This window comes from Actinorectispora metalli (assembly GCF_056323685.1).
In genome coordinates this window covers 1,739,820-1,852,972 of record NZ_JBREYE010000002.1, presented here as the reverse complement: position 1 = coordinate 1,852,972, position 113,153 = coordinate 1,739,820, and the positions used below count along the sequence as shown (strand labels likewise).

The following is a 113,153-nucleotide window of genomic DNA, read 5'->3' as shown; positions in this document are numbered from 1 at the left end:
AGATGCGCGACCCGCAGTACCAGCAGCAGGCCCAGCGGGTGGCCAACCGCCGCGCGAGCATCGCCCGCAAGGCCTCCGCCGCGCACGCCGGCGACCTGGACACCACCGACGACGAGGCACTGGCCGCCGAACTCCGCCACGAGCGGGCCCTGGCCGCCGCCTCCTCCGTACCGGCCCGCCATCGGCCCACCGACGGGCGCCGCCGCCCGGCAGGCAAGTCCAGCACCCGGCCCTCCGGCAAGCGCCAGCGCTGACCAACCCCGTGAGTGGCAACCGAGGCCAGGCCTCGGTTGCCACTCACGGCTTTTCCACCCGCGGAGGCCACCTCTCGATGACCACCTACGACGAGTTGACCGCCGATCTCCGCCGCGCGCTGGCGCTGGTGCGCGACGTGCCCGATTTCCCACAACCCGGCGTCCTCTTCCGGGACATCGCCCCGATGCTGGCCGACCCCGAGGCCTTCCGCGCCGTCGTCGATGCCATGGCGGATGCGGCCCCGGAATCCGACGTGGTCGCCGCGGTCGAGGCCCGCGGCTTCCTGTTGGGAGCCGCCATCGCCGCCCGGCTGGGCCTGGGCGTGGTGGCCGTCCGCAAACCCGGCAAGCTCCCCGTCGTCGCCGACCGCGTCGACTACGCCCTCGAATACGGCACCGCGAGCCTCGAACTCGCGGCGGGCGTCCTCCGCCCCGCCCAACGCGTCCTGGTTGTCGACGACGTCCTGGCGACCGGCGGCACCGTCACCGCCGCCTGCGAGCTGATCACCCGAGCAGGCGCCCACGTCAGCGGCGTCGCCATCCTCATCGACATCACCGCACTGGCCCCCGTCCGCCCCGCCGCCATGCCCGAGGTCCAGGCGCTCTTCCAGCTCTGATCCCGCACTTGGCGTCCAAGGTTCGACTTAATGCCCTAGGTCTGCGGATGACGCCGCTATGGCCGGACTTGGGACACCAAGTCTGGATTGGTCGGGGATGGCGGGGGTCAAGAGCCAGGAGCGGTGGTGCGGGTCGCTGCGGAGGGCCCATTCGGTGGGGAGGCGGCGTTGCACGGCGGCGGCGCGCTGGGCTTCCCAGCCGTGGAACAGACCGTAGGTGAAGCCGTTCTCGCTGTGCAGGTGGGCGCGTTCGCCCAGGGCCAGCAGCGCACGGCGGACCACCACGCTGTCCTGGTGGGTGCCCAGCAGGCGCTGTAGGGAGCGAAGCTGCTTGCGCAGCCCGCGGGCAGGCTTGCCGTGCACGGGGATGGCCAGTTCGGTCGCGTCCATCACCGCCTTGGTGGCGATCCGGACCCGGTGCAGGGCCTCGTCGGCGTCGGTGCCGTCCCCGGACAGCAGGGACACCGCGGTCTCCAGGTCGCGGTAGCGGGCGTCGACGCACCCGGGCAGGACCTCCGCGGCCGGTCGGCAGCCGAGTTCGGTGGCGGGCGGCTCGGTGAGCAGGGCGGACAGGTCGAGCAGCATCGTCCGGCAGCGTTCGCTGTCCAGCACGAGCAGCAGCTGGGCGCGGGCCTTGGCGTGCTCGCGGCCGAAGTACCACTCCACCCGCGTCCGCACCGGGCCGAGCACCAGATCCCGCGAGGCCCGCTCCAGCAGCGCAGACAGGCGGGCGTGCTGGACCTCCACGTCCCGCGCGGTGCCCAGCGCCCAGTTCAGCCTGCTCAGCGATTCCACCAGCGGCTGCCGCGGGCCAAGCACGCCCGAAAACGTCTCCAGCGTGTTCCGGACCCGGCGCACCCGGTGCCGCAGCCTGCGCACCGCGCCCGGCTCGTCGTCGCGGGCCCGGCCCAACTGGTCACCGATCAGTGAGTGCTGCCGTTGTACATACGCGAGGACGGCGTCCAGCGCCGTTTGCGGCTTCGCAGGCATGGAATCGGTCCTACCACGACAGGTGTGACGCGTGATACCACCGACAAGAGGACACCCTGCCCGCTCACCTGCTGTGATAGCGGAGTTATCCTCAACGGTCTCGGGAGGCGAGCGTCATTCCGGTTGGCGAGGCATCCTGGGGAAAAGGGCACGTCCCGGCCCTCGGGAACCCCGAAATCGGCCCTGTGGAGTGTGCGGTGAGCGAACTGGAGTCCGTACCCGCGTCAGCGCAGGAGGTGCCGCCTTCCATGCGGCAACCGTCCGCGACCCGGCGCGTGCGGGCTCGGCTCGCCCGACGCATCACAGCGCAGCGGCCCGCGCTGGTCAAGCAGGTGCTTGAACCCCTGGCGGCGGTGCACCGCGAATTGCACCCGAAGGCCGATCTGGGACTACTGCAACGGGCCTACGACGTCGCCGAGGAGAAGCACCGCGACCAACGCCGCAAGTCCGGCGACCCCTACATCACCCACCCGCTCGCCGTGGCCACCATCCTGGGCGAGCTGGGCATGGACACCACCACGCTGGTCGCCGCGCTCCTGCACGACACCGTGGAGGACACCGACTACTCGCTCGAGCTGCTCGAAGACGACTTCGGCGAAGAGGTGGGCCACCTCGTCGACGGGGTGACCAAGCTGGACAAGGTGCAGCTTGGCGCAGCCGCCGAGGCCGAGACCATCCGCAAGATGATCATCGCGATGGCTCGCGACCCCCGGGTGCTGGTCATCAAGCTGGCCGACCGCCTGCACAACATGCGCACCATGCGGTTCCTGCCGCCGGAGAAACAGGCCCGCAAGGCCCGCGAGACGCTGGAGGTGCTGGCGCCGCTGGCCCACCGGCTGGGCATGGCCACCGTCAAATGGGAGCTGGAGGACCTCGCCTTCGCGATCCTCCAACCCAAGAAATACGACGAGATCGTTCGGCTGGTGGCCAACCGCGCACCCTCCCGCGACATCTACCTGGGCGGCGTGATCTCCGAGATCGCCGAGCACCTGGAGAACGCCAGGATCAAGGCGCGGGTCGAGGGCAGGCCCAAGCACTACTACTCGATCCACCAGAAGATGATCGTCCGCGGCCGCGACTTCGACGACATCCACGACCTGGTCGGCGTGCGCATCCTGGTGGACGAGGTCCGCGACTGCTACGCCGCGATGGGCGTGGTGCACGCGCTGTGGCAGCCGATGCCAGGCCGGTTCAAGGACTACATCGCCCAGCCCCGCTTCGGCGTCTACCAGTCGCTGCACACCACCGTGATCGGCCCGGACGGCAAGCCGCTCGAGGTGCAGATCCGCACCCACGAGATGCACCGCACCGCCGAGTACGGCATCGCGGCGCACTGGCGGTACAAGGAGACCCGCGGCACCCACGGCGGCCACCACGCCGGGAAGTCGTTCGAGGTCGACGAGATGGCCTGGATGCGCCAGCTTCTGGACTGGCAGCGGGAGGCCGCCGACCCAGGCGAGTTCCTGGAGTCGCTGCGCTACGACCTGGCCGCCCGCGAGATCTTCGTGTTCACCCCCAAGGGCGATGTGATCAACCTGCCCACCGGCTCCACCCCGGTGGACTTCGCCTACGCGGTGCACACCGAGGTCGGCCACCGATGTATCGGCGCGCGGGTCAACGGCCGCCTGGTCGCGTTGGAACGCAAGCTGGAAAACGGTGAGGTCGTCGAGATCTTCACCTCCAAGGCCGAGGGCGCAGGCCCCAGCCGCGACTGGCTCCAGTTCGCCGCATCGCCCAGGGCCAGGGCCAAGATCAAGCAGTGGTTCGCCAAGGAGCGCCGGGACGAGGCGATCGACGCGGGCAAGGAGGCCATCGCCAAGGAAGTCCGCAGGGTCGGCCTGCCGATGCAGCGGCTGGTCTCCGCGGACTCCATGGCGGCGCTGTCCCGTGAGCTGCGGTACCCCGACGTCAGCACCCTGTACGCGGCGGTGGGGGAGACCCACATCTCCGCCCGCCACGTGGTGCAGCGCCTGGTCGCCCAGCTTGGCGGCGTCGAGCACGCCGAGGACGAACTCGCCGAGCGCTCCACTCCTTCCACCGTGCAGCGCCGCCGCGCGATCGGGGACGCGGGCGTGGTGGTCAAGGGCGCCACCGATGTGCTGGTCAAGCTCGCCCGCTGCTGCACACCGGTGCCCGGCGACGACATCCTGGGCTTCGTCACCCGCGGTGGCGGGGTGAGCGTGCACCGCACCGACTGCACCAACGCCGACGAGTTGCGCACCACCCCGGAGCGGCTGCTGGAGGTCGAGTGGGCGCCGTCGGCCTCCTCGGTGTTCCTGGTCGCCATCCAGGTGGAGGCGCTGGACCGGCACCGGCTGCTCTCCGACGTCACCAAGGTGCTGGCCGATGAGAAGGTCAACATCCTGTCCGCGTCGGTGACCACCTCACGGGACCGGGTGGCGGTGAGCCGTTTCTCCTTCGAGATGGGCGACACCAAGCACCTCGGTCACCTGTTGCGCACCGTGCGCAATGTCGAGGGCGTTTACGACGTCTACCGCGTCACCTCGTCCTGAGCAGCACGTCCCTCGCTGCGTCCTGCCGTTCGACCAGCGCCCCGGGCCTGGGTGCGTAGTGCGGCGAGCCGGGAGCGGACGCCGTGACCTGGTGAGTTCGCGGCGCCACCCCGGACTCAAGCTCGCGAACGGCGGGCACCACCGCCGAGGTCTGCGAGACCGCGTCCATCACGGTGGCGCGCAGCTTTCTGCGCTCGGTGTGCTTGGTGAAGTAGTTGGTCGCGACGGCACCGATCAGCCCGCCGCCGGTCGTGTAGGCCGGTTCCACCAACCCAGGCGTGGAAACCGCCCTGCCAAGGAAGGCGGAGTGCGAGGATCAGCGGTAGTCGTCCTCATCGCCGGGAACGGCGCGGCGCTGCTCATCGGCGTCCGCGGGGTCGACCTCGAGCTGTTCGGTCGGCGGGTTGTCCTGCGCCTCGTCCAACGCCGCCCGCTGTTCCGCGAGGTCGGCGGGGTCGGCATCCTCCGGGAGCGCGAACGCGTCCGCTCGGAGTACGTGGTGCCTGGTTGACTCGTTGATGGCCATCATCCCTTCTTCCGCCGATCCGGAACCGAATTGTCACCAGCCGGTGCCCGACCTGCCATCCGAAACCCTTTCCAGGTATACCGCTGAGACAGCCCCGATATGCCTGGGCTTTGTGGACAACCTGCACCACCCGGCTGTGCGCCAGGCATGGGACGCGCCGCCGTCGTCGTAATGCCCGCGGCGTTCGGACCCATGGGGGCGCACTACCGTCAGCTAGTCGGTTTTACCCGATCGGCGCTGGTCGCCCTGGCGTAGGCGTCGCGAGGATCGTGAACCGGGAGGTATCGGAGCCGTCATGGTCGTCGAAGGATTGGATCATGCGTTAACCATGGGCAGGGACCCGCTCGCTTTGGCGCGGCTGCGCAGGGCGGGCCGTGCCGGGAGCTTCCGACGAGGGGACTTCCTGCTGACCGAGGGCACCGCGAGCGAGGAGGTGCTGCTGATCGCGGCGGGCACGGTCAAGATCGTGCTGACCAACCGCGTCGGCGCCGAGCTCATCGCGGACCTGTGCGGGCCGGGCGACCTGATCGGCGAATTGGGTGTGCTCAGCGACAAGCCGCGCAGCGCCTCCGCCATCGCACTGACCTCGGGCAGCGTGGTGCATATCGCCAGGGACCGATTCCTCTGCCTGCTCGATGACGACCGGGATCTCGCGCGGTATGTTCTGGACATCGTGCAGCACCGGCTGCGCACCGCCGACCAGCAGCGGTTGGACCGCCTCGGGCAGGACACCCTGACCAGGGTGGGTGGGCAGCTGTGCCGCTGGGCGCGCCGTTATGGCACGTTCACACCGGAGGGTGTCGTGATCAGCGGCATCACGCAGAAGGAACTCGCACAGGTCGTCGCCGCCTCGGAGAAGACGGTGGACGGCGCGCTCAAGCAACTGCGTTCGGCCGGACTGCTGCGCACCGGCCGCGCGCGTTTCGTCATCCCCGACCTCGCGCGGCTTGAACGGCGATTCACCGAGGAACTCTCGGATTGAGCTTTACCGTCCGGTATCCCGCGAATCAGGGAGAGCACCCCCCGAATCCGGACGAAACTGCTAAGCCGGGGGAGTGGAAGCAAGATCATCATGCTGATTCAGGGGGAGGTTCGTTGATCCTCGTACCGGAACACCGCGCCGTCATCGGCCTGGACATGATCAAGTCCGCGGGTACACCCGGCCACCAATTGGTCGCCCTCTCGGAAGCGTTCTACGACCTGGTGTGGGGAGCGCTGCGGGAGTTCGAACTCAAGCCCGACCCCAATGTCCCCGACCAGCACACCGGTGACGGCATGCTGCTGGCGTTCGCGGGCACCCACCTCGGCAGGCTCGTCGACATGACGACCGTGCTGGACGGCAGGATCGCCGGGTACAACCGGCACAGCAAGCCCGAGGTGCGATTACGGGTGGCGATCCACGTCGCGCCGCTGCCCGACGGCATCGGCTACCACCGCGCCAACATCGAAAACGCCCGGCTGCTCAACGCCGACAAGTTCCGCGCCCTGCTGGAGCGGTGTGCGCAGGACCGCCCGGACGGCTCATTCAGCTCCGGGCTCATCCTGTCCGACCACGCCTATCGCGCCGTGTTCGGCGGCGCGTACACCAGGCTGATCGGACAGCAGGAGTTCTGCGGCGTGCTGATCGAGCACAAGGAGTACCGCTCGATCGCCTGGGTCAGGGTGCCCGGCTTCGACCAGAACCGGCTGGCGGATTTCGCCGAAACCACCGAGGAAGCCGCACCACCGCCTGAGCCCGCGCCCGCGGCGGGCAGCGTCAGCAACTATGTGGCCGGGGACCTGCACGGGGTGCAGGCCGGCACCATTCACGGCGATATCACCCTGCACGGAATTCGCCGATGACGGCGGCGGATGCCGGTGCGACACCGGCGTCCCCCGCCCCACCACGCGACACCGAGGCCGAGACCACGCTGGGCCTGCTCCCGCCCGAAGACGGCGGCCGCACCGCCAACAGCACCCTCGGGGACAACCACGGCGTGCAGAGCGGCACGATCAACGGTGACATCACCTTCAACTCGCTGCTGCCGCCACCGCTGATCGACCGCCGCGTCGCCGACTTCGAACTGGCCGAGGTCGCCGGGAAGTTCGTCGCGCCAGGCGGTTTCGACGCGGCCGTGCACAAGCTCGCCGACCAGCGCATCGTCATCCTCTACGGCAAAGGCGCGGGCCGGGTGTTCGCGGGCATCCGGCTGCTGCGCGACCACCGGCCCGCGAACCTGGTGCACCTCAACCCGAACCGCCCGCTGGACAGCATCGACGGCGCCGAACTCGAACCGGCGCACGGCTATCTCTGGGAATGCCCGCACCCCGCGCCCCGGCTGGCCTTCGGCGACCGCGAGTTCTCCGGCATCCACAAGCTGATTCAGGAGATCGGCGCGCTGCTCGTGCTGATCGTCGAGGACCGCACCCAGGTGCCATCGCACCAACTGCGGCACAGCGCCCCGTTGTCCCCGCCGGACCCGGTGGAGGTGGCGGCCGCGACGATCCGCTACCGCAGACACGATGCCGCGGAGGAACCGCTGCGGGTACTCAAGACCGCCCTGAACGGATGCCTGTCCGCCGGTGACTCCCCGCGCCGCGCCGACCACGCCGGTCAACTCGCGATCGATGTGGCCGACACCCGCTGCACGGAGGAGGCGGCGCGGTCGGAGTTGGGCACCGACATCGCGGTGGCGGTGGCCGAGTGGTTCACCAGACAGCGGCGCACCACCATCGAGTACGCGTTGGCGGTGGCCATCGCGGTGTTCGAGAACCGCCCCTACGACGTGGTGTGCGACGCCGCGATCGTGTTGGAGGAGGCCATCCGGACCGCGGAATTGCCGCCGGACAAGGAGTTGCGGCCGCGCAGGCTGTTCGACGCCTCGCGGGAGGAACTGCTGGGCAGGGTCGGCGCCCGCTGCGACACCCGCGAGCACGCGGCGTACCCGGGACTGGTCATCGAGACGGTGCGTTTCACCAGGTCGGAGTGGGCCGCCGCGGTGATCCGCTACGTGTGGCGGGAGTACGACATCGCCCGCGACCTGGTCCTGTCCTGGCTGATCCACCCCGGCCTCGCGGGCCGCTACACCACCGACGCGGCGCTGGCGATCTGCTCGCTCGTGCAGGCGGTGCCGCGCACCCGGCCGCTGAAGGACCTGCTGCCGCTGGCCGAGCACGTGAGCTGGCACCGCAGGGAGTTGGCGGCGGAGGCACTGCGCAGGCTCGCCGAGAAGGACGCCTACCGGCCGCTGATCACCCGGCAGGTGGACCGCTGGCTGGACGGCACCTCGGCCTACGCCAAGAGCACCGCTGTGCTGTTCCAGTCCCGCGGCTACGGCCAGGACGAGTTGGGGGAGGTGCTGGACCGGCTGGAGTCCGCCGCGACCAGCGAGCGCACCGTGGTGCAGGAGAGCGTGGTGCTCGCGGTGCTGGGGCTGACCTCCACCAAGGGCAACCGGGTGCCGGTGCTGCGCAGGCTGCATGCCTGGAGCCACTGCCGCTGCTCGGACGACGACGACCGCCGCCGACGCGGCGTGGCGCTGGCCTGCGCAATGTGGATCCTGGGGGTGCGCGACCTGGCGTATGCGCAGATCGCCGCCGTGGACGCCGAATGCGGCGCGCTGGTCGCCTGCCTGCTGCGTCAGATGCTGCAGGACGTCCGGCTGGGCACGGAGGTGATCGAGGGGCTCTACGGCGCCGCGCGGCGGGCCGAGCCCGACAGCAGGCAGGCCAAATTCCTGACGCACCTGTTCACCGAGGTGATCCCCCGACCCGACCTGCTGCGCGCGGATCTGCGGGAGCGCTACTTCAAGCTGGGCGGCCGCATCGACTACATCATCGACAAGGCCTGCTCGCTGGTCAGCTGAGCTCGTCGGCGAGGAGGTCCATCAGCAGGCCGTCCTCCCAGACACCCTCGTCGTTGCAGGAGTACTGGCGCATCACGCCGACCGGCTTGAAGCCGACCTTCTCGTAGCAGCGGATCGCCGCCTTGTTGGTGGCCACCGGGTCGATGGTGAGGCGGTGGTGCTCCAGGTCCTCGACCAGCCACCGGGCCACCGTGCGCACCGCGTCGGTGCCGAAGCCCTTGCTGTGGAACTCCGGGTCGATGAACAGGTCGATCCCGGCGTGCCGGTAGTCGGGATCCTCGTTCTCCCACCACTGGATCATGCCGATGACATGGTCATCCACCATGATCGCGAAATGCTTGTCGGCGTCCTCGACCAGATCGGCCTCCGGATCGTCCCAATGCCAGTCGACCAACTCGGGCTTGGCCAGGATCTCCTCGAAGAGATCAAGATCGTCCACGGACGCGGGACGCAGGACAACGGATTCGCCGTGAAGCAGCAGCACGAGATCAGCTTTGCACGCGTGCCCCGCGTGCCCGCGCGCAGGGTTGGCTTCACCGGGTCGATCTTCCGCTCCGACAACCACATGAAACGCAAGACGGCCCCCACCGGAAGGTGAGGGCCGCCGTGAGCGGCGTGGTTACTGGACGACGGTGGCCGTCTCGATGTTGACCGCCTGGTTCGGCTTGCCGTCCTGCGGGGACTGGCCCTCTGGCGAGACGCCGCCCGCCGCGACCTTGTCCAGCACGGTCAGGCCGGGGGCGCCGATGGTGCCGAAGATGGTGTAGTTCGGCGGCAGGCCCGAGTCGGCGAACACCATGAAGAACTGGCTGCCGTTGGTGTCAGGGCCGCTGTTGGCCATGGCCAGCACGCCGCGGGCGTACAGCTTGGTCTGCCCGCTCGGGTCGGCGGGGAAGTTCGGCAGGTCCGCGGGCTTCTCGTCCTTGAACTTGTAGCCGGGGCCGCCGCGGCCGGTGCCCTGCGGGTCACCGCACTGGAGCACCTTCAGGCCCTCGCCGAGGGTCAGGCGGTGGCAGCTGGTGGCGTCGAAGTACTTGGCCTTGGACAGGTGCAGGAAGCTCTGCACCGCGCAGGGCGCCTTCGCCCGGTCCAGGGTCAGCGGGATCTCGCCCTGGCTGGTCTTGAGGTTGACGGTGACCGTGCCCTGCTTGGGCGTGTCCTTCGGGTCCTCCGGCATCCCGGCCTGCTTGGCGGCGGGCTCGGCGGGGGTCTCCTCGAAGGCGCAGCCGCCGTCGGTCTTCTTGCCCTGCGGCAGCGGCGTCGTGGTCGTGGTCTCCGACGGGTTCGCCGCGTCGCTGCTGCCGTCGTCGGTGGCCAGCCAGTAGATGCCGCCCACGACCGCGAGCGTGATGACTATGGTGGCGGCGACGGCAATGATGCGGTTCCGCTTGGCCCGCGCCGCCCGGCGTTCCAGCTGACGTTCCAGCTTCCGCCTTGCCGCTTCGCGGCGTTGCTCATTGCTCGGCACCCCGGTGCTCCCTCCGCCCGACTCCTCGACCCAAATGCAGGGCCGTGTGTCCTACGCCGGGGGCCCGTCACCTTTCTCGGCGGCCCAGCTTCCCGCTGGACGCACCGGTGAAAGGCCCAAGTACGCCCGGTACGAGGACCTTTCACCGGCGCGCCCAGCGGAAAGCTGGATCCACCGAATAAAGGCAACGGGCCCCCGGCGTAGGACACTTGCGGTGGGATTCTAGGCAAGCGGTATATGGCTGCTGTATGGCCATGGCACCCAGCTAGGCTGGTCACCGGCAACAGGGCCGGAAACTCGGCCGAACGGACGATCAATGTCGGGAGGGCCGCACCGTGCTCGTCGTGGGATTTCCCACCGGAGCCCTGCAGGCCAACTGCTACCTGCTCGCGCCGGGGCCGGGTGAGGCCTGTGTGATCGTGGACCCCGGCCAGGACGCCGTCGAACCGATCACCGAGCAGCTGGCCAAGCACCGCCTCACGCCGGTGGCCGTGCTGCTCACCCATGGCCACTTCGACCACATGTTCTCCGTGACGCCGGTCTGCGACGGCCACGACGTCCCCGCCTTCATCCACCCCGAGGACCGCGGCCTGCTCACCGACCCCGCCCGCGGCTTCAGCAAGGAGACCGCCGAGTTCTTCGGCGGTCGGTTCACCCTGCGCGAGCCGAGCGAGGTCCGTGAACTCGCCGACGGCATCGACCTCGAGTTGGCGGGCCTGCGGGTCACCGTCGACCACACCCCGGGCCATACCGGTGGGTCGGTGTCGTTCCGTACGACCACCGAGGAGGGCGGCAGGCTGATGGTCTCCGGCGACACCCTCTTCGCGGGCTCGATCGGTCGCACCGACCTGCCGGGCGGGGACCACCAGCAGATGCTGCACACGCTGCGCGAAAAGGTGCTGACCCTGCACGACGAGACCGTCGTGCTGCCCGGCCACGGCCCGACGACCACCATCGGCCGTGAGCGCGCGTCCAACCCGTTTCTGTTGGGGATCGACGACGCGCAGGCCGCACCGCGAGGACGAGGACTGTAGTGAGCACGTTTTCCGCCCCCAAGGGCGTGTTGGAATACCTCCCGCCGGACTCGGCGGCCTTCGTCGCGGTCCGCTCCGCGCTCACCGAGGCTGCGCGGCGCGCGGGCTACGGCCACATCGAACTGCCGATCTTCGAGGACACCACGCTGTTCGCCCGCGGCGTCGGCGAGTCGACCGACGTGGTCAGCAAGGAGATGTACACCTTCGAAGACCGCGGCGGTCGCTCGGTCACGCTGCGCCCCGAGGGCACCGCGGGCGTCATGCGCGCGGTCATCGAACACGGCCTTGACCGCGGTCAGCTACCGGTGAAACTCCAGTACGCGGGACCGTTCTTCCGCTACGAGCGCCCGCAGGCGGGCCGCTACCGCCAGTTCAACCAGGTCGGCATCGAGGCCATCGGCGTGGACGACCCGGCGCTGGACGCCGAGGTCATCGCCGTCGCCGACGCCGGGTTCCGCGCGCTGGGCCTGTCCGGCTACCGCACCGAGCTCACCTCGCTGGGCGACGCCACCTGCCGCCCCGCCTACCGGGAGAAGCTCCAGGCGTTCCTGGCGAAGCTGCCGCTCGATGAGGACACTCGGCGCCGCGCGGAGATCAACCCGCTGCGGGTGCTGGACGACAAGCGCCCCGAGGTGCGTGAGCTCACCGCCGAGGCGCCGCTGATGGTCGACCACCTCTCCGCCGAGTGCCGCGAGCACTACGAGCAGGTCAAGGGCCACCTCACCGATCTCGGCGTGAAGTTCACCGAGAACCCGCGCATGGTCCGCGGCCTGGACTACTACACCAAGACCACCTTCGAGTTCGTGCACGACGGGCTCGGCGCGCAGTCCGGCATCGGCGGCGGCGGTCGCTACGACGGGCTGATGGCCGAACTCGGCGGCCAGCCGCTGTCCGGCGTCGGCTTCGGCCTCGGCGTGGACCGCACCGTGCTGGCCTGCGCGGCGGAAGGACTGGCCATCGCCGACACCGCGCGTTGCGAGGTGTTCTGCGTGCCGATGGGCGAGGCCGCGAAGGCTCGCCTGGTGGGCATCGCCGGGCACCTGCGCAACGCGGGCATCCGCACCGATCTGTCCTACGGCGGCAAGGGCCTCAAGGGCGCGATGAAGTCCGCGGACCGCTCCGGCGCCCGTTTCGCGATCGTGTTGGGGGAGCGGGACCTCGCCGAGGACAGCGCCCAGCTCAAGGAGCTTTCCACCGGCGAGCAGCGCCCGATACCGCTGGCCGAGCTGGTATCCACCATCCGTTCGGAGTTGGCGCGGTGACCACCACCGATGAGCAGGTCCCGCTGGACCTGCTCGGGCCGAAAGTGGCCCGCAGCAGGGCGATCACGCTGGTGGTCGCCGCCAGCTTCCTGGGTGCGGCGATGGGCGGCATCGTCGGGCTGGTCGGCGGCCGGGCGCCCGGCCTGTTCACCGCCGCGATCATCGCCGTGCCGCTGTTCCTGCTGGCCTGGGGCGAGTCGCGGCGGCGGAACACGCTGCGCGGCACCGAGATCTCGGTGCGCATGTTCGGCACCCGCACCGTGGACCTGCGGCTGCTCACCTCGGTGGCCCTGCTGATCACCGATATGCGCGGTACCAGGACGATCGGGCTGCTCGCAAGCGGTGGCCCAAAGGGCAAGACTGTCAACATCGCACTGGCCATCTACTCCGGCACCGGCGGTCGTGAGCTCGGCATCCTCCAGCTACGCAGGCTGGCCGACGCGCTGGCCGGTGCGCCGGACACCCGTGCGCTGGTGCTTTCACAGCTTCTGGTGCTCCAGTTGAGGTCGGAGGCCAAGGGTGAGGCGGCGCCTGATCGTCCGCTCTTTCAGGTGGCTTCCCTTGCTCCGCAAGGGCGACTGGCGCAAAAACTTCACCCGGATGCGCTAGCGCGTTTCGTAGCGGCACTGGAGTAGTTCTTGCGCACTTGGCAGGATGGCGCGCCATGAGCTCCCTGCTGCCCGGCGTGCTGCGTACCCTGGCACGCCTGAGCGTCGCGGGGATAGCCGCCCGGCCACGTTTGCATGTCTCATCCTCGGCCGCCCCGCTGGCCTGGCTTGGCCGCGAGATGAACCCGGAGCGGGTTCGCCGCACCGATGCGTTGGACCGGCTGGCCGCTTTGGACTGTATGCACCCGGCGGAGCGCATGGTGCGGATGGGCTGGGTGATGCTGGTCGGCCCGGCCCGCGTGCTGGGCCGCAAGACCCGGCTCTGCGTGCCCCTGCTGTCCCGTTCGGTCCGTTTGTCCACTGTAGGCGCCGACAGCCTTTCGCTGCGGGGGATCGGGAAACTCCAGGCACTTCCGCTGCTGGGCGCCGAGCGCGGCGCGTCCTTCGCGGACCGCTGGAGCCCGGAGATGGACCTGCACGACTTGCGCGGCTGGTCGGCCGAACTGCTCGCCGCCGCGGGCTTCGCCACCGTGCGCATGGTCGGCCCGGAGCACGACCCGATCCAGCTGTCCAAAGGGGATGAGCTGGTCGCGGTGCTGGGCTGCGGCCTCTACACCGGACGGGAACTCCAGGCCGCCAACACCGACCTCGAACTGCGGGCCTGGGCAGGCCGCGCGGGCATCGAGGACACGGTGCTGCCTCAGCTGTACCGCCGCACCCGCGCCAGGACCGCCGATCTGCCTCGCGACGGGGAGCCGGTCAACCCGCTGCCGCTGAACCACCCGCAGCGTCAGGCGCTGCTCGCGGCGCGCACCGAGGCGGTCACGCTGATCAGCGGACCGCCTGGCTGCGGCAAGACCCACACGTTGGCCGCCATCGCGCTCGACGCGCTCGCGGCGGGACGATCGGTGCTGGTCGCCACCCGCTCCCGGCATGCCGCCGAGGTCATCGGGCACGCCTTGGACCGGGCGAACGCGGTCCGTCCGGTCACGTTCCTGGACGGCGACCTGCGCGAGGCCCTGACCCGCGGCCTCGACGCTTTGCCCGAGGCAGTCGTGGGGGAGGACTCCGCGCTGACCACGGCGCTGGCCGACCAGCAGCGCGTGGTGCGGTCCATCGCGGGCGCACTGGACGCCGAGCGGCAGGCCGTGGACGCCCCGGCGGTGCGGGATCTCGTTCCGCTGCACCAGAAGTTAGCCCCCGCCGTGTTCGAACCCGGCGCCCGGCTGGCCCCTGCCCGCCGGGCGCTGGCCTGGGCGCTGGCAGGCGCCCACGACGCGGGCAGCTGGCGGGCCGCGCAGGCCGCCGCCAAAGTGCGCCGCGCGGTCGGCGCGGGCCCCGAGGTGGATGTCGAGGACGTGGCCGCTGCCGTCCGCACCGTCACCGTGCTGCGCGCCGCGAACCGGTTGCGCCAGCAGGGCGGCACCTCGCTGGCGTGGCTGCGCAGCCTGCTGCGCAAACGCGACGACCGGCTGCGGGCCGCGGCCGCGGCGGTGCTGGCCAACCGCGCGAGCAGGCCCAGTGTGCAGGCCGCCGCGGAGAAACTCCGCAAGGAACTGCGGTGCGTGGTCGGGAACTGCTGGCGGGCCAGGGCCGAGCTCGCGTCCACGATCACCCCGGAGGCGCTGACCACCGCGCTGCCGCTGTGGGTCGGCACCCTCGGCCAGGTCGAGGACGTGCTGCCCGCGGTGCCCGCCCTGTTCGACCTGGTGCTGATCGACGAGGCCAGCCATGTCGACCAGCCGCTGGCCGCGCCCGCGCTGCTGCGCGGCAAGCGCGCGGTGCTGGCGGGCGACCCGCAGCAGCTTCGCCAGGTGTCCTTCGTGCCCAAGCGGGTCGTGGCGGAGGCGACGCGGATCGAGGGCGTGTCGGACCTGCTGGAGGAACTGGACGCGCCTCGGGTGAGCCTGTTCGACCTGGCCGAGCGCACCCAGACGGTGCGCTGGCTCTCCGAGCACCATCGCTGCGCGCCGCATGTGATCTCCTTCGCCGCCAACCGCTGCTATGCGGGGCGCATCCAGCTGCTGACCACGCATCCGAGGCTGGCGACCCGGTGCTGCATCGCGGTGCGCAAGGTCGACGGCCACCGCATCCTCGGCGTGAACAAGGCGGAGGTCGCCGCCGTGCTGGACCTCGTCCGCGACCGCCTGGACTCGGGCGTGCGCTCCCTCGGCGTGGTCAGCCCCTTCCGCGCCCAGGCCGACGCGCTGCGCACCGCGATCATGGCCGAGTTCGACATCGCGGAGCTGGCCGCGGCGGAACTGCGGGTCGGCACCGTGCACAGCTTCCAGGGCGCCGAATGCGACGAGCTGATCATCAGTCTGGCGCTGTCCACCGAGGACAACGCCGGTTCCTGGCGGTTCGTCAACGACCTGAACCTGATGACGGTGCTGACTACCCGCGCCCGCGAGTACGTGCACCTCATCCTCTCCGTCGACCAGCCCGACGGCCTGATCGGCGACTACCTCCGGCACGCGGCGCGCCCGCCCGCGGAGATCGAGACCCGCGCGCCCGCCGCGGAGTGGACCGCGAAGCTGGCCCGTGAGCTGCGGGCGCTCGGCCAGCCGGTGAAGGCCGGGTACCCGGTGGGGCCGCACGAGGTGGATCTGGTAGTGGGCGACGGAGCGGGCGCGGTGGCGGTGGAGACGCTGCCGCACCCACGCGGAACGGGTGCGCACCTGGAGCGCTGGCGCGCGCTCGGCCTGGCGGGCTGGCGCATTCTCGACGCGTGCCCGACCCGGTTCGACCACGACCCGTCGCGGGCCGCCGCCCAGCTCATCCGCGAGCTCACCGCGTTCAACGCGCACCCCGCCGAACGGCGCTGAGCACTCAATTCCCGCGAAACCGGCAATACACCCGATGGGGCGATTCGGATATGCCCTGGATTCGAGATGCTGGATGCGTGCTGCACGTGCATCCGCATGTGCGAGGCGATTCGAGTGGCGGGAGCCGTTGGATCAAGCCCTGGAAGCCACCGACGTTGTGTTGCCGGTCCCGGATTCGGGGGTATCTGGGACCGCGATGCGACGTCGTGCGAGAGGGAGCCGACCCGGGGGGCGTGGGCTGCCTCGCCAGAGCCGTGGGTGGTGGCAACCCACCACCCACGGCTTCTGGTTCGCGGCTACGGCATCGACATGCCGAGGGTGTAGCCGCCGGAACCGCTGTAGGCGTGCACCAGGTAGCGGTACTAGCCCGCGGTGCCGTTGTAGCTGACCTTCTCGTCGGGGCCCTCGCCTGCGGAGCGGGCGACGGTGGTCCAGGAACTGCCATTCCACTTCTGGAGGTACAGGTCGAAGTCCGTACCGGTCGGGCCGTCCAGGCAGCCCGCATGGGTGCCGGATGCGGTGGATTGGTAGTAGCGGCCGTCGGGCTGGTAGGCGGTGCCGCCGGAGGAGAGGCTGCCGGTGGCGCTGCGGCCAGAGCACTGGGTGCCGCCCGGCGGAGGCGTGCCGCCGCCGCTGGTCACCAGGCTCAGCCCGTAGGCCTGCAGGATCTCGTTGACCGGCTGGAAGTACGTTGTGCCGCCGGAGGAGCAGTTGCCGGAGCCGCCCGAGGTCACGCCCTGCGCCTGGTTGCCCGCCAGCAGCGAGCCGCCCGAATCGCCCGGTTCGGCGCAGACGTTGGTCTGGATCAGACCGCTGACGGTGCCCTGCGGGTAGGTGACCGAGGTGTTGCGGGCCCGGATCGTGCCGCAGTGCCAGCCGGTCGTCGAACCGGACCGGCAGACCGAGGCGCCCACCGCCGCGTCCTGCGAACCGGCCACCGCGACCCGGCCGCCCGAGTAGTTGTTCACCGCGCCGACCGGCGTGTTGCCCGCCGCGACCTGCACCCAGCCGTAGTCGTTGCCGGGGAAGCTCGACCCGCGGAAGGTGCCGCTCGGCTGGGAGGTGGAGGCACCCGTGCTGCCGCAGTGCCCCGCGGTGACAAACCCGCCGCCCACGGAGAAGCCGACCGAGCAGCGGCTGCCGCTGCCGATGTAGTAGGCGTTGCCGCCCACCACGTCGATGAGCGGCCGCGGCGTCTCCTCCGAGTGCTCGATGCGCACGGCCGAGGTGTCCGCGCCGCTGGCCTTGACGAACTCCCAGGCCGCGGCCACGGCGTTCGGCCGGGACTTCACCACGACGCTGTTGCTCGCCACATCCACATACCAACCCGGAACGGTGCGCGGGGCGGTCCGTGCGTCCAAAGCGGACTTCACGTCGTCCAACTGGCGTGCGCTACGGGCGACGATCACTGGTTCGGCACCGGCCGCCCGCACGGCCGCCGTGGCCGAGGAGTCGGTGATGGCGACGGTCAGCTTGTCGGCCTTGGCGTTGAGCCAGCCACCGGCGTACCGCGCGCCGAGCGAGCGCCGCAGCGCCCCGTCCGCCGCGCTGGATTTCTGTTCCCTGAGCAGCCTGGACCGGGCTTCGCTCGCGCTGAGCCCGAGATCTCGTTGCAGTGCTTTCACCATGTCCGGCGCGAATTCCGGCCCCGCGCTCGCGGCGGGAGCCACGAAAACGCTCACCACAAGGGCGGCCGCACCGATGATTACGGAAGGTAGTCGTTGATCCATATCCGTGTCTCCTTCGACATCGGCGTGCAGGGTTGGATCGTTGACGAGGTCACGCTAAATCCCAGCTCAGGCCGTTGTGCCATATCGAAAGGCCATAGCTTTGAGCAAGATCATGACAACTGGATGGCGTCTGTTTCACCGCCGGATGGAGCAATTGCCGTCTGTCACTCGCGGTAAACGTTTTCGACTCGGCGCCGTCTCGTACCGTGCTTCCCGGCCGGGATTGGGAGAGGATCACCTCATGATCGGACAGCTGCGCTCAATCGTTGTGGACTGTGGGAAGCCGCGGGAACTCGCCGAGTTCTACGCGACGCTGCTGGGTGGTTCGATCACCACCGAAGAGCACGACTGGGTCGTGGTCACCGACCCGAACGGCACCCGGCTGGCCTTCCAGTTGGCCCCCGAGTACCAACCCCCGGTCTTCCCCGACCCCACCGGCTCCCAACAGTTCCACCTCGACATCCGCGTCACGGACATCGCCACCGCAGAACCCAAGGCCCTCGCCGCGGGCGCCCGCCACCACGGGCCCGATGGCGACAACTTCCGCGTCTACCTCGACCCGGCGGGCCACACCTTCTGCCTGGTCTGGGGCACCGGCTGAACCGCCTCAGGACTCGGCGGGCACGGGTTCGCGGCTGGCCACCAAGGCGGCCAGCAGGGTCGTCACTGGTACCGCGGCGACCAGGCCGATGCTGCCGATCAGCGTGCGGACCAGTTCCTCGGCGACCTGCTGCGAGGTCACGATGCGGCCGAAGCTCTGCTCCGCCAGGGAGAAGATCAACAGCAGCGGCAGGGCGGCGCCCGCGTACGCCATCGCGAGCGTGTTGACGGCTGAACCGACATGGTCGCGGCCGATGCGGACGGCGGAGGAGTAGAGCTCGCGCCAGCTGTAGTCGGGATTGGCCAGCCGCAGTTCCCAGACGGCGCTGGACTGCGTGACGGTCACGTCGTCCAGCACGCCCAAGGCGCCGATCAGGATGCCCGCCAACAGCAGCCCGCTGGTGTCGATGCCGTGACCGAGGACGCCGATCAGGTTGGCGGTGTCCTCGTTCAGCCCCGTCAGCCGGGCCGCCACGGAGAACACCGCGCTGAGCGCGCCGATCAGCGCCAGGGACACCAGGGTGCCCAGCACTGCGGTGGAGGTGCGCGCGGACAGGCCGTGCGTGATGTACAGGACCAGGAACATGATCGCGCCCGCGCCGACGATCGCGACCCACAGCGGGTCCTGGCCCGCCAGGATCGCCGGGAACACGAACAGCACCAGCACCGCGAAGCTCAGGCCCAGCGCGATCAGCGCCGCCAAACCGCGCCAGCGGCCGAGCACCAACACGGCCAGGGCGAAGACCACCGCCAGCAACAGAATCGGGCGGTCGCGCTGGAAGTCCACGATCTTGTACGAGGTCTCCAACAACGGATCCGAACCGGCGTAGGCCAGCACCACCTTGTCGCCGGTCTTGAACTCCGGGGTGGACGGTTCCACCGGCAGCGTCTGCTCGATCGAGGTGCCCGCAGCGGAACCGTCGGTCAGCCGGACGGTCAATTGTGTGCACTGCTGCTGCGACGGGTCGGCGGCGTCGCCGCTGCACGACTGGTTGGGCACGGCCGCGGTGATCTCGCCGAGGACCGCCTGCTGCGCGCCGACCGGGGACTGCGGCTTGACGAAGTCACCGGGGTAGAACCAGACGAGGCCGACCACGGTGGCCACCGCCAGCGGGATCAACAGCACCGCCAGCAGCGTCCGCACCCGGCTCGACACCGGCGCCGCCGGGCCGTGCCCATGTCCATGTCCATGGCCGCGGGGCGTGGATTCGGGGCGGACGGCGGGAATCGGCGAGGTCAACTCGGCATCGGACTGGGCGGGAGGCAGGCGGCGATGCCGCCCGGAACCGGGAGTGACGTTGGATCCTCGCGAGCCGGACACGCCGACATCCTGCCGCCTGCCGCATGCCGCGCAAGACCCGGCCCACCATTGTCTACGTCGGCTTGATGCTTGGCGGGACGTTCGGGATGATCTCGCCCGCGAGAAAGAGGTGACGTCATAGCCATGCCGCGGACGCAACCGCGGATCGCGATCGTCGGGGCGGGGGCGGCGGGGTTGGTGTGTGCCCACCGACTGCGCCAGTCGGGCATCGCGACCACGGTGTATGAGAGCTCCGACCGGGTCGGCGGGCGCTGCTGGACATCCCGCGACGGCTTCGCCGACGGGCAGATCGCCGAGCGCGGCGCCGAGTTCATCGAGCCCGATCACCAGTACACGCTGCGCCTCGCCGCCGAGCTTGGCCTCGAACTGGATCGGCTGTCCTCGTCCGGGGTGGACGTCCGGCTGGGTGAGCACCGCTGGCGGCTGGCGCAGCTTCACGAGGAGATCCGCCGCGTGAACGCCGCCGTCCGCCGCGAACTGCGCGGCGTGCAGTGCCCGGTGACCTACCGCAACGCCACCCAGCGGGCCAGAGAACTGGACGGAATGTCCATCGTGGACTGGATCGAGCGGTTCGTACCCGCGAGCCGCGGCGACGACGGCCCCGGGCTGCGGTCGCGGCTCGGCGGGCTGCTCGCCTTGGAGTACGCCGCCGCCAACGGCGCGAACGCCGCGGACCAGAGCGCGTTGAACCTGCTGCACAACCGGTTCGGCGCCGCGGGGGAGCGGTTCCGCGTCCGCGGCGGAACGGATCTGTTGACCGCGGCCGTGGCCTCCGGGGTGGAGGTGCACACCGGGTGGGAGCTGACCTCGCTGGAGTTGGGTCGGCTCGGATACCGGCTGGAGTTCACCGACAACCGGCGGGTGTACGCCGACCGCGTGGTGCTGGCCATGCCGTTCACCGCGTTGCGCCGGATCGACCTCGGCGGCGCCGGGCTCAGCCCGCGCAAAACGGCCGCCATCCGTGAACTCGGCAGGGGCCGGGTGGCCAAGGTCCATCTCCAGTTCGCCAAGCGCCCTCGGCGGACGGCGGCGGTGTACACCGAGGACGGCGTGCTGTGGGAGGCATCGCGCAGCCAGTCCGGACGGTGCGGGCTGCTGGCGGACCTGCGCATCGGCACGGCCGCGGACGGGCTGGCAGACCCCGCCCGGGCGGCGGCCGCGGCGGAGCGGCTGTTCCCCGGCATCGCGGGCTCCTACACCGGGACGGCGCTGCTGGACGTCTGGCGGTGCTACTCCTACTACCGCGTCGGCCAGTTCACCCGCTTCGCGGGCATCGAGGGCCGACGTGAGGGCGGCGTCCATTTCGCGGGGGAGCACACCGACATCGCCTACCAGGGCAGGCTGGAGGGCGCGGTCCGCTCCGGCGAGCGCGTCGCGGCGGAACTCCGCTGCTGAGCAGGGCTACTGGAACGCGGTCCTGACCTACAACGCCAGCCGCGAAGAACGCCTCCCCTGTCGATCCCGATGGCAACGGCATGACGACCCTGCGCCAAATTCGATAGTATGTTCGATGGGGGCGTTTGATCGGCGGCGATCGGGAGGTGCTGCCCCCGCATTCCAGGCTAGCTTCAGGGGCGGGTGATCCGGGGCAGACACGCGGCCCTGGCGTGTTCCTTGGAGCCCGGCTTTCAGGACAGGTTCCGCCGATGGAGCTGCGGCAGTTGCGATCGTTCGTCGTCCTCGCCTGCTGCTCCAGAGCGTTCTTCGGGGCAACCGATGATTTTTCCCGCCCGCCTTCGTCTACATCACCGACTGACATCGGATGGCGGAGGAAGGAACGGGATCATGGTCACCACGGAGGCACCAAGAGCCGGAAGAAGGGAGTGGATCGGGCTTGCCGTGCTCGCGCTGCCGACCCTGCTGCTGTCCCTCGACCTGAGCGTGCTGTACCTGGCGCTGCCGCATCTGAGCGCCGAGCTTGGCGCCAACGGCACCCAACAGCTCTGGATCACCGACATCTACGGGTTCATGATCGCGGGCTTCCTGGTCACCATGGGCACTCTCGGCGACCGCGTCGGACGCCGCAAGGTGCTGTTGATCGGCGCCGCGGCTTTCGCGGGCGCCTCCGTGCTGGCCGCATACGCCCAGAGCGCCGAGATGCTCATCCTCACCAGGGCGCTGATGGGGATCGCGGGCGCCACGCTGATGCCGTCCACGCTGGCCCTGATCGGCACCATGTTCCAGCACCCCCGGCAGCGGGGGATGGCGGTCGCGGTGTGGATGAGCTGCTTCATGGGCGGCATGGCCGCCGGGCCGGTGATCGGCGGGGTGCTGCTGGAGTTCTTCTGGTGGGGTTCGGTGTTCCTGCTGGCGGTGCCGGTGATGGTGGTGCTGCTGGTGACCGCGCCCGTGCTGCTGCCCGAGTACCGCGCGCCGGGACAGGCGGGCCGTGTCGACCTGATCAGCGTGGCGCTGTCGCTCGGCGCGATCCTGCCGGTCATCTACGGCCTCAAGGACATCGCCAAGGACGGCCTCCGCGCGACCCCGGTGCTGACCGTCGCCGTGGGGCTCGCGGTGGGCGTGGTGTTCGTGCGACGTCAGCGCAGGCTGGCCGACCCGCTGCTGGACGTTCGCCTGTTCACCAACCGCTCCTTCAGTTCCGCGCTGCTGATCGGACTGCTCTGCGGCTCCGCGATGGGCGGGCTGTACCTGTTCGTCAGCCAGTACCTCCAACTCGTGGGCGCCCTGTCGCCGCTGGAGGCCGGGCTGTGGCTGGTGCCCGCGGCGTTGGCGACCATCGGCGGTTCGCTGCTCGCCCCGGTGCTGGCGCGCCGCATCCGGCCCGCCTATGTGATGGCGGGCGGCATGGTGATCAGCGCGTTCGGCTGCCTGCTGCTCACCGGGGTCGACGTCGTCGGCGGACTGCCCGTGCTGGTCATCGGCCTGATCGTCGCCTCCCTCGGCATGGGCCCGATGGCGCTCGCCACCGACCTGGTGATCAGCACCGCGCCGCCGGAGAAGGCGGGGTCGGCGTCCTCGCTGTCGGAGACCGGCGGCGAGTTCGGCATCGCCCTGGGCGTCGCGGCCTTGGGCAGCCTCGGCGGGGCCATCTACCGCGACGAGTTGGTGCTGCCCGGCGGGCTTTCCGAGAAGGACGCGGAGGCGGCGCGAGAGGGAATCGCCGGGGCCTCCGTCGTGGCACCGCAACTGCCCGCCAAGGTCGGCTCCGAGCTGATCGACGCCGCCCGCGAGGCCTTCACCGCGGGTATGACCACCGCGGTCGGCATCAGCGCCGTGTTGGTGCTCGCGCTCGCCGCGCTGGCCGCCACCGTCCTCCGTCACGTCAAGCCCACCGGCGTCACCGCCGAGGAACCCGATCCCGCAGGAGCTGTTCGATGAGTGAGTTCGCGACCGTGGCCACGCTGCACCGCGATGGCACCCCCACCCTCTGGCTGGAACGGCACTACGCCGAGCCGATCGACCGCGTCTGGCGCGCCATCACCGACGGCGCGGAGGTCTCGGTGTGGTTTGGCTTCCCCACCACGATCGACCCGGTGGTCGGCGGGAAGGTCTCCATCCGGTTCAACGAGGACATGCTGGTCACCGGGGAGGTGCTGGAGATCATCCCGCCGCGGCTGTTCAGCTACGGCACCAACCTGGAGAACCAGCAGTGGCAGCTGGAGGAGGACGGCGACGGCTGCAGGCTGGTGTTCACCACCACGGTCCCCGACCGGGACCACATCGCGCAAAGCGCAGCCGGATACCACCTGAGTCTGGATGCCATGGAGCACGTCATGCGCGGCGAGCCGACGCCCGCCGACGGACCGACCTTCGAGCAGCTCATCGAGTACTACACCGCGGAGTGGAAGCTCTGACCGCCCCTGGCGCCGCTGACGAACATATGTTCGAATAGATGCATGAGGTGGGAAGCGCAGCGGGTGGACGCTCCGCAGGCCGAGGCCGGGCAGCAGGCGCTACTCGGCTTTCCGGCGTTGCCGGGGCTGGTGCGCAGCGTGCGATCGCCGGAGTTCACGGGCATGGTCTTCCACGAGGTGCTGGCCAAGTCCGCACTCAACCGGGTGCGGGGCGGCAGCGGGCTGCCGTTCGACTGGACGATCAACCCCTACCGCGGATGCAGCCACGCCTGCCGCTACTGCTTCGCCCGCCGCACCCACGAGTACCTCGACCTCGACTCCGGCCGCGACTTCGACAGCCAGATCATCGTCAAGGTCAACATCGCCGATGTCCTGGCGCGTGAGCTGGCCGCGCCGAAGTGGGCGCGGCACGGTGTCGCGATGGGCACCAACACCGACCCCTACCAGCGCGCCGAGGGCCGCTACCAGCTGATGCCCGGCATCATCCGGGCGCTCACGGCGGCGCGCACCCCGTTTTCGATCCTCACCAAGGGCACGGTGCTGGCCCGCGACCTGCCGCTGCTGGCCACCGCGGCGGAACGGGTCAGGGTGGGGGTGGGCGTCTCGATCGCGCTGGCCGACCGAGAGCTGCAACACCGCCTCGAACCGGGCACGCCCAGCCCGGCGGCCCGCCTGGACCTGGTCCGCAAGATCCGTGCCGCGGGCCTGGACTGCGGGGTGATGGTCGCCCCCGTCCTGCCGCATCTGACGGACTCCAAGCCGCAGCTGGAGGAATTGCTCGGCGCCATCGCCGACGCGGGAGCCACCGGGGTCACGGTGCTGACCCTGCACCTGCGCCCCGGCGCCAGGGAGTGGTTCTTCCGCTGGCTCGCTGCGGACCACCCCGACCTGGTGCCCCGCTACGAGCGGCTGTACAGCCGAGGGTCCAATGTGGACAAGAACTACGCCAGGTGGCTCGGCACCCGGGTCGGCCCGCTGCTGCGCAAGTACGGCCTCACCCGCGGGTCGGAAGGCGAATCCGGTTCCGGGCACCGCGATGTCGAACCGGCCGCGGAGCAGCCCGCCCAGGAACAGCTGACGCTGCTCTGAACACATCACCGCCCGATCGAGCGGTGCGGATCTTGTGCGCCTGCGTCGGCCATTCTTGCCGAGCGCCCTGCCAGGAACGACCCCCCGCACCTGACCCCAACACCGCCCACAGCCCACAACATCCGCCACCCAACACAGCCCCCGCCCGCCCGGGGGGCGACCCCTCGGTCAGCCTATCGCCCCAGGTCGGCGGCGCAATCTCGTGATGGCGTGGCTGGGGATGGATGGGTCCCCTGTGGACAACGCGCCGACGAATGAGCTTGCGCGCGGACAGGGGTGCGCCTGTTCTGGTATAGGAGAGGCAGCCGCTTCCCGTGGGTGGTCGGGCGAAACGGTCGCCGGGGTGTGCAACGGGCTACAGGCCGGATTCGGCAGTCGACTGCGGTGGCGACGAGCGGCCGTCGCTGCGAGCGTGGTGTGAGGCACGCCCGGCCGCTGAAACAGACCCCCAGTCGGTTTCAGCGGCCGGGCCGTCGCGGTCCCGTGGCAGGTGCACGGGAAAGGCTGAGGGCGCGATGCGCTGAATAAAGCCGCTCGAACAGCGGCTCGAAGAAAAATCTTCAACTGTGGGGCCACGCCCGGCGAAACACGGAGCGGGCACTCGCGGTGACGTCGTGGACGATCACCACCGAGTCAGCATATCGGTTCGGCAGTACCGCTGCCAGGACCTGGTAAGGGTTTACAGGTATACCGGTATAAGTCCGCCCGCCGCGTTGACCATGGCGTCCAGCGCGGACTTCGCGTCAAGGGGATAACCGTACGACTCGGCATGGGCCACCCGGAGGTTGATGGCGTGCCGTTCGGGCTCGAGCCATTCGTGCCACCGCTGCCGAGCTTCCGACTCCAGCGCCGAGAAGTCGGGCGACGCATCGCGGCCCACGGCGTCGGCGAGCCACTCCAGGTACTCCCGGGTGGCGGCGAGGTCGGTCGAGCCCGCACCGGAGAGCGGACCGTGACCGGGCACCAAGTGCCGGTAGGGGAAGCCGTCCAGCCAGTCCAGCACCGACAGCCAGCCACGCACCGAACCGGTCACCGTCAGCGGTGTCACGCCCGACCACACCAGGTCGCCGGTGAACAGCACCCCGTCCCGCGGCACCCACACCACCAGGTCCCCGTCGGTGTGTGCGGCGGACGGCACCGGGTGCAACTCCACCGCCGTCCCGCCGAGGTCGAGGTGAACGGGCCCGGTCACCGGCTCAAGCGATGCCGGTGGGCGGCAGTCGCCCCACTCCACCTCCTGGAACACCGTGGGATAGGTGTGCGGGCCGCAGGCGATCTCGGTCGCGGCCAGCGGGGCCGCGTAGACGCGCCCGCCCAGGTCGGTGACCAGCCGGGCGCCGTTGGAGTGGTCGCCGTGCGCATGGGTGATCGCCGCGTGCAGCGCGCGGCCCGCGAGATCGCCGACCGCCGCGAGCAGACTGCGGCTGCGGGCCTCGGTGGCGCAGGTGTCGACCAACAGCACCGCGTCGTGGCCCGCGACCCAGCCGCAGTTGTTGGCGAACCAGCCGCCGGGGAGTTGGAGGTAGGAGGTCACCGTGTCGCCGAGCGGAACGACGGCGACAGTCGGCAGCGCTGTCATCGGCTGACCGGCCCTTCGGATCGAGGTGAAATCACAGGGATGATCCCACGATCAGGTAAGAAACCGCCTGCACCGCGAAACATATGGGGAAACAATCACGAGACGGGCACCACGCGGCACAGCACATGATGCAGGGCGCCTGGTGAGAGCCGGACGCCGGTCCCGGTCACGGACATGGTCCGCCAGCCGCCGTCCTCGCCAAGGAAACGCACCTCGACCGACTCCCCGGACGCCGCGGGCCGCTGTGCCGCCTCGGCCAGGAACGCCCGGAACCGCGCCATGTCCTCGGGATGGCACATATCGGGCAGATGCCGCTGCGCGGGCAGCGCGATGCCCAGCGAGCCGAAGTCCTTGGACGTCAGGTAGATGTGCTCGTACACGGTGTCGATCGCGCACAGCGCGTCGCGGGAGATCGCGAACGCCGCGTCGATGAAGTCGTGCGGTCCCGGCGCCCGCTCGCCCTCGGCGGTGTCCTCGATGCGGGTGGTGATGCCGCGGAACCACTTGGCCGGGCCCTCGTCGGCGACATAGCTGCGCCCGGACAGCCGCAGCGTGCGGATCTCATCGGTGGTGGCGTCCCGCGCCCGGAACGAGTGGATGAACAGCCGGTCGGTGGTGGCGGCCAGGAACTCGTCCAGCACCCGGCGCATCTCGGCCCGGTCGCTGTCCAGGATGAGTTCGTCCAGCCACTGCGGGCCCTCCCAGAAGTTCCACTGTGGACCGTGGCCCGACGAGTCCGGCCGCGGCATGCCGTACACCTCGTACAGGCTGTCCGACCAGTAGGTGCGCATCTCCTGGCCGGGGCCGGGCGGGGTGACCCGCCACTCCCAGCAGCCGATCAGCGGATCGGGCGGAAGCTCCTCGGCCGAGGGCCCGTAGCAGCCCGCGATGGCCACCGGCGCCTGGCTCACCGGGCCGTTCACCGGCACCACCCTGGTGGCCCACTCCGTGCCCTCGTCGTTGACCGTCTCCGACCGGCAGACACCGTCGTCGGTGGCGGCCCGCATGCGGGGCAGCAGGATGCGCCGCGCCACCGGATCCAGCGCGGAACGCGGCGACAGGCCGCCGTAGAGCTTGCTCCCCACGCTGAGCAACTGGAACCGGGTGTCCAGCAGGATCCACTGGTTGACCTGGCGTGCGCGGGGAGAAGTCATGCCGCCCTCAATAGCCCATCGCGGCGCCGCCCGTGACGGGAATGCTCGCTCCCGTGACGAACGGTGCACCGGCGACCCACACTACGGCCTCGGCGATCTCGGCGGGCTGCGCGAAACGCCCGAGCGGCACCTCGGCCAGCATCGCCGCGCGCTGCTTCTCGGTCAGCGAAGCGGTCATCTCGGTCTCGACCGGCCCGGGGATCACCAGGTTCACGCGGACGTTGCGGGAGGCGTACTCCTTGGCCGTCGACCGGGCGAAGCCTTCCAACGCGGCCTTGGAGGCGGCGTAGTTGGCCTGGCCCGCCACACCGGCGCGCGCCGAGGCCGACGAGACGAACACGATGGAGCCGCTGCGGCGTTTGACCATGGCGGGCAGCACCCGGCGGGTCACCCGGAACGCGCCGAACTGGTTGACCTCCACGACCTCCCGGTAGGCCTCGTCGCTCATGCGCATGACGAGACCGTCCCTGGTGATGCCCGCATTGCACACCACGACGTCGGGTGGCCCGATCAGCGATTCGGCCGCCGCGATGCCTGATTCGATGCTGTCCGGATCGGCCAGGTCCAGCGTGACGCCGTGTTCCACCGGGACGCCCGACCCGCGGTGGGTGCCGACCACCCGGTCACCCACCGCGGCGAACGCCTCGGCCACCGCCGCCCCGATCCCGCGCGAGGCGCCGATGACCAGTACCGCTCGCCCTTGAGCTTCAGACATGACCGCCAGGCTAGAGACGCCGCGACCGCACCGTTATCGACCATTCGGCCGAAAAAACGATCTTTGTTGATCCAGGCTTGATGGGGTCGCTCAGCCCGCGGAGATGCCGGAGGGGTGCGGGGCCGCGATGTCGTGGTCCGCCTGCCGGGCGGTGGGGATGGCGGGCTCGTCCTGGTAGTACACCCAGCCGCACATGCCCTCGTTCTCGGCTCGTGCGATGTCCTCGTCCATGTCGTGCAGGAAGGTGGATCTGTAATCGCCATTGGTGCTCATGTCCGCTCCCTTGCTCGCCGCCAAGCACACGCGAAGTTATCGCGTAACGGAATGGGCTTGTGTGTTCAGCAAGACTGCCGGGAAACGGCTGATCTCACAACGGCCAATGGTCCGCTGTGTGGCGCCCAATCGGGTGATTTATGCCTGATCAGAAAGTCACCAGCAGTTCCTCCGGGCCGCTGAGCAGGACGCGACGCCATTTGATTTCGGCGGCGGGTCGAGCGAGTTTCAATCCGGGAAAATGTGCGATCAGGCAGGACAGCGCTTCCTGCAATTCGATCCTGGCGAGTTGCGCGCCGAGACAGATGTGCGGGCCCGCGCCCAGGGCGAGGTGCGGGTTGGGGGAGCGGGTCAGGTCAAGGCGGTCGGGATCGGTGAAGACCCGGGGATCGCGGTTGGCAGCGGCGATCGAGGCCATCACCCCCTCGCCTTCCCGCACCACGACCCCGGCTACCTCGACGTCCTCCGCGGCGACCCGAAGCTGGCCGACCTCGCTGAGGCGCGTGAACCGCAGCAGTTCCTCCACCGCGCCGGGCACCAGCTCGGGCTCGGACACCAGCCGCTCCCAGTGGTCCCGCTCCCGCAGCAGGGTCGCGACGAAGGTCGAGATCTGGTTGGCGGAGGTCTCGAATCCCGACAGCAGCAGATTCACCGAGAAGTTCACCAACTCCGCGACGGTCAGTCCGTTTTCCGTGTGGACGAGTTCGTCGAGCAGATCGGAGCCGTCCCGATCGGCTTGCTTTCGCGCCACCAGGTCGGCCATGTATTCCTGCATGCTCGACAATGCGTCGGCGGCACGTTCCTTTTCGGCGATCGAAAGCGTGTATCCGCCTTCGGCCCATTCCCGGAATTTCTCGTGATCGGCCACCGGAACCCCCAGCAGGCGGCAGATCACCGTGATCGGCAGCGGCAGTGCGAACAATTGCCGCAGGTCCGCGCCCGGCCCCGCTTTCGCGACGTCTGCGGCGAGTCCGCCCGCCAGCGCGCGTATCCAGGGCCGGTGGGATTCGATGCGGCGCGGCGCGAACGTCGCCGAGACACGGCCCCGCAGCCGGGTGTGCTCCGGCGGGTCGGTGGTCGGCAACGTGCCCGCCAGCGGCTTGCCGACGCCGACCACCGGCGCGTTCTCGCTGACCGTCCTGGCGCGGGAGAACCTGCTGTCGGTCAACACGAAACGCACATCGGGATAGCGCGTGACCAGCCACATCTCGGAGCCGGAGAGACTGCGCACCCGCACGATCGGGCGATCCCGGCGCAGCAGCGACCACATCGGCGACGGGTCGAACAGGAACGAGTCCGGGAACGGCACATCCAGCACCTCGTCGCGAGCCGTCATGGGTCCAACCTAGATCCACGGCGCGGTGCCAGGCTGCGCCCGAATGAGTTATGGAGCCACGCCACTGCTCCCGGGAAATGGCCCCACTAGCGCATTACACAGGGGTAAAGAAAGCCCCTGTGTGACGTTGACTCCCGACCCGTTCAGCGGAATGCATGCCCCCGGGACAACTGCTAGCAGTACGGCCGTACTTACCCGGCGCGTTAACACTTTCGTTCAGAAACTCCGGTTGGAGGTATGCGCATTTGGCGGCTTCCGGCATGGTTGTGCACCGGGCCAGCCGGGTCCATGTGCGGTGAGGAGCGGACATGGTCATGGGCACGCCGCTGTCACGAGACCAACTGACAGGCGTCTTTCAGAAAGCCACCGGTTCCACCGAGCGAATCGGCATCGAGATCGAGATGGGTGCACTCGACCCGCACCGCGGCATCACCGTGCCGCACAAGGGCCCCGGCGGGCTCGTCGAGTTGATGGCCATGTGCTCGGTGCAGCTCAAGGGCGAGTTGGCCTGTCCGCGCGACCACGACTGGAAGGTCTACCTCGACGGCGGCGGCACGCTGTCGGTGGAGCCGGGCGGCGGCGTGGAGTACTCCAGCCCGCCCGCGGACAGCGTCACCGAACTGATGTCCATTGTGGACGAAACGCTGCCCAGGCTGGCTGAGGTGGCGGCCCAGAAGCGCATATCGCTGGTCCCCGGCGGGTACATGCCGTACCTGGACCCCGACGAGGTGCTGTTCGTGCCGACGGCCCGCTCCCGGCTGCTGCGACGGTACTTCGCCCGCCGCTCGGGTAGGCAGGCCGCGGGCGCGTTGGGCCTTACGCTGTCCAACCAGGTCACCATCGACTACCTGGACGAGCCGGACCTGCTGGAGAAGCTGCGCATGCTGTCGGCGGTATCCACGATCGCCTCGGCGTTGTTCGTGAACTCGCCCATCGAGGCGGGCAGGCCCACCGGGCTGCTGTCCCAGCGGATGGCCTCCTACGGCTGCATCGAGCCCTCGCGCACCGGCCCGATCGAGGTCGCGCTCGGCGAGACGCTCACCCTGGACGCGCTGGTGGACTGGATGGCGTCCATGCCGATGCTGTTCCGCGAGTTCCCCGAGAACGGCGCCGAAGAGGTCAACCGACCGTTCGCCGACCTTGTCGAGCATGGCTTCGACGCCGATGACCGGCCCGGCGAGCAGGACTGGCTGCTGCACCTGTCCACGCTGTTCACCACCGTGCGGGCCCGCTCGACGCTGGAACTGCGCGCGGCGGACGGCATGTACGCCGAGCACCTCGGCACGACACCCGCGTTCTGGACCGGCCTTGCCTACCACGCCTCGTCGCGGGAGGCGGCCTGGAAACTGGTGGGGGAGACCGACGTCGAGGACCACCGGGCGGCCTGGCAGGACATCGCCGCCAGGGGCATGCGCGCCTCGTTCGCGGGTGTGCCGGTGGCCGAGCTTGCGACCGAGTTGCTGCGGCTGTCCGAGCAGGGCCTGCGGGCCAAGGTCGACGCCGGCCTGGAAAGCCCGCACGTGCTGGAGTACCTGGAGCCGCTGAAGGAGGTCGCCGAGACTCGGCACACCTTCGCCGAGGACCTGCTGATCCGGTGGCCGAGGGAGTTCCAGGACCGGCCCTCCCGCTACCTGGATGCCTTCCGGGTGAAGTGATCTCCGCGTTCGCCAGTTGTGGCATCGTGGGATGGTGATCTGCTGGGACCGCACCGATGACTTGCTCATCGGGTCGTTTCTGCCACGGCAGCTGAGCTGGCTGCGCGCTCAGCTGACCGACTTCAGCACGGTGCTGGACTCGCGGCTGGACGGCTACACCGTCGACTATCCGCTGGGGGATGTCCTCGGCCTGCCGATGCCCCCGGGGCCGGTGCAGGACCGCAGGCTCGAGGCGATCCTGGCCTACTACCTGCCCGAGGAGCCCGCGGAACTGCGGGTGTGGCGGGAGCGGGACGTGTTCGGGGACCTGCGCACCGCGGCGGGCACCGTGCTGGACACGCTGCCCACGCGCAGCGGGACGGTACTGCTCCGCGAGGAGCACCAGGTCTCGCACTGGATCTGGTGCCTGGAGTCGCTGCGCATCAGCGGCGCCGTCACCTTCGGCAGGCCCGAACTGCTGACCGCCCCCAAGAGCCGCGACCGCTCCGACCCGGAGGCCTTCTTCCTCGGCTGGATGCTGCACATCATCGAAACCCTCACCGAGTGCGCCTACGGCAGCCCGGTCCGCTGACCGGCGCGGAAACCTGGTGGCGAACGCCCCAGGGGCATTGGTTAGCCTGCTAGCTACGCGTACTACGCAGCCAACCACGCAGTTGCGGTGCGCTGATCTTCTGAGTCGCTCAATGAGGAGAACACACCTGTGATCCGCACGCACGAGGCCGGAACCCTGCGTTCCGAGCACGCCGGGCAGACCGTCACCCTCGCCGGTTGGGTGGCTCGCCGTCGCGATCACGGTGGTGTCATCTTCATCGATCTGCGCGACGCGTCCGGCGTCTCCCAGGTGGTGTTCCGCGAGGGCGAGATGGCCGAGCGGGCGCACCGGCTGCGCGCCGAGTTCTGCGTGAAGATCACCGGCGAGGTGAACCGCCGTCCCACGGGCAACGACAACCCCGAGCTGCCGACCGGTGAGATCGAGGTGCTGGCCACCGAGCTCGAGGTGCTGTCGGAGGCCGCGCCGCTGCCGTTCCAGCTGGACGAGCCGCAGATCGGCGAGGAGACCCGCCTCAAGTACCGCTACCTGGACCTGCGCCGCCAGGGCCCGGCCAAGGCGATGCGGCTGCGCAGCGAGGTCAACCGCGCCGCCCGCGACGTGCTGCTGGCCAAGGACTTCGTCGAGATCGAGACCCCCACGCTGACCCGCTCCACCCCGGAAGGCGCCCGCGACTTCCTGGTGCCCGCCCGCCTCCAGCCGGGTTCCTGGTACGCGTTGCCGCAGTCCCCGCAGCTGTTCAAGCAGCTGCTGATGGTCTCGGGCATGGAGCGGTACTTCCAAATCGCCCGCTGCTACCGCGACGAGGACTTCCGCGCCGACCGGCAGCCGGAGTTCACCCAGCTTGACATCGAGATGAGCTTCGTCGAGCAGGACGACGTGCTCGCCCTGTCCGAGGAGATCCTGGCCGCCCTGTGGCGGCTGGTCGACCACGAGATCCCGCGCCCGATCCAGCGGATCACCTACGCCGACGCGATGGCCCGCTACGGCACCGACAAGCCCGACCTGCGCTTCGGCCTGGAGCTCACCGAGCTCACCGACTACTTCGCCGAGACCCCGTTCCGCGTGTTCCAGGCGCCCTACGTCGGCGCCGTGGTGATGCCGGGCGGCGCGAGCCAGCCCCGCAAGGTGCTCGACGCCTGGCAGGAGTGGGCCAAGCAGCGCGGCGCCAAGGGCCTGGCCTATGTGCTGGTCGGCGAGGACGGCGAACTGGGCGGCCCGGTCGCCAAGAACCTCGCCGAGCACGAGCGCGAGGGCCTGGCCAAGGCGGTCGGCGCCGACCCAGGCGACTGCGTCTTCTTCGGCGCGGGTGAGAGGTCCACGGCGCGGGCGCTGCTGGGCGCGGCCCGGCTGGAGATCGCCCGCCGCTGCGGCCTCATCGACGAGAACGCCTGGTCCTTCGTGTGGGTCGTGGACTTCCCGATGTTCGAGCCCGCCGCCGCGGCGGTGGCGGGTGGCGACGTCGCGGTCGGCAAGGGCGCCTGGACCGCGCTGCACCACGCGTTCACCTCACCGACGGCCGACTCGCTGGACAAGCTGGAGGACAGCCCTGGCGACGCGCTGGCCTACGCCTACGACATCGTCTGCAACGGCAATGAGATCGGCGGCGGGTCGATCCGTATCCACCGCGCCGACATCCAGCAGCGGGTGTTCACGATCATGGGCCTGGCCGAGGATGAGGCGCAGGAGAAGTTCGGCTTCCTGCTCGACGCCTTCAAGTACGGCGCCCCGCCGCACGGCGGCATCGCCTTCGGCTGGGACCGCATCACGATGCTGCTGGCCGGTGCCGACTCCATCCGCGAGGTCATCGCCTTCCCCAAGTCCGGCGGCGGCTACGACCCGCTGACCGCGGCCCCCGCGCCGATCACCCCGCAGCAGCGCAAGGAGGCGGGCGTCGACGCCAAGCCCGCCCCCAAGCAGGCAGGCGAGGCAGGCCAGAACACGTGAGTGGTAACCGAGGTCAAGGCAGCTGAAACGCGGGCGACCTCGTCGTGTTTCGGTGGCCCTGGCGGGGTCGTGGGTGCTCCTGCCGCCGTTCGCCCGGGAGGAGCAGCGATCCCCTGGCGGCGGAGAGCACTGCTTCCCGCCGCCCATGTGTCGCGTTCGGTCATTCCCATTCCCAGTGCAGTGCGTAGCGCCCGGGGTTGGCGTCGGAGATGGCCAGCCGAGCGCAACCCGCAGCGTCCACCCGTAGCTCGCCGCCGCGCACGACGCCCTGTTGGCCGGTGACGCGCCAGGTGCATCGACCCGGGACAGCCCTGGGGTCGAAGCACACCTCGGCGAAGTACTCGCGAACGGGAAACCGCAGTTTGCGCTCCGAGTAGGTCGATCGGGGAAGATCCGAGGGGTAGCGGAATTCGTACTCGATCATGGTTACCTCCCCGCGTTCCAGCTTGTGGTCGAAACCCAAGGAGGACACGAGGTATCCGGTTTCCGGAATGTATTCGGAAGTGAGGACCGAGCAGTGGCTCAAGGGGCGAATCCGCGGGCCGGTGGGATGGGGCCAATCCAGCACGCTGGCTACCGGCAGCCGGGAAAGACCCGACCGCGTGGCCCGAAGGACCAGACGCACCCGCAGGGAACGCTCCTGGCCGTCGGGCCCGAGCCGTATCACGTCATGCTGGCTGAGCCGGACGAGGAACTCGTCCTCTTCGTCGACCTCTCGCAGCAGCGACCGTACGTGAGGGTCGTGGGGCCACGCCGCCTCGACCGGCAATCGGCGTTGTCCGAGCCTGTTGGGGCCCCGCCGCCGTCGCGGTCCCAGCGCACCCCGCAACGAGCCGTCCGGCAGGCCGAGCACTTCCTCCAACGATGACAACGCGAGCAGCGAACCGTGCCGCTCCGGCCGCCGCTGTCCGGACTGCCACAGGCTCAGCGTGGCCACACTGACAGGATGGCCCTGTTGCACGAGCCGATGCCGAATGCGTTCCAAACTCAAGCCGCTGCGCTGGATCGCGACGCGCAACACGCTTGAGAAAGACCCGCTGTCGAAAGCTCTATCCGAATCGTCGATAGCGTGGGACACAGCGCCTCCTTCCGCGCCGCAGCCGGACATGGAGTACACGCTACGACGGAGCACGTGCGGCCGCGACGACAACATGGAGTTCAAACGGCGGTGGTGGTTGACACCGCGTCGAGGTCGCTATCGCTGGGAGAGGATCGCCATCCGAGACTCGAAAGCCGCAAGGAACGGTGCTCGTGTTCAGAGGCCGTCCTCATGCGGATGTCGCGCATCAGGTCGAAACCAGCCCAGGTGACGACGTCGTGGCCGCGGCGGCGGCAGAAGTCCTGCTAGTTGGTGGTGACCCGGCTGAAGCTGGTGTGTTTCATCGCCCGGAGGGGCACTGCCGCCTGACCGTGAGTGTTCAGGCGCGGGGGCTCGCCTGAACACTCACGACGGGACGGTCAGGACTCGAGTTGCTTGTGGATTTCTTCGGCGAAACGGGAGACTCGGGTGTAGACGCCGTACTTGCCGGGGCGGGCGCAGCCGTGGCCCCAGGAGACGATGCCGATCAGTTTGCCGCCTGCTACCAGGGGGCCACCGGAGTCGCCTTGACAGGCGTCCTTGCCGCCTTCTTTCAGGCCCGCGCAGACCATGGTGCTGATCACGTACTGCATGCCGTAGGCGGCCTTGCAGTCGGCGTCGCTGACTACCGGGACGTCCACCTTCATGAGGTCGTCGCTGCCGACGCCTGCGCCTTCTTGGAGGTCGCCCCAGCCCAGGGTGGTGGCGGTGGTGCCGGGCTTGTACAGGTCGGTGTCGGCCTTGGTGGCGATGGGGGCAGGCGCGTACCCGGTGAGGGGCTCGGCCAGGGTCAGCACGGTCAGGTCGCCCGCTGGGTCGGAGTGGCTCCAGATCTGGCTGATCTTGACCTGCTTGCCCTCGGTGGTCTTGAGGTTGTCGCGGCCCGCGACCACGGTGTACATCGCGGGGTCGTTGTCTTCGAAGCAGTGCTTGGCCGTGACGACTTTCCGCTCGGTGACCAGTGTTCCGCCACACCAGGGTTGATTGTCGTAGGTGGTGTGGACCATCCAGGGGTGGTCCTTGGTGCCTGCCTTTTCACCACCGACGATGTAGCTGTTGGGCGGGGTGTCGATTTCGTGTGCGGCGGACACCGCGGCGACCGGTAGCAGAGCCGCCAGCGCGGCGGCGGTGAGGATTCCGCGCAGGCGACGCGAAAGCCTCACCTGCCTGGGAAAGGTCGAGCGGTGCAGGGGATCCGACATTTCATACTCCAATTGTCTGTCACCGGCACCCGAGTGCGGTCCGGGCAGACCTTCCGCGGGGATTCGGGTGTAACCGGGTGTTGATCCGTCTCAGGACTCGAGTTCCTTCTTGATCTCGTCGGCGAAGCTGGCGATTCGGGTGCCGACGTCGTAGGTGTCACCCCAAACGGCGAGGCCGATCAGCTTGCCGCCCGCCATCACCGGCCCGCCTGCATCGCCGATGCTGGTGCTCTTGCTGCCGTCTTCGACGCCGGTGCAGACCATCGCCTCGGGGATGAAGTAGGAGCCGTAGACGCGTTCGCAGTCGGCGTCGCCCACCACGGGCAGGTCCACCTTCATCAGGTGATCGCTGAGGCCGGAGTTCGGCTCGGTGAAACCCCAGCCCAGGGCGGTCGCCGTGGTGCCCGGCTTGTACAGGTCGGCGTCGGCCTTGGTGGCGAGCGTGGCCGGTGCGTAGCCGGTGATCGGCTCGGCCAGCGTCAGCACGGCCACGTCGGCGTCGAGGCCGGGGTGGTTCCATACCTTGCTGATCTTGGCTTCCTTGCCCTCGGTGCTCGTGCGGTTGTCCCGACCGGCCACCACGCGGCTTTCCGGCTGCTCCGGGTCAACGGCGGCTTCGGCGCAGTCTTTGATCGTGAGGGCCTTGGTCGGCGCCACCAGCACACCACCACAGAACTGATGACCGTTGGTGATGTGGACTGCCCAGGGGTGGTCCTTCGTACTGGCCTTCTCACCGCCGATGACGTAGCCGTTCGCCGGAGAGCCGGTTTCCTGAGCTGCGGACACCGCGGCCACAGGCAGTAATGCCGCCAGTGCGGCAAGGGCGATAAGGCCACGAAGGCGACGTGGAATTGCGGTCCGGGTGGGAAGCGCGGAATGGTATAGGGGCTTGGACATCAGTTACTCCGGTTTCGAGGTGGATACGACTGAGAGAAACCTGGTCAACGGGCGCCTCGCGGTTGTCAGGCAGCCGCGAGCCCGCTGTTGGACAAGATCCACTGGCGGTAGGTGTAGACGTTGACGTGTCCGGAGGTTCCTGCGGAGGGGTTGCCGTAGGAGTGGACGCCGATGAGCTTCTGCCCCTGGAAGACCGGGCCGCCGGAGTCACCGGGACCGGTGTAGCCATCGCCCTTGGTGGCGTCGATGAAGGTGCTTTTCACGCCCGTGATCCGCATACTCGCGACCTTCAGGTAGCGGGAGTCGCGGGTGGACTCGGTGCGCCCGTAGCCGTACACCTGCTCCGTGCTGCCGACGCTGGGCGCTGCGCTGGTCAGCGACGCGTAGGTGGTCGACACCGAGGCGTTGAGCTCGTACAACATGATGTCGGCGGAGGGGTGGGAGATCGACCGGATCGGGGTCCGTGACTGCCCGGCGGTGCGGTCGATGTTGCCGATCAGGAACTTGTTGCCCGCGTTGGCGCAGTGCTTGGCGGTGAGCACCCATCGGGGGGCAATGATCGTGCCGGAGCAGTTCTGCGCTCCATTGACCATGATCGCGACGGCCCAGGGGCCCTGCTGGGCATAGCCGCCGCCGATGATGTAGTCCTGGGTCGGCGTCGCGGCGGCAGAGCCCGCGGTCGCACACGCCAGACTGGCCGTAATGACACTGCACAGGGTGATGAGGAATTTCTTCATGCGCACGAATTCGCTCCGTAGTCAGAAATATGCAGGGTGACTAGATGAATCCGAATGGTCCGGGTTTCAACGGATCGCGGAGCCGGATTGGCGGCAGGTTGCGCCTTCGGTCTCCGCTTTTGTCGCTCGCTGGTGGCCTTTGAAATCTAAGAGGTGCTGGTTCGCCGTATCAAGGGCAAGTTTTTCGCAGACAGGATTGGCAAGGCTTCTACCTGTGGATTCACCCGTCAACCTGTGAAGAGTAAATATTACTGTTGGCTGTTGTCGCCACGATCTTCTTCGTGTCTGAGCAGGCAGTCCCGCACTGAGGACTATGAAAACGGGGCCGCCCGCTACCCCTCCTGTTGCTGGACCTTTTTGGTGGCGCCCTATCCGTGGCTTACCCGATTGATCCCGTGCTTGGCGCGCTATTCCTGGGCCCGACTGTCAGGGCCTTCGACTACGGTCGCTTTCTGCTAACAAAGGTCTCGCGCTGAAGCTCCCCGCGCCCCAAGCAACGGAGCTCGGGCGCGTTCATTGTGCAACGAGGAGCGTTGATGGCGACCATGAACTGTGCGCCCATCTCCCTGGGCCTCGGCACGCACTTCGGCACGCGAACCCCTGGCCCTCGGACTGCCAGTGCCGGCATGGTCGGCGAGCCGGCGCACGTCGGCTACGTCGGAGCGATCCGGCCGGTGGATACTTGCAGCTCGTAGCTGTCTTCGAGTACCAACCGCCCGGTTGTTGACCTTGCCCATGTCGGGGTGGCCTGGGAGGGTCGGTCACCACTCACAGTTTGTCCACGGGGAGCTCCAGCCATGCTGCACCTGCGCGTCGTCGCACCGCCGGACCAGGCGGGGCGGGTGTTGGACCTGCTGCGCGCGGCGCCGGGTGCGACGCACCTGGTGCATCTGCCAGGGGCCGGGGTGCAGCCGCCCGGTGACGTGGTCGAGGCCGACCTCGCCCGCGAGGCCGTGGACGAGTTGCTCGCCGAGTTGTGCGCGCTGGGCGTCGACCACGACGGCGCGATCACGCTGGAGGCGATCGACACCGCGTTGTCCGATGCCGCCGACGAGGCGGAGAAGGCCGCACCCGGCGAGGGCGCCGACGCGGTGGTGTGGGATGAGCTGATCGCCCGAACCGGCGAGGAATCCAGACTCACCTTCACGTTTCAGGCGTTTCTCACCATCGCACTGCTGCTGGCCGCGATCGGCGTGGTGACCAACTCGCCGGTCACCGTGGTCGGCGCGATGGTGGTGGGGCCGGAGTTCGGGCCGCTCGCCGCGATCGCCGTCGGCTTGGCGCGACGGCGCTGGGACCTGGTGCGCCGCGCCGCCACCGCGCTGGCTGTCGGCTTTCCGCTGGCCATGGGCATCACCACGATCGGAGCGTTCCTCGGCGAGGTCACCGGCCTGATCACCTTGACGAAGCTGGACGGTCTCGGGGGCGTCGACTTCGTCTACCAGGTCGGCCCGTTCTCCTTCATCGTCGCCGTGCTGGCGGGAGCGGCGGGCATGCTTTCGCTGACCTCGTCCAAGTCCGCCGCGCTCGTCGGCGTGTTCATCTCCGTCACGACCGTGCCCGCCGCCGGGTACGCCGCGGTCGCGGCGACCCTGGGGGAGTGGGACCGGTTCGGGCTGTCCACCCTGCAGCTCGCGGTGAACCTGGTGGGCATTGTGTTGGCCGCGTATGTCGTGTTGCTTTTCAGAAATAAGAACAACAAATACGCCGATAACGGACGACCGCTCGCACCTGGATAACCCTGAGTCACAACGAGATTACTTAGTCCGGTGAGCCTGGCGTGCCGTGGGAATGACGCCTACTCTCGGCCGCACTTACTAGCTCGAACAGGGGACAGGATACGCCGTTCGGAGTAGTCGTCACAGGTGCGGCCGTGGCGGCGTAGGTGGGACGGGATGACTCCCTGCTAATCGGGTACCCGGATTACCCCGAACAGCGCGTCAGGCGACCGGTTGCCGCGAGTAGGGTCGAACGGGATGAGCGTGGATACTCCCGCCGATTGGACAGCCCTCGACGAAGAGGCACCCGAGGTGGGTGACGCCGTTGCCGCGGCAGAGTTGGTGCTCAGCCGCAGATTCGGCGCCACGGTCCGCCTCGCAGCGCCCGAACTGCTGCGCGACGCCGACGAGTTCGACCGGTCGATCGTGGTGCGCGTCCGGGTCGGTGACTCGCCGTTCTCGCTGCCCAAAACCCTCGTCGTCAAGCAGAGCCAAGGCGCCCCCGCCGACACCGCGCAGGGCTTCGCCCATCAGGCCGCGAGTTCACTGCTGCTCACTGCGCTCAGCGGCGCCGAGCGCTACAGCCCGCAGCTTCTCGCTCACGATGTGGCCCGGCAGGTGCTGGTGTTCGAGGACGTCGGCCGCTCGGAAAGCCTCGCCGAGATCCTGCTGGCCGACGACCCACGAGCCGCCGAAAGCGCGTTGCTGAGCTGGGCGCGGACCCTGGGGCGGATGCACGCCGCGACCGCGAGCAGGGAACACGACTTCGGCGCCTTGATGCGCCGGATCGGCGTCCGCTCCTGGCAGGACCGGCTGGTGGACGGCGCGACCAAGGCGATCGTGGGGCTGCCCGATCTGTTGCAGGAGAACCTCAACGTCCCGGTGCCCGACGGTCTGGAGGCCAACGCCGCCAACGTGGCGCGGCTGCTGGGTGGCCAGCGGTACCGGGCGCTGAGCCTGGCGGGCCGCTGCCCGGACCGCAGCATGCTCACCAACCGCGGGGTGCGGTTCGTGGACTTCGCCTTCGGCTGCGTCCGCGACATCATCCTCGACGCGGCCTACCTCAAGGTGCCGTTCCCGTCCTGCTGGTGCTCCTTCGCCTTACCCGCGGGCATGGCGGAGGCGATGCTCGCGGCGTGGCGCTGCGAGATCGCACCCGTCTGGCCCGATCTGGACGACGATGACGTGCTGCTGCCGAGACTGCTCGACGCCGAGTTGATGTGGATCTGGCTTTCGACCTGGCGCATGTGGCCGCAACTGGCTGACGCGGAGCGCCCGGTGGACCACCACCTGCTGTCCCCGCCGCGGATCGCGGTGCTGGTGGCGCGGTGGCAGCGACTGGCCGAGGACGCCGAACGCATCGGCGTCGGCCCGGTGGCCGTGCACTCCCACGCGGTGGCGCAGGCGCTGCTGAACCGCTTCGGCGCGATCGCCACCCGCCTGCCCCTCTATCCCGCGTTCCGTTGAGTCCACCGCTCTCACCAGCGCGGACAAGCTGGTTGCAGAGGTAAACGCGATCTGGGGAACCGAGCGGAACCGGGCGCCGTCGTATGGGCAATTCAGGAAGCGGGACAACAAGGAAAGGGGCCCAGGCGACATGGGTGGCTCTTACGGGACTTCGTTCGATGAGATGCAGAAGGCCGGTCAGCACGTGTTGGACGTCAACGAGCAGGTGCAGCAGCGGCTGAGCAGCCTGCGCAGCCAGCTTGAGCCGCTGGCGGGTGCCTGGCAGGGCTCGGCGGCGACGGCGTTCACCAAGCTGATGCAGCGTTGGGACGAGGATGCCCGCAAGTTGAACGAGGCGCTCCGGGGTATCGGTGAGTCGATCAACACCTCGACCAAGACCTACGCCCAGTCGGAAGAAGAGCAGCAGCAGTCGATGTCCAGCATCGAGAACGCACTCGGCGGCTGACGCACTTCCGATCCGCAACCCCCACACACTTTTCGCACTGAAAGAGGAGAAACCCCATGGGTGAGGTCAAGGTCACCTTCGGCGAGATCGCCAATGCTCAGGGCAACGTGCAGTCCACCTCCACCGACATCAACAGCCAGCTGGACGACCTGAAGTCGTTCCTGGCGCCGATGGTGTCCACCTGGGAAGGTGCCGCCGCGGAGGCCTACAACGAGAAGCAGCGTCAGTGGGACACCGCCGCCGCCGACCTGAACCAGGTGCTGGGCCAGATCGCGGTCGCGCTGGGTCAGGCGAACGAGAACTACCAGCAGGCGGAGAACCAGAACAAGAATATCTGGGGCTGAGGGGCATCAACCGCAGAGCGGGCCTACGCCATCGGCTTGGGCCCGCTGCGTCGTTGCGGACCACGGAAGCGCTGGTTATGCGCATAGTGCCACTGTGACCCCGGTCGCACCCCGACCGGGAGTCGGTGGGCGAAAACGATCGTTTCACTAGGTGTTCCCCGGGCGGTCATTCCATTCTCACCCGGGGTGAGCATCCAACAGTGATCGTGGCAGCGTGACGGTGCAGATGATCGATCCTGCCCACCATTCGGGGGAAGCGGACGGGACCGGGACGGCGCAGGTGCGGCCGCGTCCGATTGGAACGCTGGTCGCCTTGGGCGACTCGACCACGGTCGGTATCGGTGACCCGGTCGCAGGCGGCGGCTGGCGGGGCTTCGGCCCGCTGCTCGCCGAGGCCGTTGGAACCGACGTGCAGTACGCCAACCTCTCCTTCACCGGTGCACGCATGCACTGTGTGCGGACCCGCCAGCTGCCCAAGGCCTTGGAGCTTCGGCCCGATGCCGCGGCGCTCATGGTGGGCATGAACGACACGCTCCGCTCGGACTTCGACCCGATGCGGATCTACGAGGACCTCGACACCACCGTCCGCGAGCTGACGGCCGCGGGCACGGTGGTGGTCACCGCCCGGTATCACGACCACGCCCAGGTGTTCCAGCTCCCCGGACCGCTGCGCCGCGCGCTGCGCGCCAGGATCACCGAGCTCAACACCATCATCGACACGGTCACCGGACGCCACGGCGCGCGGTGTCTCGACCTACACGTGCTGCCCGGCGCCTACGAGATGGCCACCTGGGCCGTCGACCGGCTGCACCCGTCCGAACTGGGACACCGGCTGCTGGCATCGGGATTCGCGGGCCTGCTCGAAGAAGCGGGCTGCGAGATCCCCAACCCGGTCAGCACGACTCCCGCGGGCGGGATGCACATCACACCGGTCCACCACGTGGGATGGCTGATCATCAAGGGCGTGCCATGGCTATGGCGGCGGGGGCGTGATCTTCTTCCCTTCGCGGCCAGCATCATCTGGCGTGATCTGCTTGGCAGGCCACAACATCCGACCCTGCCGCCCGTCCAAGATCTGGACGTGCGCAACGTCGGGAAGGCGTGAAGACGTCTCGTCTTTACGCTTCCGGAACGCGACTTTCTCGTTAATGGGCAGGAAAGTCAGCGTCCTGGAGGTCGACACCCATGTCCGATGAGAGGGAGCCCGCGCTCCCCGAGTTCTCCGGGCGACCGCGCACCATCCGGATCCACTCCGGGTTCCGCGCGTTGGTCTGGCACCACCCCGACCGGCTCGCCGAACCTTGCCGCGACTGGCTCTACAGCACCATGAACACGATCGCGTCCAAGGCCTTCGCCGCGGACGAGACCGCGTTCTGGGCCCACCGCAGGGCACAGGGCTACTTCGACTCGATCTCCGCCTACGCGCTCGTCGTGGACGCCGACGACAACCCGGTCGCCTACACCGGCTACCAGCGCAAGCGCTTCGCGGGCCGGTACTGCATGTATCTGGACTCCAGTGCCGTGCTGCCCGAATACATCCGTCTCGGCCTGCTGTCCTGGTTGCAGGCCAAGTTCGTGGCGCGGGAGATCGCGCTGCGCAATCCGCACCGCTTCACGCACCTGGTCATGCGCACCCGCAACCCCGGGGTCTATCTCGGCGCCACCCACACCGTCGGCGACAAGCGGGTCTATCCCGGCACAACGAGGCCCCCGCGGCACATCATGCGGCTCGCCGTCGAGGCGGCAGACTGGCTCGGGCAGCGCGACCGGTTCGACCCCGACACCTTCCGGATCACCGACGCCTACGCCGACTTCCCCGGCATGTACGGCGAGGACCCGCAATCCGGCGACGCCGAACTCGACGCCCGCTTCGCCCGCGAGCTTGGACCCGACGACGCGTATCTGATCATCGTCAAGGGCACCGCCGTCGACCTGGTGTCCTATGTGGCCAGACGTTCCTGGCGACGCGTGCGGCGCAGGGCCGCGCGGCCCGGTTCGGGCGTGCGTAGGCTGCTGGCGTGATCGTCGAACGTGTACTGCTCGGGCCAGGGCCGTCCAACCCGTACCCGGAAGCCACCGCCGCCCTCGCCGCCCCGCTGCTCGGCCACCTCGACCCGGTCTTCCTCGGCCTGCTCGATGAGACCTGCGACCGGCTGCGCACCGTCTGGGGCACCGGAAACCGACGCACCCTGCCGCTGTCGGGCACCGGCTCGATCGGCATGGAGGCCGCGTTCGCCAACACGGTCCGGGCGGGCGATGTCGCGGTGATCGCCGTGAACGGCCTGTTCGGGCAGCGCATGTGCGAGGTCGCCGCCCGCTACGGCGCCGAGGTCGTCCGCGTCGACCACTCCTGGGGGCAGCCGGTCGACGTGCAGCGAGTGGTCGACGCGCACCCGGCACCCGCCATCGTGGCCGCGGTGCACGCCGAGACCTCCACCGGCGTGCGCAGCGACATCGCCGCCCTCGGGGCCGCGCTGGAGGAGTTCGACACCCGCCCGCTGCTCATCGCCGACTGCGTGACCTCGGTGGCGGGCATCCCGGTGCACGCCGACGACTGGGGTGTCGACATCGGCTATGCAGGCACCCAGAAATGCCTTGGCGTCGCCCCCGGCCTCGCGCCGTTCACGATCTCCGAGCGGGCCTGGGAACGCCGGGTGCCCAAGCCGCCGGTCTGGTACCTCGACCTCGGACTGCTCGGCGACTACGTGGCGGGCACCAACGGCGGCGGACGCACCTACCACCACACCGCGCCGGTCGCGATGATCGCCTCGCTGCACGCCGCCCTCGGCCGCGTGCTCGAGGAGGGCCTGCCCGCCGTGTTCGAGCGGCACGAGAAAGCCGGCGCGCTGCTGCGCGCGGGACTGGCCGAACTCGGCCTGGAACTGTTCGCCGCGGAAGGCCACCGGCTGCCCCAACTGACCACCGTGCGGGTTCCCGGCGGGGTCGATTCGGCCGCCGTGCGGGGCAGGCTGCTCACCGAATACGGCATCGAGATCGGCGCGGGCGCGGGCGAATTCGCCGCGAGCGTGTGGCGTATCGGGCTGATGGGGCATAACTCCCGGCCGGAGCGGGTGGAGCTGGTCCTGGCCGCGCTGCGCCGCGTGCTCGGCCGCTGACCACCCCATTTAATGAAGCGTTTACATTAATACGCGAAAACCCATCAGGTTAATGACAGAAAACAAGAGTGTTGGCGGTCACGCTTAACACTCTCCTTGCCTATAGACTGGATAACGTAGAAGCGGTACGGAGTCGGTCCGAGGCAGCGGGAGGGGATCGTGGCAGCAGTCGCCGCGTTACTCACGTTGCTCCTCGGGCTGCTCACCGCGGGCGCGACGACCGTCCAGGCCCAGGCCACCGTCGACGCACCCGCCGCAGCACACCTGGTGAAGCCCGCTGACCGGGAGCACCCCTGCCCGGAGGAGTCGCCCGCCGACACCCTCCCCGGCAAGGACCGCACCGCGGCGCGCCCGCCCACCTGGCGCACGATCGCGCCGGTCGCGCAGCCATCGGCCGAGCCTGCCTGTGCGGCTCGGGTCCGTGGGGCGCTATCACCCGATTATCACGCTGCGATCAACGAAGATCGACACGCGACCGAATTCCTCCAGGTCTTCCGGATTTAGACGCCCGCACGCGTCCAATTCCGGTGAATGCCCGGTCGGGGGCGTTCACCGCTGGTGAGCATTCCCATTTTCCGCAGCCCTCGCATTCTTGGAGTCGTCTCGTGGCCACCGTTGTCACTTCTCGGCCCGCGCCGCCCGATCCATCGGGCAGGCCGGGGTTGGCGGACCGCATCCGCCGAACACTGCCGCATGACTTGGCGGCGTCTCTCGTCGTGTTCCTGGTGGCGCTGCCGCTGTGTGTCGGCGTCGCCGTCGCCTCCGGTGTGCCTGCCGAACTCGGCATCGTCACCGGCATCATCGGCGGCATCGTGGTCGGGCTGCTGCCGGGCAGCAGCTTCCAGGTCAGCGGCCCCGCCGCGGGCCTGACCGTGATCGTCGCCGAAGCCGTCAGCGCCCACGGCATCGGTGTGCTCGGCGTGATCGTGCTCGTCTCGGGCCTGCTCCAGCTGCTGATGGCCGCGGTGCGGCTCGGCGGCTGGTTCAAGGCCATCTCCCCGTCGGTCGTGCAGGGCATGCTCGCGGGCATCGGCCTGGTGCTGCTGCTCGGCCAGGTGTACCCGCTGCTGGGTGCCGCCCAGCCGGACACCACCGTGGCCAAGCTGACCGGCCTGCCCGCATTGGTCGCCGACCCGTTCACCTCGGCGGGCGCGCGCTGGTCGCTGGGGCTGGGCGTGCTGATGATCCTCATTCTGGTGTTCTGGCGCCGCACGGGCCTGGGGTGGCTGCCCGGCGCGCTGGTCGGCGTGGTCGTCACAGCCGCGCTGACCTGGCTGTTCGACCTGCCGGTGCAGCGCATCGAGGTCACCGGCCTCACTCAGTCGATCGCCCTGCCCACGCTGGACTCCCTCGCCGCGCTGGGCAATCCGGCGGTGCTCGGCACCGCGATCACGTTCGCGCTGGTCGCCTCGGCGGAGAGCCTGTTCAGCGCCGCCGCGGTGGACCGCATGCACAGCGGGCGGCCCACCCGCTACAACAAGGAACTGGCCGCCCAGGGCGTCGGCAACACGCTCTGCGGTCTGCTCGGGGCGTTGCCGATGACCGCGGTGATCGTGCGCAGCGCCACGAACGTGCAAGCCGGGGCGCGCACCAAGGCCTCCCGCGTCCTGCATGGGGTGTGGCTGCTGCTGTTCGTGGCGCTGCTGCCGGGGCTGCTGAACCTGGTGCCGCTCGCGGTGCTGGCCGCCCTGCTGGTGCACGCGGGCTGGAAGCTGCTGGCGCTGCCCGAGGTGGCGGCGCTGTGGCGCAGCAACCGCCCCGAGGCCGCGGTGCTGCTGCTCACCGCGCTGGCCATCGTGGCGACGGATCTGCTCGTCGGCGCCGTGGTCGGCTTGGCCGCGGCCATCCTCAAGACGGCGTGGGACATCTCCCGACTGCACCTGCACTCCTCCACTGTGGACGGTGAGGTGCGGGTGCAGGTGACGGGGAACGCCACGTTCCTGCGACTGCCCTACCTGTTGCAGCGCCTGGAGGACCTGCCGCGCGCCGAGCGTCTGCTGCTGGACCTCACCGGTCTGCGTCACCTCGACCGCGCCTGCCACGAGGCGGTCACTCAATGGGCCACCCAGCGCGAGAAGACCGGCGCGGGCGTGGCGGTCGCCTGGCCGCACTGAGACCGCTGTGACCCGGCGGGACATCCCGCCGGGGTCACCCGGCTCACTGGACGCGTTGGCTGCCCGCGGCGGTCTGGAAGCTGCGGGCCGGCGAGATGGTGCTGTCCGGGCGGGTGCGGTCGGCGAGGAAGTACCAGTTCATGCGCGCCGCACTCGCGGTGACGTCCAGCACGCAGGCGCCGTGGGAGTCCCACTCGACCCATTTGACGTGCCGGTTGAGAGTGCGGATGCCGTTCTCCACCAACAACGACGCGGTGCGGGGCGGCACCTTGAGCAGGTCGTCGATGTTGTCGGAGGTGACCGACGGACACACGAACTCGGTCGCCACCGACTTGGACAGCGGGTAGGTGCCCGCGTCGATCGGCACGTCGCAGGCCCACGAGGAGTGGATGTCGCCGGTGAGGAACACCGTGTTGGTGACCTTGCGGTCCGACAGCGCCTTGAGCACCTTGCGACGGTCGGCGGTGTAGCCGTCCCACTGGTCGGTGAAGATCACGCCGCCGTCGCGGGGCAGGCCCAGCAGTTCCAGCACCGGCCCGGTGAACGTGGCGGGCAGCGGCGGCAGCAGCACCGGGCTGATCATCACCGAGGTGCCGACCAGCTTCCACGTCGCGGTCGAGCCCGTCAGCCCGTCGATCAGCCACTCAAGCTGCGCGCTGCCCGCGATGGTGCGGTTGGCGTCGTCGACTTTGCCCGACAGCGGGTCGACCTGCTGAGACCGGAACGAGCGCAGGTCCAACATGGACAGATCGGCCAGGGTGCCGAACTTCAGGCGGCGGTACAACCGGTCGGCGGTGGCGCGCACCGGCATCCACTCGAAGTACGCCTGGTGCGCGGCGGCCTTGCGTGCGGCCCAGTCGCCCTCGGTGCCGGGGGTGTGGTTCTGCGCGCCGCCCGACCAGGTGTCATTGGCGATCTCATGATCCCACGAAGTGTGTCAGCCAACTACACTAGCTAGGGCTCCTACCAGCGAGGATGGCGGATCATGAGCGCACCGACACCCCGGAAACGCCGCCGGTTCAAGAAGCAAACAAGCGACCGGGCCGTGGTCGTCCCGTTCACGTCAGACGACGACGCCGCACTCTGCTACGTCCGGCAATCGCACTACTCGGATGAAAGCATGTCAAGCGAGGTGCAGGCGCGGGAGACGCACCGATGGACGAATGCCTATGACCTGCCGGTTGTCGCGACCGTGGAGGATTTGCACGTTTCCGGGGATCTGGAGCCTTATAAGAGAGACGGGCTTAGGGTGTGGTTGTCCGATGCGCCGCCGCAGCCGTGGAAGACACTCGTTGTTTCCAAGCTGGACCGGTTGGTTCGCAACGTGATGGACGCGCTTACCTTGCTGGAATGGCTGAGGGCGCGAGGTAAGCGGCTGATCTGTATTGCAGAAGGTATCGATTCCAGCAATTCGATGTCCGAGTTCATGATCACGCTGATTGCCGCGTTTGCCCGCATCGAACGCGAACGGATGAAAGAGCGTTTCCGCGATTCGAAAGCGGCGCTCAAAGAAGCGGGTCGCTGGGCAGGGGAGGGCCACATTTACGGCACTATGCCGGTACAGTTGCCCGGCGGCGGATGGATTCTCGGACTTGACCCGTATGCGGTCAAGATCCTTCATGCCCTTTCCAAGTTGGCGCGGGAAGGGAAGGGCCTTGCCCAGATGTGCGAATGGTTGACGGCAAACAAAGTTGTGACACCACGGGACAGGCAATTGCAACTGGCTGCGGAACGACGCGGGGAAGACCCCGCAACGGTCGAACTCAAAGGGTACGAATGGAAGGGCACGCCGCTCCGCCGGTTGCTGGAAAATCCGGATCTTGTCGAGTTCGGAATCTTCGAGCCCGCCGAGCAAGCGGAAATAGTGGCCCGGCTGGACGAAAAAGCGCGACGGAAGTCCAGGGGCAGCAATCAGCCTTACGAGTTCTCCGGTGTACTGGTATGCGCCGAATGTCTTGAACCCTTGTGGCACCGTATCGCCTACCAAAAGCGGACCCGTAAAGATGGAACCACAGTCGAGTACGAATACCGATACTGGCGCTGCCCGTCGCGTCAGCATGGTCTTGGTATGCGGGCGGAGGAAATAGAACCGATGGCACTAGAGGCGTTCTATAAGATCTTCGCAATGGTCCCGGTTCGGGAGCGTATTGTTCTGCCGCCTACCAGTCATGCGAATGAAATCGCCAAGTTGGAGCGGGAATACGGCAAACTGATGTCCGGCGTGGCGCGGGTAAAGTCGCCGGCAGACAGGCAGCGGATCATGAAAGACGGGGAAAAGATCCTGGCCGATATCGATACATTGCGAGCACTTCCAGCCGACCCCGGAGGCGTGCAATGGGTTCCGACCGACCGCACTTGGCAGCAAGAACTTGAGGGAATGTCAGCGGAAGACCGGCGTTTGCGGTGGCTCGAATTGGGATTCGCGTTCGCGGTGCAGAAGCGGACGGATGGCAGGTGGTCGGCTCGTTGGCGTCTGCCGGACGGGTGGCGGGAAGCAATGCCGGAAGTCGCCGAATGGTACGACCGGGCGGGCGATACCGGCGACATGGTGGAAATCACGGATCTACTTGATTGGCCACAACCTGAGAAGTCAGAGCGCGGCGAGAACTAGACCACGGTCACCCCACAACAGGGAAACCCCCTCCGCCAGGTTGTGGCGGAGGGGGTTTCCCTGTTGTGGGGCCGGCAGAGCGGCCAGGGGCCGTTAGGGGTCGCTACGGGGTGGTTGCGTCGGTATCAGTACCTCGCACACCGCATTGATCCTGGCGGTCACTTCGTGGATGTCCGCCCCGTCGACGCTCACCCACAGGGCGCCGTCCGGTCCCGTTGTGAGAGTCGCCGAGAAGTCCGAACGGTCGTGGTGTTCACCTCCTTCGGTGGTCAGTGCTGCTGTGGTGGCCGCTGGTCTGCGGGTGGGTCGTGACCGTTTTCGTGACCGGTTGGCCTCCGGTGCAGCGTCACCGTTGTTGGTGTCGGTCGGCTGCTGCTCAGAATCCCGGTCATGATCAACACTTCCGTTTCCTGTTTTGTTGTCGGTGATCTTGTGTGGTTGGGGGGTCACTGCGTGGTGGCCTCCTTTCCGGGGGGTGGAAAGTGCTGCACCCCTGAACTCCGGAAATGGCCTCCGTTTTGGACACGCCGGCGGCGGGTTTCCTCCGCCGGACGTCTCCCCCCTTGGTTTTCTTCCATTTGGGGGGCTAGTCGGGCGAAGCATCGGTAGCCCTTTAGTAGCGGTTGAGCAGCGGCGATGCCGACCGTGGGGGCTTCCGCTCTAACAGGTAGCTCAATCGGTAGCCCGGCAGGAACGTCTATCGGACCGTCGACAGGCGCCCAACTATTTTTTCCCGATCTTGTGTGGCTCCTCCCCCGCAGGGTGGGGGAGGGGCTGCACCTGGCGCGGTTGGTGGGCGCTGGTAGCGGGTAGCGGCCTGTCGCGGCGGCGAGTGTCTTCCCTGTACCTGTAGGCGTGGCGGCCCCGCTGACGGGTGTCTTGCCGTTGGAGGGTGCTACCCCGCTACCTTGCTGGTCAAGGCCGGTTTTGTGGGATCTGGCCGCCGCTACCTGCCCGCTACCGGGTAGCGGCGGAGTAGCGGGGGTCATGATCGCTCCCGCCAGGTGCGCAGGGCGGCGTCGATGATCTTCCGGTCATAGCCGCGCCGGTTGCTGCCGCCCTGTTTGATCTGTCCCGGTCCGACCCCCAACGGACGCAACGCGCTCGCCAGATCATCAGCACTCCATCCCGTGTATTTGTCGTTGACGGTCGCCAACCGGTTGAGCAGTTCCTCTGTCCACAAACGGGTGTCGGTGCCGAACGCGTCGAGTACGTCAGCGATCACCAGGTGATCGATGTCCGGCTCTGTCGTCCGATGCTTGCCGGGTGCGTTGAGAGGCTCCTCGCGGCGTCGTTGCCGCGCCCGGTCCCATGACTCCGTATCGATGCGAGGCACGCCGTGCATGGCTCGCTGGGAGCCGCGTTCGTAGGCTTCCGCCCCGTCAAGGGGGTAGACCTTCGACACGATCGGTTCGCGGGAGGCTGCGGCGTTGACGTAGGCGCAGCCCGCGTCCTCCGGTGATTCTCCGGTTGCGGGGTGAAGCCGGTCCGGTCGCCATCCTTCGGCGATCATGTTCGGGCCGAAGACAAGCCGGACATCGGCATGCCGTGACGCGTGCATGATCTTCAACGCTGTGGTGTCCGCGATCGCGTCACCCAACGTGTCCGCCGTTGCCTCCGCAGACGCCAGGATCACGGTGACCCGCGATTTGCGGCCGATGCGCAGCAATTCCACCGCGAGCGCCTTCGCCGTTGGCGTGAGGCGGGTGTACTCATCGATGAAGATCACGACCGCTGGCCGGTCCGGGCTGGGCTGCCACGCCTCGCCCATGCCCAGCGGATACAGCATCCCCGGTCGCGCCGACGCCAACGCCACCGCATCGGCCAGCGCGGTTTCGATGCCGCGCGGGCTGCGCTCCCGCCGCCCGACCGACTCTCCCAAAAGGTCCAGACCATTACCGGCGGGGTCCAGATCCCACACCACCGCGTCCCGACACGCGGCCACGCGGTCGGCGAGCGTCCGCAGAGTGACGGACTTGCCGGACCCCGGCGTCCCGATGACCACGCCGTGAACACCCAGCAGGCACAAGGACAAGTCGGTGCCGTCCATGCGTCGACCGATGATCAGTTCGTCCCGGATGGACACCGAGCCGGGTTGCAGGTACGGGGCCTGGCCCATGTTTTGGAACGGGTCACGCTGGACCAGGCGCAGCACCACCCGCGCCCGCCGTGACCGGTCCGGGGTGGGCAGCAGCCCACCGGAGGGCAGGTCGAGCGTGGTTTCCAGCGCCTCAGCGCGGCTGATCACGCCGGCCGGGGTACCGGTGCGAAGGATGATCGGGACTTCCCAACCCCATGGCTGACGTGCGGCCTCGCCGGCCGAACGCAACTCGATTCCTTCGGCCCGCAGCGCCCGCGTGACGCACTCCGCCGCTTCGGTGCGGGTGTGCGCGTCGGCGATCGGGAAAGGCGCGTCTTCCGCCTCCTCCGCTTCGGGTTCGGCATCGCCCGGCGGGGTGGGCCGCACCGCGCGGCCCACCAACGCCAGCACCACGACCCCGCCGAGGATCAACCCGTACTCTGCGCGCCACCCGTAGTGGGCGATCAGCCAGCCGACACCCCACCACCCGGCCAGCACCACGGCGACCAGCAGCAGGAAACGGCGACCGGCGGTCTTCTTCCACGCTTCCCGCAGCCCTTTGCCGCGCCGGTAAAGGGCCAACTCATCGGCCTCCCGCACCAGCCCGGAGTACTCGGGGTAGGCCAGCAGGTACCGCCACAGCCGCAGCAGCAGCCACCCGGTACCCACCAGCACGTACACGAGCAGCCTCGCGAACGCGCGTGGCGCCCAGCGGGCGAAGCGGCGCAACGCACGCCGCAGCAGCCGCCCGGCCAGCGGCGGCAGGCTGTACCGCAACCAACCGCCCGCGTCCCGCAGATACGGGGCACACCAGCGAGCGACAGCCCGCAGCAAGCGCGCCAGCATGCCGGCGAGGCGTGTCCAGCCGCGCCAGCCCAGCACCGCGCGGGCCGTGCGGACCGTTGTCGTGCGGGTGGACTTCATGCCGTTGGCCAGCCGCGCCAGCAGCACGCTTCGGCCCAGCCACAACGTCCACCAGGCCGCCAACTCATCGATCGTGAGCAGGAGTGCTTGCCACCAGGCCGCCAGCCGGACACGCCGGCCCGGCCGCTCCTCGGTTTCCGCCTGCTTGGTGGTGGCTCGATGCCTACCCGTCGTTGTCTTCGTGGTCATCGGGCCACCTCCTGACCATCGGTGCTGATCAGGTGGTGAAGGGCGGCAGCGCAGCCCAGTACGGCGACCGGGATGCAGGAGACGATGGTGGTCACCAGCCAGGGCGCCACCAGCACGCCGGCGGCTTTCATCTGGTGGTAGGCCACCTGTCCCAGCCCGCCGAGGACCAGCGAGCCCAGCGCCGAGAACGCCGCGAACCGGCGAGCCTGCCGAGTGAGTGCCGCACCCGACAGCCACACCCGCAACGCATAGACCGCGTAGGCCTCCAAGCCGATCGGGAGCGTTATTGCGGTGTTGAGCCGGAAACCGTCCACGATGCCGGGCAGCGGGTGGACCACACCAAATCCGGTGAGTTCCCCAAGCCCGACCCAACCGGACCACACCGCGCTGAACGCGGGCAGCGCCAGCAACCACAGTGGCCACGAAGCAACCGGCTTCCGCGCAGCCGCCGAATCTGGGTGTCCGACCCCAACCACCTGGGAAAACACCTGCTCCGCGGAACGGTCGCCGACCGTCCCGCAGAACGCCTGCACCGAGTCGGTTTCGGCCTCCGGCGAGTCGCCTTCCGGGCTTCCCGCCGGCTCTTCACTGCGGGAGCCGGCCGCGTTCTGTGTCAGTTCCGCGAGTGCGGCCGATGCCTTCGGAGCACCCACGCGGAACCGGGTCATCACGGTGTTGCGCGAGGGGATCTCACCCAGCTCCACCGCCAACTTCCGGACGCCGGCGACCAGTTCCTCAAGGGGCAGTGGATACACGCGGGTGCTCATCGGCCACCACCACCCTTCGGGCAGCGGTCCTGCCGTTCACACTCATCGATGTAGCCGCCGGCCACCTCAGCAACCCGCGTGGCTTCCGTCTCGATCTCCCGATACAGCCACGTCGTCATAGGGCCATTGGCGACCTCTTCGAGTGCTTCACCCAACTCAGCCAACCGGAACAGTCGCGCCTGCAACCGCTCCCACTTCTCGATACCCATTGCGTTCCGGGCCATCCGGCCCTGCTCGTTTGTATTCATGGACCAAGTACGCCCGAATTCGACGCACACAACCATGCTGACCTGGGAATACGCTATTCCAGCGGAGAATAACCGCAGGTCAGAAGCGGGACGCTGACCGGAAAAAATTTGCGTCAACGATCCGATATGTAAGGTACGGAATAACGATCACACGGATATGTCGATTGCGGAATGTTGATCTTCCGCTCTGCATCGCGAGCGATTATGGAGCACTCTTGAGATCGCTAAAGAGTTCGCGGAAATCGCCGCCCGCTCCCCGTTTGGCTAGTTCCCTATCAAGCTCGGCGCCCACCATCAGCAGGGAGGGAAGACTCTTGCGATGGTTCTGCAAAGCCTCTATGCCGCGCGATGCAGCCTCTTCCGCGTCACCTTGACGGACGGCGACGACGCCGAGAGTCAGCCGCGCCTCTGTATTGCGCATCTGCGACGTGATGATTCCGTCGACGCTCGTTGTCTTACGAATGACCTCTTCGGCGTTCTGCTGGGCTAGCTGGTCTTCGCCAACGATCCTAAAACAATCCATCGCGTAGAACTCCCACTTGTCGGGGTCCACTACGAAGTGGTTATCGGGCCGTTCTGGGTAAGGGAGCGAATCAAGCAGGCGACGGCCTTTCTCAAGGGTCTCATAAACCCGTTCCTTATCACCCATGCGCGCAAACGCCTTCGCTTCTTGCGCGAGTAGTTGCACCGCAACTGAGTGGTTGGGTGCGGCCTCCTGGCCTGCTTTTGCGGCAGCGATTACAGCACGGAGGTTTCCAGAAGTCAGATGGAACCATGCCTGCATTTCATGAGCCCATCCCACGATATGCGACTGTCCCGACTCCCTACCCAAGTCCATCGCCATGCGGCGCGTGGCCTCGGCTGTACGGGCGTCTCCGGTGTCGTATTCGAGACATCCAACGAGTAGCGCGAGCATTCCAGCCTGGTTCAGAATATCGCGATGCTGATCCAAGGTAAGACGCTGGTCAAGTAGCCCGGTCATCCGATTCAGCCAGTTACGACCAGTCTTCATAAGTTCGTGGGCGTCGACGCGAGAGTAATCTACACAAAGTTGCTCTACGGTAATGTCCAGGGCGTCCACGGTAGAAGCATCTATTCCCGAACCCCTGATGCGGCGCAAAAGCTCTAGGGTATCCATTCCAGTATTGGCAACCATAAGCTGATCGGGCGAGCGAGGAAGGACAAGCCCGTTAGACTGCATTTTGTCGGTGTTATGTACCGAGGCAGGGGGTGTACTCCGACGACTTTGACCGGGAAGATCAAACCACAACAAATCAGCCGGCAGCTGGAGCTGCTTCGCATAGCGGATGAGATTATCAAGCCTCCATTCGGGAGCGCCGTTCTCAATCTTGCTCACCTGTGCCTGATCCAGGCCCAGCCAGCGCCCGAATGTTTCTTGATTGAGTGCCCTTCCGAACATCTTGACATGTTGCGGATGATTGCGGTAGGCCCTGAAAACACGACCGATGTGCCAACTCTTGAAGGCTTCCCGAAATTCATCAGTCTCAAAGAACTCTCGCGGCACATTTGCGGGCGGCTTTACCGACCTATCGCGCAAATCCATGATGCACCGGCTACACAAGCTGGCTGTGTTGTCAGCGGCGAGACGTGCTTTGCAGTTTCCGCAACGACGAGCAGGGGAGGACACGCCGTCGCCCACGGTCTCGTCCCGTCCGCCTTGCTGTGAGCCCCGCCCGTCCATCAGGTTCCCGTTTCGAGGTTGAGACTGACCTCCATATGCCCTGGTCACCAGCCTACCTAGGCACGATCGTCGACACCACCAGGTGACTGATAGATCACGGCACAAGCCGGTTGACCAGGCATTATGTCGGATCGCACATACCGTATTCCGAGGTTGACATAGACCCCGACAGCCCACGCTGCCAGCGTCGGTAGCAGGCACCAGGCCCTGGGAGAACCGGTCGCCACTGGAGGACAACCCCCCGACTTGTCCCCCACGGACCGTGACCCGCTTCCCCGGGGCCTGGGTGCCACCAGGCCCCCGTCAGGAAAGTCGACCAATCGAAAAGCAGGTGCAGGGTCATGACCTCACCACGAAGCACAATGAGGTGTAATCGCCAGCCAAATCACGCGCATATTGCGGCCGTCGACCATGCCGCCAGAGTTTACGAGCGAGATTACGGTTGGACAGTGTCAAGGACTGCTCGGGACCACCTTCGACTGAAATTGCCTGCCAACCTGCTTTCTATATCGGTTCACTCTTTCCTCGGTGAAGACTTGCACCGCTTGCTCATCAGAAAAGGCTGGACGTGCCCAGTTGTTCAGATACCAGCGACAACCTATCGAAGGTGGTCCTTCCTTGTTGGCACGGACCCCGACCTTGATCAATCTGTACAGCCATTCCTCCCGGCTGGTACGTTTCTGATGTCAAGCGGTGAATCTATCATCCTTCCGCCTACGGTCTTGCCTTTTGGGCAAGTGGAATGGGTGCGACCACCTTCGCTAAGCAGTCCAACATATCCCAACTTTGGAGCAGTATTCGAACTCCTGCACAGTGTTTATGCGACTGGTCAGGGGAACCCAACATGAAGTACGACCATTACGAATGGCACGCAAACCCCGAGACTGGCCTATCGCACGCGTATCCGGTCGTGCTAGTCCGGGATATGGGCATTTCATCGTTGAACTCAGCCTGCGGCGAACGAATTTCACTAGCGTCTCTTTTCGTGCGACGCAATCGTGCCGAACCGCGTGGCCGCTGCGAGTTTTGCCGTGATGAGCTGGAAAGCAGCGTGGCGGGAAAGGCTGACTCGACATGTCTCAACAGGTCGAATGTACGGCCTATCTCTGCATCTGCGGAGCGTGGACCATCGCCGCGACAATTAGCGTCGTGACAACGACCCTGATCAGCATTGAGGTAGCGGTGCGGAATGAGCGCAAAAAATGGCTTAGCAGAATTACGCGAGCTGTCCGCAGTCAGCGTGATTCCGACGAGCAGTAGTGCATCCACAACATTGCTCTGCGGACCTAATGTGCAAAGAAAGCATTTTGCGATGAATGGCGGTCGACCAAACGTGATCCTGACTGCGTCGCTAACTAGCGGTGTGGCCCGCGTTGCTCATGGCATGAACGAATCCGTGCGGCTAGTTGATCGAATTCTTGAGATGGATCATGTCGAATGGGAAACGATGCTTTTTGTGGGCGAGAGAGAATTCACCTCCAATGAAGAGAGTCAATGGCCACTCCGCCAATTGAGAGTCAGTGTTAATCCGGAATCAGGTTACGCGGCCTTGAATCACATGGACGAAAGCAATGTAAACTGGCCGATCGTAAATTCTTTCAACCCGTCGCACGCGCTGCCAAGCGTGCAATTGATCTTCAACGGTATAACTGGAGACATGTTTCCTGCGTCGGCCGCAATTCCCATCGAAGATGCGCGTGCGGCCATTACAGAGTGGCTAGAAACGTGGAAGCGGCCGACTTGCATACGATGGCAGGCTTGTGTCACTCATTGACTCATCAATGCCGCGTTATTCATCGACGTGCTAAATGATCAAATAATGCAAGTCCCCCGGCAGCTCGATCCTACGCCCCAAGTTCACATGTGCCGCTCGATCGGAATAGGTCTTTGCCTGCACTATATGACGCCAACGCCAGTGTTTCGGCCAAGCTGGAATCTGTCGTAAGGGAGTACTTCTCACTCGAACCACTTGAAGCGCTACAGACCGACTACGAAGAAGGCGCAGAGATTATCTCGGATCTCATGGCTGACACGCGGTATGGAGAAAAGGCGCAGATGCTGACGGTCTACGCGGTTTCTGCCATCTACAGCATGAACAACGAGATTCGCAAGTTCAATCAGGGCATTCTGGCCATCGCCGAGGAAATAATGGAGCACCTGACCAAAAAGCCAAACTCTGAATCCGGCTGACTGGAGTCCGGGCTAAGGGCATCCCTTGCTGGCGACGCTAGTCACTCATCGGGTTGCCACTCATATTAGGACATTCGAGTGAACATCTTCGGCCTGCCCTGGGTATGGCCCGGAACTGTCAGACCCCCTCAGCAGGATCACAACAACAGGAAGGGACAATCCCATGGCGTCGCATGAAGAAACCTTGGCATTACTGACTCAGGGATCGCAGCAGTGCGGCGAGATCGACGGAGTCATTCAAGGTGTATCACGATCTGCTGATGAGCTGCTTTCTTTGATGCAGAACGCGCTGGGCAACACGGATTCTTTCGCTGCTGTCTCTGGGCCTTGTGAAGCCATCAGTACGAATCTGAACAACGCTTTGCAGGCGGTTCAGCAGACGAGTCAGGCTATCGACGGGCTGATGTCCCGATTTCAAGGAGGGTTCTAACCCGTCGAGCCATGTGCACGGCGCAGGGCAAACAGTACAAGCCCAAGAGAAACCCAAAGCAGTTCAGTCCCCGAACGGAGACAATTACCCGGCGGCAGCGGCATGGGGGGCGCATCTGATGGAAAGATATTCCCCGCCGAGGAGTGGACTCCCGGTAAGGGGTTTGGCGCGGCAGAAAGATCAGCAGAAAATTTTCGAGTTCAAACCTGGCATGGAGAACTGGTCTGTCAAAGTAACCAAACGAGGGCACGAAATCAATGCTCCGAAGGAATTTTGGGATGCCGCGTTATACAGCCACGTGGAGTTCGAAACCGCAGCCTGGATGATTGAATCCGGAAGCACCGAAACAGAATTGATCATCAATCGGACTCCATGTGGCTACCGCAAGGACTTAGAGAGAGCTCCCGGTTGCCACCAGTACTTGCAAGGCTTCCTGCCACGCGGGTATAGACTCCATGTCTACGGCACCGACGAAGAGGGCAAGAAAACGTTCATAGCTACGTACGAGGGGAAGAACCCACGGTGAATGTTCTTGAACAGGGGCAAGAGCTTCTGAGGGAGATCCGTGACTATTGCTCTAACCCCGATGCACCTCGTGTCCGATGGGTCCTAGAACGGCCTGACGGAAGCGTGCAGGATGAAGTATGGGGCATAAATGGACCTTCTCTCACGGTCGGGTTGGGTCCATGCGTGGGAACTGTTACTTGGACTGCGCTCCATACGTCGTATATCGCGACGGGAGGACAGAACGCGGAGCCTGTAACCTATGAAGTGGGAGAATGGCACGATAGAGTGTTTCCGGTCGGGACGGAGCATCCACTTGACACGGTGATTTCTGTCGTAGAAAAATTCATCGACGATGGTGGCCGTTCGGATTTGGTCCAATGGGAGCCGTACGACTCCAGGGAGCAGGAAACAATTCTGAAGGGTCAGGCGGCGGACGTGCGCACCACGCACCCGACACCAGTGCAAGGGCTACAGCAGTAGGGAGAACCGCCAGACTAGCCCGCCGATCGGCGGTTTTCCTGTCCGCACTCAAAGTCCAGCGTTTAAGACCAGGCCGTATCCGGGACAGATGCCTCAGTCCGTCGTCTCGGGTGCGGCCTTTGACTTCGTGATTCGCTCTGATTCCTGCCGCACATAGTCGGCTCCGCCCAAGTCCATGCCCAGCGAGGACTCCAACAGCCAGTTGGTGCCAACATCGGCCCCGCCGAGGTTGACGACGCTTCCCTGAACCTGGTGTGTTTCCTCAGCCGCTTCCTGAAGTAGCGCATCCAAAAATTGCTTGCGCTGCTGATGGTCGTTCTCGCTCACTGTGGTTGTTCCCCTCGTTGGCCCCGATATGCCTTTAAGCCCTGGCCCCTAAAGCCCAAGACGTAGATCAGTATCTACTGATTTACTGATGGATCAGGTGGCATTTCGTCGGCCGGTACAACGGGTATTTCGGCACCCAGCGCGGACAGTCGATCATGTGCTCGGCGTACTGCTTGCAGCGAGCTCATATGCTGCTCAACGTCCAAGTCATCGGCTTCTACCACTGGCCATTTGCGGTACATGTTGAGCACCCTGGTTTGCCTGACGTAGGTGTCTTGGAGTGCTGCGATCTCTTCCTCGGGACTGATCATCCGGCGGTTCCTGTCTCGCTCTCTGGTGGGACGCCCGCCCTTAAACCTAGCCTCTTCCCTTCCTGCAAGGACGTGCGTCCCGCTTGTCTCCGTTCCGTCGCGCCTCCGCTGCTGGCAGACGTGCTACGCTGTTGTAAGTTGACGCACGTCGTAGTCGTCCCAGGTGATGATCCACGGGCACGCCCCGTGCAGCTTCTGAAGGTCGGGGTCCGTCTTGTACTGCGCGTGGCGGCGCCGGTAGTCCGACAGCGTGAGGCTCTCGTGCGGCGGGTCGTGCGGTCGCACCGAACTGCCGAGCGGGTACCCGCCGGGCTGGTACTCGTACAGGTAGTCGCCCAGGTGCAGCACGGCGTCCAGATCGCCGCGCTCGGCGAGGTGCCGATAGGCGGCGAAGAACCCGGCCTGCCAGTTCGAGCAGGACACCACGCCGAAACGCAGCCGGCCCGGGCTCGCGCTCGCGGCCGGGGCGGTGCGGGTGGTGCCGGTAGGGGAGACGGCGGCGCCCAGCCGGAAGCGGTAGAAGTACCGCGTCGCGGGCGCCAACCCCGTCACGTCGACCTTCACGGTGTGGTCGCGCAGCGGTCCGGTGGCGAACGTGCCGCCGCGCACGATGTCGGCGAATGTCGCGTCCCGCGCGACCTCCCACGCGACTTCGGAGGACGGTCCGCGGCTGGAGCCGGGGACCGCGTCGGCGGTGGGCGTGACGCGCGTCCAGAGCACGACGGCGTCGGGCAGCGGGTCACCGGAGGCGACGCCGTGGGAGAAGACGGGACTCGCCGCGGCGGCGGTGCCCGCGGCGGAGGTGGCGGAAACGGTGGTGGTGGCCAGTGCCGCGACACCCGCGGCCCGCAGCACGCTGCGGCGATCCAGTTCGGGATGCACCCCGACACCCTGCCCCAAGCTGGACCCGCGACCAAGAAGACCTGAAGCATCTTCACCCACGATTCGCAAAGCCGTGATCCTCGGTGACGTGGGGCACGTCGCTTGGTGTGGAAGGTGCACGGAGGTGACAATTTCGTGCCGGTCGAGACGAAGGAGTCCCGATGACCAAGCCGTTGGCCACCGCTGTTGAGCTGGAGACGCTGCTCGCGGTGGAGCGTCGAGTGTTGTGGCTGGCCACGGCCATCGTGGACCACGCGAACCGGGTGCGGGCCAACAGCGGTGGGATCAAGGTCGGCGGGCACCAGGCCTCCAGCGCGTCCATGACGACGATCATGACCGCGCTGTGGTTCCACACCCTGGGGGAGCGGGACCGGGTCTCGGTGAAGCCGCACGCCTCACCGGTGCTGCACGCCATCAACTACCTGCTGGGCGAGTTGGACGAGAAGTACCTGACCACCCTGCGGGCCTTCGGCGGCTTGCAGAGCTACCCGAGCCGCAGCAAGGATCCCGACCACCCCGACTACTCCACCGGCTCGGTGGGCATCGGCGCGACCGCGCCGATCTGGGGCAGCATCGCCCGCCGGTATGTCGGCGCGCACTTCGGCGACGGCGCGGTACAGGGCAGGCAGTACTCGCTGCTGGGCGACGCGGAACTGGATGAGGGCGCCTGCTGGGAGGCGATCCTGGACCCCACCGTCGCCGAACTCGGCGAGGTCACGTGGATCGTGGACCTCAACCGGCAGTCCCTGGATCGCGTGGTGCCGACCATCGCCGCGGCCAAGCTCGCCGACATGTTCGCGGCCGCGGGCTGGCAGGTGATCACCGTCAAGTACGGGCACCTGCTGGAGGAGCTGTTCGGGCGTCCCGGCGGCGCCGAACTGCGGGACCGCATCGACCACATGAGCAACGGCGAATACCAGCGGCTGCTGCGCTGCACCGCGGCCGAACTGCGGGACCGGCTGCCGGGACCGGGGTCGACGGCCGAGCCAATCCGGCGCCTGCTGACCACATTGGACGACGAGACGCTGCACGCCGCGATCCGCAACCTCGGCGGACACGACCTGGGCAAGCTGCTGGAGGCCTACGCCGCCATCGACGACAGCCGCCCCACGGTGATCCTCGCCTACACCGTCAAGGGCCACGGCCTGCCCACCGCCGGGCACCCGCAGAACCACTCCGCGCTGCTCACCGAGCCGCAGTTCCGTGAGCTCGCGGCGAACCTCGGGGAGGACGCCGACGCGCCGTGGCGGCGTTTCGCCGACGGGACCGCCGAGCACGCGTTGTGCGCGCGGACCGCGGCGCGGCTGCGTCGAGAGCCGATCGCGACCGCCACCCCGCCCGCGCTGCCCGCCGACCTGGGTGCCACTCCGTCGGGGAAGGTGTCCACCCAGCAGAGCCTGGGCCGCGTCCTGATGGACTTGCTGCGCAAGGCACCTGAGGTCGCGGGACGGGTGGTCACGGTCAGCCCGGACGTCGCGTCGACCACCAACCTGGGCGGCTGGCTGAACAAGGTCGGCTCCTGGTCGCCCGCCGAGCGCGTGAACTGGTTCGCCGATGACGGCGAGACGCTGTTGCACTGGCGGGACCGGCCGACCGGACAGCACATCGAGTTGGGCATCGCCGAGGGCAACCTGGTCGGCCTGCTCGGTGAGCTGGGCGCGACCTGGAGCCGGTGGGGCCAGCCGCTGCTGCCGATCGGCGTGGTCTACGACCCGTTCGTGACGCGGGCCTTGGAACCGTGGTCGTTCGGCATCTACGCGGGGGGCCAGTCGATCCTGGTCGGCACCCCGTCCGGAGTCACGCTGGCCCCCGAGGGCGGGGCCCACCAGTCGATCTACACGCCGTCCATCGGCATCGAACAGCCCGGCTGCACCGCCTATGAGCCCGCGTTCGCGCTGGACTTCGAGTGGTGCCTGCTGGCCGCGATGGCGCAACTGGGCAAGCCGGGCGGGCGGTCCTCGTACTTCCGGCTGACCACTCGGCCGCTGGACCAGTCGCTGGCCGCGGTGCCCGCCGATCCGGCCGCCCGCGAGCGGCGCAGGCGGCGCGCCGTGGCGGGCGGATACCTGCTGCGCAAGTCGGCATCGCCCGCGGTCACGGTCGCCGCGATGGGCGCGGTGTTGCCCGAAGCGCTGGCCGCCGCCGACCGGCTCGCCGCGCTGGGCGTCGAGGCCGACGTGTTCTGCGTGACCAGCCCCGGCCTGCTGTTCCAGGCCGAACGCGCCCGCCGCGGGCTGGGCGAGGGGCAGCCGTGGATTTTGGACCAGCTGCGCGCGACGCCACTGGTCACCGTGGCCGACGCCCACCCGCACACGCTGGCGTTCCTCGGCACGGTCAACCGGGTGCCGGTCGCGACGCTGGGCGTCACGGAGTTCGGGCAGTCCGGCACGATCGACGAGGTCTACCGCCACCACGGCATCGACACCGACACGATCGTCCGCACCGCGTTGGACCTGACGGCTTAGCGCACGGCGCACTCCAGGCATTTCTGGGCGGCCTCGAAGGGCTCGCCGGGGAAGACGAACGTGGCGGTGAACTGCCGCCGGTCGCAGGCCGCGATCACCTCGACGGCCCGCGACCGGGGCGCCAGCTCACCACCGCAGGCGGCCTGGGCCAGATGCGTTCCCCCGTCGGTCCCGTTCTCCACACACCACAGCTTCATGACCTGCTCCTTTCGCTAGGAGTAATCAATCAGCTACTGAGCGATTACAGGAGCAGGCGCGTCGGGCCGGTCGCATAACTTGCCGATCAGGGGTGTCGAATTCGTGTTACTGCCGCGCTGACCTTCCCAAACCGTCTCAAAACGGGCCAGAATCGGTACTGTGCGCAGAGTGAGCAATGACGCACTGAGAGTGCTGATGCGCGACGCGCGCTTCAGCAACACGGGGCTAGCCAACGCGGTGAACGCCGAGGGCAAGAAGGAAGGCGTACCCCTCGCCGCCAACGCGTCGTCGGTCCGCCGCTGGTTGGAAGGGGCAGAACCCCGCTGGCCCACGCCTAAACTGGTCGCCGCAGCCATGGCCCGCAGGCTCAAGCGGCACATCTCAGTAGAGGACTGCGGGTTCATCGATAAGGGTCCACCTTCGGAGGACTCCTATGATTCGCTGTCCTGCTCGGCCACACTGGAGGATGCCCTCCGCACTGTGGTCGAACTGTCAGGACAGGACATGCGACGACGCAATTTTCTCGCGGGCACAGCTGTCGGAATGGCAGCATTCAGTGAATCCGCACTGTTGGCTCTGACCTGTCCGCCCACCGGCGGCGGTGCTCACGAAGGCTCAGGCAAGCGGATCGGCATGAGTGATGTCGAGCGCATAGCCGCCACGGGCAAGCATTTTTCCGATCAGGCACGGTGTTTCGGCTCCGGCGAGATACGGCCCGCTCTCGTACGCTATCTCCACACAGAGGTGGATGAGATCCTTCGGGGCCGCTACAACTCAGAGGTCGCCAAGGCCCTATACAGCCAGGTTGCCCGAACGACGAGTAGCGCAGGATGGATGTCCTTCCAGACTGGCCAGCACGGCTTGGCTCAGCGCTACTTCGTTCAAGCTCTCAACCTGGCATCAGGGAATGGGGACAAGGTCGCGGTTGGGAACATCGCCACAGGAATGGCCTTGGTGGCGCTGAGGACAGCCGAAACGGCACCAAACGAGACCACCACGGCGCGCAATGCACGGCAGGCCATGGCGCTTGTGCGGGCAGGCCGCAATTTCGTGGGCAGCGACATCACCCCCGCCCGCTCGACGGCGCTCTACACCGTCGAGTCGAGGGCGTTCGCCTTGCTTGGTGACCACCGTGCGGGCCTCGCCGCCATTGATGCCGCCCAGCGAGCCTTCGACAAGTGGCGCCCTGGATCGTCCGATGGGGAATCTCTGTGGTACTGGTGTCCGGCGGACACGGTGGCGGAGACCGGTCGTTGCCTGCGCGAGAACGGCAGGGCGGATCGCGCCGTACCTTTGATCCACGAGGCGCTGAAGACCCATGAACCGACGACCCGGTGCACCGCAATAGTGATGAATCACTTTGAGTTGGTGCTGGCCTATGTCGGCCAGCGCGAATACGAGCAAGCGACTGCCGCCATGCGCGGCATGCTCCGGGCAGGGCAAAGGGTGTCCGAGGTCGACCTCAGAGAGCAGCTAACGCTTCTGCGCTGCCGAATCGGGCCGGTTCCGCAGCGAGAGACCGCCGAGCTGAACTACCTGCTCAACAGTTCCCTGGCCCGGACCGCCGCGCGGGCGTGACGTCGTGCTGGTCGGATGCGTCCGGCGGGTCTTCTCGCCAGGTCGTGCCCGGTGGGATGGCCATGGGGCCGTGGAGTTGGCGGGTCACCGCGGGCAAGAAGCCCAGGTGATAGTTGGCGCCTTCCGCGAGGAACCGGCCTCTGAGTTCGAACCAGCGCAGACCAGGGTGCCGGTGGTGCACATCGTGCAGCGTGAAGTTCAGCGCCAGCGCCTCCATGGGGCGCGGCAGGCGCAGGTTCATCGCCTCCAGCGGCGCGTCCAGCTTGGTCCCGTAGTGATAGGCGCTGTCCGACAACGACACCACCACCGCCCGGCCGCCCAGCGCCGTCACCAGAATCCACCCCATGCCGCCGTAGGCCAGAAACGCCGCCGTGAACACCGCTGCCACGGCTGCGGCATCAGCCCTGAACTGGGCGAACGAGCGCAGTACCCGCTGTAGAGCCAAGCCTGCCAGCGATTCCGGGGAATCCACGCGTTCGGCGAGTTTCCGGACGACCGCCACGGGCAGCAGAGCCAGCAGGTTGGCGGCGAGTTCCACGACGTACAGCCCGCCCAACAACTTCGTGTAGTAGGGCAGCGCCACCTTCCCCCAGGTGGTCTGGTCCGCATCGTAGAACTCACCCCGCTCGCGGCGGGTGCGGCTGTACTGGTGGTGCAGCAGATGCCCCGACTTGAGCAGCACGAACGGCGCCCCGTACAACACCGCCATCGCCCGGCCGCAACGGTTGTTCCAGTTCCGCGCGCTCAGCAGCGTGCCGTGGATCGCCTCGTGGATCAGCGACCAACCCGGCGTCGTCAACAGCACCGCGGGCACCAGCAGCCACGCCCACAACACCGACTGCGGCAGCAGCCACAGCGGCAACACGAACAACTGAAACAACCCGAGCGCGAGCGCGGCCGCGACAAGCCAGGAATTCGCCGTGTCTCCACGGGATCGTCGGCCGTCGGCGCGGTCGCGACGGATTCTTCGCTGCCGGGGTACTCCGTTCATGACGTGCCTTCCGCTGCTCAGCAACCTCGGCCCGGAGATAGGCCACCCGTGACATCGTTACCCGGACGGCCTCCGGTACTTAGCGGTTTCACCCGGTCATGCCGCCGTCCGGGTGACGAACTCCCCGTGAACGATCAGATCCAGACGGGCTCGGCGGTGCGATCGCTGTCGGAAAGCTCGCCCGTGTTGGGCGTGCCCGCCGGTTCCAGCAGCAGCAAGCGGCACTCGCGCTCCGCCACCGGGCGGTGCTGCACTCCCCGCGGAATCACCGCGAGTTCCCCGGCCCGCAACGTGATCCGTTTGTCGGGCAGGTCGATGTGCAGTTCGCCGTCGACCACCAGGAACAACTCGTCGGTGTCATCGTGCTGGTGCCAGACGAACTCGCCCTCGAGCTTGACGATCTTCACGTGCATCTCGTTGATCGAGGCCACGATCTTGGGCGACCACTGCTCGCTGAACGTCCCGAATTTGTCGGCCAGGCTGATCACGTCCGTCACGATTCCCCCATCCACTCGAGTCGTCACTCAGATCAACTCGAAACCGCGCCGCCGTGTTCCCGGTCGGCGCTCAGCGGCGCAGGTCCGCCAGCCGCTGCTCGATCCCGTGGATCAACGCGGCCAGTCCGGTGTCGAACGCGCGTTGTGCCTGCGTGGCATCGGAGGCGCCGAGGTCCAGCGAAGACCCGATGACGAAGTACTCCACCGCACGCACCACCGGCAGCAGTTCGGGCTCCGGCCAGCCCGCCTCGCGCAACACCGCGAAACCGCGCTCGTAGGCGGCCAAGGCCGCAGGGGAGCGGACCGGATGGGCCGTCAACAGCGGAACCACCCTGGGATGGGCGGCGAAGGCCGCGCGATAGGTGCGTGCCCACTGGTCCACAGCGACCGTCCAGGGCCGCAGATCGGTGTCCAGGTCCATCTCCGCCAACAGCAACTCGCGCAGACCCTCGATGATCTCCTCGCGCCCCGAAATGTGGTTGTACAGCGAAGGCCCCTTCACACCGAGCCCGGCGGCGATCCTGTTGATGGACAGCGCATCGGTCCCGTGCTCGTCCACCACGCGCAGCGCGGTGCGCATGATCGCCTCGCGGGTGATCAGCTTCTGGCTGGGACGTGGCACCCGAAATCCGATCTGGCGTGTCGTCCGACTGGTGGTCTAACCTAAAACTAATACCTCTAGTTTTAGGCGGTGTCGAGTGGAGTACGCGGACTACCGGCGATTCGACGCGGTCGGCCTTGCCGAACTCGTGGCCAAGGGCGAAGTCTCGCCCGGCGAGCTTCTGGAGACGGCGATCGGCCGGGCGGAGGCGGTCAACCCGCGGCTCAACGCCATCGTGCGCCCGATGTACGACCTCGCCCGCCAGCGCGCCGCCGGTCCGCTGAGCGGCCCGCTGGCCGGGGTGCCGTTCCTGATCAAGGACCTGAACCAGGACTACGCCGGTCTGCCCACCGGCAGCGGCTCCCGCGCACTCCGCGACCGCCCCGCCGCACAGAACAGCGAGGTCGTCCAGCGCTGGCTGGACGCCGGCCTGGTCATCTTCGGCAAAACCAACACACCCGAGTTCGGCTCCAAGGCCATCACCGAACCCGAGGTCAACGGCCCCACCCGCAACCCGTGGAATCCCGACCACACCCCCGGCGGCTCCTCCGGCGGCTCGGCCTCCGCGGTCGCCGCGGGCATCGTGCCGGTCGCGGGCGCCAACGACGGCGGTGGCTCCATCCGCATCCCGGCGGCCTGCTGCGGCTTGTTCGGCCTCAAACCGGGCCGGGGCCTGGTGCCCTGCGGCCCGCTCAACGCCGAGCACCTACATGGCGCCGCCACCGACGGCGTGGTGTCCCGCACCGTCCGCGACACCGCTTTGATGCTCGACGTGATCACCGGCCAACCCGACCCCGGCGGCCCCTACCTGTCCGCCCGCCCCGAAGCGCCCTACGCCGAACTCGCCCGCCGCGCACCCGGCAAGCTCCGCATCGGCTTCACCTCCGAGTCCCCGATCGGCTTCGACGTCCACCCCGAAGCGGTCGCCGCCGTGACGGATGCGGCCACCCTGCTCGCCAAGCTCGGCCACGACGTGGAACCCGTGACCTTCGGCGTGGACGGAAAACAGGTCGCCTGGGACTTCCTCACCATGTGGTACGCCAAGGTCGCCTGGTCGGTCGCCGACATCCGCCGCGCCACCGGGGCGGGACCACGCGACTTCGAACTGGACACCAGAATGCTCGCCGCCGCGGGCCGCTCGCTCAGCGCCGTGGACCTGTCCGACTCGCTGCACCGCTGGAACAACCACTCCCGCGCGCTCGCCGCGTTCCACCAGACTCACGACCTGCTGCTCACCCCATCGCTGGCCCGCCCGCCGGTCCGCATCGGCGAACTCGACACCCCGCGCCCGGTGCAAATCACCGGCGAGGTGCTGCTGCGGCTGGGCCTCATCGGGGTGCTGACCAGGTCGAAGGTGTGGCAGCAGACGGTACTGACCAACCTGGAACCAGTCCCGTTCACCCAGCTTGCCAACATCACCGGCCGCCCCGCCATGTCGGTGCCCACCCACCGCACCGCGGCGGGCCTGCCGCTGGGCGTGCACTTCACCGGCGGCCTCGGCAGCGAGGGCACCCTCCTCGCGCTGGCCGCCCAGATCGAAGCCGAACAGCCCTGGGCACAACTCGAACCCGCCCTGTGAGCGCGGATCCCGACCGTTCGGGGTAGCGTCGAACACGTGGACGAAGGTCTGTTCGGGGAAGGGCTGTTCGAGGCCGACGCCCAGGAGAAGGCGCAGCGAAGCCTGTCGGCGAACGCCCCGCTCGCGGTGCGAATGCGCCCCAACTCGCTGGACGAGGTGCTCGGCCAGGACCACCTGCTCGGCCCGGGAGCCCCGCTGCGCCGCCTGGTCGAGGGCGCCGCTCCCGCGTCGATCCTGCTCTACGGCCCACCGGGCACCGGCAAGACCACGCTGGCCACCCTCGTCTCGCAGGCCACCGGCCGCCGCTTCGTCGCCCTGTCCGCGTTGTCGGCCGGGGTGAAGGAGGTTCGAGCCGTCATCGAGGAGGCCCGCCGCAGACTCGGCCACAGCAGCGAGTCCACGGTCCTGTTCATCGACGAGGTGCACCGCTTCTCCCGCACCCAGCAGGACGCGCTCCTAGGCGCCGTCGAAGACCGGGTGGTGCTGCTAGTCGCCGCCACCACCGAGAACCCGTTCTTCTCCGTCGTCTCCCCGCTACTGTCCCGCTCGCTGGTACTCCAACTGCGATCCCTCACCGACGAGGACGTGCGCACCCTGGTTCGCCGCGCCCTCACCGACGAACGCGGCCTCGCCAGCACCCTGGAGTTGGCCCCCGACGCCGAGGACCACCTGGTGCGCCTGGCCGCAGGCGACGCCCGCCGCGCCCTCACCGCACTGGAAGCCGCCGCCGAATCCGCCACCTCCACCGGTGCGAACACCATCGAGCTGTCCACAGTAGAATCCACAGTGGACAAAGCGGCGGTCCGCTACGACCGCCAAGGCGACCAGCACTACGACGTGGTCAGCGCCTTCATCAAGTCCATCCGCGGCTCCGACGTCGACGCCGCCCTGCACTACCTGGCCCGCATGATCGAGGCAGGGGAGGACCCCCGCTTCATCGCCCGCAGACTGGTCATCCACGCCAGCGAAGACATCGGCATGGCCGACCCCACAGCCCTTCTCACCGCCACCGCCGCGGCCCAGGCCGTGCAGCTCATCGGCATGCCCGAGGCCGGACTCAACCTGGCGCAGGCAACAATCCACCTGGCCACCGCCCCCAAATCCAACGCGGTGGTAGCCGCCATCGGCGCCGCCCTCTCCGACGTCCGCAAGGGCGCCGTCGGCCCCGTACCCGCCCATCTGCGCGACGGCCACTACGCGGGCGCGGCCAAACTCGGCAACGCCAAGGGCTACCGCTACCCCCACGACGTGCCCGAAGGCGTGCTCACCCAGCAGTACCCGCCAGATGAACTGGTCGGCCGCGACTACTACAACCCCACCCCCCGCGGCGCCGAACGCGCCCTGTCCGACCGCGTTCCCAAGCTGCGCAAAGCAATTCGCGGCGACTGAACGGCCGCGACCACAGGCTGCGCCGAGCGCGTCCTGCCCAAACTGCGTAAAGCCATTAGCGGCGAGCACTGAACGACCGCGAGCGGCAGGGCGAGTTCCGCCCTGCCGCTCGCGGCGTGTTCCCGTTATGAGGCCCAGCCGCCCTGGGCCATGGTCTGGTACACCCACCCGCCGTTGGAGTGGACGAGCAGGTCCCCGTAGCGGGCCTGCACCGTCTGCCCGCCCATGGTGATCGTGGCGTCGGTGATCACGAAGACCAGGTGCTGCGACAGGAAGTGCGGGGTCCGCACCGACTCCATCTGCACATCATCGCCGCCGCCGCTGATCGCCTCGCTCATCCGTTTGAGGAACGTCTCCCGGTCCCAGGATTCGGCCGAGCCCTCGCCTTCCGCGTTGGTGGTCACGGCGTTGACGGGGAACATCGTCAACTCGGCCATCTTCTCTACGTCCGCCTCGGCGGCCAGCCGGTCCCACTCGGCGAACCACGCCAACACACTTGCGGTGTCCTCCGCCGACGGCGTGAACCCACCACCCTGAGTCGGAACTACCTGCTTGTCAGCCAACTCGACCTCTCTCCGCACACTGTTGCGTACGCTATACCGTACAGTATACGGCAATCGTTACGGTGACCGTGGACACACGGTTTCGACAGGGGGAGCGGTCAGTTTGGGCAAGGCCACCCTCGGCCACGCGACCAGGTGGTGAATCTTCATGTAGGGCGCCCGCGCATCTTGTGCGCGGGCGCCCCGCGCGTCAGGCCGTCGGTGCGCCGCGGTAGGCGGCGCCGGGGTGGTCGTCGCGCAGGCGGACTTGGCCCGGCTCGTAGATGCTCTCCCGCAGCGTCGAGCCCTCGTAGTCCTGCCACACCCGGCCCCGCCGCTGAAGCTCCGGCACGACCAGGTCGATGAAGTCCGTGAAGGTGCCGGGCGTGACCGCGTAGGCGATGTTGAACCCGTCCACATCGGCTTCCTCCACCCAGCGTTCCAGTTCGTCGGCGACGGTGGTGGGGGAGCCGACCGCGACCGGGCCGAGGCCGCCGATGCCGAGGAACTTCCCGATCTCCTCCGGCGTCCAGGTGCGGGAGGGGTCGGATTTAGAGAAGTTCTCCACGACCGACTGGATCGCCTCGCTGTGCACGTGCTCCAGCACCTGGTCCGGCGGGTACTCCGACAGGTCGAGGCCGGTCCAGCCGCCGAACAGCGTCAGTGCCCCGTCGAAGCTGGCCCGCGACAAGTAGTCGCGGTACTTCTCCTGCGCCGCCTCGTCGGTCTCCGCCACGATCGGCGTGATCAACGCGAACACCTTGACACTGCGCGGATCGCGCCCGAAACCGGCGGCCTGGGCGCGGATGTCGTCGACGTGACGGCGGATCACCTCGGTGGAGTGGCTCATCACGAACACCGCTTCGGCGTGCTTGGCCGCGAACGCCCGGCCCTTCGTGGACGTCCCCGCCTGGTACAGCACCGGCGTGCGCTGCGGGGACGGCTCGGCCAGGTGCACGCCCGGCACCGAGTAGTAGGTGCCCTTGTGCTCGATGGCGTGCACCTTCTCCGGGTCGGCGTAGACCCCGGTGGCCTTGTCCGCCACCACCGCGTCGTCCTCCCAGGAGGACTCCCACAGCTTGTAGGTGACCTCCAGGAACTCCTCGCCGATGTCGTACCGGTTGTCGTGGGTGATCTGCTGGTCCAGCCCGAGGTTCACCGCGGCGCTGTCCAAATAGGACGTCACGATGTTCCACGCGATCCGGCCCTTGGTGAGGTGGTCCAGCGTGGAGAACTTCCGCGCCAGGGCGTAGGGCTGCTCGTAGGTCAGCGACACCGTCACCCCGAACCCGAGGTGCTCGGTGACCGCCGCCATCGCCGAGACCGACAGCAGCGGATCGTTCACCGGCACCTGCGTCCCCGTCCGCAGCGCGGGATTGCGCGACTCCTGGTAGACGTCGTACACGCCGAGCACATCGGCGAGGAACAGACCGTCGAACTTGCCCCGTTCCAGCAGTTTCGCCAGATCCGTCCAGTAGTCGAGGTCCTTGTACCGGTGCGCCCGGTCGTCCGGATGGGTCCAGACGCCGGGCGCGAGGTGACCGGTCACGGCCATGTCGAAGGCGTTGAGAAGAATTCGAGAGTTGGGCACAGCAATCCTCGCTCGGGATTTGTGGAGTGAAGGAAAGCGGGATTGGCGCTGCGCGAGCGCCGACCGAAAGCGCCTGTCCGAAGACAGGCGCCTAACAGCCGGTGCTGGTGATCTTGCACAGGTCGACGTGCAACCGCTCGCGGAAGTCGTCCGACTGTGCCATGGCGTCAGTCAAATCGACGCCGGGCGGAACGGTCAAGACCCGATTATGTGATGTCGCGCCGCTTCACCACGACGGCCGTGACGAGCACGAACACCACGGCGTACACGGCGAGCACGATCGCGGCCTGGGTGCCGTCGACCACCGCGACGACCCCCGGCGTGCCCCCGGCCTGCCCCTGCTGCCTGCCGCCGAGCGCGGCGACCAGCGCCCCCGCGTTGGTGCCCGGCATGTACTTCTGGAGCGTGTCGAACCCGGTGATCAGCGAGCTGAACAGGCGCAGCAGGTTCTCCAGCGCCAGCGCCCACACCAGCCCGATCCCCGCCGCGAGTGCGGTGCCTTTGACCAGGGTCGCCAGGAACACCCCGCCCATGCACCACATCACGGAGATCAGCCACCCGGCGCCGATGCCTTCGACCAGCGCGTTCGTGGACGGCCAGTCCATCGGCGAGTCCGTTGTGGACGCGATGACCGCGCTGGTGGCCGCGTCCAGGGCGAAGGCCCCGAGTACGACCGCCAGGCACAGCATGACCAGCGCCATTACCTTCCCGCCGATCACCGCGACCCGCCCTGGGCCCTGGGTGAACATGGACTTCATGGTGGTCCAGCCGTACTCGCCGCCGGTGGCGAGCACGCCGATCAGCAACGCCAGCGCTCCGGCGAAGACCGGCAGGCCCCCGATGGTGCTGGGCACCAGGTCACTCGGCAGCGCCTGGGCGAGCGCGCCCTCACCGAGCGCGGCCTCCGGCCCGGTGGCGGAGCGGTAGGCGAGGTAGGGGAACAGGTAGCCGAACAGCAGGCCGAGCAGTATCCACGCGGCGCTGACCATCCAGACCGCGGGTCGCTTGCCGAACTTGAGCAGCTCGGCGGACAAGCTCGCGAACATCAGTTGCCTCCCGTGGAGGTGTCGGCCGCCTTCTCGGCGGCGGTCATTTTCAGGAAGATCTCTTCGAGGGACGGCTCGTACCAGCGGATTGCGCTGACCTCTGCTCCGCCCAGCACCAGGTCCCTGTTGATTCGCGCGGCGGTTTCCGGTGCGGTGGCGAGCAGCAGAGCGTCGTCGTCCAGCACGGACACGTTGCCCGCGCCGACCACCTCGGCGGCGATCGCGCCCGCCAGCTCCAACGGCCGCGCGTGCACCTTGAGCGCGCCCTGCCCACGCAGCTCACCCACGGTCCCTTCGTGCAGCAGCCGCCCGTTGTCGATCACGGCGACCCGGTCGCAGATCTGCTGCACCTCACCGAGCAGGTGGCTGGACAACAACACGGTCCGGTTCCCGCCGCCCAGCCCGCGGATCAACGCCCGCATATCGGCCATCCCCGCCGGGTCCAATCCGTTGGTCGGCTCGTCCAGGATCAGCAGCTCAGGGTCCTTGAGCAGCGCCATCGCCACCCCGAGCCGCTGCTTCATGCCCAGCGAGTAGTTCGCCGCGCGGTCTCCGGCGCGGCCGGTCAGGTCGACCAGCTCCAGCACGTCGTCGACCCGGGAGGCGGGCACCTTCGCGTAGCGGGCGAACACCCGCAGGTTGTCGCGTCCCGACAAATAGGGATAAAACGCAGGCGACTCCACCAGCATCCCCAGCCGCGCCAGCGCCTGCGGGCTGCCCGGCTCGGCCCCCAACGTCGTCACGCTGCCCTCGGTGGGCGTGATCAGCCCGAGCAGCATTCGCAGCGTGGTGGTCTTACCGGCGCCGTTGGCTCCCAGGAACCCGTACACCTCGCCGCGCCGCACCGTCAGCGACAGTCCGTCCACCGCCCGCCGCGACCCATAGCACTTTGTGAGGCCTCGCGCCTCGACCAGCAATTCCGTCATGCCGCAATCGTCGGCGGCCGACCCCTGCCCGGTCGTCAGCGCTGGAACGGCTCCGCGCTACGCAAATCCGCGTACCGCCGCTACGGCAGCATCCACGCGAGCACACCGGATTGCAGGAAGATCAGGGTGCACATGCCGAGCAGCAGGACGAGGCTCCACACCCACACGCGGCGGAACAGTTCGGCTTCGCGGCCGTCCATGCCGACGGCCGTGGCGGCGATCGTGAGGTTCTGCGGGCTGATCATCTTGCCGAGCACGCCGCCCGAGGTGTTCGCCGACACCAGCAGCGTTTCGTCGATGCCCGCCCGTTCCGCGGCGGTCTGCTGCAACGTCGCGAACAGGGCGTTGGCGGAGGTGTCCGAGCCGGTCACGGCGGTGCCCAGCCAGCCGAGGATCGGCGAGAGGAAGGCGAACGCGGCACCGGTGCCCGCGATCCAGGTGCCGATCGTGATGGTCTGGCCGGACAGGTTCATGACGTAGGCCAAGGCGAGTACGGAGGCGACCGTGAGGATCGCCCAGCGCAGGTGCACGACGGTGGACACGAACTCGCCTGCGGCCGCGGCGGGGCGGATCCGGAAGACGATGGCCACCAGGACCCCGCAGACCAGCAACAGGGTTCCCGGGGTGGACAGGGTCGACAGCACGTATCGGGTGGCCGAGCTTGCCGTGCCCGCGGCGGTGAGCACGTTGCCGTCCAGTCCCGGCCACGGGATGACGACATCGGCTCTGGCCAGCAGTCCGGCGAGCGGGAGCTTGGCGGCGAGGAAGACCGCGATGACGATCAGATACGGCAGGAACGCCAGCGCGGTGCGGCGCCTGTCGGCCGACGGTTCCGCCGGGCGTCGATCGTGCCCTGGTGGCTGCCAGAAGCGGAGCAGGAGCACCATGGCGGCCAGGCCGGTGAGCGCGGCGATGATGTCGGTGAGCTCGACCGAAACGTAGTTGGAGCTGACGAACTGGCCGATGGCGAAGGCCACCCCGCACACCAGGGCGGCGGGCCAGGTCTGGCGGACTCCCCGCGCCCCGTCCACGATGAACATCATCAGCAGCGGCACGAACAGCGCCAGGATGGGCGTCTGCCTACCCACATACGCGCCGATGTCCTCGGCCGGAATCCCGGTCAGGTTCGCCGCGGTGAGAATCGGTGTGGCGATGGCGCCGAAAGCGACCGGCGCGGTATTCGCCACCAAAGCGGTCGCGGCGGCCCGCAACGGCGTGAAACCCAGTCCCAGCAGCATGATTCCGGTGATCGCCACCGGTGCGCCGAACCCCGCCAGCGCTTCCAGCAGGCCGCCGAAACAGAAGGCGATGATCAGGGCCTGGATGCGCGGGTCGTCGCTGACCCCGCAGAAGGCTTCTCTGAGGTCGTCGAACCGGCCGCTGACCACGGTGAGGCGGTGCAGCCAGATCGCGGCCAGCACGATCCACATGATCGGGAACAGGCCGAAGGCCGCGCCCTCCGACGCCGACAGCAATGCGAGGTGGGCGGGCATGTCGTACACCGCGATCGCCACCGCGAGTGCGATACCCGTCGCGATCAACGCCGCCCAGTGCGCCTTGCGCCGCAATACGCCGAGAACCGTGAAAATGGTGAGCAAAGGGAGAATTGCGACCAGCGCGGAGAGCAGCAGGCTTCCGGAAATGGGGGCCAGTTCCGGACGGTACATGCTCCTCCAAGCCAAAACCCAACCCTACCCACCGGAACGTGCCAAGGAACCCGACGAACGTCGCCGGAATTTCAGTGCCGTTGCGGACGGGGACTGCCGCCGAGATGGCTGAACGCACCGTGAGGGTGATGCGCCGCGGCGCGGTGAGGCGGACCGCGGTCGGCAAGCCGCCCGCTTGTTCGACCTCGGCGGCTAGTCCGGCTGGAGAACCCGCGCCAGCACCGTCCGAATCCACTCGCGGTCGGGCGGCCGCTCCGACAGCAACTGCTGCAGGATCAGGCCGTCCATCACCACGGCGAGTTCGGCCGCGTGGTCGGTGAGCTCACCGAGCATTCGCACCGTGATCTCGGCGTACCGGCGGGCGATGGCTGCCAGGCCGGGGTCACGCAGCCCTGCCACGTAAAGCTCGTACTCCACCGTGGTGCGCCACCGCTGCTCGCCCGAGCAGTAGTCGACCACCATCTCCGCCATCGACTCGGCGAGATCGCCGCGGCCCGTGTTCCGCGCCATCCATGCCGACAGTTCCGCCTCATACCGCTCGGTGGAGCGACGCAGCGCCGCCGCGATGATCTCGCCGCGGTCGGCGAAGTGGTAGGTCATCGAACCCAACGGCACGTCCGCCCGGTCGGCGACCGCGCGGTGGGTGACCGCATGCACGCCGCATTCGGCGATGAGCTGCTCGGCTACGTCGATCAGCCGGTCCCGGCGGTCCGGGTCGTGGCGGCGGGGGCGCCGCGTCATCAGTGGCCTCCGCTGAGGTTGAGGATCACCACGCCCCCGATGATCAGGGCGATGCCCCCGACCTTCGCCCAGCTGAACGGCTCCCCGAGCGCCACCATGCCGATCGCCGCGACCAACGCGGTGCCGATGCCCGCCCACAACGCGTAGGCCGTGCCGACCTGGAAGGTCTTCAACGCGAAGGTCAGCATCGCGAAGGCGCCCACGTAGCCCGCGACCATCCCGATGCTGGGCCACAACTTCGTGAAGCCCTCCGACAGTTTCATGCTCGTGGTGGCGAACACCTCCAGCAGGATCGCCCCCATCAGCCACAACCAGCCCATGACCCCTCCTCCATGCGTACGACCGTACATATCGAGTGTACACATGTACGTATCGAAGTTATGCATGCGTCCGTTCGGTCCTTGTATGCCGCGCTCGAATTTCCTTTAGTTCAGGTAGAGAAGGAACACGGGGGTGTGGCGTGGCGGGTATTCGGCGACGAGACATGCTGGCCGGTGCGGCATTGCTGGCGGGCGCGGCGACGATCGGACTCAACCCACTGGCGGCCGCCGCGGCGACCCGGCAGCGCACGGGCGCGACCGGGAGACCCGACCTGGACCTCGGCGACTTCCCGGTCGTCGGCCGGGTGCGGTCCCGTCGCGCGCTGGAACACCTGAAGGTGCTCAGCGAGGAGATCGGCCCGCGCATCGCGGGCACCGCCTCCGAACACCGCGCCAAGGACTACATCGCCTCCGTGCTGCGCGGCCTGCGTTACGAGGTCACCGAGCAGCCGTTCCCGGTCGCCGACAAGTTCCTCGGCGAATTGCGCCTCGGCTCGGACACCTGGCAGACCGGTGCGTCACCGCAGGGCCTGCTGGACGCGACCCGCGAGGCGGAGGTCATCGACGTCGGCACCGGCGCGGAGATCCCCGCCGACGTCACCGGCAAGATCGTCCTGATCGCCGGGGTGGAGACCAACCCCACCGCCTACCAGATCGCCGCCGAGCGCGGTGCGGTCGCGGTCCTGCTGGGCCGGATCGGCGCCACGCCCGACCGCAAGCTCGCGGCGTTCTCACCGACGTTGAAGACCCCGGTCGCGATCCCCGTGCTGGGCTTGGCGCAGGTGCAGGTCGAGCGGCTGCGACCGAGTCTCGGCCGGGTGCGGGTGACCACCGTGCAGCACCGCAACCTCACCTCTTACAACGTGATCGCCGAGCGCAGGCCGATCCCGGCGGGCCGCGACGAGGGTGTGGTGATGGTGTCGGCGCACTACGACTCGGTGCCCGGCTCGCCCGGCGCCAACGACGACGGCAGCGGCACCGTGCTGTGCCTCGAACTGGCGAGGGTGCTGCGTTACCTGCCGACGAGCAGGACGGTGCGGTTCGCGCTGTGGGGTGCGGAGGAGTACGGGCTGATCGGCTCGAAGCACTACGTCAAGGGCCTGTCCGATGTGGAGGCCCAACGCATCGTGGGCTGCTTCCAGAACGATATGGTCGCCACGAGCCACGATCCGGCCATCAAGTACTGGTTGTTATCGGTGGACGGCGGGCAGAACGCCACCACCTCGGCCGTGGCCGCCGCGGCGAAGCGGCTGGGCTACGACCCTCGAGTCAAGGGCCCGGTCGCGCGTGGCAGCAGCGACCACGTGCCCTTCCACGAGCGCGGCATCGCCGCCGCGAACTTCAGTTGGCGCGGCGAGGGCGGCCCGGCCCTGCTCGAACCGACCTACCACACCCCGGAGGACACCATCGAGGCCAACATCAGCCTCGAACGCCTCCAGGTCTCCCTGGAACTCATCGGCGCCGCCGCCTACGACCTCTTGCGCCGCTAGCCCGCCCAGGTAACACGGAGCACAGTGACTCGAACCGTCATGTCGCTGATGGAGTAGGTCACCATGCCCCATTTTTCGAAGGCGCAGCTCCAGCGGTCGGTCTTGGGATCGAAGTCGGCACCTCGATAGGGGTCGTCTTGAAGCTGCCGGAACTTGCGGTCCCATGCCCGTCGCCCGTCGGGAGGCAGAGTGTCCGCGACATCCTGAGCGTGGCTGACCAGTATGACTTCGTAGCTCATGAGGCGTCCCGATGTCGGCGTTCGTCGCGGGCCTTCATCTCGGCCTTCAGCTCTTCGTTGGTCTTGTGCACGACGGACCAGTCGTCCACTTTCAACCGCTCCTGGATGTAGTCGATCACCGGGTCGGGGTTGGCATGGTTCAGCGCGACCGCCCAGTAGCGCCTGACGACCAGCTCCAGGCGTTCCAGGTCGAAGTCGTCATAGGTGAGCTTGAGAGCGTCGCGGAACTCTTCCTCGAACTTGGCTCGCATTTCGCCATCAAGATTCGCCCAGACGGCGGGTCCGGTCTGGGCGACCATGTTGTCCAGGTGATACGGCTTCTTGGTCACCCCGAGGATTCTGCCGCAGTACCTGCCGGTAAAGACGTCCCCGAAGCGGTGGTGGGCGTCCCCTTCCGGGCGGCTTCGACCGTGACCGGGACGCCGTTGAGGGCGGCGTTGCCCGAGAGCGGATCGACGTACTGATCGTCGGTGAGGTCGTTGATGCTGACGCCCGCGTGCTCGGCTGCCACCCGCAGCCGCACGCCGGGGCGGCCGTGGCCCCAGCCGTGGGGCAGGCTGACCACGCCGCGCATGATGTCCTCGCTGGCCTGCACCGGCACCTCCACGTTGCCCACCCGCGAAGACACCCGCACCACCTCGCCGTCGCGCAGTGACCGGTCGGCCAGGTCGTCCGGGTGCATCAGCAGGTGGTTGCGGGGGCGGCCCTTCACCAGCCGCGCCGAGTTGTGCATCCAGGAGTTGTTGCTGCGCAGGTGCCGCCTGCCGATCAGGCGCAGCCCCTCTGGTGCTTCGGCGAGCAGTTCCGATCGGACCCGCGCCAGGTCGGCGAGCAGTTCGGTCGGTGCCAGGTGCACCTTCTTGTCCTTGGTGCGCAACCGCCCCGGCAGACTGGGCCTAAGTGGACCGAGGTCGATCCCGTGTGGACTGCGCTTGAGCTTGCCCATCCGCATCCGGTGCGGGCCGATCAGCATCGCCAAACCGATAAGCTGATCGGGCCGCAACCTGGTGGCGACCGCCCGCGTGAGCCGCGCCGCGAAGGAGCCACGGCCGACGCGCTTCGTGTAGCGGCGGGCGAGTTCTCCGTAGATCTCCCAATCGTGCTTGGCGCCCGCCGGTTTGGCGAACACGGCGGGGGAGAAGCGCGCGGTGTTGCGCACCGCCAGCGCGCGGAAGATCACGTCGTAGTGGTCGTGTTCCAAGCCGCTGGTCGGCGGCAGGATCACGGTGGCGTGCCGGGTCGTCTCGTTGATGTAGAAGTCGATGCACGCCATGAAGTCCAAGCCGGACAGAGCCGTGTCCAGCTGCGCGCCGTTCGGGGTGGACAGCACGGGATTGCCCGCGACCGTCAGCATCGCCCGAATCCGGCCCTCGCCGGGGGTGAGGATCTCCTCGGCCAGAGTGGACACCGGAAGCTCGCCCGCGAACTCGGGCAGGCCGCGGACCCTGCTGTGCCACAGGCCGAAGTGGCCGGGGCCCGCCGTGGTGAGCAGGTCCACCGCGGGCAGCGTGAACAGCGCGCCGCCCGGGCGGTCCAGGTTGCCGGTGAGGATGTTCAACAATTGCACCGCCCACTGGCAGACCGCGCCGAACCGCTGGATGGACACCCCGATCCGTCCGTAACACACCGCGGCGCCCGATGCCGCGAACTCGCGGGCGATACGGCGGATCACCGCGGCGTCGATCCCGGTCGCCTCAGCCGCGGCCTCCGAAGTGAAAGGCGCGACGGCCTCCCGCACCGCGTCCAGGTCCACCAGCAACGGGGCCAGCCGGCCCGGCGCGACGAGGTCCTCGGCGAACAGGGTGTTGATCAGCGCGAGCAGCAGGGCGGCGTCGGTGCCGGGGCGGATGAAGTGGTGTTCGTCGGCCACCGCCGCGGTCTCGGTGCGCCGGGGATCGATCAACACGAGCTTGCCGCCACGCTGCTGAAGTGCCTTGATGCGGTTGCGCACGTTCGGCACCGTCATCAGGCTTCCGTTGGACGCCAGCGGGTTCGCGCCCAGCACCAGCATGTAGCCGGTGTTGTCGATGTCGGGGATGGGCAGCAGCAGTTGGTGGCCGTACAGCCAGTACGCGATGAGCTGGTGCGGAAGCTGGTCCACCGAGGTCGCCGAGAAGCGGCTGCGGGTGCGCAGCTCACGCAGCAGGTTCAGGCCGTGGGTGAGGCTGCCGTAGTTGTGCACGTTCGGGTTGCCGAGGTAGACGCCGACGGCATTGCGGCCGTGTTGTTCCCGCACCCGCGCCAGGTTGTCGACCACGAGGTCGAAGGCCTCGTCCCAGCCGATCTCCTGCCAGCCATGCTCGGTGCGGCGCACCGGCGCCCGCAACCGGTCCGGATCTTCGTAGATGTCCTGGAGGGCGACCGCCTTGGGGCAGATGTGCCCTTGGGACAGCGGATCCCGCTCATCTCCCTCGATCGAGTGAATCTTGCCGTCGGAAGTTGTTAAGCGAATACCACAACTGGCCTCGCAAAGATTGCAGATGCCGTAATGGGTGGTCTTCGGCCCATCGGGCCTGGTAGGTGAGGCCATTGCTCATCCTTCCGGCGGTCTGGACCAACACATTACCGGCCGGTAGTACACGGGAGTGAGGCCTTCGCCTTCACTGTTTGAATATCCAATTCACCCCAAGCGTTAACGTCTGCGCCCCTTTAGGGGTGTTTTGGGCGGTAAGCCCGACTGGAAGTCACTGATCTTCCGTCGATAGGCTCCGCCCGCTAACCCAAACGTAGGAAGATCGTCACAGGCTCCTCCTGCGTTACGGGCCGCAGCTGGCTCCACCCTGAAGGAGTAACGAACATGTCCAACCCCCTGAAGCGTGTCGCTCAGTCCGCCGTGCTGTTCGCGGCTGGCGCGGCGTCCATCGCGGGTGCCGGTAGCGCCTCGGCCTCCGAGCTGCCCGTGGCCACCCCGGAGCTCCCCCAGCTCCCGGTGTCGACCGACGCTCTGACCCAGGCGCCGGAGGTGGTGGCCGGGAAGGTCACCAAGCTCCCCGCCCTGATCACCGACAAGCTCGGCAACGTGGCCCCGGTGGAGCGCTCCGCCGCGGTCGCTCCGGTCGTCGCCCCCGGTGCGGGCAACGAAATCGCTCCGCTGAGCGGCAGCGCGCTGGCCCCCGTCGTGGCTCCGGCCGCGGGCAACGAGGTCCTGCCGGTGGTGGCTCCCGCCGCGGGCAGCGTGCTGGCTCCGGTCGCGAAGGTCATCCCCACCGTGACCCCGACGGTCGCCCCTGTTGTCGCGCCTGGCGCTGGCAACGAGGTCGCCCCGCTGGTCAAGCCGGTTGTGGCTCCCGCCGCCGGTAACACCGTCGCCCCCGCGGGCAACGTGGTGGCTCCGCTGGTGAAGCCGGTTGTGGCTCCGCTCGCGGGCAACGACATCGCTCCCGAAGGCAACATCGTGGCCCCGGCCGCGGGCAACATCGTCAAGCCCGCCGTCAAGCCCGTGGTGAAGCCGATCGTCGCGCCCCTGGCGGGCAACGACGTCGAGGGCAACGTCATCGCCCCCGTCATCGGTTCCGGCAACACCCCGGTCATCGCCCCGGTGATCGCGCCGACCATCATCGGTGGCGACGCCAAGCCAGCGATCCAGCCGACCGTGGCGCCTGTCGTGAAGCCGGGCGTCAACGCCCAGCCGAACGTGCAGCCGGAGGTCAAGCCCGAGGTCAAGCCCGCCGTGCAGCCCAACGTCGCACCGCAGGTCATCCCCACCGTCGCTCCCGCGGGCCAGGAGATCGCGCCCGTCGTGGCGCCGATCGTGGCTCCCGAGGGCAACGGCATCCCCACGGTCGCTCCGGCGATCGCCTCCCCGGGCCAGGCCCTGGAGAACATCCGGACCGGTCAGCTTCCGCTCTGAACGTGTCCGTAGGTCGGGAGACCGCCGGGGCGAGGTAGTAGCTCGCCCCGGCGGTTCCGCCGAATCGGATCGGCTTCACCAGTTCAACATCAAGACTTGCCGCGGCGCCACCTTCGAGGGCAAACGTCACCCACGTTCAGCTTCTGGGGTGACAGGGGTTGCGGAGTGCAGAGGGTTGGGGTTCACGCCGTTGGGATGGATGGCGTGCCGGTAGGGCAACTCGGCATACCCCGTCTGAAGCAGGCGGTCCCCGTTGAGGGGATAGCGGGCGAACGTCGGCGAGAGCAGGTCGCCCGCATCCATGCGGTCCGCCAGTGCGGGGAACCGGCGGCGATACGCCTCGACCTCCCCGCGCACGCGGCCCCACAGCCGGGACTCCGGCAGACCGTGGTGGTCCTCCAGCAGCACCGCGAGCGGCCGGAACACGCCCACCAGCAGGGCGTCGACCAGGTACTGCCGCAAGATCCGCCATGGTTTGCGCGGCAGTACCTGGGCGTGGGAGTCCGGCTCGGGTCCGCGCTCGGATACGGCTTCCACAGACACGTTGACGTCGTCGATCAGGTCTTTGATCACCGCGCGGACCGGCATCCCGTCCGCGCCCGCGATGATCAGGACGTTCTCCCCGTGCGGGTTCACCGCGATGCCGTAGGTGTAGAGCAGGTGCAGCAGCGGGCGCAGCAGCACCCGCAGCAGCGCCGCCAGCCACGCGTCGGCATCCCCGCCGGCGCGGTCGATGTACTCGCTCACCAGCGGCCGCCCGTCCGGGTCGACGTGGTGCACCGCGGCCAACGCCCAGGCGCTTTCGTCGGGCCCGTGGCTGACGGGCTCGCGCCAGATGCAGCCCAGCGTCTCCAACCATGTGTACGGCGGCTGGTCGACTTGGGACAGTTGGGGGTGAGTGACGGTGACGGCGGCGACCTCGCCGAGCAACACCGTGCCCCAGTCGGCTAGCAGCTTGTCGGAGCGCCAGATCCCGTGCAGCCACTGCGTCACGGTCGGCGCTGTCCGCGTGCAATGCGGGGGGATGCCGCGCCACACCGCGGTGTTGAGGATCCGCAGCGGCAGCTTCACCTGGTACCGGCCGGGGGAGTCCACATTGCACATGGTGCGGATGGCTTGTGTCGGCAGATAGCTGTCCTCGGACTCGCCCAGTTCGACAAGGCGCCCGGTCGCCAGCAACGGGGCCCACAGGGTGCGAACCACGTGGTCGGCCTGCCACGGGTGCACCGGCAGCCACACATAGGCATCGGGGTCGGGCAGTCGCTCGGCGAATCGGCGGACGAGGTCCTCGCCCAGTTCGCTCGTGCGCAGCCGGTGTTCGGACAGGTCGGGGGTGCCGTGGAACTCCGCCAGCCCGCGGTGCGCCGCGAACCACCGCAGCCGCAGCGGCATGCGTGCCTCGGGGGCGTAGCGGGCGAGGTCCTCGGCGCTGAAGCCCACCCGGCCCTTGTTCGCGACCAGCCACGGGTGACCGGTCAGGTGCCCCTCCAACCGGGCGTGGTCCAGGCGCGCCAGTTCGGCGGACGGCCGGGCGGTGGCGGCCATCGCGACGTCGGCGGTCAGGGTCGCGGTGACCTCGTTGAGGTAGCCCGCCAGCGTGGCACCCGTGGTGCCGATCGTGGTCGCGGCGTCCACCAGGAACTGGGCGACGTCGTGCGCGGGCGCGGCGATGTCGTCGCCGAGGATGCCGCTCGCGCTGCGGGTGATGCTGTCCGGGTCGATCCGCCAGCCGCCGAATGCGGTGCGGCGGGCGGCGAAGCGGTACACCGCGGTGGGGAACCGCAGCGAGAAGCCCGACTCGTCGGCGACGGGTTCGAGCATGCCTTCGAAGGAGATCTCGCCGATGGCCTTGGCCAGCAGGGCGGCGCTGTGTTTGCGCCACTGCTGCTGCGGTGGAAGCTCAGGCATTGCGTTCCTCCGGGCAGGAGAAGCTGCTGTACGCGGTGTGCTTGGGCAGGCGGTACACCTCGCGGCCGGTCACGGCGTTGAGGATGGTGGCGTTGCGGACCGCGCCGATGCCCAGGTCGGGGGCGGCCACTCCGTGGCTGTGCAGATCGGCGTTGGCGACGAACACGCGCCCGCTGACGGCCGGGTCCAGCTCGATCGCGTGGTCGAGGCCGACCCGGTAGCCGCCGTGGGAGTCCCGGCGTATCAGGTGCTCGACGGGCGCGAGGAAGTCTGGTCTGCGTTGGCGATAGCCGGTGCCCGCGATCACCAGGTCGGTGGCGTGGGTGAACTCCCGCCCGGTGTCGCGGTGCCTGCACTGCAACACCGCCTTGTCTTCACCGTCCACACTGGACCACTCGACGGCCACCCCGCTGCGCAGCTCCACTTCCGCCAGCCCGTGCCGCAGCTCGCGCTGGTACAGCAGGTCGTGGACGGCATCCAGGGTCTCCGCGGAGATGCCCTTGTAGTGCCGCCACTGCGCTGACACCAGGTTGTAGCGGGTGGGTTCCGGTAGTGAGTGGAAGTACCGCACATACGACGGCGTGGTCATCTCCAGCACCAGCTTGGTGTAGTCCAGCGGCGCGAACGCCTCGGTGCGGGTCAGCCAGGTCACGGCCGGTCCACCGGTGAGGTTGGCGCGCAGCAGGTCCAGCATCACTTCCGCCGCGGACTGCCCGGAGCCCACCACCGTGACCCGCTCGGCGCGCTCGATCTCCGCATTGCGGTGCAGATACTGCGAGGTGTGCAGCAATCTGTCCGGAGGCAGCTCAGCAAGGGCGGGCGGCACATGGGGCTCGGTGCCGATGCCCAGCACCAGGTTCGGCGCGTACAGCGTCAGGCGGGTGTCGTCCCCGCGCCGCACCGACACCGCGAACCGCTCCGATCCGGTATCCCACCGGACCTTCGACACCCGGTGGGAGAACCGCACCGATGGCAGCCGGGACGCGGCCCACCGCAGGTAGTCCTCGTATTCGCGGCGCGTCGGGTGGAAGCGTTCCCGGATGTAGAACGGATACATGCGGTCCACATCGGACAGATACGCCAGGAACGACAACGGATGGGTGGGCGCCACCAGCGTGACCAGGTCGGCCAGGAAGCTCAGCTGGAGCATGGCGTCGTCGAACATCAGCCCGGAGTGCCAGCGCAGCTCCGGTTCCGACTCCACCACCACCGTGTCTATTCCGTCCGCTGTGGACGCCAGAGCGGCGAGGCCCAGGTTGAACGGGCCGCAGCCGATGGCCACGATGTCGTGTTCGCTCACCGGCGCCTCCTCCGGGTGCACAGCAGCAGCGCGAGCGGGTCGCCCTGCCTGATCAGCTTGCGGTGCATGCAGAACCCGGCGGCCAGGTAGGCACCCAGTGCCGCTTGGTCGACCAGCCGAGGGACCGCGATGATGCGGCCGCAGCACGGATCGGCGTCGAACAGGGCGGCGGTGATGCCGCGGAGCAGCATCCGCCCGATGCCCTTGCCGGTGCGCTCCACCTCGCCGATCGCCACCCGCAGCCCCAGGTCACCGCGGGCGGACCGGTAGGCGGCGAGCAGTTCGGGGCAGCGCACCCGGTAGATCTCCAGGTAGGCCACCGGCTCGTGGTTGCGGTACACCAGGCACGGCAGCAGCGTCCCGTCGTCCCCGCCCGTGGCGATGTGCTCCGACCAGCGCCGACGCGTCCAGTCCCGGCGCCACATGGCGGCGACGTGCTCGCAGCGCATCCACCGGTACACCACTTCCAGTTCGGCGGAGTCCGGGCGCGACACGCGCAGCACCCACGGTGCGGGCAGCGCGGGCAACGGCGGTATCTCGGTCAGCGTTCTCATCGGGACGCCCGCTTCGCGAGCGGATTGGCCGCCTCCAAGTACACCGACTGCGTGTCCAGCGGCGCCCGGATCTCGTCGATGCCGTGCAGCCTGGTCAGCAGGTTCGCCTTGCAGGGCAGCGTCTGGTCGGTCAGCCACCGCCGCGCCAGCCGGTCGCCGTCCGGTCCCGCGGCGGCCAGCGCGGGCAGCGCCGCGTGCAGCCGGTCCGCCAACACGTCGAGCAGTTCCGCTTCCGCGGCCAAGTTCTCCCAGGCCAGCGCGCCGATCGGCCCGAACGCCTGGTTGCGAAGCTGGTAGTAGCTCAGGCGCTCGTCGACGACCTCGTCGGCGGCGACCGCGAGGTCCGAGCCGGGCAGCCCGGTGCGGGCGAGCACCGCGGGCAGGTGCGATTCGGCGAGGTAGTAGCCCTCGTTGTCGCGGAACGCCGCCCCCGCCACGCTGCCGTCGGAGTACAGGCGGATCAGCGTGTTCTGCTGGTGGGCCTCCAACCCGATGCCGGTGGCCGCGTACAGGTGCAGCATCGGCACCAGTACCTGGTCGACGAACCCCGCATACCAGCCGAGCGCGTCGGTCACGGTCTCGCCGAGCATGCTCCGGCCGATGCCCGGCCGCGGCGCGAGCAGTCCGGCCAGACAGCGGAATTCGGTGAGGTCGGCGGGCACCGCGCGCAGCGCCACCTCAAGTCCGGTGACGTCGGCCCCGTGCGGATCGTCGACCGCCAGCCATCCGGGGTCGCGCAGGATCGAGAAGTCGGGGTGCGCGGCGAACGTGTCGGCGGCGTAGCCGCTTTCCAACAGCCGGTGCACCTCGGGGCCGCGGCGCAGGAAGGCGCTGACGAACTCGCGGCGCGAGTTGGTGACCCGCAGGCCCAGCGAGCACTTCAGCATCACCGGCGCGCCCGGCCGGTACAGGGTGCGCAGGCTGGAGGTCGGGTACCAGTCGCCGCCCGACGGTCCCAGCGGCACCAGCCTGCCGTCGGCGATCAACGCGGCGATGCCCGGCCGATGCACGACCTCCCTGGCCTGCCAGGGATGCGCGGGCACCAGCACGCGGTCGCCCGCGTCGCGTTCGGCCAGGTCGGCGAGCAGGTCGGGGGTCGCAGGCCAACCCGGTTCGGCGTGGTGGGACACGATGTCGGGGTCGGCGGCGAACCAGTGCAGCTCGCAGCGGCCGCGCAACTCGGGGGAGTAGGCGGCCTCATCGGCCGCGGAGATCCCGTCGCGGCTTTTCGGGGTGGGGTGCACGAGGTGACCCAGCAGCAGGGCCTGCTCGGCGTCCAGGAAAGCGTCCACTTCGGACGGTGGCTCGGGGTGGGCGCGGCGGTCGGTGAGGAAGGTCGCCACGCGACGCACCGAGTCGGCGGTGCGTGCGATCAGGTCGGTTACCTCGCCCTCGGGCAGCGCCCGTCCCGCCTGCGCCGCGGCCTCGGTCGCGACCAGCCCGGCGACGAGCGCGGGGTCCGGTGGGGCGGCGGCGACGACTCCGTCCGCGCCTTCCAGGGTGAACGGCCCGAAGCGGTGCAGCCCGGTCGGCGAGGCGTGCCGCACCTTGGCGGACAGCCGCAGCCCCGCCAGCGCGACGGTGAACTCGCCCGGCGCGACGGCGATCCCGTTCTCTCGCACCCAACACCGGACCAACGCCTCGAGATGCGCATGCGCCGCGGCCCGGGCGGGTTCACCGGAAAGAGGATCGGCGCTGTCGGGGAGGTCGCCCCAGGTCGTCATGATGTCGCCCTGCGAGGTCATGATGCCGCCCTGGGGGCGCATGATGTCGCCCTGGGGAGGATCGCGGTGTCAGCACCCCCCGAATCGAGCCTAGCCGAATTCGCCGTGCCGACCGCGAGGTCGCGGGAAGCGGGGGTGGTCATGCCGCGCCCTCCTGGATGGCTGTTTCGGCCTGGCCTGCCGTCACCACCGCGTCCAGTAGTTCGTCGATGGCGGTCGGTGGGGTGTCCGGGTTGAGCAGGGTGAGCTTCAGGCAGGTGCGCATCGTGGGGCCCGACCTGACGTCGGTGCGGCCCAGCAGTACCGAACCGGAACGCAGCAGCCGGCGGCGCAGCGCTGCGTTCACCCTGTCCTCCAGAGGAATCATCGACTCGGGCAGGGTTTTCTCGCTCAGGCGGAACCGGAACACCACGGTCGTCAACTCGGCCGGTGCGATGAGCTCAAGACAGCGGTCGGTGATGATCCGGCGCTGAGCGTAACGAGCAAGCCCATGGCAGGCATCGACCATCCGGCCCATCCCCTCCAGGCCATAGGCCAGCAGCGCGGCGACGACCTTCACCGCGTCCGGGCGGCGCGTGGTCTGCAGGCTGTGCCCCAGCAGTCCGTCGTAGCCCTCCTCGGCGTCGTCGCCCGGATTGAGGTAGGCCACCTCGCGGCGCAGCGGTGCCAGCGCGGCCCCGTCGCGCACCAGCAGTGCGCTCGCCGACGCGGGCAGCCAGCCCAGTTTGTGCAGGTCCGCGGTGATCGAGTCCGCCGCCGCGAGCCCGGCGAGCTTGCCGCGCAGCGCGGGGGAGAACAGGCAGCCGAAGCCGTAGGCGGCGTCCACGTGCAGCCACACCCGGTGCTCGGCGCACACCGCCGCCAGTGCCGGCAGCGGGTCGACGGTGCCGAAGTCCGTGGTGCCCGCGGTGGCCACCACCGCGATCGGCGTTCCGTCCACTTCGGAAAACATGGCGCGCAGCGCGTCCACCCGCATGCGCCGCCCGGCGTCCACCGGCACCGGTCGGATCGCCGACTCGCCGAGGCCCAGCGTCGCGCAGGCCCGGTTCACCGAGAAATGCGCCAGTTCCGAGCAGAACACCAGGGGTTTGCGCAGCGCGCCGACGCCGTCCCGACGCACGTCGACACCCCGGGTCGCCGCCGCGGCATCACGGGCCAGCAGCAGCGCCATCAGGTTCGACAGCGAACCGCCGGGCGTGAACACCCCGTCGGTGGCCTCGCCCAGTCCCGCCAGCCGCGCCAGCACCTCGATCAGCCAGCGCTCCATCGCCACCGCCGACGGCCCCGAGTCATAGGTGTCCACCGAGGCGTTCGACGCGCTGGCCAACGCGTCCGCGGCCACCGCGACGGCCAGCGCGGGCGGCTGGAGGTGCGCGGCGGCCAATGGGTGCGCCAGATCCACCCCGAACCGGGTCAGGGCGGTCGCGACCCTGCGCAGCGCGATCTCCGGTCCGAGCCCCTGCGTGGGCACCGCCGCGGGACCGAGCAGCGCCCGCACCGCCGCGGTCACCTGCTGCGGGCTGCCAGCCGGCAGCGGACCGCCCCGGCCCCTGGTGCGCAGTGCCCGCGCGGTCTCGGTCAGCGCCTCGACGACCTCGGCCAGGCCCTCGGGCGTGGCGGCCGGTGAAAACGGATGCGGAGCAGTGGTCGAGCCCGGGCTTCGAGCCGTCTGCGTCACGTGACCTCCGTCGGACAGCGCCACACACCCGAGCGCGTATTAGGGGAGCCTAACCTCACCAACTGCCTGTGTCGTCGTCAAGATTGATCTGCATCACGCCCCGTGTCCGGAAGCGCACTGTCAGCGCACCTCATGACAACCCAGGGGCCTGAGCGCTAGGAATGCCGTTCACTCGCTTGGCGGCAGCCATCGCGTAACCCGGTTCGCCCGCGCGGTAGCCTTTCCCCGTCGGGTGCAACGCCAATCGCAAGCCCCTTGTAGGAGGAGATGTGTCGGCAGGCCAGATCGCCGCTCTCATCGCGGCGGGTGCCTTTGTGGTGCTGGTCGTGCTGCTGGCCATCCCGCTGATGAAGCTGGCCCGCACGCTGGACGAGGCCACCATCGCGATCCGCAAGGCGCACCAGAACTCCGACCCGCTCTTCGACGGCGCGAACACCACGATCACGCACGTCAACACGCAGCTGGAGCGGGTGGACGGGATCACCGCCAACGCCCGCGCGGTCAGCGGCAACGTCTCCGCGCTGACCTCGCTGTTCACCGCCACCCTCGGCGGGCCGCTGGTGAAGGCCGCCGCCTTCTCCTATGGCGTGAGCAAGGCGCTGAAAGCCCGCCGCGCCAAGCGCGAGGGCCAACTCGCCGTGCGAGGAGGCCGCCGATGAGCCGTCTGTTCTGGCTGGGCCTCGGCGCCGCCGCAGGCGTTTTTGTCACCCGCAAGGTCAACCAGACCGCCAAACAGCTCACCCCCTCCGGCATGGCGGGCAATGTGGGCGATGCCATCCGCGAACTCGCCGGTGCCATCGGCTCCTTCGGCGCGGACGTGCGCGCGGGCATGTCCGAGCGCGAGCACGAGCTCACCGACCTCGTCGACGAACGCTCCGGCATGGCAGGCCGGGCGGGCCGCCACGCGCGTCCCTACAGCTACCGCGAGGTCGGTCCCTACGGCCGCGACGCGCGAGCGCGCAGGGCGGAAGGCTGAGCGCCTCCGTCTTCCGCCGCTGCCGCGACCCCATTGCCACTGTTCCAGCTGTGACGAGGTAATCCACCGTGCAGACCCACGAGATCCGACAGCGCTTCCTGAACCACTTCCAGCGCAACGGCCACACCCTGGTGCCCAGCGCCTCACTCATCCTCGACGACCCGACGCTGCTGTTCGTCAACGCCGGGATGGTGCAGTTCAAGCCCTACTTCCTTGGCCAGGTCAGCCCGCCCTACCCGCGTGCCGCCAGCGTGCAGAAATGCGTGCGCACCGGTGACATCGACGAGGTCGGCAAGACCACCCGGCACAACACGTTCTTCCAGATGGCCGGGAACTTTTCCTTCGGCGACTACTTCAAGCCCGGCGCCATCGAACTCGCCTGGCAGCTGGTCACCGGCAGTCGGGACGACGGCGGCTACGGCTTCGACCCCGACCGCATCTGGGTCACCGTCTACCAGGACGACGACGAGGCCATCGCCCTGTGGCGCAAGATCGCCGGGCTGCCCGAGGAGCGCATCCAGCGCCGCGACGGCAAGGACAACTACTGGGACATGGGCGTGCCCGGACCCGGCGGCCCCTGCTCGGAGATCTACTACGACCGCGGCCCCGAGCACGGCCGCGACGGCGGCCCGGTCGTCGACGAGGACCGGTACCTGGAGATCTGGAACCTGGTCTTCATGCAGGACGAGCGGGGTGAGCTCAGCCCCAAGGTCGGCCACCCCCCGATCGGCGAGCTACCCGCCAAGAACATCGACACCGGCATGGGCATCGAGCGCGTCGCCTACCTGCTGCAGGGCGTGGACAACGTCTACGAGACCGACCTGGTCCGCCCGGTGATCGCCCGCGCCGAGGAACTCACCGGCAAGCGCTACGGCGTGAACCACGAGGACGACGTGCGGTTCCGGGTCATCGCCGACCACGCCCGCAGCGGCGTGATGATCATCGGCGACGGCGTGACGCCGGGCAACGAGGGCCGCGGCTACGTGCTGCGCCGCCTGCTGCGCCGCATCATCCGCTCCTCCCGGCTGCTCGGCGTGCACGAACCGGTGCTGGGCGAGTTCACCTCCGTGGTCCGCGACGCCATGGGCCCCTCCTACCCGGAGGTGGTGACCGACTACGGCCGCATCGAGGCCGTGATGAAGGCTGAAGAGCAGGCCTTCCTCGCCACCCTGAGCACCGGCTCCAAGATCTTCGACGTCGCCGTGTCGGACACCAAGGCCGCCGGCGGCGGGCAACTCGCGGGCGACAAGGCCTTCCAACTGCACGACACCTACGGCTTCCCCATCGACCTGACCCTGGAGATGGCCGCCGAACAGGGCCTGACCGTCGACCAGGACGGGTTCCGCAGGCTGATGACCGAGCAGCGGGAACGCGCCAAGGCCGACGCGGCGGGCCGCAAGACCGCCCACGGTGACGCCTCGGCCTACCGCGCGGTCCTCGACACCCACGGCAACACCGAGTTCCTCGGCTACCGCGACCTCACCGCCGAGGCCAGGGTCGTCGGCCTGCTCGTCGACGGCGCCCCCACCGCCGCCGCGGGCGCGGGCACCGAGGTGGAGATCGTGCTGGACCGTACCCCCTTCTACGCCGAGGGCGGCGGCCAGCTTGCCGACACCGGCCGCATCGTCGCCGACGGCGCCGAACTCGAGGTGCTCGACGTCCAATCACCGGTCGCCGGTTTGAACGTGCACCGCGCCAAGGTCGTCTCCGGCGAGATCACCTTGGACGCAGGCGTGCACGCCACCGTCGACACGGTGCGCCGCCGCTCGGTCTCCCGCGCCCACTCCGCCACCCACCTCGTGCACGCGGGTGTGCGTCGCGCGCTGGGTGACAAGGCCGCCCAGGCCGGCTCCCTCAACGCCCCGGGCCGCCTGCGCTTCGACTTCACCTCACCCGGCGGGGCCGTGGCGCCCAGCGTGCTGGCCGACGTCGAGGACGAGATCAACGACGTGCTGCTGCACGACCACGAGGTGCGCGCCGAGATCACCACACTGGACGCCGCCAAGGCTTCCGGCGCCATCGCCTTCTTCGGCGAGAAGTACGGCGACGCGGTACGCGTGATCACCATCGGCGACTACTCCAAGGAGCTGTGCGGCGGCACCCACGTGCACCGCTCCGGTGAGATCGGACTGGTCAAGCTGCTGTCGGAGGCCTCCATCGGCTCCGGTGTCCGCCGTGTGGAGGCACTGGTCGGGCTGGACGCGTTCCGGTTCCTGGCCAAGGAGCACGTGCTGGTCTCGCAGCTGGCGGAGCAGTTCAAGGCCCGCCCCGAGGAGCTGCCGGAGCGCATCGGGCAGACCGTGGAGCGGCTGCGCACCGCGGAGAAGGAACTGGAGCGGCTGCGCGCCGGTCAGCTGCTGTCCTCGGCGGGGGCGCTGGCCGACTCCGCCGAGCAGCTTGGCGATGTGGCACTCGTTACCGCAGCGTTGCCTGACGGGGTGAGCGGCAACGACCTGCGTTCCGTAGTCACGGAAGTGCGCAACAAACTCGGCAACCGACCCGGCGTGGTCGCCCTGTTCTCCGCCGACCCGGCCGCGGGCAAGGTGGCGTTCGTGGTCGCCACCACCTCCGCCGCCCGCGACTCGGGCCTGGCCGCGGGCAAGCTGGTGCCCGCCTTCGCAGGCGAGATCGGCGGCCGCGGCGGCGGCAAGCCCGATATGGCCCAGGGCGGCGGCACCAACCCCGGCGGCGTCGGCGCCGCCATGGACTCGCTGCGCCGCGAACTCGCGAGCCGCTGAACCGATGTCCGCACCGCGTGAGGCCGATCGTCCCGGTTCCGATGATCCGGGGCCGGGACGTCGCCTCGCCGTCGACGTAGGTTCAGTGCGAGTTGGCCTCGCGTTGAGCGATCCCGCCCCCATGCTGGCCACCCCGCTGACTACGCTGACCCGGGACGAGCCCACCGGTCGGGACCTCGATCAGGTGGCCGAGCTCGTAGCCGAGCACGAGGTGGTCGAAGTGGTGGTAGGTCTGCCCCGCACGCTGGCGGCGCGGCACGGCGCCGCGGCGGTGGCCGCGCAGTCCTACGCCGAGGCACTGGCCGGGCGCGTGGCCCCGGTGCCGGTTCGACTCGCCGACGAGCGTCTGACCACGGTGACCGCCACCCGTGTTCTCGCCCAGCGGGGCGTGCGGGGTCGCAAGCAGCGGGCCGTGATCGACCAGGTGGCCGCGGTGGAGATCCTGCAGTCCTGGTTGGACGCCCGTGCTCGCGCAGTCGGAAAGGGCACACCGTGAGCGAAGACCTGGGCCTGTTCGGTGACACCATGGAGGACACTCGTCCCTCCCAGCGTGTCCGGGTGCCGGTGAAGAAGAAGCCGCGTGTCAGCAAGCAGCGCAAGAAGATCACCTGGATCGTGCTCGCGCTGGTGCTGCTGGGCGTCGCGGGCGCCGTGTTCTACGGCGCGCGCCAGTTCCTCGGCGTCGGCGGCTACGCCGACTACGAGGGCGCGGGCGGCGACCCCGAGGTCGTCGTGGAGATCAAGCAGGGCGAGCCGGTGATCGCCATCGCCAAGCGGATGGCCGCCGAGGACGTGGTCGCCTCCGCCCGCGCCTACGTCGAGGCCGTCGAGGACAACACCAAGGCGGGCAACGCCCAACCCGGCTTCTACCGGATGAAGACCAAGATGTCCGGCAAGGCCGCCGCCGCCAGGATCATCGACCCGGCGGCCCGCGCGGGCATGCTGGAGATCAAGGGCGGCATGCAACTTCACGACCTGACCGGCGTGAACAACGAGAAGACCCCCGGCATCCTCTCCAAGATCGCCGAGGCGAGCTGCGGGGAGAAGAAGCCGCCGGAGTGCCTGAACGGCGCGCAGGTACAGAAGGCCATGGAGACCGCCGACCTCGCCGAACTGGGCGTGCCGACGTGGGCGCTGGCCCCGGCGAAGAAGGCCGACGCGAGCAGGCGCCTGGAAGGCCTGATCGTGCCCGGCATCTACCACGTGGAGCCCGGCGCCGACGCCGAGACCGCGCTCAAGGGCGTGGTGACCGCCTCCGCCACCAAACTGCAGGCCATGGGCTTCCCCAACGTGGGCGCCGACACCGGCTTCACGCCCTACCAGCAGCTCATCGTCGCCTCGATGGTGGAACGCGAGGGCATCCGCAAGGACTTCGGCAAGATCGCCCGCGTCACCTACAACCGCGTCGAGAAGGGCATGCGGTTGCAGTACGACTCGACGGTCAACTACGTGTTGGACAAGCCGGTGCTGCTGACCAAGTCGGAGGACCGCGAGCGGCCCGGCCCGTACAACACGTACAAGAACCGCGAAATGCCCCCGACCCCGATCGGCGCGCCCAGCAAGGAGGCCATCGAGGCCGCGGGCAAGCCGGAATCGGGCGGCTGGCTGTACTTCGTGAAGTGCGAGAAGAACGGCACCTCCTGCTTCGCCGACACCAACGACGAGCACAACGCCAACCGGGAGAAGGCCGCCCGCAACGGCGCGCTCGGCTGACCCCTGATGCGGTGACTCCGTCTGCGTCGCGGCGGAGCACCGCCGCGGAAGTCCGCCTCCGACCAGGGCTTGGCCGACGAGATCCACATCGAGCACCAAGGCGACCACGACATCGTCGTGGTGCCGCGGGGCAGCCGTGGAGGGCAGGCAGCCGAGCACCTTTCCCGCCGAAGGACGCGCCGTACCGTCTCCGGACCCCACCGAGTTCGTGGACGCGCGCAATCCGAACGGACCGGAGCTGATAGAGAAGTTCCAGCCCACCGTCGATCACCGGCGCTAGTGCCTGGCTAGTATCCCGACGTGCCTCGATTCGCCGTGTTGGGAAGTCCGGTCGCGCATTCGCTGTCCCCGGTGCTGCACCGGGCCGCGTTCGCCGCGCTGGGTCTGCACGACTGGACCTACGACCCGGTCGAGTGCACCGCCGAGCAACTGCCCGGCCTGGTCGCCTCCGGTGATTGGACAGGGTTCTCGGTGACCATGCCCGGCAAGCACGCCGCGCTGGCCGTCGCCGACCACGTCACCGATCGGGCGGCGGCGGTGGGCGCCGCGAACACGCTGATCAAGCTGCCGTCGGGGCAGTGGCGCGCGGACTGCACCGACGTCGACGGCGTGGTCGGAGCACTGAACGAGGCCGCACTGGTCGTGGACCGCGGCCGGGCGCTGCTGTTCGGCGCGGGCGGCACCGCCCAGGCCGCGCTGGCGGGCCTCGCCGAACTCAAGGTGCCCGCCGCGGATCTGGTGGTGCGCGATCCGGCGCGGGCGTCCGCGGCCCTGGAGACGGCGCAGCGGGTGGGCGTCGAGGTGAGCGTGCACCGGCTGGCCGACGCGGACCTGGAGCGCCTGAGCGCCGAGGCCGATGTCCTGATCAGTACCCTGCCCGCAGGCGCCATCGACGCACTCGTGCCGCGGCTGATCGCGGCGCGCTGTGTGCTGGACGTGGTCTACCACCCGTGGCCGACGCCGCTGGCCGCCGCCGTGTCCGGCCGCGTCGCGAGCGGACTCGACATGCTCCTGCACCAGGCCTTCGGCCAGTGCGAACAGTTCACCGGCCGCCCCGCCCCCCGCGAGGCCATGCGTTCGGCCCTCGTCGCTGCCCGCTCCTGAGACAGCCGGAAGGCCGCGCCGTCGGGGGTGGCGCGGCCTCCCAGGTCTCGTGAGTGAGCTGATCGGTTCCAACCCACTCACGAGGTCTAGGCGTCGAGATCGGACCCGATGAGCTCCGCCAGCGCGTCCAGCGCCTGCTCGGCGCCCTCACCCTCGGCCTGCAACAGCACCTCGTCACCGTGCATGGCGCCCAGCGTCATCAGGCCCAGGATGCTGGCGGCCTGCACAGGCTCGGAGCCGTTCTTGCTGATGGTGACGGTGACCGGCTGATCGGCCGCGGCCTTGGCCAGCAGCGCGGCGGGCCGGGCGTGCAGCCCCACCTTGCTGGCGACGGTGACCTTGCGTTCTGGCATCGTTGTTCCTCTCCCCACGCGTACCGGAATTCTCGCTCAGACCCTGGACGTACTCGGGTCCGCCTCCGGTTCGACCGAATCCTCTTCACGTCCCGGTGTGCGGAGGTTCCACTTCTTGATCACGAAGCTGAACAGGACGTAGTAGATCACCGCATACGCCAGGCCGATCGGGATCAACCACAGCGGCTTGCTGGCGATGCCGAAGTTGAGGATGTAGTCGATCACGCCCGCGGAGAACGAGAACCCGTGGTGGATGTCGAGTGCGTTGACCAGCGCCAGCGAGGTGCCGGTGAGCACGGCGTGCACCAGGTACAGCGGCCACGCCACGAACAGGAACGAGAACTCCAGCGGCTCGGTGATGCCGGTCAAAAACGAGGTGAGCGCCCCGGCGAACATGATGCCGCCGACGAGCTTGCGCTGGTCGGGACGGGCGTTGCGCCAGATCGCCAGCGCCGCGGCGGGCAGCGCGAACATGAAGATCGGGAAGAACCCGGTCATGAAGATGCCCGCCTCGGGGTCGCCGTGGAAGAAGCGGGTCAGGTCGCCGGAGACGCCGTCCTTCTCGCCGAAGACGATCCAGACGAAGGTGTTGATGATGTGGTGCAGGCCCAGCGGCAGCAGCAGCCGGTTGACCACGCCGAAGATCCCGCCGCCGATGACGGCGTCGCTGGTGACGAAGTCCCCGATGGCGGTGATGCCCTTGTCGAACAGCGGGAACAGCAGGCCGAGCACCACGCCGAGCCCGATCATGACCACGGCGGTGATGATCGGCACGAACCGGCGGCCGCCGAAGAAGCCGAGGTAGGTGGGCAGCTTGATGCGGTGGTAGCGCTGCCACAGCAGCGCGGCGACGAGACCCGCGATCAGGCCGGTGAGCACGCCGTAGGGCCATTTGTTGGCGATCACGCCCGCCGCGTCGGGGGTCACCATGGCGGCGGCGTCGCCGGGGCTTGCCACCGGGTTCAACTCCATGATCACCCGGCTGAGGACCAGGTAGCCCACGACCGCGGCCAGCGCGGTGGACCCGTCGGCCTTCTTGGCGAAGCCGACGGCGACACCGACGGCGAACAGCAGCGGCAGGTAGTCCCACAGCACGCCGCCCGCGCCGCCGATCACGGCGGCCACCGTGGCCAGGGATTCCCACTGGCCGAGCAGGTCTTTCTGGCCAAGGCGCAGCAGCAGGCCCGCCGCGGGCAGGGCGGCGATCGGCAACATCAGGCTGCGGCCGAAGCGCTGCAGGACCGCGAGGCTTCTGGAGTTGCCTCCTCCGGCCGCGTCGACAGTGCTCATCTGATTTCTCCCTCGACTGCATCGGAACCGGAACCCGGGACTGTCCGGCCCAACTGCATGCTCACCTGGTATTGATCACCCCGGTACCAGGACGTCATCGCTTCTATCGGTATGTCGTTGGCGGTGGCTACGCGGTGGAAGACCAGCACCGGTGCGCCGGGTGCGATCTCCAGCAGGTCCGCGGTCTCCTCATCGGCGGCCTCGGCCCGCATCACCTGCTCGGCGCTGTCGGGCCGCACCCCGTACCGCTCGGCGAACAGGGCGTAGATCGACTGCGACAGGTCGTAGGCCAGCAGGCCGGGCAGGTGCTTGGCGCGCAGCCAGCCGCGTTCCACCGCGATCGGCACGCCGTTGGCGCTGCGCAGCCGGATCAGGTGGTAGGCCTGATCACCCGGTGCGATCCCCAGTTCCTCGGCCGTCCTCCGCGGCGGGGTCTCCAAGCCGCGGTGCAGCACGACGGTGCCCGGCTCGCGGCCCCGGCGGCGCATCTCCTCGGTGAAGGACTCCAGATACAGCGTGGTGTTGACCTTGGGCTGGGCGGTGAAGGTGCCCTTGCCGCGGACCCGGACCAGCAGCCCCTCGCTGACCAGCTGCCCGATGGCCTCGCGCACGGTCAGCCGCGCCACCCCGTACTGCGAGGCCAGCTCGCGTTCGGAGGGGACGAGGGAGTTGGGTGGCAGCTCCTCCTCGGCTAGCTTGCGCAGGATCTCGCGGAGCTGGGCGTGCTTGGGCACCGGCCCCTGCAGGAGGTGGTCGGGCTCGACGCTCTCCGGCCAGTGCGTCACGATTGTCCACCTCCTGTGCTTGTAATAGGGACGTTGCGGGCCAAAGCTCCCACCGTGGTCCGGTCATTGGTACGGTCCGGTCTATACCAGTGGTTTGGCAGCATGGACCGAAGGATGTTCATGAGTCAATGGCCGTTATGGGATCGAGGTAAGGAATGAGCAAGGCGGAGCGGATCGTCGCAGGCCTGGGTGGGACGGACAACCTCGTCGAGGTCGAGGGCTGTATCACCCGGCTGCGCTGCGAGGTGACCGACCCTGGCGCGGTGGACGAGGCGGCGCTGAAGGCCGCGGGCGCGCACGGCGTGGTGCGGATGGGGACCGCGGTCCAGGTGATCGTCGGTCCGGAGGCCGACAACCTGGCCTCCGAGATCGAGGACATGCTGTGAGGGTCGCCAGCCCCGTGGCGGGCACGGCGGTGTCGCTGAGCGAGGTGCCGGACCCGGTGTTCTCCCAGGCGATGGTCGGCCCCGGTGTCGCGGTGGACCCGTTGGGCGGGCAGGCCGAGGTGCTGGCCCCGATCGCGGGCACCGTGGCCACGCTGCACCCGCACGCGTTCGTGATCGTCGCCGACGGCGCGGGTGTGCTGGTGCACTTGGGCATCGACACCGTCAAGCTGCACGGTGAGGGCTTCACCCTGCACGTGGCCAAGGGGGACACGGTGTCGGCCGGGCAACCGATCGTGACGTGGAACCCGGCGAAGGTGGCGGAACTGGGGTATTCGGCCATGTGCCCGGTGGTGGCCTTGGAGGCGGCGGCCGAAGCATTGTCGGACGTGCGAGAAGGACCGGTCGCCGCGGGCGATGCGTTGTTCTCCTGGACCCGATAGCCGCTGCTCGCCAGAAAAACCGAATTCCTAGTAATTCCACAGAATGTAAGGTTGGCGCCGCCCGTTCCCGGACGGCGCCATCCGTTTTCTAGTCGACCTTCTTCTCATCGGTCAGCGTGAGCGGCTCCTTCTTCGAAGTATCGGTATCGGTGCAGTCCACCGATACCGTGATGCCGCTGAAGGGATCGGTGTGGCTTGCCTTCGGCAGGCTGTTCAACTGGGCCGTGGGCAGCGAGGCGCGAGGCACTTCCATCACAGCGCGAGGGTCGGACATCCGGATGCACATGGCCATGACGGAGCCGTTGAACCGGGTGTGGGCAAGCCCGATCTGCTGCTGGAACTTGAAGCTCTTCAGCAGATACAGACCCTTGAGCTGCACCGATGCCGCCGATCTCGGCAGCACGATGGGGCGGCCTTCATAGTTTTCCTGCGTCCAGCCGCAGAACTGGTGGGCGGAGAGGTCGCAGGAGTCGGCGTAGACCGCTCCGTCGAGCACCTTGTCGGGCGAGGCCGACGCGGTCGTGCCGCCCACCAGTCCGGTGATTGCGGCCGCGGCGATGAGAATGCCGGTGATTTGCTTGAACACGTTTCCTCCATGAGCCCGCCGTGCGAGGGGGAGGAAATGTGGAAAACGGCGGGATCAATGTGATCGTAGGCACACCCGGAAAGCGCCGACATCCTTGGAATATCCACAGAATAGCTGTCTGTGAAAGATAGGTACCCTTACCTATACCTACCCTTATTGTTACCTTCCCGTGATCGTAGGAAAGTGCGATAACCGAAGGCCTTGACAGTTTGGGAGGCACTTTTGCAGGACACAGCGCGGTCGCAGCAGGCGTTCCCGGTGGCGTTCTCCCGCGCGATCACCCAAAGCGGATTGAGCCTGGACAGTCTGCGTCGTCACCTGGCCAGACGGGGCATCACGGTAAGTCTGTCGACGCTGAGCTACTGGCGGCGAGGCCGCAGCAGGCCGGAACGCGCGGACTCGCTGCGTGCGGTGATGGTGCTGGAGCAGGTATTGGGCTTGCAGGAGGGGATGCTGTACTCGCTGCTCGGTCCGCCGCGTCCCCGTGGCCGCTGGGCCAGCCCGCACCGCTTCCAGCCGGTGGTGAGCGTGCCCTCGCCGCTCCCCATGCCGATGCTGCGTGAGGCGGGCTGCCCGACCGCGGAGCAGGTCACGTATCTGAGCGTGCACGAGCAGCACCATGTGGACGGCCACCGCAGGGAGAGCCTGACCAGGGTCCGGCAGGTGATCCGCGCCGAGTCCGGCGGCCTGTCCCGCCTGGTGGAGGTCTGCCCGATGGTCGGCTCCGCGCTGCCCGGCCTGGTGAGCACGTCGGGGGTGCGGCTGGGCAAGGTGCGCCCCGACACCGCCAGCCGTTTGGTGACCTACGAGCTGCTGCTGGACACCCCGCTGCGGCCCGGCGACACCGCGCTGGTGGAGTTCGACCTGGTCCGCACGCCCGCGACCGAGTCGACCGCGCACCGCCGCACGTTCCCGCTGCCGGTGCGCCAGTACGTGCTGCAGATCAACTTCGACGGTGCGGCGATGCCCGCGCACTGCCACGAGTTCCGCCAGCACGGCATCACCCAGCCCGAGACCGAGATCCGCCGCCTTCCGGTGAACTCCTTCGGCACCGCCCATCTGGTCGTGGTGGAACCGGAAACCCCCATAGCCGGCATCCGCTGGTATTGGGACTGACCCTCAAGAGCCCCACCCAGGCTGGCAATGACCATGCCAGCCCCGCCCAGGCCAGCCCGCCCAGGCTGGCACCACGCGCGCCCGCCCGCCGAGCCGGTACGTCCCTGTGCGCAGCCGGCGAGCCTGACCCGCACTGCCTTGCAAGCCACACGTACCGGCGTCGGGCTCGCCCCGTGCACCCATCTGTCGGCAGCCGAGGAGTCGGGTGCCGGCTCCTCGCGGGCCGCTTGGCTCGGCCTTCAACTTGTACGCCAGCCCGCGAGGCTGCCGTCTCTCCTGCGAGGCTGCCATCTCCCGCGAGCCATACGCCCGGTTTCGCGGACCGCGGCCTTACCCGCCAACTCACACGCCCCGGGTCGACCGTGACCTGCCCTCGAACTCACGCCCGTGTCGACCTTGGCCAGCCCTCGAATCCTTAGCGCAGGTTCACCGCCGTCCGCGGCAACCGAGACAACCCTGATCGACCATCCACGCCAAATCGCGCACCCGCTATCCCGCCGTATCCCCACCCTAAACCCCCACTAGAGCGACACCCAACGCCAACAAAGCCCCACTCTCTCCATTTCCGCGCACACAACGACCGTTTCTTTTCACTTTATTGACTGCCCTCCCATCCCCCGCCAAGCTAGCCCCATGACCCAATTCCTCCCCACCACCGCATTCCTCTGGCTTACAGCAACCAGCGCATTCCTCATCCACACCGACCTAACCCAACACCGATTACCCAACCGCCTAACAGCCGCGGCCTACCTCGGCGTCACGGCCCTACTGGCCCTCTCCGCCGCCACCACAGGCCACTGGCCCCACTTCACCCGGGCAGCCCTAGGCGGCCTGGCCCTCTCCGCCACCTACCTCACCCTGGCTCTGCTCCACCCCCAGGCCATGGGCATGGGCGACGCAAAGCTGGCCGCCTCGGTGGGCACCGCGCTCGCCTGGTTGGGCTGGCCAACCCTGCTGGCAGGCGGCGCCCTGGGCTTCGCCCTGGCAGCCACCACCGGCCTAGCCGGAATCCTCACCCGCCGTCTGACCTGGCGCCAACCCATCGCACACGCCCCATTCATGCTGGCAGGAGCGCTCCTGGCCGTACTGCTGCCGACGATATTCCGTTGACCCAACCCACCGAGCCACCCGCACCATCACCCCATGACAGCACCCCCTTGCAGGGCAGAGTCGCCCTCGTCACCGGAGTCAGCCGCACATCCGGAATCGGCTACGCCACCGCCCGCCAACTAGCGGAAAAGGGCGCAAGCCTGTTCCTCCACCACCACCGCCCCCACGACGAGCAAACCCCTGGGGCCCCGACCCCGCAGGAACCACCGAGGTAATGGACTCCCTCCGCCCTCACCTACACCCCAACGCCCGACTGGAACACGCCCACGCCGACCTCTCCGACCCCACCACGCCCAAAACTCTCTTCACCAAAGCCCAACACCACTTCACCCACGCCGACATCCTCATCTGCAACCACGCCACCAGCGCCCCCGACGCCGCCCTGGGCAAACTGACCCCAGAAATGCTGGACGAACACTGGCAAATAAACACCAGAGCCAGCCTCCTGCTAGCCCAAGAATTCGCCACCCACCACGACGGCAGAAAAGGCGGCCGCCTGATTTTCCTGACCTCCGGCCAAAACCTGGGACCCATGCCCGGAGAAATAGCCTACGCAACCAGCAAAGGAGCCCTATCCGCCATAACCGCAACAATCGCCGACCAACTGGCCGACCACAACATCACCGTGAACACAGTCAACCCCGGCCCAGTCGACACCGGCTGGCCCGACAACCAAACCCGAGCCCACGTAGCCCCGATGTTCCCCGGCGGCCGCTGGGCCGCCCCCGACGACCCCGCCAGACTGATCACCTGGCTAGCCACGGACGACGCCACCTGGATAACCGGCCAAACCCTCAACACCGAGGGCGGCTTCCGCCGCTGGCCACACCTACACACCTGACACCACACCACATCTCACCCACACGCATTCACCACACGGGGGCACAGCCCGGACACCACCACGCGCAAGGGGCACAGGGCTGCATCGAAGGAAAGGGAAGGGGAAGGGGGAGGGGGGGAGCCCGGAAAGCCCCCACTACGCGGGGTGGGCTGGTGTCTGCGCTGCTGGGTAAGGGTGCGGGTGGGGAGCGTGGGAGGATTGGGGGGTGTTGCGCTGGATTACTGCTGGAGAGTCGCACGGGCCTGCGTTGGTGGCCGTGTTGGAGGGCATGGTCGCCGGGGTCGGGGTGACCACCGAGGACATCAGGACGCAGTTGGCTCGGCGGCGGCTCGGGCACGGGCGGGGTGCCCGGATGAAGTTCGAGGCCGATGAGGTCGATGTGCTCGGCGGTGTCCGGCACGGGCGGACTCAGGGCGGGCCGGTGGCGATTCAGATCGGCAACAGTGAGTGGCCGAAGTGGGAGAAGGTCATGTCGGCCGATCCGGTCGATGACGAGACGCTGCGCGGGCTTGCCCGTAGCGCCCCGCTGACCCGGCCTCGGCCGGGGCACGCGGATCTGCCGGGCATGCTCAAGTACGGCTTCGACGACGCGCGGCCGGTGTTGGAGCGGGCGAGCGCCAGGGAGACCGCGGCGCGTACCGCGCTCGGGACGGTGGCGCGGGCGTTCCTCCGCCAGGTCGCGGATGTCGAGATCCTCAGCCACGTGGTGGCCATCGGTGAGGTCGCCGCCCCGGATGGTGCCATTCCCGGGCCGGACGACCTCGATGCCGTGGACGCCAGCCCGGTGCGGGTGTTCGACGCGCGGGCGTCGGAGGCGATGGTCGCCGAGGTGGATGCCGCCAAGGCCGACGGTGACACCCTCGGTGGGGTGGTCGAGGTGCTCGCCTACGGGCTGCCGCCGGGTGTGGGCTCACACGTGCATTGGGACCGCAGGCTGGATTCGCGCCTGGCGGGCGCGTTGATGGGCATTCAGGCGATCAAGGGTGTCGAGGTCGGGGACGGGTTCACCACGGCGCGGCGGCGCGGCAGCAAGGCTCACGACGAGATCGACCCGGTGCCGGGCGGCTCGTCGGTCACCCGCCGTTCCAACCGGGCGGGCGGCCTGGAGGGCGGCATGACCAACGGGGAGCCGCTGCGGCTGCGGGCCGCGATGAAACCGATCTCCACCGTGCCCCGCGCATTGTCCACTGTGGACACTGCGACCGGGGAGCCCGCGGTGGCGATCAGCCAGCGGTCCGATGCGTGCGCGGTGCCCGCCGCTGGGGTTGTCGCCGAGGCGATGGTCGCGCTGGTGCTGGCGGATGCGGTGCTGGAGAAGTTCGGCGGCGACTCGGTCGCCGAGACGCGCCGCAACATCGAGGGCTACCTCACCTCGCTGGAACAGCGATAGGGCCGACGGCCTGTCGTATGACAGACCTCCCCCGATCGGTGTCGCTCAGGTGGTGGCCGGTGCTGGCCGTTGCAGTTCCTCATGATCAGCGCCGCGCCCACAGCGTGACGGGACGTTCCCATGGAATGTCCTCCCTTGGGCTCAGGAACATCCGGCCGAGGAGTTGGTCAATTTGTCTGTTTCCGGCGGTCAGGGGTGGATGAACAACCTTCGGACACCCGCGGGGGCCGTGGCGCAGGTGGTGAGCAGGCCGAAGGTAGGGTTTCCGGGTGACTTCGCATGGTCCCCTGCTGATCCTCGTCGGCCCGCCGGGTTCGGGTAAGAGCACCGTCGGACGGGCGGTCGCCGAGCGGTTGGGCGTCGAGTTCTCCGACCTCGACGACGACCTCCGGCGCGAGCACGGCGTCGAGGCAGGTGAGCTGGTGGTCACGTTGGGGCGGGAGAAGTTCCAGGAGTCCGAGCGGGAACTGCTGGAGCGCGTGCTGCCCGCGCGCTCGGGAGTGCTCGCGCTCGGCGGCGGCGCACCCACCGCCCCCGGGGTGCCGGAGTTGCTCAAGCCGTATCGGGTGGTCTTCCTCGACGTCGACCTGCACCACCTGCTCAAGCGGGAGGGCCTGGTCACGTTGCACCCGTGGCTGCTGCCCAACCCCCGGGCGCATCTGAAGAAGCTGCTGGACGACCGCAGGCCGGTCTACGAGTCGGTGTCCCAGGCGATCGTGCCGACCAGCGGCAGGCCGGTGGAAGACGTCATCGAGGACGTGCTCGCGGCGCTCGATTAGCGCCGAGTTCCAGGACGTCCCAACGTGGCCCCGAGTCGGGTCACCGATTTGTGACCTCCGTCATTGACAGAACAGTCAACTTTCCCCTCGCCGGCGGCGTCATCTACGCGTAGCACCGGCAAGGGGGAGAAACATGGTGGGGGTAGCACGACGGGCCGTTCTGCTGGTCGCCGCGGGGGCGGCGGCGCTGGCGGTGGCGGGATGCGCGGGGGCGGTCGGACACGGGGCGGTGACGCCGCAGGCGGCGCGGGTATCGGTTCAGCCCGCGGATGGCGCGGCGGCGGTGTCGCCCGCACAGCCGCCGCAGCTGAGCGTGGAGCACGGCAGGCTCGCCGAGGTTCGGCTGGTCAACAGTGAGGGCAAGGCCGTCCAGGGCAAGCTCGCCGAGGACAAGCGCAGCTGGATCGCCACCGAGAAGCTCGGTTACGGAAAGGCCTACAGCTGGTCGGGTGCCGCGGCGGGCGACGACGGCAACCAGGTGCCTATCGCGGGGACGTTCCGCACCGTCAGCCCGGGGAAGCTGGTGGGCGCGGATTTCCTCGCGTTGGCCGACGGCGGGACCTACGGCGTGGCGATGCCGATCCAACTGGACTTCCACGCGCCGGTCACCGACAAGGCGGCGGTGGAGCAGGCGCTGAGCGTCAGCGCGAGCGAACCGGTCGAGGGGGAGTGGGCCTGGCTGGACAACGAACTGGTGGTGTGGCGGCCCAAGACGTACTGGCAGGCGGGCACCAGGGTCGAGGTCACCGCCAACCTGTACGGCGTGCAGGTCGCCAAGAACACCTACGGGCGCAAGGACATCTCGGTGGCCTTCACCATCGGGCGCCACCAGCTGGTCAAGGCCGACACCAAGGCGCACCGGCTGATCGTGGAGCGGGACGGGCAGCAGGTCGCCGACTACCCGGCCAGCTACGGCCTGGAAAGCGACCCGCGGCGGGTCACCCGCAACGGCACCTACTGGGTGATGACCAAGGAGAACACCCACTCCATGGACAACCCCAAGATGGGCTACACCGGCATCGTCGTGCCGTGGGCGCTGCGGCTGTCGCACAACGGCGAGTTCATCCACGGCTACGCACCATCCATTCCGGACCAGGGCAAGGCCAACGTCTCGCACGGCTGCGCGAACCTCTCGCCCGCCAACGCCAAGCTGTACTTCGACGGCGCCCTGATCGGTGACCCGGTGCAGGTCACCGGCGCGCCCATCGACCTGCCCGCGGGCGGCGGCGACCTGTGGGCGGTGCCGTGGGAGCAGTGGCTGGCCAAATCCGCGCTGCGCTGACGACTAGGCTGGACCTCCACTGGACGAAAGCCGAGGGAGAGCGATGTCGGAGCCGGTGCGGATCCGGGTGGCCACCGCGCAGCCCTACGACGTGGTCATCGGCCGCGGACTTCTGGGCGAGCTGACCGAGGCGGTGCGGGGCGGCGGCACCGCCGCGATCGTGCACCAGCCGACGCTGACCACCACCGCGGAGGCCATCCGGGACGAACTGGCCGCCGCCGGTGTGGACGCGCATCGCATCGAGACGCCCGACGCCGAGGACGGCAAGGCGCTGGCCGTCGCCGGGTTCTGCTGGGAGGTCCTCGGCCGGATCGGCCTGGACCGCACCGGCACCGTGGTGTCCGTCGGCGGCGGCGCCACCACCGACCTCGCCGGGTTCGTCGCGGGCACCTGGATGCGCGGTGTCGGCGTGGTGCACGTGCCGACCACTCTGCTGGGCATGGTCGACGCCGCGGTCGGCGGCAAGGCGGGCATCAACACCGAGGCGGGCAAGAACCTCGTGGGGGTGTTCCACGAGCCGAAGGCCGTGCTGGTCGACCTGGCCACCCTGGAGACCCTGCCCCGCAACGAACTGGTCGCGGGCATGGCGGAGGTCGTCAAGGCGGGCTTCATCGCCGACCCGGTGATCCTCGACCTCATCGAGGCCGACCCGGAGGCCGCGATCGACCCCACCGGGGACACCCTCGCCGAGCTGATCCGCCGCGCCATCCAGGTCAAGGCCGATGTGGTCGCCGCCGACCTGCGTGAATCCCATCTGCGGGAGATCCTCAACTACGGGCACACCCTCGGCCACGCCATCGAGCGGCGCGAACGCTACCGGTGGCGGCACGGGGCGGCGGTGTCGGTGGGCATGGTGTTCGCCGCCGAACTGGCTCGCGCCGCCGGGCGGCTCGACGACGACACGGTGCGCCGCCACCGCGAGGTGCTGACCGCGTTGGGTCTGCCCACCTCCTACGAGCCCGACGCGTTGGGCCAGCTCATGGAGGGCATGCGTACCGACAAGAAGAACCGCTCCGGCATGCTGCGGTTCGTGGTGCTCGACGGCTTGGCCAAGCCCGGCAGGCTGGAGGGGCCCGACCCCAGCTTGATCGCCGCCGCCTACGCGGCGATCTCCGGGGAAAGCCGGAGCGGGACGGTGCTGCTGTGACGGCATTCGTGCTCGATGGCGCTGTCCCGGGTGGGCTCGATGCCTGCGAACTCCAGGTTTCCCGACGGGATTCGGGGCGGAGGGGCGCAGCTGTGAACGGGCTTGTGCTCAACGGTCCCTGGGTCGGCGAGCTCACGCTTTTCCGGGGCGATTCGGGGCGGAAGGGTGCTGCTGTGAAGGTGTTGGCGTTCGGCGACCCCGATTCGGGCGCGCTCGGTGCCCGCGAACTCGTGCTTTCCGAGGGAACCCAGAACGGGACGGTGCTGCCGTGAACGTGCTCGTGCTCAACGGCCCCAACCTGGGCAGGCTCGGCACCCGCGAGCCCGCCGTCTACGGCGCCGACACCCACGACGACCTGGCCCGCAGCTGCCGCGACACCGGCAAGGAACTCGGCTTGGACGTGGAGGTCCGGCAGACCGACTCCGAGGCGGAGATGCTCGGCTGGCTGCACGAGGCGGCCGACCACGCGATCCCCGTCGTGCTCAACCCGGCGGCGTGGACGCACTACTCGATCGCGCTGCGGGACGCCTGCGCCATGCTCACCGCCCCGCTGATCGAGGTGCACATCTCCAACGTCCACAAGCGCGAGGAGTTCCGACACCGCAGCTACATCTCCGGAGTGGCCACGGGCGTGATCGCGGGACTGGGCATCACCGGCTACCTGCTGGCCCTGCGGTGGATCGCCGAGAACGGCGTGTCAAGCACGCGGGGTTAACCCACATGGATGATCGTGTGCGCTTAGAATCCCGGTCGTAGGGCGCCAGGCTCACGCTGATGGCGTAAGACAAAGCTCGGGGAAGGCGTCTGGAGCTCCATGTCCTTGCCGCGGGCGGCCATCCGCGCTGCCGCCGTGTCGCTCACCGTGCTCGTCGTCGCCTGCACGGCGGTGAGCAACGGCCAGCAGCCCAGTGGCGACTCCCGCCCCTCCACCGAGCTTGCCCGGCCCTCGCCGGACGCGGAGAAGGAGAAGCAGGAGCGGGCCGCCGCAGCCACCGCAACCGCCCTGCCCGCCGCCGAGCACCCGGGCAGCAACGGCAACGTGGTCCTCTCGGGCGGCGCCGCCGCGCCCTATAACTACGGGCCCACCGTGCTCGCCGAGGGCGGCCGCTACCGCACCTGGTGGTGCAGCCAACTGCCCGGCGCCGGACCCGCGGGCGACGACATCCTGCTCGCCGAGGCACCCTCGCCCGGCGGACCCTTCACCATGGGCGGCGCCCCCGCCCAACCGGTGTTCTCCGGCGGGCCTGCGGGCTCCTTCGACGCCATGCACACCTGCGACCCGTCGGTGATCAGGGTCGAGGGCGTCTACTACCTCTACTACACCGGCGCGGCGGGCGATCACGCCCACGGCAACGGCATCGGGGTCGCCAGCAGCCCCGACGGCGTCACCTGGACCCGGCTCGCGGGCGGGCGGCCGATCGTCGGCGCCGCGGGCGATGTGTTCCGGGACAACACCTACGGCGCGGGCCAACCCGCCGCGTTGTTCCTGGACGGCTGGTTCTACCTGATGTTCACCGACACCACCGGCAAAGCCGCGGGCCACAACGGTGCGGGCCAGTTCGTGTTGCGTTCCCGCAGCGCCGCCTTCGACAGCGGCGTCGAAGCCCTGGGCCCCGACGGCTTCGCCGCGGTCGCGTCGGCCACCTCGCCGCGGACCCGCTCGGTGGTGGACGCCTTCAGCGCCGACTGGATGTGGGTGGACGCCCTCGGCGCGTTCGCCATCGCCCACGAGACCACCGACGGCACCTCGATCAGCTTCTGGGACCGCGAGTTCCGCGCCCACCCCTACCAGCAGTTGCTGATCAAGGGGCCGTGGCGGGAGGGGCCCGGCCTGATCCGCCGCGGCGACGGCCACGCGCCGGTGGACACCGCCGACCCGTGCGGCACGGTGCCCTTCGACGTGCTGCGCGCCACCACCGAGGCCACCGCGCCGACCGGCATCGCCTGGTTCGGGTTGAAGGTCCGCGGCATCCAGGGCTGCGCCCAGCCCGCCGCCGCGGCCGCGGTGCTGGACGGTTTCGCGCTGCCCGCCACCGACCGCACCATCGAGCTGATCGTGGCGGGCGGCCGACTCCGGGTGGAACGCCGCTCCGTCGCGGCGCAGCTAGCCGTGGCGATGCTGCCGACCGCGGTTCCCGCCGTCACCGCGTTGCCCGTGCTGGCCCAGCTTCCCGCGGGCGTTCCCGCCCTGAACGCCGGTGGATACCGGGTGGGCCTCGTCCTGGGCGATGGCAAGCTGTGGGTCGTGGGCTCCGGCGAGATCGCCCGCCTCAACTCATCCCCGGTCACCGAGGTCACCCCCGAGGTCTTCGACGCCCACCCCCGAGGCCCCGACTTGGCTCTGATCCGTCGCCGCTGAGCGACGCCGATCACCCTGAAGTCGCGAAACCGCGACACAAACGTGAGTCATCGAGAAGAGCCGGCTTCGTCGCGGTCGCCTCGCTCGCGGCGGCATTCCTCGGCTTTTGGTCAACCTGACGTCCGAGCTCATGGCTGATATGGACCGCGCTCGGCGTAACCACCGTGGTCTTGGTGGTGCTCAGCGTCTGGGCCTCGGCAGGAACCGCGCCCGGCCGGTGTGCCGCGATCGGATCGGCGAGCTGAAGGACCACATCGCGCAATCAGGACGGCTACTGGCGGAGCTGGAGGATGACCTGCACACGCGGGTGCGTGTCCTCGAGCGGCTTCAGGCCGACGCCGAGCGCTACGAGAAACTGGCGTCACCGCACCGGGAGCAGGCCGAAGCGGTCGAGCAGCTGATCGCCCGCCAGCTTCGCAGGCAGGCCTCGCGCGGGGTCTGGCAGCAGATCCTGTTCCTCGTGCCCGCGTTCGAGCTGGGTTTGGTCGTCAACTGGATCTCAAGCCCCGTGTATCAGTGGATGCTCCGTGTGTTCTGACAAGCAGGCTCAGCTTCGCCCGGCACGGCGAGGCCGGCTGGGAGTGCCGTCGAAGAAGCGCACCACCCCCGCGGGCAGGGGAACCCGGCGGGCCAGCCAGAGGCCGAGGTAAGCGGGGATGATCACCAGCAGGGCGGTGAACGCGGCGCCGCCGGTCAGGGCCTGGCGCAGTGCCTCGGCGCTGGTGAAGTCGACCAGCAGGCCGCGGCCAAGGACGCCGAGGACGCCCGCGACGGGACCGGCGAACAGGCCGGCCTTGAGCCAGGTGGCCCAGTAGTCCCGCCGGGGATGGCGGTGGTCGACCATCGCCCACAGCACCGCCGTGAGGACCAGGACCGCCAGCACCACCGTCCGGACCGGGCCCGTCTGGAGTTTCGCCACTCCCACCGCCGCCAGCGCGTGTAGCAGGGCGAACACCGCGCCTCGGCTCAACCACTCCCGCATATGCCAAGAGTAGGTCCACCACGTTGTGGAGTTCGGCACGGGATACGACGCCGTAGGCTGACCGCATGCCTGAATCGCACGCCCGCCGCCGCGCAGCCCTGCGCTCGCGCCTCCAGGAACAGCAGCTTGACGCACTCCTCGTGACCGATCTGCTCAACATCCGCTACCTGACCGGCTTCACCGGCTCCAACGCCGCGTTGCTGGTCGGTGCGGGCGGTGAGGACGGCACCGTCTTCTGCACCGACGGCCGCTACCTCACCCAGGCTGAGCGTCAGGTTCCGGACCTGGAACGGGTCATCGACCGACCGTGCGATGTGGCGATGACGAAGCGGGCCAAGGACGCCTACCGACGTGTCGGTTTCGAGAGCCACCGCGTCACCGTCGACGGGCTCGGCGCGATCCAGGACGCCGCGGACGGCGTGGACCTGGTGCGCGCCTCGCGGATCGTGGAGACGCTGCGGCTGGTCAAGGACGACGAGGAGATCGAGGCGCTGCGGATGGCCTGCGCGGCGGCGGACCGCGCGCTGGCCGGGCTGATCCGGCACGGTGGGCTGCGGCCCGGCCGCACCGAGCGGGAGGTCGCCCGCGAGTTGGAGACCAGAATGTTCGAGCACGGCGCCAGCAAGCCCGCGTTCGAGACCATCGTCGCCGCGGGCGCCAACTCGGCCATCCCGCACCACCGGCCCACCGACGCGCCGCTGGCCACCGGCGACTTCGTCAAGATGGACTTCGGCGCGCTGGTCGATGGCTACCACTCCGATATGACCCGCACCGTGGTGCTGGGCAAGCCCGCCGACTGGCAGCTTGACGTCTACGAACTGGTGGCCACCGCGCAGGCCGCGGGACGCAAGGCGGTCAAGCCGGGTGCGAACGTGGTCGACGTCGACTCCGCGGCCCGCTCGGTGATCGAGAAGGCGGGCTACGGCGAGCAGTTCCTGCACGGCCTCGGCCACGGCGTCGGCCTCGAGATCCATGAGGCTCCCACGTTGGGCAAGCTGGGCACGGGTACACTCTCCGCGGGTATGACGGTCACCGTCGAGCCGGGTGTGTACCTGGCAGGTAAAGGCGGGGTTCGCATCGAGGACACGCTCGTGGTTCGCGGGGGCGAACCGGAGCTCCTCACCCTGACCACCAAGGAGCTGGTGATCGTCTAGGGAGCCCTCAGCAGGCTTGAACCGGCCCGGGCGACCCGGGCCGGTTTCACATCAGCGGAAAGCACAGGAGAGAGCGCCACCGTGGCCACCACCAACGACCTCAAAAACGGACTGGTCCTCAACCTCGACGGCCAGCTGTGGTCCGTCGTGGAGTTCCAGCACGTCAAGCCCGGCAAGGGCGGCGCTTTCGTGCGCACCAAGCTCAAGGCCGTCCTGTCCGGCAAGGTGGTCGACAAGACCTTCAACGCGGGAACCAAGGTCGAGACGGCCACGGTCGACAAGCGGGACATGACCTTCCTGTACAAGGACGGCGCGGACTTCGTGTTCATGGACACCGACACCTACGACCAGATCACGGTCGGGTCCGAGGTCGTCGGCGGCGCAGCGGACTTCCTGCTGGAGAACGCCAACGCCATGGTCGCCACCCACGAGGGCGCCCCGCTCTATGTCGAGCTGCCCGCCTCGGTCGAGCTGGTGGTCCAGCACACCGACCCCGGCCTGCAGGGCGACCGGGCGACCGGCGGCACCAAGCCCGCCACCCTGGAGACCGGCGCCGAGGTGCAGGTCCCGCTGTTCCTCAACACCGGCGACAAGATTAAGGTCGACACCCGCGACCGCCGGTACCTCGGCCGCGTCAACAGCTGACGTGGGCGCACGGAGCAAGGCACGCAAACGCGCGGTCGACATCCTCTTCGAGGCCGACCTGCGCAACACCGACCCGGTCACACTGCTGGCCGACCGGATCGGCTCACCCGACGTCGCACCCGTCAACGACTACACGGTCGCCCTGGTCGAGGGCGTCACCCAGCACCGCCCCCGCATCGACGACCTGATTGCCGAGCACTCCGAGGGCTGGGCGCTGGGCCGCATGCCCGCGGTCGACCGCGCCGTCCTGCGGCTGGGGCTGTACGAGCTGCTGTGGGCGGGTGACGTGCCGGACGCGGTCGCGATCGACGAGGCGGTGGAAATCGCCAAGTCGCTGTCCACCGACGACTCGCCGCGGTTCGTCAACGGGGTACTCGGCCGCATCGCCAACATCGCCGACCGCCTCCGCGCCACCCTCTAGGAGCGCGACACCGCCCGCCCGGTACAACCGAGAGGGCGGCGTCGGGACTCGTCGCGCCCTGCACGGGAGAGCCGCTACTTCGACAGGTCCTTCAGGGCGCGCTCGGCGGCTTCCAGTTCGGCCTTGAGGGCCTCGATCCGGGCCTTGTGCTGCTCGCGGGTGGTGGCCAGGACGCCCTCGATGGCCTCGGCGATGTCGCCGGGCAGCTCC

110 protein-coding genes (2 of these 110 cut by a window edge) are annotated in these 113,153 nt (G+C 68.5%); 61 read left to right on the top strand and 49 right to left on the bottom strand.

The genetic code is table 11. The annotated features are described in order from the left end of the window. Together secF and ACU6XJ_RS28945 are read left to right on the top strand one after the other, a co-directional pair. Positions 1-254 carry the 3' portion of a protein translocase subunit SecF gene (gene secF, locus ACU6XJ_RS28950; RefSeq protein ID WP_476318697.1) on the top strand. Its footprint begins 982 nt before the window's first position, so only the last 254 of its 1,236 coding nucleotides appear in the window; its start codon lies beyond the left edge, outside the window; the stop codon is at positions 252-254. A 77-nt stretch (positions 255-331) separates the two neighbouring features. Then, positions 332-871, top strand: coding sequence for an adenine phosphoribosyltransferase (locus ACU6XJ_RS28945; protein ID WP_476318487.1), 540 nt, complete (start codon positions 332-334; stop codon positions 869-871). A gap of 27 nt (positions 872-898) precedes the next feature. Here ACU6XJ_RS28945 and ACU6XJ_RS28940 read toward each other — a convergent pair whose 3' ends face one another. After that, on the bottom strand, positions 899-1,861 hold the full coding sequence (locus ACU6XJ_RS28940) for a CHAD domain-containing protein (protein ID WP_476318485.1): 963 nt from the start codon (positions 1,859-1,861) through the stop codon (positions 899-901). A gap of 248 nt (positions 1,862-2,109) precedes the next feature. Here ACU6XJ_RS28940 and ACU6XJ_RS28935 point away from each other — a divergent pair, with 248 nt between their 5' ends. Continuing rightward, positions 2,110-4,374, top strand: coding sequence for a RelA/SpoT family protein (locus ACU6XJ_RS28935; protein ID WP_476318695.1), 2,265 nt, complete (start codon positions 2,110-2,112; stop codon positions 4,372-4,374). Here ACU6XJ_RS28935 and ACU6XJ_RS28930 read toward each other — a convergent pair. Together ACU6XJ_RS28930 and ACU6XJ_RS28925 are read right to left on the bottom strand one after the other, a co-directional pair. Then, positions 4,361-4,642 carry a hypothetical protein gene (locus ACU6XJ_RS28930; RefSeq protein ID WP_476318483.1) on the bottom strand — a complete coding sequence of 94 codons (282 nt, stop codon included), beginning with the start codon at positions 4,640-4,642 and terminating at the stop codon, positions 4,361-4,363. The two genes, ACU6XJ_RS28935 and ACU6XJ_RS28930, sit on opposite strands and share 14 nt — an antisense overlap. Positions 4,643-4,690: 48 nt before the next feature. Beyond that, entirely contained in the window at positions 4,691-4,900 is a 210-nt protein-coding gene (locus tag ACU6XJ_RS28925; protein WP_476318482.1) for a hypothetical protein, read from the bottom strand. 328 nt (positions 4,901-5,228) lie between these two features. On the opposite strand from ACU6XJ_RS28925, the gene ACU6XJ_RS28920 reads away from it, so the two are divergent. The 3 genes from ACU6XJ_RS28920 (at position 5,229) to ACU6XJ_RS28910 (ending at position 8,745) form a co-directional block, all read left to right on the top strand. Continuing rightward, the gene (locus ACU6XJ_RS28920) at positions 5,229-5,882 is read left to right on the top strand and encodes a Crp/Fnr family transcriptional regulator (RefSeq protein ID WP_476318480.1); all 654 of its coding nucleotides are present in this window, start codon (positions 5,229-5,231) and stop codon (positions 5,880-5,882) included. 113 nt (positions 5,883-5,995) lie between these two features. Next, a complete protein-coding gene (locus ACU6XJ_RS28915) occupies positions 5,996-6,742 on the top strand; it encodes a hypothetical protein (protein WP_476318478.1) in 747 nt (248 codons plus the stop codon). Beyond that, a complete protein-coding gene (locus tag ACU6XJ_RS28910) occupies positions 6,739-8,745 on the top strand; it encodes a hypothetical protein (RefSeq protein ID WP_476318476.1) in 2,007 nt (668 codons plus the stop codon). The genes ACU6XJ_RS28915 and ACU6XJ_RS28910 overlap by 4 nt, the downstream gene beginning before the upstream one ends. Here ACU6XJ_RS28910 and ACU6XJ_RS28905 read toward each other — a convergent pair. Then, the gene (locus tag ACU6XJ_RS28905) at positions 8,738-9,226 is read right to left on the bottom strand and encodes a GNAT family N-acetyltransferase (protein ID WP_476318693.1); all 489 of its coding nucleotides are present in this window, start codon (positions 9,224-9,226) and stop codon (positions 8,738-8,740) included. The genes ACU6XJ_RS28910 and ACU6XJ_RS28905 overlap by 8 nt on opposite strands. Positions 9,227-9,364: 138 nt before the next feature. Then, positions 9,365-10,213: a peptidylprolyl isomerase gene (locus tag ACU6XJ_RS28900; RefSeq protein ID WP_476318474.1), complete on the bottom strand. Its 849-nt coding sequence runs from the start codon at positions 10,211-10,213 to the stop codon at positions 9,365-9,367. Positions 10,214-10,548: 335 nt separating this feature from the next. Here ACU6XJ_RS28900 and ACU6XJ_RS28895 point away from each other — a divergent pair, with 335 nt between their 5' ends. From ACU6XJ_RS28895 to ACU6XJ_RS28880, 4 genes are read left to right on the top strand one after another with little or no spacing between them, the layout of a single operon-like run. Further along, positions 10,549-11,247, top strand: coding sequence for an MBL fold metallo-hydrolase (locus tag ACU6XJ_RS28895; RefSeq protein ID WP_476318472.1), 699 nt, complete (start codon positions 10,549-10,551; stop codon positions 11,245-11,247). Further along, positions 11,247-12,509 (top strand): histidine--tRNA ligase, encoded by a 1,263-nt coding sequence (hisS, locus tag ACU6XJ_RS28890; protein WP_476318470.1) that lies wholly within the window; start codon positions 11,247-11,249, stop codon positions 12,507-12,509. Before ACU6XJ_RS28895 ends, hisS begins: the two co-directional genes overlap by 1 nt. Next, on the top strand, positions 12,506-13,144 hold the full coding sequence (locus ACU6XJ_RS28885; RefSeq protein ID WP_476318468.1) for a hypothetical protein: 639 nt from the start codon (positions 12,506-12,508) through the stop codon (positions 13,142-13,144). Before hisS ends, ACU6XJ_RS28885 begins: the two co-directional genes overlap by 4 nt. 29 nt (positions 13,145-13,173) lie before the next feature. After that, entirely contained in the window at positions 13,174-15,942 is a 2,769-nt protein-coding gene (locus ACU6XJ_RS28880; RefSeq protein ID WP_476318466.1) for a DEAD/DEAH box helicase, read from the top strand. 362 nt (positions 15,943-16,304) lie between these two features. Here the strand turns inward: ACU6XJ_RS28880 and ACU6XJ_RS28875 are convergent, their stop codons facing one another. Next, positions 16,305-17,612 (bottom strand): S1 family peptidase, encoded by a 1,308-nt coding sequence (locus ACU6XJ_RS28875; RefSeq protein WP_476318464.1) that lies wholly within the window; start codon positions 17,610-17,612, stop codon positions 16,305-16,307. A gap of 301 nt (positions 17,613-17,913) precedes the next feature. Here ACU6XJ_RS28875 and ACU6XJ_RS28870 point away from each other — a divergent pair, with 301 nt between their 5' ends. Further along, on the top strand, positions 17,914-18,273 hold the full coding sequence (locus ACU6XJ_RS28870; RefSeq protein ID WP_476318462.1) for a VOC family protein: 360 nt from the start codon (positions 17,914-17,916) through the stop codon (positions 18,271-18,273). Positions 18,274-18,279: 6 nt separating this feature from the next. Here ACU6XJ_RS28870 and ACU6XJ_RS28865 read toward each other — a convergent pair whose 3' ends face one another. Further along, positions 18,280-19,593: a YibE/F family protein gene (locus ACU6XJ_RS28865; protein ID WP_476318460.1), complete on the bottom strand. Its 1,314-nt coding sequence runs from the start codon at positions 19,591-19,593 to the stop codon at positions 18,280-18,282. A gap of 123 nt (positions 19,594-19,716) precedes the next feature. On the opposite strand from ACU6XJ_RS28865, the gene ACU6XJ_RS28860 reads away from it, so the two are divergent. The 4 genes from ACU6XJ_RS28860 (at position 19,717) to ACU6XJ_RS28845 (ending at position 24,497) form a co-directional block, all read left to right on the top strand. Continuing rightward, a complete protein-coding gene (locus ACU6XJ_RS28860) occupies positions 19,717-20,988 on the top strand; it encodes a flavin monoamine oxidase family protein (protein WP_476318458.1) in 1,272 nt (423 codons plus the stop codon). Positions 20,989-21,378: 390 nt separating this feature from the next. Then, positions 21,379-22,932: an MFS transporter gene (locus ACU6XJ_RS28855; protein ID WP_476318456.1), complete on the top strand. Its 1,554-nt coding sequence runs from the start codon at positions 21,379-21,381 to the stop codon at positions 22,930-22,932. Continuing rightward, on the top strand, positions 22,929-23,408 hold the full coding sequence (locus ACU6XJ_RS28850; RefSeq protein WP_476318454.1) for an SRPBCC domain-containing protein: 480 nt from the start codon (positions 22,929-22,931) through the stop codon (positions 23,406-23,408). Before ACU6XJ_RS28855 ends, ACU6XJ_RS28850 begins: the two co-directional genes overlap by 4 nt. 42 nt (positions 23,409-23,450) lie before the next feature. Beyond that, a complete protein-coding gene (locus ACU6XJ_RS28845; RefSeq protein ID WP_476318452.1) occupies positions 23,451-24,497 on the top strand; it encodes an Rv2578c family radical SAM protein in 1,047 nt (348 codons plus the stop codon). 679 nt (positions 24,498-25,176) lie between these two features. On the opposite strand, the gene ACU6XJ_RS28840 is transcribed toward ACU6XJ_RS28845, so the two are convergent. From ACU6XJ_RS28840 to ACU6XJ_RS28820, 5 genes are all read right to left on the bottom strand, one after another. Next, the gene (locus ACU6XJ_RS28840) at positions 25,177-26,076 is read right to left on the bottom strand and encodes an MBL fold metallo-hydrolase (RefSeq protein WP_476318450.1); all 900 of its coding nucleotides are present in this window, start codon (positions 26,074-26,076) and stop codon (positions 25,177-25,179) included. Between the two features lie 95 nt (positions 26,077-26,171). Beyond that, complete coding sequence (locus ACU6XJ_RS28835; RefSeq protein WP_476318448.1) at positions 26,172-27,230, bottom strand: PAS domain-containing protein; 1,059 nt, start codon at positions 27,228-27,230, stop codon at positions 26,172-26,174. Positions 27,231-27,237: 7 nt separating this feature from the next. After that, entirely contained in the window at positions 27,238-27,945 is a 708-nt protein-coding gene (locus ACU6XJ_RS28830; protein WP_476318446.1) for an SDR family oxidoreductase, read from the bottom strand. Between the two features lie 90 nt (positions 27,946-28,035). Then, complete coding sequence (locus tag ACU6XJ_RS28825; RefSeq protein WP_476318444.1) at positions 28,036-28,218, bottom strand: hypothetical protein; 183 nt, start codon at positions 28,216-28,218, stop codon at positions 28,036-28,038. A 148-nt stretch (positions 28,219-28,366) separates the two neighbouring features. Continuing rightward, a complete protein-coding gene (locus ACU6XJ_RS28820) occupies positions 28,367-29,554 on the bottom strand; it encodes a cytochrome P450 (RefSeq protein ID WP_476318442.1) in 1,188 nt (395 codons plus the stop codon). A 308-nt stretch (positions 29,555-29,862) separates the two neighbouring features. Between ACU6XJ_RS28820 and ACU6XJ_RS28815 the strand changes: the two genes are divergently transcribed. From ACU6XJ_RS28815 to aspS, 3 genes are all read left to right on the top strand, one after another. Then, complete coding sequence (locus tag ACU6XJ_RS28815) at positions 29,863-31,209, top strand: glutamate-cysteine ligase family protein (RefSeq protein WP_476318440.1); 1,347 nt, start codon at positions 29,863-29,865, stop codon at positions 31,207-31,209. Positions 31,210-31,243: 34 nt separating this feature from the next. Beyond that, positions 31,244-31,780 (top strand): DUF2017 family protein, encoded by a 537-nt coding sequence (locus ACU6XJ_RS28810; RefSeq protein WP_476318438.1) that lies wholly within the window; start codon positions 31,244-31,246, stop codon positions 31,778-31,780. 129 nt (positions 31,781-31,909) lie between these two features. After that, a complete protein-coding gene (gene aspS, locus ACU6XJ_RS28805; RefSeq protein ID WP_476318436.1) occupies positions 31,910-33,706 on the top strand; it encodes an aspartate--tRNA ligase in 1,797 nt (598 codons plus the stop codon). A 160-nt stretch (positions 33,707-33,866) separates the two neighbouring features. On the opposite strand, the gene ACU6XJ_RS28800 is transcribed toward aspS, so the two are convergent. The 4 genes from ACU6XJ_RS28800 to ACU6XJ_RS28785 form a co-directional block, all read right to left on the bottom strand. Then, the gene (locus tag ACU6XJ_RS28800) at positions 33,867-34,643 is read right to left on the bottom strand and encodes an XRE family transcriptional regulator (RefSeq protein WP_476318434.1); all 777 of its coding nucleotides are present in this window, start codon (positions 34,641-34,643) and stop codon (positions 33,867-33,869) included. A 521-nt stretch (positions 34,644-35,164) separates the two neighbouring features. Continuing rightward, entirely contained in the window at positions 35,165-35,947 is a 783-nt protein-coding gene (locus ACU6XJ_RS28795) for a S1 family peptidase (RefSeq protein ID WP_476318432.1), read from the bottom strand. A 129-nt stretch (positions 35,948-36,076) separates the two neighbouring features. Then, a complete protein-coding gene (locus ACU6XJ_RS28790) occupies positions 36,077-36,772 on the bottom strand; it encodes a S1 family peptidase (RefSeq protein ID WP_476318430.1) in 696 nt (231 codons plus the stop codon). Between the two features lie 176 nt (positions 36,773-36,948). Continuing rightward, positions 36,949-37,620 (bottom strand): S1 family peptidase, encoded by a 672-nt coding sequence (locus ACU6XJ_RS28785; RefSeq protein ID WP_476318691.1) that lies wholly within the window; start codon positions 37,618-37,620, stop codon positions 36,949-36,951. Positions 37,621-38,417: 797 nt separating this feature from the next. Between ACU6XJ_RS28785 and ACU6XJ_RS28780 the strand changes: the two genes are divergently transcribed. From ACU6XJ_RS28780 to ACU6XJ_RS28740, 9 genes are all read left to right on the top strand, one after another. Then, positions 38,418-39,359 carry a DUF389 domain-containing protein gene (locus ACU6XJ_RS28780; RefSeq protein ID WP_476318428.1) on the top strand — a complete coding sequence of 314 codons (942 nt, stop codon included), beginning with the start codon at positions 38,418-38,420 and terminating at the stop codon, positions 39,357-39,359. Positions 39,360-39,596: 237 nt separating this feature from the next. Then, positions 39,597-40,805 carry a hypothetical protein gene (locus ACU6XJ_RS28775; protein ID WP_476318426.1) on the top strand — a complete coding sequence of 403 codons (1,209 nt, stop codon included), beginning with the start codon at positions 39,597-39,599 and terminating at the stop codon, positions 40,803-40,805. A 130-nt stretch (positions 40,806-40,935) separates the two neighbouring features. Further along, the gene (locus ACU6XJ_RS28770; RefSeq protein ID WP_476310559.1) at positions 40,936-41,250 is read left to right on the top strand and encodes a WXG100 family type VII secretion target; all 315 of its coding nucleotides are present in this window, start codon (positions 40,936-40,938) and stop codon (positions 41,248-41,250) included. 56 nt (positions 41,251-41,306) lie between these two features. Then, on the top strand, positions 41,307-41,594 hold the full coding sequence (locus ACU6XJ_RS28765) for a WXG100 family type VII secretion target (RefSeq protein ID WP_476310562.1): 288 nt from the start codon (positions 41,307-41,309) through the stop codon (positions 41,592-41,594). Between the two features lie 214 nt (positions 41,595-41,808). Continuing rightward, positions 41,809-42,699, top strand: a complete 891-nt coding sequence (locus tag ACU6XJ_RS28760) for an SGNH/GDSL hydrolase family protein (protein ID WP_476318424.1) — start codon at positions 41,809-41,811, stop codon at positions 42,697-42,699. An 80-nt stretch (positions 42,700-42,779) separates the two neighbouring features. Beyond that, positions 42,780-43,616: a hypothetical protein gene (locus ACU6XJ_RS28755; protein ID WP_476318422.1), complete on the top strand. Its 837-nt coding sequence runs from the start codon at positions 42,780-42,782 to the stop codon at positions 43,614-43,616. After that, positions 43,613-44,710 carry a pyridoxal-phosphate-dependent aminotransferase family protein gene (locus tag ACU6XJ_RS28750; RefSeq protein WP_476318420.1) on the top strand — a complete coding sequence of 366 codons (1,098 nt, stop codon included), beginning with the start codon at positions 43,613-43,615 and terminating at the stop codon, positions 44,708-44,710. Before ACU6XJ_RS28755 ends, ACU6XJ_RS28750 begins: the two co-directional genes overlap by 4 nt. Positions 44,711-44,869: 159 nt before the next feature. Then, positions 44,870-45,214 carry a hypothetical protein gene (locus tag ACU6XJ_RS28745; RefSeq protein ID WP_476318418.1) on the top strand — a complete coding sequence of 115 codons (345 nt, stop codon included), beginning with the start codon at positions 44,870-44,872 and terminating at the stop codon, positions 45,212-45,214. Positions 45,215-45,315: 101 nt separating this feature from the next. Continuing rightward, a complete protein-coding gene (locus tag ACU6XJ_RS28740; protein ID WP_476318416.1) occupies positions 45,316-46,824 on the top strand; it encodes a SulP family inorganic anion transporter in 1,509 nt (502 codons plus the stop codon). A 43-nt stretch (positions 46,825-46,867) separates the two neighbouring features. Here ACU6XJ_RS28740 and ACU6XJ_RS28735 read toward each other — a convergent pair whose 3' ends face one another. Further along, positions 46,868-47,740 carry an alkaline phosphatase D family protein gene (locus ACU6XJ_RS28735; RefSeq protein WP_476318689.1) on the bottom strand — a complete coding sequence of 291 codons (873 nt, stop codon included), beginning with the start codon at positions 47,738-47,740 and terminating at the stop codon, positions 46,868-46,870. Positions 47,741-47,809: 69 nt separating this feature from the next. Here ACU6XJ_RS28735 and ACU6XJ_RS28730 point away from each other — a divergent pair, with 69 nt between their 5' ends. Next, complete coding sequence (locus ACU6XJ_RS28730) at positions 47,810-49,435, top strand: recombinase family protein (protein WP_476318414.1); 1,626 nt, start codon at positions 47,810-47,812, stop codon at positions 49,433-49,435. A gap of 985 nt (positions 49,436-50,420) precedes the next feature. On the opposite strand, the gene ACU6XJ_RS28725 is transcribed toward ACU6XJ_RS28730, so the two are convergent. The 4 genes from ACU6XJ_RS28725 to ACU6XJ_RS28710 form a co-directional block, all read right to left on the bottom strand. Beyond that, positions 50,421-52,628 carry a P-loop NTPase family protein gene (locus ACU6XJ_RS28725; RefSeq protein ID WP_476318412.1) on the bottom strand — a complete coding sequence of 736 codons (2,208 nt, stop codon included), beginning with the start codon at positions 52,626-52,628 and terminating at the stop codon, positions 50,421-50,423. Next, the gene (locus ACU6XJ_RS28720; RefSeq protein WP_476318410.1) at positions 52,625-53,395 is read right to left on the bottom strand and encodes an ABC transporter permease; all 771 of its coding nucleotides are present in this window, start codon (positions 53,393-53,395) and stop codon (positions 52,625-52,627) included. Before ACU6XJ_RS28720 ends, ACU6XJ_RS28725 begins: the two co-directional genes overlap by 4 nt. Continuing rightward, positions 53,392-53,643: a hypothetical protein gene (locus ACU6XJ_RS28715; RefSeq protein WP_476318408.1), complete on the bottom strand. Its 252-nt coding sequence runs from the start codon at positions 53,641-53,643 to the stop codon at positions 53,392-53,394. Before ACU6XJ_RS28715 ends, ACU6XJ_RS28720 begins: the two co-directional genes overlap by 4 nt. A 202-nt stretch (positions 53,644-53,845) precedes the next feature. Then, positions 53,846-55,207, bottom strand: a complete 1,362-nt coding sequence (locus tag ACU6XJ_RS28710) for a helix-turn-helix domain-containing protein (protein WP_476318406.1) — start codon at positions 55,205-55,207, stop codon at positions 53,846-53,848. 1,327 nt (positions 55,208-56,534) lie between these two features. On the opposite strand from ACU6XJ_RS28710, the gene ACU6XJ_RS28705 reads away from it, so the two are divergent. From ACU6XJ_RS28705 to ACU6XJ_RS28685, 5 genes are all read left to right on the top strand, one after another. Beyond that, entirely contained in the window at positions 56,535-57,119 is a 585-nt protein-coding gene (locus tag ACU6XJ_RS28705) for an Imm1 family immunity protein (protein WP_476318404.1), read from the top strand. 89 nt (positions 57,120-57,208) lie between these two features. Next, complete coding sequence (locus ACU6XJ_RS28700; RefSeq protein WP_476318402.1) at positions 57,209-57,535, top strand: hypothetical protein; 327 nt, start codon at positions 57,209-57,211, stop codon at positions 57,533-57,535. Between the two features lie 163 nt (positions 57,536-57,698). Then, on the top strand, positions 57,699-57,965 hold the full coding sequence (locus ACU6XJ_RS28695; protein WP_476318400.1) for a hypothetical protein: 267 nt from the start codon (positions 57,699-57,701) through the stop codon (positions 57,963-57,965). A 118-nt stretch (positions 57,966-58,083) separates the two neighbouring features. Then, entirely contained in the window at positions 58,084-58,491 is a 408-nt protein-coding gene (locus ACU6XJ_RS28690) for a DddA-like double-stranded DNA deaminase toxin (protein WP_476318398.1), read from the top strand. After that, on the top strand, positions 58,488-58,952 hold the full coding sequence (locus ACU6XJ_RS28685; protein WP_476318396.1) for an Imm1 family immunity protein: 465 nt from the start codon (positions 58,488-58,490) through the stop codon (positions 58,950-58,952). The genes ACU6XJ_RS28690 and ACU6XJ_RS28685 overlap by 4 nt, the downstream gene beginning before the upstream one ends. Before the next feature lie 93 nt (positions 58,953-59,045). On the opposite strand, the gene ACU6XJ_RS28680 is transcribed toward ACU6XJ_RS28685, so the two are convergent. The 3 genes from ACU6XJ_RS28680 to ACU6XJ_RS28670 form a co-directional block, all read right to left on the bottom strand. Continuing rightward, entirely contained in the window at positions 59,046-59,279 is a 234-nt protein-coding gene (locus ACU6XJ_RS28680) for a hypothetical protein (RefSeq protein ID WP_476318394.1), read from the bottom strand. Between the two features lie 74 nt (positions 59,280-59,353). After that, positions 59,354-59,590, bottom strand: coding sequence for a hypothetical protein (locus tag ACU6XJ_RS28675; protein WP_476318392.1), 237 nt, complete (start codon positions 59,588-59,590; stop codon positions 59,354-59,356). Between the two features lie 123 nt (positions 59,591-59,713). Then, on the bottom strand, positions 59,714-60,472 hold the full coding sequence (locus ACU6XJ_RS28670; RefSeq protein WP_476318390.1) for an alkaline phosphatase D family protein: 759 nt from the start codon (positions 60,470-60,472) through the stop codon (positions 59,714-59,716). 161 nt (positions 60,473-60,633) lie between these two features. Here ACU6XJ_RS28670 and ACU6XJ_RS28665 point away from each other — a divergent pair, with 161 nt between their 5' ends. Further along, entirely contained in the window at positions 60,634-62,937 is a 2,304-nt protein-coding gene (locus ACU6XJ_RS28665; protein ID WP_476318388.1) for a transketolase-like TK C-terminal-containing protein, read from the top strand. Here the strand turns inward: ACU6XJ_RS28665 and ACU6XJ_RS28660 are convergent. After that, positions 62,934-63,134: a hypothetical protein gene (locus tag ACU6XJ_RS28660; protein WP_476318386.1), complete on the bottom strand. Its 201-nt coding sequence runs from the start codon at positions 63,132-63,134 to the stop codon at positions 62,934-62,936. The genes ACU6XJ_RS28665 and ACU6XJ_RS28660 overlap by 4 nt on opposite strands. Before the next feature lie 169 nt (positions 63,135-63,303). Between ACU6XJ_RS28660 and ACU6XJ_RS28655 the strand changes: the two genes are divergently transcribed. Further along, positions 63,304-64,713 carry a hypothetical protein gene (locus ACU6XJ_RS28655; protein ID WP_476318384.1) on the top strand — a complete coding sequence of 470 codons (1,410 nt, stop codon included), beginning with the start codon at positions 63,304-63,306 and terminating at the stop codon, positions 64,711-64,713. Here the strand turns inward: ACU6XJ_RS28655 and ACU6XJ_RS28650 are convergent. The 3 genes from ACU6XJ_RS28650 to ACU6XJ_RS28640 all read right to left on the bottom strand — a co-directional run bounded on the left by ACU6XJ_RS28650 (position 64,676) and on the right by ACU6XJ_RS28640 (position 66,823). Beyond that, on the bottom strand, positions 64,676-65,704 hold the full coding sequence (locus ACU6XJ_RS28650) for a fatty acid desaturase (RefSeq protein ID WP_476318382.1): 1,029 nt from the start codon (positions 65,702-65,704) through the stop codon (positions 64,676-64,678). The two genes, ACU6XJ_RS28655 and ACU6XJ_RS28650, sit on opposite strands and share 38 nt — an antisense overlap. 134 nt (positions 65,705-65,838) lie before the next feature. Further along, entirely contained in the window at positions 65,839-66,216 is a 378-nt protein-coding gene (locus tag ACU6XJ_RS28645; protein WP_476318687.1) for a cupin domain-containing protein, read from the bottom strand. 55 nt (positions 66,217-66,271) lie between these two features. Beyond that, positions 66,272-66,823, bottom strand: a complete 552-nt coding sequence (locus tag ACU6XJ_RS28640; protein WP_476318380.1) for a TetR/AcrR family transcriptional regulator — start codon at positions 66,821-66,823, stop codon at positions 66,272-66,274. 76 nt (positions 66,824-66,899) lie between these two features. Between ACU6XJ_RS28640 and ACU6XJ_RS28635 the strand changes: the two genes are divergently transcribed. Next, the gene (locus ACU6XJ_RS28635; protein ID WP_476318378.1) at positions 66,900-68,381 is read left to right on the top strand and encodes an amidase; all 1,482 of its coding nucleotides are present in this window, start codon (positions 66,900-66,902) and stop codon (positions 68,379-68,381) included. A 36-nt stretch (positions 68,382-68,417) separates the two neighbouring features. Next, positions 68,418-69,770, top strand: a complete 1,353-nt coding sequence (locus ACU6XJ_RS28630) for a replication-associated recombination protein A (RefSeq protein WP_476318376.1) — start codon at positions 68,418-68,420, stop codon at positions 69,768-69,770. 125 nt (positions 69,771-69,895) lie between these two features. Here the strand turns inward: ACU6XJ_RS28630 and ACU6XJ_RS28625 are convergent, their stop codons facing one another. The 7 genes from ACU6XJ_RS28625 to ACU6XJ_RS28595 all read right to left on the bottom strand — a co-directional run bounded on the left by ACU6XJ_RS28625 (position 69,896) and on the right by ACU6XJ_RS28595 (position 76,603). Then, a complete protein-coding gene (locus ACU6XJ_RS28625; protein ID WP_476318374.1) occupies positions 69,896-70,351 on the bottom strand; it encodes a nuclear transport factor 2 family protein in 456 nt (151 codons plus the stop codon). A gap of 172 nt (positions 70,352-70,523) precedes the next feature. After that, positions 70,524-71,903, bottom strand: coding sequence for an LLM class flavin-dependent oxidoreductase (locus ACU6XJ_RS28620; protein WP_476318372.1), 1,380 nt, complete (start codon positions 71,901-71,903; stop codon positions 70,524-70,526). Positions 71,904-72,109: 206 nt separating this feature from the next. Next, positions 72,110-72,949, bottom strand: a complete 840-nt coding sequence (locus tag ACU6XJ_RS28615; protein ID WP_476318370.1) for an ABC transporter permease — start codon at positions 72,947-72,949, stop codon at positions 72,110-72,112. Further along, positions 72,949-73,875, bottom strand: a complete 927-nt coding sequence (locus ACU6XJ_RS28610) for an ABC transporter ATP-binding protein (RefSeq protein ID WP_476318368.1) — start codon at positions 73,873-73,875, stop codon at positions 72,949-72,951. The genes ACU6XJ_RS28615 and ACU6XJ_RS28610 overlap by 1 nt, the downstream gene beginning before the upstream one ends. An 80-nt stretch (positions 73,876-73,955) precedes the next feature. After that, the gene (locus ACU6XJ_RS28605; RefSeq protein WP_476318366.1) at positions 73,956-75,542 is read right to left on the bottom strand and encodes an L-lactate permease; all 1,587 of its coding nucleotides are present in this window, start codon (positions 75,540-75,542) and stop codon (positions 73,956-73,958) included. A 192-nt stretch (positions 75,543-75,734) separates the two neighbouring features. Further along, a complete protein-coding gene (locus ACU6XJ_RS28600; protein WP_476318364.1) occupies positions 75,735-76,283 on the bottom strand; it encodes a TetR/AcrR family transcriptional regulator in 549 nt (182 codons plus the stop codon). Continuing rightward, positions 76,283-76,603, bottom strand: a complete 321-nt coding sequence (locus ACU6XJ_RS28595) for a DMT family transporter (RefSeq protein ID WP_476318362.1) — start codon at positions 76,601-76,603, stop codon at positions 76,283-76,285. Before ACU6XJ_RS28595 ends, ACU6XJ_RS28600 begins: the two co-directional genes overlap by 1 nt. Before the next feature lie 140 nt (positions 76,604-76,743). On the opposite strand from ACU6XJ_RS28595, the gene ACU6XJ_RS28590 reads away from it, so the two are divergent. Further along, the gene (locus tag ACU6XJ_RS28590) at positions 76,744-78,093 is read left to right on the top strand and encodes a M20/M25/M40 family metallo-hydrolase (protein ID WP_476318360.1); all 1,350 of its coding nucleotides are present in this window, start codon (positions 76,744-76,746) and stop codon (positions 78,091-78,093) included. Here the strand turns inward: ACU6XJ_RS28590 and ACU6XJ_RS28585 are convergent. Genes ACU6XJ_RS28585 through ACU6XJ_RS28575 form a run of 3 tightly spaced genes read right to left on the bottom strand, consistent with a single transcriptional unit; the run spans position 78,090 to position 80,862 of the window. Continuing rightward, positions 78,090-78,332, bottom strand: coding sequence for a hypothetical protein (locus tag ACU6XJ_RS28585; protein WP_476318358.1), 243 nt, complete (start codon positions 78,330-78,332; stop codon positions 78,090-78,092). The two genes, ACU6XJ_RS28590 and ACU6XJ_RS28585, sit on opposite strands and share 4 nt — an antisense overlap. Then, positions 78,329-78,661, bottom strand: a complete 333-nt coding sequence (locus tag ACU6XJ_RS28580) for a DUF6247 family protein (protein ID WP_476318356.1) — start codon at positions 78,659-78,661, stop codon at positions 78,329-78,331. The genes ACU6XJ_RS28585 and ACU6XJ_RS28580 overlap by 4 nt, the downstream gene beginning before the upstream one ends. Continuing rightward, on the bottom strand, positions 78,658-80,862 hold the full coding sequence (locus ACU6XJ_RS28575) for a molybdopterin oxidoreductase family protein (protein WP_476318354.1): 2,205 nt from the start codon (positions 80,860-80,862) through the stop codon (positions 78,658-78,660). Before ACU6XJ_RS28575 ends, ACU6XJ_RS28580 begins: the two co-directional genes overlap by 4 nt. Positions 80,863-81,129: 267 nt before the next feature. Here ACU6XJ_RS28575 and ACU6XJ_RS28570 point away from each other — a divergent pair, with 267 nt between their 5' ends. Continuing rightward, entirely contained in the window at positions 81,130-82,182 is a 1,053-nt protein-coding gene (locus ACU6XJ_RS28570) for a hypothetical protein (RefSeq protein ID WP_476318352.1), read from the top strand. 126 nt (positions 82,183-82,308) lie between these two features. On the opposite strand, the gene ACU6XJ_RS28565 is transcribed toward ACU6XJ_RS28570, so the two are convergent. The 5 genes from ACU6XJ_RS28565 to ACU6XJ_RS28545 all read right to left on the bottom strand — a co-directional run bounded on the left by ACU6XJ_RS28565 (position 82,309) and on the right by ACU6XJ_RS28545 (position 89,346). Beyond that, complete coding sequence (locus ACU6XJ_RS28565; protein WP_476318350.1) at positions 82,309-84,090, bottom strand: IucA/IucC family protein; 1,782 nt, start codon at positions 84,088-84,090, stop codon at positions 82,309-82,311. Continuing rightward, positions 84,083-85,390, bottom strand: coding sequence for a lysine N(6)-hydroxylase/L-ornithine N(5)-oxygenase family protein (locus ACU6XJ_RS28560; protein WP_476318348.1), 1,308 nt, complete (start codon positions 85,388-85,390; stop codon positions 84,083-84,085). Before ACU6XJ_RS28560 ends, ACU6XJ_RS28565 begins: the two co-directional genes overlap by 8 nt. Continuing rightward, positions 85,387-85,944, bottom strand: a complete 558-nt coding sequence (locus tag ACU6XJ_RS28555; RefSeq protein WP_476318346.1) for a GNAT family N-acetyltransferase — start codon at positions 85,942-85,944, stop codon at positions 85,387-85,389. The genes ACU6XJ_RS28560 and ACU6XJ_RS28555 overlap by 4 nt, the downstream gene beginning before the upstream one ends. Continuing rightward, a complete protein-coding gene (locus tag ACU6XJ_RS28550; RefSeq protein WP_476318344.1) occupies positions 85,941-87,710 on the bottom strand; it encodes an IucA/IucC family protein in 1,770 nt (589 codons plus the stop codon). The genes ACU6XJ_RS28555 and ACU6XJ_RS28550 overlap by 4 nt, the downstream gene beginning before the upstream one ends. Before the next feature lie 97 nt (positions 87,711-87,807). Next, on the bottom strand, positions 87,808-89,346 hold the full coding sequence (locus tag ACU6XJ_RS28545; protein ID WP_476318342.1) for a pyridoxal phosphate-dependent decarboxylase family protein: 1,539 nt from the start codon (positions 89,344-89,346) through the stop codon (positions 87,808-87,810). Positions 89,347-89,615: 269 nt separating this feature from the next. On the opposite strand from ACU6XJ_RS28545, the gene ACU6XJ_RS28540 reads away from it, so the two are divergent. The 6 genes from ACU6XJ_RS28540 to ACU6XJ_RS28515 all read left to right on the top strand — a co-directional run bounded on the left by ACU6XJ_RS28540 (position 89,616) and on the right by ACU6XJ_RS28515 (position 95,877). Then, positions 89,616-90,005, top strand: a complete 390-nt coding sequence (locus ACU6XJ_RS28540) for a DUF948 domain-containing protein (protein WP_476318340.1) — start codon at positions 89,616-89,618, stop codon at positions 90,003-90,005. After that, positions 90,002-90,322, top strand: coding sequence for a hypothetical protein (locus ACU6XJ_RS28535; protein ID WP_476318338.1), 321 nt, complete (start codon positions 90,002-90,004; stop codon positions 90,320-90,322). Before ACU6XJ_RS28540 ends, ACU6XJ_RS28535 begins: the two co-directional genes overlap by 4 nt. 68 nt (positions 90,323-90,390) lie before the next feature. Next, positions 90,391-93,060, top strand: a complete 2,670-nt coding sequence (gene alaS / locus ACU6XJ_RS28530) for an alanine--tRNA ligase (RefSeq protein ID WP_476318336.1) — start codon at positions 90,391-90,393, stop codon at positions 93,058-93,060. A gap of 4 nt (positions 93,061-93,064) precedes the next feature. After that, complete coding sequence (ruvX, locus tag ACU6XJ_RS28525; RefSeq protein ID WP_476318334.1) at positions 93,065-93,556, top strand: Holliday junction resolvase RuvX; 492 nt, start codon at positions 93,065-93,067, stop codon at positions 93,554-93,556. Continuing rightward, a complete protein-coding gene (gene mltG / locus ACU6XJ_RS28520; RefSeq protein WP_476318332.1) occupies positions 93,553-94,773 on the top strand; it encodes an endolytic transglycosylase MltG in 1,221 nt (406 codons plus the stop codon). The genes ruvX and mltG overlap by 4 nt, the downstream gene beginning before the upstream one ends. Positions 94,774-95,073: 300 nt before the next feature. Next, entirely contained in the window at positions 95,074-95,877 is an 804-nt protein-coding gene (locus tag ACU6XJ_RS28515; protein WP_476318330.1) for a shikimate dehydrogenase, read from the top strand. A gap of 86 nt (positions 95,878-95,963) precedes the next feature. On the opposite strand, the gene ACU6XJ_RS28510 is transcribed toward ACU6XJ_RS28515, so the two are convergent. From ACU6XJ_RS28510 to ACU6XJ_RS28500, 3 genes are read right to left on the bottom strand one after another with little or no spacing between them, the layout of a single operon-like run. After that, on the bottom strand, positions 95,964-96,230 hold the full coding sequence (locus tag ACU6XJ_RS28510) for an HPr family phosphocarrier protein (protein WP_476318328.1): 267 nt from the start codon (positions 96,228-96,230) through the stop codon (positions 95,964-95,966). 36 nt (positions 96,231-96,266) lie between these two features. Further along, the gene (locus ACU6XJ_RS28505; RefSeq protein ID WP_476318326.1) at positions 96,267-97,520 is read right to left on the bottom strand and encodes a PTS transporter subunit EIIC; all 1,254 of its coding nucleotides are present in this window, start codon (positions 97,518-97,520) and stop codon (positions 96,267-96,269) included. Continuing rightward, positions 97,517-98,305, bottom strand: coding sequence for a GntR family transcriptional regulator (locus ACU6XJ_RS28500; RefSeq protein WP_476318324.1), 789 nt, complete (start codon positions 98,303-98,305; stop codon positions 97,517-97,519). Before ACU6XJ_RS28500 ends, ACU6XJ_RS28505 begins: the two co-directional genes overlap by 4 nt. Positions 98,306-98,460: 155 nt before the next feature. On the opposite strand from ACU6XJ_RS28500, the gene ACU6XJ_RS28495 reads away from it, so the two are divergent. Together ACU6XJ_RS28495 and ACU6XJ_RS28490 are read left to right on the top strand one after the other, a co-directional pair. After that, complete coding sequence (locus ACU6XJ_RS28495) at positions 98,461-98,691, top strand: PTS sugar transporter subunit IIB (RefSeq protein ID WP_476318322.1); 231 nt, start codon at positions 98,461-98,463, stop codon at positions 98,689-98,691. Further along, on the top strand, positions 98,688-99,131 hold the full coding sequence (locus ACU6XJ_RS28490) for a PTS sugar transporter subunit IIA (protein WP_476318320.1): 444 nt from the start codon (positions 98,688-98,690) through the stop codon (positions 99,129-99,131). Before ACU6XJ_RS28495 ends, ACU6XJ_RS28490 begins: the two co-directional genes overlap by 4 nt. Positions 99,132-99,219: 88 nt before the next feature. Here ACU6XJ_RS28490 and ACU6XJ_RS28485 read toward each other — a convergent pair whose 3' ends face one another. Next, positions 99,220-99,717, bottom strand: coding sequence for a hypothetical protein (locus tag ACU6XJ_RS28485; RefSeq protein WP_476318318.1), 498 nt, complete (start codon positions 99,715-99,717; stop codon positions 99,220-99,222). 222 nt (positions 99,718-99,939) lie between these two features. On the opposite strand from ACU6XJ_RS28485, the gene ACU6XJ_RS28480 reads away from it, so the two are divergent. The 11 genes from ACU6XJ_RS28480 (at position 99,940) to ACU6XJ_RS28430 (ending at position 110,279) form a co-directional block, all read left to right on the top strand. After that, positions 99,940-100,833, top strand: a complete 894-nt coding sequence (locus ACU6XJ_RS28480) for a hypothetical protein (RefSeq protein WP_476318316.1) — start codon at positions 99,940-99,942, stop codon at positions 100,831-100,833. A gap of 633 nt (positions 100,834-101,466) precedes the next feature. Continuing rightward, a complete protein-coding gene (locus ACU6XJ_RS28475) occupies positions 101,467-101,943 on the top strand; it encodes a prepilin peptidase (protein ID WP_476318314.1) in 477 nt (158 codons plus the stop codon). Between the two features lie 214 nt (positions 101,944-102,157). Next, a complete protein-coding gene (locus ACU6XJ_RS28470) occupies positions 102,158-102,784 on the top strand; it encodes an SDR family oxidoreductase (protein WP_476318312.1) in 627 nt (208 codons plus the stop codon). A 205-nt stretch (positions 102,785-102,989) separates the two neighbouring features. Next, positions 102,990-104,174 carry a chorismate synthase gene (gene aroC / locus ACU6XJ_RS28465; protein WP_476318310.1) on the top strand — a complete coding sequence of 395 codons (1,185 nt, stop codon included), beginning with the start codon at positions 102,990-102,992 and terminating at the stop codon, positions 104,172-104,174. Between the two features lie 269 nt (positions 104,175-104,443). Next, positions 104,444-104,953, top strand: coding sequence for a shikimate kinase (locus ACU6XJ_RS28460; RefSeq protein ID WP_476318308.1), 510 nt, complete (start codon positions 104,444-104,446; stop codon positions 104,951-104,953). A gap of 133 nt (positions 104,954-105,086) precedes the next feature. Further along, positions 105,087-106,235, top strand: coding sequence for a L,D-transpeptidase (locus tag ACU6XJ_RS28455; RefSeq protein WP_476318306.1), 1,149 nt, complete (start codon positions 105,087-105,089; stop codon positions 106,233-106,235). Between the two features lie 43 nt (positions 106,236-106,278). Beyond that, positions 106,279-107,382, top strand: a complete 1,104-nt coding sequence (gene aroB / locus ACU6XJ_RS28450) for a 3-dehydroquinate synthase (protein WP_476318304.1) — start codon at positions 106,279-106,281, stop codon at positions 107,380-107,382. Further along, a complete protein-coding gene (locus ACU6XJ_RS28445) occupies positions 107,379-107,654 on the top strand; it encodes a hypothetical protein (protein ID WP_476318302.1) in 276 nt (91 codons plus the stop codon). The genes aroB and ACU6XJ_RS28445 overlap by 4 nt, the downstream gene beginning before the upstream one ends. After that, on the top strand, positions 107,651-108,097 hold the full coding sequence (gene aroQ / locus ACU6XJ_RS28440; RefSeq protein ID WP_476318300.1) for a type II 3-dehydroquinate dehydratase: 447 nt from the start codon (positions 107,651-107,653) through the stop codon (positions 108,095-108,097). The genes ACU6XJ_RS28445 and aroQ overlap by 4 nt, the downstream gene beginning before the upstream one ends. A 99-nt stretch (positions 108,098-108,196) precedes the next feature. Continuing rightward, positions 108,197-109,741, top strand: a complete 1,545-nt coding sequence (locus ACU6XJ_RS28435) for a glycoside hydrolase family protein (protein WP_476318298.1) — start codon at positions 108,197-108,199, stop codon at positions 109,739-109,741. A 130-nt stretch (positions 109,742-109,871) separates the two neighbouring features. After that, positions 109,872-110,279, top strand: a complete 408-nt coding sequence (locus ACU6XJ_RS28430; protein ID WP_476318296.1) for a hypothetical protein — start codon at positions 109,872-109,874, stop codon at positions 110,277-110,279. A 9-nt stretch (positions 110,280-110,288) separates the two neighbouring features. Here ACU6XJ_RS28430 and ACU6XJ_RS28425 read toward each other — a convergent pair whose 3' ends face one another. Beyond that, positions 110,289-110,723, bottom strand: a complete 435-nt coding sequence (locus ACU6XJ_RS28425; RefSeq protein WP_476318294.1) for a hypothetical protein — start codon at positions 110,721-110,723, stop codon at positions 110,289-110,291. Positions 110,724-110,788: 65 nt separating this feature from the next. Between ACU6XJ_RS28425 and ACU6XJ_RS28420 the strand changes: the two genes are divergently transcribed. The 3 genes from ACU6XJ_RS28420 (at position 110,789) to nusB (ending at position 112,943) form a co-directional block, all read left to right on the top strand. After that, positions 110,789-111,877, top strand: coding sequence for a M24 family metallopeptidase (locus ACU6XJ_RS28420; protein ID WP_476318292.1), 1,089 nt, complete (start codon positions 110,789-110,791; stop codon positions 111,875-111,877). Positions 111,878-111,958: 81 nt separating this feature from the next. After that, positions 111,959-112,522 (top strand): elongation factor P, encoded by a 564-nt coding sequence (gene efp / locus ACU6XJ_RS28415; protein WP_476318290.1) that lies wholly within the window; start codon positions 111,959-111,961, stop codon positions 112,520-112,522. Between the two features lies 1 nt (position 112,523). Then, on the top strand, positions 112,524-112,943 hold the full coding sequence (gene nusB / locus ACU6XJ_RS28410; protein WP_476318288.1) for a transcription antitermination factor NusB: 420 nt from the start codon (positions 112,524-112,526) through the stop codon (positions 112,941-112,943). A 74-nt stretch (positions 112,944-113,017) separates the two neighbouring features. On the opposite strand, the gene ACU6XJ_RS28405 is transcribed toward nusB, so the two are convergent. Further along, a protein-coding gene (locus tag ACU6XJ_RS28405) for a DUF6319 family protein (RefSeq protein WP_476318286.1) crosses the window boundary here: on the bottom strand, positions 113,018-113,153 show its end. Its footprint extends 584 nt past the window's final position; the window shows 136 of its 720 coding nt (coding positions 585-720); its start codon lies beyond the right edge, outside the window — the gene reads right to left on this strand; its stop codon occupies positions 113,018-113,020.

Excerpts from the sequence above, each read along its gene's own strand:
- ACU6XJ_RS28755 (WP_476318422.1), top strand. The coding sequence starts at position 42,780 with ATGTCCGATGAGAGGGAGCCCGCGCTCCCCGAGTTCTCCGGGCGACCG.
- ACU6XJ_RS28605 (WP_476318366.1), bottom strand. The coding sequence starts at position 75,542 with ATGTACCGTCCGGAACTGGCCCCCATTTCCGGAAGCCTGCTGCTCTCC.
- ACU6XJ_RS28615 (WP_476318370.1), bottom strand. The coding sequence starts at position 72,949 with ATGTTCGCGAGCTTGTCCGCCGAGCTGCTCAAGTTCGGCAAGCGACCC.
- ACU6XJ_RS28470 (WP_476318312.1), top strand. The coding sequence starts at position 102,158 with ATGGACTCCCTCCGCCCTCACCTACACCCCAACGCCCGACTGGAACAC.
- ACU6XJ_RS28825 (WP_476318444.1), bottom strand. The coding sequence starts at position 28,218 with ATGAGCACCAATGGCGATTACAGATCCACCTTCCTGCACGACATGGAC.
- ACU6XJ_RS28650 (WP_476318382.1), bottom strand. The coding sequence starts at position 65,704 with ATGAACGGAGTACCCCGGCAGCGAAGAATCCGTCGCGACCGCGCCGAC.
- ACU6XJ_RS28565 (WP_476318350.1), bottom strand. The coding sequence starts at position 84,090 with ATGCCTGAGCTTCCACCGCAGCAGCAGTGGCGCAAACACAGCGCCGCC.
- ACU6XJ_RS28420 (WP_476318292.1), top strand. The coding sequence starts at position 110,789 with ATGCCTGAATCGCACGCCCGCCGCCGCGCAGCCCTGCGCTCGCGCCTC.
- ruvX (WP_476318334.1), top strand. The coding sequence starts at position 93,065 with ATGTCCGCACCGCGTGAGGCCGATCGTCCCGGTTCCGATGATCCGGGG.
- ACU6XJ_RS28690 (WP_476318398.1), top strand. The coding sequence starts at position 58,084 with ATGGAAAGATATTCCCCGCCGAGGAGTGGACTCCCGGTAAGGGGTTTG.
- ACU6XJ_RS28855 (WP_476318456.1), top strand. The coding sequence starts at position 21,379 with ATGGTCACCACGGAGGCACCAAGAGCCGGAAGAAGGGAGTGGATCGGG.
- ACU6XJ_RS28675 (WP_476318392.1), bottom strand. The coding sequence starts at position 59,590 with ATGATCAGTCCCGAGGAAGAGATCGCAGCACTCCAAGACACCTACGTC.
- ACU6XJ_RS28600 (WP_476318364.1), bottom strand. The coding sequence starts at position 76,283 with ATGACGCGGCGCCCCCGCCGCCACGACCCGGACCGCCGGGACCGGCTG.
- ACU6XJ_RS28720 (WP_476318410.1), bottom strand. The coding sequence starts at position 53,395 with ATGAGCACCCGCGTGTATCCACTGCCCCTTGAGGAACTGGTCGCCGGC.
- ACU6XJ_RS28835 (WP_476318448.1), bottom strand. The coding sequence starts at position 27,230 with ATGACTTCTCCCCGCGCACGCCAGGTCAACCAGTGGATCCTGCTGGAC.
- ACU6XJ_RS28815 (WP_476318440.1), top strand. The coding sequence starts at position 29,863 with ATGGTCATGGGCACGCCGCTGTCACGAGACCAACTGACAGGCGTCTTT.
- ACU6XJ_RS28925 (WP_476318482.1), bottom strand. The coding sequence starts at position 4,900 with ATGGCCATCAACGAGTCAACCAGGCACCACGTACTCCGAGCGGACGCG.
- ACU6XJ_RS28575 (WP_476318354.1), bottom strand. The coding sequence starts at position 80,862 with ATGGCCTCACCTACCAGGCCCGATGGGCCGAAGACCACCCATTACGGC.
- ACU6XJ_RS28665 (WP_476318388.1), top strand. The coding sequence starts at position 60,634 with ATGACCAAGCCGTTGGCCACCGCTGTTGAGCTGGAGACGCTGCTCGCG.
- ACU6XJ_RS28860 (WP_476318458.1), top strand. The coding sequence starts at position 19,717 with ATGCCGCGGACGCAACCGCGGATCGCGATCGTCGGGGCGGGGGCGGCG.
- ACU6XJ_RS28730 (WP_476318414.1), top strand. The coding sequence starts at position 47,810 with ATGAGCGCACCGACACCCCGGAAACGCCGCCGGTTCAAGAAGCAAACA.
- ACU6XJ_RS28830 (WP_476318446.1), bottom strand. The coding sequence starts at position 27,945 with ATGTCTGAAGCTCAAGGGCGAGCGGTACTGGTCATCGGCGCCTCGCGC.
- ACU6XJ_RS28870 (WP_476318462.1), top strand. The coding sequence starts at position 17,914 with ATGATCGGACAGCTGCGCTCAATCGTTGTGGACTGTGGGAAGCCGCGG.
- ACU6XJ_RS28840 (WP_476318450.1), bottom strand. The coding sequence starts at position 26,076 with ATGACAGCGCTGCCGACTGTCGCCGTCGTTCCGCTCGGCGACACGGTG.
- ACU6XJ_RS28425 (WP_476318294.1), bottom strand. The coding sequence starts at position 110,723 with ATGCGGGAGTGGTTGAGCCGAGGCGCGGTGTTCGCCCTGCTACACGCG.
- ACU6XJ_RS28455 (WP_476318306.1), top strand. The coding sequence starts at position 105,087 with ATGGTGGGGGTAGCACGACGGGCCGTTCTGCTGGTCGCCGCGGGGGCG.
- ACU6XJ_RS28935 (WP_476318695.1), top strand. The coding sequence starts at position 2,110 with ATGCGGCAACCGTCCGCGACCCGGCGCGTGCGGGCTCGGCTCGCCCGA.
- ACU6XJ_RS28595 (WP_476318362.1), bottom strand. The coding sequence starts at position 76,603 with ATGGGCTGGTTGTGGCTGATGGGGGCGATCCTGCTGGAGGTGTTCGCC.
- ACU6XJ_RS28430 (WP_476318296.1), top strand. The coding sequence starts at position 109,872 with ATGGCTGATATGGACCGCGCTCGGCGTAACCACCGTGGTCTTGGTGGT.
- ACU6XJ_RS28695 (WP_476318400.1), top strand. The coding sequence starts at position 57,699 with ATGGCGTCGCATGAAGAAACCTTGGCATTACTGACTCAGGGATCGCAG.
- ACU6XJ_RS28725 (WP_476318412.1), bottom strand. The coding sequence starts at position 52,628 with ATGACCACGAAGACAACGACGGGTAGGCATCGAGCCACCACCAAGCAG.
- ACU6XJ_RS28550 (WP_476318344.1), bottom strand. The coding sequence starts at position 87,710 with ATGCGCCCCCAGGGCGGCATCATGACCTCGCAGGGCGACATCATGACG.
- ACU6XJ_RS28715 (WP_476318408.1), bottom strand. The coding sequence starts at position 53,643 with ATGAATACAAACGAGCAGGGCCGGATGGCCCGGAACGCAATGGGTATC.
- ACU6XJ_RS28940 (WP_476318485.1), bottom strand. The coding sequence starts at position 1,861 with ATGCCTGCGAAGCCGCAAACGGCGCTGGACGCCGTCCTCGCGTATGTA.
- ACU6XJ_RS28585 (WP_476318358.1), bottom strand. The coding sequence starts at position 78,332 with ATGAGCTACGAAGTCATACTGGTCAGCCACGCTCAGGATGTCGCGGAC.
- ACU6XJ_RS28705 (WP_476318404.1), top strand. The coding sequence starts at position 56,535 with ATGAGCGCAAAAAATGGCTTAGCAGAATTACGCGAGCTGTCCGCAGTC.
- aroB (WP_476318304.1), top strand. The coding sequence starts at position 106,279 with ATGTCGGAGCCGGTGCGGATCCGGGTGGCCACCGCGCAGCCCTACGAC.
- ACU6XJ_RS28510 (WP_476318328.1), bottom strand. The coding sequence starts at position 96,230 with ATGCCAGAACGCAAGGTCACCGTCGCCAGCAAGGTGGGGCTGCACGCC.
- ACU6XJ_RS28435 (WP_476318298.1), top strand. The coding sequence starts at position 108,197 with ATGTCCTTGCCGCGGGCGGCCATCCGCGCTGCCGCCGTGTCGCTCACC.
- ACU6XJ_RS28610 (WP_476318368.1), bottom strand. The coding sequence starts at position 73,875 with ATGACGGAATTGCTGGTCGAGGCGCGAGGCCTCACAAAGTGCTATGGG.
- ACU6XJ_RS28920 (WP_476318480.1), top strand. The coding sequence starts at position 5,229 with ATGGGCAGGGACCCGCTCGCTTTGGCGCGGCTGCGCAGGGCGGGCCGT.
- ACU6XJ_RS28770 (WP_476310559.1), top strand. The coding sequence starts at position 40,936 with ATGGGTGGCTCTTACGGGACTTCGTTCGATGAGATGCAGAAGGCCGGT.
- ACU6XJ_RS28660 (WP_476318386.1), bottom strand. The coding sequence starts at position 63,134 with ATGAAGCTGTGGTGTGTGGAGAACGGGACCGACGGGGGAACGCATCTG.
- ACU6XJ_RS28785 (WP_476318691.1), bottom strand. The coding sequence starts at position 37,620 with ATGAAGAAATTCCTCATCACCCTGTGCAGTGTCATTACGGCCAGTCTG.
- ACU6XJ_RS28505 (WP_476318326.1), bottom strand. The coding sequence starts at position 97,520 with ATGAGCACTGTCGACGCGGCCGGAGGAGGCAACTCCAGAAGCCTCGCG.
- ACU6XJ_RS28495 (WP_476318322.1), top strand. The coding sequence starts at position 98,461 with ATGAGCAAGGCGGAGCGGATCGTCGCAGGCCTGGGTGGGACGGACAAC.
- ACU6XJ_RS28570 (WP_476318352.1), top strand. The coding sequence starts at position 81,130 with ATGTCCAACCCCCTGAAGCGTGTCGCTCAGTCCGCCGTGCTGTTCGCG.
- ACU6XJ_RS28780 (WP_476318428.1), top strand. The coding sequence starts at position 38,418 with ATGCTGCACCTGCGCGTCGTCGCACCGCCGGACCAGGCGGGGCGGGTG.
- ACU6XJ_RS28475 (WP_476318314.1), top strand. The coding sequence starts at position 101,467 with ATGACCCAATTCCTCCCCACCACCGCATTCCTCTGGCTTACAGCAACC.
- ACU6XJ_RS28535 (WP_476318338.1), top strand. The coding sequence starts at position 90,002 with ATGAGCCGTCTGTTCTGGCTGGGCCTCGGCGCCGCCGCAGGCGTTTTT.
- ACU6XJ_RS28850 (WP_476318454.1), top strand. The coding sequence starts at position 22,929 with ATGAGTGAGTTCGCGACCGTGGCCACGCTGCACCGCGATGGCACCCCC.
- ACU6XJ_RS28910 (WP_476318476.1), top strand. The coding sequence starts at position 6,739 with ATGACGGCGGCGGATGCCGGTGCGACACCGGCGTCCCCCGCCCCACCA.
- ACU6XJ_RS28845 (WP_476318452.1), top strand. The coding sequence starts at position 23,451 with ATGAGGTGGGAAGCGCAGCGGGTGGACGCTCCGCAGGCCGAGGCCGGG.
- ACU6XJ_RS28945 (WP_476318487.1), top strand. The coding sequence starts at position 332 with ATGACCACCTACGACGAGTTGACCGCCGATCTCCGCCGCGCGCTGGCG.
- ACU6XJ_RS28880 (WP_476318466.1), top strand. The coding sequence starts at position 13,174 with ATGAGCTCCCTGCTGCCCGGCGTGCTGCGTACCCTGGCACGCCTGAGC.
- ACU6XJ_RS28765 (WP_476310562.1), top strand. The coding sequence starts at position 41,307 with ATGGGTGAGGTCAAGGTCACCTTCGGCGAGATCGCCAATGCTCAGGGC.
- ACU6XJ_RS28555 (WP_476318346.1), bottom strand. The coding sequence starts at position 85,944 with ATGAGAACGCTGACCGAGATACCGCCGTTGCCCGCGCTGCCCGCACCG.
- ACU6XJ_RS28820 (WP_476318442.1), bottom strand. The coding sequence starts at position 29,554 with ATGACGGCTCGCGACGAGGTGCTGGATGTGCCGTTCCCGGACTCGTTC.
- ACU6XJ_RS28775 (WP_476318426.1), top strand. The coding sequence starts at position 39,597 with ATGAGCGTGGATACTCCCGCCGATTGGACAGCCCTCGACGAAGAGGCA.
- ACU6XJ_RS28710 (WP_476318406.1), bottom strand. The coding sequence starts at position 55,207 with ATGGATTTGCGCGATAGGTCGGTAAAGCCGCCCGCAAATGTGCCGCGA.